This is a genomic window from Pseudomonas sp. SCB32 (genome assembly GCF_009189165.1).
Lineage (GTDB): Bacteria > Pseudomonadota > Gammaproteobacteria > Pseudomonadales > Pseudomonadaceae > Pseudomonas.
Map to the genome: position 1 here is coordinate 222,742 of NZ_CP045118.1, position 112,423 is coordinate 335,164.

General features: G+C 65.2%; 107 protein-coding genes and 1 tRNA gene (2 of these 108 running past the window's edge). 61 read left to right on the forward strand and 47 right to left on the reverse strand.

Translation table 11 applies throughout. The annotated features are described in order from the left end of the window. Nucleotides 1–936, forward strand: partial view of an OmpA family protein gene (locus tag GA645_RS01060; protein WP_152219128.1) — the 3' portion only. Its footprint begins 63 nt before the window's first position; only the last 936 of its 999 coding nucleotides appear in the window; the start codon falls outside the window, past its left edge; the stop codon is at nt 934–936. A 5-nt stretch (nt 937–941) separates the two neighbouring features. On the opposite strand, the gene GA645_RS01065 is transcribed toward GA645_RS01060, so the two are convergent. From GA645_RS01065 to lafA, 3 genes are all read right to left on the reverse strand, one after another. Next, a complete protein-coding gene (locus GA645_RS01065) occupies nt 942–1,430 on the reverse strand; it encodes a hypothetical protein (RefSeq protein WP_152219130.1) in 489 nt (162 codons plus the stop codon). Then, nucleotides 1,418–2,266 (reverse strand): winged helix-turn-helix domain-containing protein, encoded by an 849-nt coding sequence (locus tag GA645_RS01070; protein ID WP_152219132.1) that lies wholly within the window; start codon nt 2,264–2,266, stop codon nt 1,418–1,420. Before GA645_RS01070 ends, GA645_RS01065 begins: the two co-directional genes overlap by 13 nt. A 294-nt stretch (nt 2,267–2,560) precedes the next feature. Next, entirely contained in the window at nt 2,561–3,460 is a 900-nt protein-coding gene (gene lafA / locus GA645_RS01075; protein WP_152219134.1) for a lateral flagellin LafA, read from the reverse strand. A 384-nt stretch (nt 3,461–3,844) separates the two neighbouring features. Here lafA and GA645_RS01080 point away from each other — a divergent pair, with 384 nt between their 5' ends. Then, nucleotides 3,845–4,840: an ATP-grasp domain-containing protein gene (locus tag GA645_RS01080; protein WP_152219137.1), complete on the forward strand. Its 996-nt coding sequence runs from the start codon at nt 3,845–3,847 to the stop codon at nt 4,838–4,840. Between the two features lie 33 nt (nt 4,841–4,873). On the opposite strand, the gene flgA is transcribed toward GA645_RS01080, so the two are convergent. Beyond that, nucleotides 4,874–5,683: a flagellar basal body P-ring formation chaperone FlgA gene (flgA, locus tag GA645_RS01085; RefSeq protein WP_178119469.1), complete on the reverse strand. Its 810-nt coding sequence runs from the start codon at nt 5,681–5,683 to the stop codon at nt 4,874–4,876. Nucleotides 5,684–5,758: 75 nt separating this feature from the next. On the opposite strand from flgA, the gene flgB reads away from it, so the two are divergent. From flgB to GA645_RS01145, 12 genes are all read left to right on the forward strand, one after another. Continuing rightward, nucleotides 5,759–6,124, forward strand: a complete 366-nt coding sequence (flgB, locus tag GA645_RS01090) for a flagellar basal body rod protein FlgB (RefSeq protein ID WP_152219141.1) — start codon at nt 5,759–5,761, stop codon at nt 6,122–6,124. 4 nt (nt 6,125–6,128) lie between these two features. Further along, nucleotides 6,129–6,557, forward strand: coding sequence for a flagellar basal body rod protein FlgC (gene flgC, locus GA645_RS01095; protein ID WP_152219143.1), 429 nt, complete (start codon nt 6,129–6,131; stop codon nt 6,555–6,557). Next, complete coding sequence (locus tag GA645_RS01100) at nt 6,557–7,219, forward strand: flagellar hook capping FlgD N-terminal domain-containing protein (RefSeq protein ID WP_152219146.1); 663 nt, start codon at nt 6,557–6,559, stop codon at nt 7,217–7,219. The genes flgC and GA645_RS01100 overlap by 1 nt, the downstream gene beginning before the upstream one ends. A gap of 36 nt (nt 7,220–7,255) precedes the next feature. After that, entirely contained in the window at nt 7,256–8,443 is a 1,188-nt protein-coding gene (gene flgE / locus GA645_RS01105) for a flagellar hook protein FlgE (protein ID WP_152219148.1), read from the forward strand. A gap of 9 nt (nt 8,444–8,452) precedes the next feature. Continuing rightward, nucleotides 8,453–9,181, forward strand: coding sequence for a flagellar basal body rod protein FlgF (locus GA645_RS01110; RefSeq protein ID WP_152219150.1), 729 nt, complete (start codon nt 8,453–8,455; stop codon nt 9,179–9,181). Between the two features lie 27 nt (nt 9,182–9,208). Further along, a complete protein-coding gene (gene flgG, locus GA645_RS01115; protein WP_152219152.1) occupies nt 9,209–9,994 on the forward strand; it encodes a flagellar basal-body rod protein FlgG in 786 nt (261 codons plus the stop codon). Nucleotides 9,995–9,996: 2 nt separating this feature from the next. After that, a complete protein-coding gene (gene flgH / locus GA645_RS01120; protein WP_152219154.1) occupies nt 9,997–10,659 on the forward strand; it encodes a flagellar basal body L-ring protein FlgH in 663 nt (220 codons plus the stop codon). Between the two features lie 15 nt (nt 10,660–10,674). Further along, on the forward strand, nt 10,675–11,778 hold the full coding sequence (locus GA645_RS01125; RefSeq protein ID WP_152219155.1) for a flagellar basal body P-ring protein FlgI: 1,104 nt from the start codon (nt 10,675–10,677) through the stop codon (nt 11,776–11,778). Next, the gene (locus tag GA645_RS01130; RefSeq protein WP_152219157.1) at nt 11,778–12,818 is read left to right on the forward strand and encodes a lytic transglycosylase domain-containing protein; all 1,041 of its coding nucleotides are present in this window, start codon (nt 11,778–11,780) and stop codon (nt 12,816–12,818) included. Before GA645_RS01125 ends, GA645_RS01130 begins: the two co-directional genes overlap by 1 nt. Further along, nucleotides 12,815–14,182 carry a flagellar hook-associated protein FlgK gene (flgK, locus tag GA645_RS01135; RefSeq protein WP_152219159.1) on the forward strand — a complete coding sequence of 456 codons (1,368 nt, stop codon included), beginning with the start codon at nt 12,815–12,817 and terminating at the stop codon, nt 14,180–14,182. Before GA645_RS01130 ends, flgK begins: the two co-directional genes overlap by 4 nt. A 23-nt stretch (nt 14,183–14,205) precedes the next feature. After that, a complete protein-coding gene (gene flgL, locus GA645_RS01140) occupies nt 14,206–15,120 on the forward strand; it encodes a flagellar hook-associated protein FlgL (RefSeq protein ID WP_152219161.1) in 915 nt (304 codons plus the stop codon). Nucleotides 15,121–15,259: 139 nt separating this feature from the next. After that, complete coding sequence (locus tag GA645_RS01145; protein WP_152219163.1) at nt 15,260–16,306, forward strand: hypothetical protein; 1,047 nt, start codon at nt 15,260–15,262, stop codon at nt 16,304–16,306. Between the two features lie 559 nt (nt 16,307–16,865). On the opposite strand, the gene flgN is transcribed toward GA645_RS01145, so the two are convergent. From flgN to GA645_RS01190, 9 genes are all read right to left on the reverse strand, one after another. Then, complete coding sequence (gene flgN / locus GA645_RS01150; protein WP_152219165.1) at nt 16,866–17,309, reverse strand: flagellar protein FlgN; 444 nt, start codon at nt 17,307–17,309, stop codon at nt 16,866–16,868. Then, the gene (flgM, locus tag GA645_RS01155) at nt 17,306–17,590 is read right to left on the reverse strand and encodes a flagellar biosynthesis anti-sigma factor FlgM (RefSeq protein WP_152219168.1); all 285 of its coding nucleotides are present in this window, start codon (nt 17,588–17,590) and stop codon (nt 17,306–17,308) included. Before flgM ends, flgN begins: the two co-directional genes overlap by 4 nt. 196 nt (nt 17,591–17,786) lie before the next feature. After that, nucleotides 17,787–18,209 (reverse strand): flagellar FliJ family protein, encoded by a 423-nt coding sequence (locus tag GA645_RS01160; RefSeq protein WP_152219171.1) that lies wholly within the window; start codon nt 18,207–18,209, stop codon nt 17,787–17,789. Then, a complete protein-coding gene (gene fliI / locus GA645_RS01165) occupies nt 18,209–19,540 on the reverse strand; it encodes a flagellar protein export ATPase FliI (RefSeq protein WP_152219172.1) in 1,332 nt (443 codons plus the stop codon). Before fliI ends, GA645_RS01160 begins: the two co-directional genes overlap by 1 nt. Nucleotide 19,541: 1 nt before the next feature. Beyond that, nucleotides 19,542–20,240, reverse strand: a complete 699-nt coding sequence (gene fliH, locus GA645_RS01170; protein WP_152219174.1) for a flagellar assembly protein FliH — start codon at nt 20,238–20,240, stop codon at nt 19,542–19,544. 6 nt (nt 20,241–20,246) lie between these two features. Continuing rightward, nucleotides 20,247–21,287: a FliG C-terminal domain-containing protein gene (locus tag GA645_RS01175; RefSeq protein WP_152219176.1), complete on the reverse strand. Its 1,041-nt coding sequence runs from the start codon at nt 21,285–21,287 to the stop codon at nt 20,247–20,249. Further along, on the reverse strand, nt 21,265–22,962 hold the full coding sequence (fliF, locus tag GA645_RS01180; RefSeq protein WP_152219177.1) for a flagellar basal-body MS-ring/collar protein FliF: 1,698 nt from the start codon (nt 22,960–22,962) through the stop codon (nt 21,265–21,267). The genes GA645_RS01175 and fliF overlap by 23 nt, the downstream gene beginning before the upstream one ends. Before the next feature lie 9 nt (nt 22,963–22,971). After that, nucleotides 22,972–23,307 (reverse strand): flagellar hook-basal body complex protein FliE, encoded by a 336-nt coding sequence (locus tag GA645_RS01185; RefSeq protein ID WP_152219178.1) that lies wholly within the window; start codon nt 23,305–23,307, stop codon nt 22,972–22,974. Nucleotides 23,308–23,332: 25 nt separating this feature from the next. Further along, nucleotides 23,333–24,712, reverse strand: coding sequence for a sigma-54 dependent transcriptional regulator (locus GA645_RS01190; protein ID WP_178119603.1), 1,380 nt, complete (start codon nt 24,710–24,712; stop codon nt 23,333–23,335). Between the two features lie 473 nt (nt 24,713–25,185). Between GA645_RS01190 and GA645_RS01195 the strand changes: the two genes are divergently transcribed. From GA645_RS01195 to GA645_RS01225, 7 genes are read left to right on the forward strand one after another with little or no spacing between them, the layout of a single operon-like run. After that, entirely contained in the window at nt 25,186–26,025 is an 840-nt protein-coding gene (locus GA645_RS01195) for a flagellar motor switch protein FliM (protein ID WP_152219180.1), read from the forward strand. Then, entirely contained in the window at nt 26,022–26,393 is a 372-nt protein-coding gene (locus GA645_RS01200; protein ID WP_152219181.1) for a flagellar motor switch protein FliN, read from the forward strand. The genes GA645_RS01195 and GA645_RS01200 overlap by 4 nt, the downstream gene beginning before the upstream one ends. Further along, the gene (gene fliP / locus GA645_RS01205) at nt 26,393–27,145 is read left to right on the forward strand and encodes a flagellar type III secretion system pore protein FliP (protein ID WP_152219182.1); all 753 of its coding nucleotides are present in this window, start codon (nt 26,393–26,395) and stop codon (nt 27,143–27,145) included. The genes GA645_RS01200 and fliP overlap by 1 nt, the downstream gene beginning before the upstream one ends. 19 nt (nt 27,146–27,164) lie before the next feature. Further along, the gene (locus GA645_RS01210) at nt 27,165–27,437 is read left to right on the forward strand and encodes a flagellar biosynthetic protein FliQ (RefSeq protein WP_152219183.1); all 273 of its coding nucleotides are present in this window, start codon (nt 27,165–27,167) and stop codon (nt 27,435–27,437) included. 4 nt (nt 27,438–27,441) lie between these two features. Further along, nucleotides 27,442–28,242, forward strand: a complete 801-nt coding sequence (gene fliR, locus GA645_RS01215; protein WP_152219184.1) for a flagellar biosynthetic protein FliR — start codon at nt 27,442–27,444, stop codon at nt 28,240–28,242. After that, nucleotides 28,235–29,368, forward strand: a complete 1,134-nt coding sequence (gene flhB / locus GA645_RS01220; RefSeq protein WP_152219186.1) for a flagellar biosynthesis protein FlhB — start codon at nt 28,235–28,237, stop codon at nt 29,366–29,368. The genes fliR and flhB overlap by 8 nt, the downstream gene beginning before the upstream one ends. Before the next feature lie 2 nt (nt 29,369–29,370). Beyond that, a complete protein-coding gene (locus tag GA645_RS01225; protein ID WP_152219188.1) occupies nt 29,371–31,467 on the forward strand; it encodes a flagellar biosynthesis protein FlhA in 2,097 nt (698 codons plus the stop codon). 237 nt (nt 31,468–31,704) lie between these two features. On the opposite strand, the gene GA645_RS01230 is transcribed toward GA645_RS01225, so the two are convergent. Continuing rightward, nucleotides 31,705–32,067, reverse strand: coding sequence for a PilZ domain-containing protein (locus tag GA645_RS01230; RefSeq protein ID WP_152219190.1), 363 nt, complete (start codon nt 32,065–32,067; stop codon nt 31,705–31,707). Between the two features lie 371 nt (nt 32,068–32,438). Here GA645_RS01230 and GA645_RS01235 point away from each other — a divergent pair, with 371 nt between their 5' ends. From GA645_RS01235 to GA645_RS01260, 6 genes are all read left to right on the forward strand, one after another. Continuing rightward, nucleotides 32,439–33,560 carry a PAS domain-containing protein gene (locus tag GA645_RS01235; RefSeq protein ID WP_152219192.1) on the forward strand — a complete coding sequence of 374 codons (1,122 nt, stop codon included), beginning with the start codon at nt 32,439–32,441 and terminating at the stop codon, nt 33,558–33,560. Next, nucleotides 33,557–34,993, forward strand: coding sequence for a sigma-54-dependent Fis family transcriptional regulator (locus GA645_RS01240; RefSeq protein ID WP_152219193.1), 1,437 nt, complete (start codon nt 33,557–33,559; stop codon nt 34,991–34,993). Before GA645_RS01235 ends, GA645_RS01240 begins: the two co-directional genes overlap by 4 nt. Before the next feature lie 489 nt (nt 34,994–35,482). Continuing rightward, nucleotides 35,483–36,082: a dimethylamine monooxygenase subunit DmmA family protein gene (locus GA645_RS01245; RefSeq protein WP_152219195.1), complete on the forward strand. Its 600-nt coding sequence runs from the start codon at nt 35,483–35,485 to the stop codon at nt 36,080–36,082. Beyond that, nucleotides 36,079–37,047 carry a PDR/VanB family oxidoreductase gene (locus tag GA645_RS01250; RefSeq protein WP_152219197.1) on the forward strand — a complete coding sequence of 323 codons (969 nt, stop codon included), beginning with the start codon at nt 36,079–36,081 and terminating at the stop codon, nt 37,045–37,047. Before GA645_RS01245 ends, GA645_RS01250 begins: the two co-directional genes overlap by 4 nt. Before the next feature lie 14 nt (nt 37,048–37,061). Then, nucleotides 37,062–38,078 carry a DUF3445 domain-containing protein gene (locus GA645_RS01255; protein ID WP_152219199.1) on the forward strand — a complete coding sequence of 339 codons (1,017 nt, stop codon included), beginning with the start codon at nt 37,062–37,064 and terminating at the stop codon, nt 38,076–38,078. Between the two features lie 124 nt (nt 38,079–38,202). Next, nucleotides 38,203–39,732: an APC family permease gene (locus tag GA645_RS01260; protein ID WP_152219201.1), complete on the forward strand. Its 1,530-nt coding sequence runs from the start codon at nt 38,203–38,205 to the stop codon at nt 39,730–39,732. Between the two features lie 263 nt (nt 39,733–39,995). On the opposite strand, the gene GA645_RS01265 is transcribed toward GA645_RS01260, so the two are convergent. The 9 genes from GA645_RS01265 to GA645_RS01305 all read right to left on the reverse strand — a co-directional run bounded on the left by GA645_RS01265 (nt 39,996) and on the right by GA645_RS01305 (nt 48,719). Beyond that, nucleotides 39,996–40,925, reverse strand: coding sequence for an AEC family transporter (locus GA645_RS01265; RefSeq protein WP_152219203.1), 930 nt, complete (start codon nt 40,923–40,925; stop codon nt 39,996–39,998). Nucleotides 40,926–41,005: 80 nt separating this feature from the next. Further along, nucleotides 41,006–41,686 carry an SDR family oxidoreductase gene (locus GA645_RS01270; RefSeq protein ID WP_152219205.1) on the reverse strand — a complete coding sequence of 227 codons (681 nt, stop codon included), beginning with the start codon at nt 41,684–41,686 and terminating at the stop codon, nt 41,006–41,008. Nucleotides 41,687–41,792: 106 nt separating this feature from the next. Continuing rightward, complete coding sequence (locus GA645_RS01275) at nt 41,793–42,587, reverse strand: ABC transporter ATP-binding protein (protein ID WP_152227844.1); 795 nt, start codon at nt 42,585–42,587, stop codon at nt 41,793–41,795. A gap of 41 nt (nt 42,588–42,628) precedes the next feature. Further along, the gene (locus GA645_RS01280) at nt 42,629–43,390 is read right to left on the reverse strand and encodes an ABC transporter permease (protein ID WP_152219207.1); all 762 of its coding nucleotides are present in this window, start codon (nt 43,388–43,390) and stop codon (nt 42,629–42,631) included. After that, on the reverse strand, nt 43,387–44,145 hold the full coding sequence (locus GA645_RS01285; RefSeq protein ID WP_152219209.1) for an ABC transporter permease: 759 nt from the start codon (nt 44,143–44,145) through the stop codon (nt 43,387–43,389). Before GA645_RS01285 ends, GA645_RS01280 begins: the two co-directional genes overlap by 4 nt. Before the next feature lie 3 nt (nt 44,146–44,148). Next, nucleotides 44,149–45,360, reverse strand: a complete 1,212-nt coding sequence (locus GA645_RS01290) for an MFS transporter (protein ID WP_152219212.1) — start codon at nt 45,358–45,360, stop codon at nt 44,149–44,151. Continuing rightward, on the reverse strand, nt 45,347–46,402 hold the full coding sequence (locus tag GA645_RS01295; protein WP_152219214.1) for an ABC transporter substrate-binding protein: 1,056 nt from the start codon (nt 46,400–46,402) through the stop codon (nt 45,347–45,349). The genes GA645_RS01290 and GA645_RS01295 overlap by 14 nt, the downstream gene beginning before the upstream one ends. Before the next feature lie 92 nt (nt 46,403–46,494). Then, complete coding sequence (locus GA645_RS01300) at nt 46,495–47,547, reverse strand: ABC transporter substrate-binding protein (protein WP_152219216.1); 1,053 nt, start codon at nt 47,545–47,547, stop codon at nt 46,495–46,497. Nucleotides 47,548–47,564: 17 nt separating this feature from the next. Then, a complete protein-coding gene (locus GA645_RS01305) occupies nt 47,565–48,719 on the reverse strand; it encodes an LLM class flavin-dependent oxidoreductase (protein ID WP_152219218.1) in 1,155 nt (384 codons plus the stop codon). Between the two features lie 339 nt (nt 48,720–49,058). On the opposite strand from GA645_RS01305, the gene GA645_RS01310 reads away from it, so the two are divergent. After that, entirely contained in the window at nt 49,059–49,790 is a 732-nt protein-coding gene (locus GA645_RS01310) for a class II aldolase/adducin family protein (protein WP_152219220.1), read from the forward strand. Nucleotides 49,791–49,998: 208 nt separating this feature from the next. Here GA645_RS01310 and GA645_RS01315 read toward each other — a convergent pair whose 3' ends face one another. Both GA645_RS01315 and GA645_RS01320 read right to left on the reverse strand, forming a co-directional pair. Then, nucleotides 49,999–51,075 carry an ABC transporter substrate-binding protein gene (locus tag GA645_RS01315; protein WP_152219222.1) on the reverse strand — a complete coding sequence of 359 codons (1,077 nt, stop codon included), beginning with the start codon at nt 51,073–51,075 and terminating at the stop codon, nt 49,999–50,001. Between the two features lie 14 nt (nt 51,076–51,089). After that, complete coding sequence (locus GA645_RS01320) at nt 51,090–53,315, reverse strand: TonB-dependent receptor (protein ID WP_152219224.1); 2,226 nt, start codon at nt 53,313–53,315, stop codon at nt 51,090–51,092. Between the two features lie 351 nt (nt 53,316–53,666). Here GA645_RS01320 and GA645_RS01325 point away from each other — a divergent pair, with 351 nt between their 5' ends. Beyond that, nucleotides 53,667–54,404 carry a metallophosphoesterase gene (locus GA645_RS01325; protein WP_152219226.1) on the forward strand — a complete coding sequence of 246 codons (738 nt, stop codon included), beginning with the start codon at nt 53,667–53,669 and terminating at the stop codon, nt 54,402–54,404. Between the two features lie 18 nt (nt 54,405–54,422). On the opposite strand, the gene GA645_RS01330 is transcribed toward GA645_RS01325, so the two are convergent. Continuing rightward, nucleotides 54,423–54,857, reverse strand: a complete 435-nt coding sequence (locus GA645_RS01330) for a CBS domain-containing protein (RefSeq protein WP_152219228.1) — start codon at nt 54,855–54,857, stop codon at nt 54,423–54,425. 167 nt (nt 54,858–55,024) lie between these two features. Here GA645_RS01330 and GA645_RS01335 point away from each other — a divergent pair, with 167 nt between their 5' ends. Both GA645_RS01335 and GA645_RS01340 read left to right on the forward strand, forming a co-directional pair. Further along, a complete protein-coding gene (locus GA645_RS01335) occupies nt 55,025–55,204 on the forward strand; it encodes a hypothetical protein (protein WP_152219230.1) in 180 nt (59 codons plus the stop codon). 65 nt (nt 55,205–55,269) lie between these two features. Further along, a complete protein-coding gene (locus GA645_RS01340) occupies nt 55,270–56,001 on the forward strand; it encodes a hypothetical protein (RefSeq protein ID WP_152219232.1) in 732 nt (243 codons plus the stop codon). Nucleotides 56,002–56,004: 3 nt separating this feature from the next. Here the strand turns inward: GA645_RS01340 and GA645_RS01345 are convergent, their stop codons facing one another. Beyond that, nucleotides 56,005–56,601 carry a hypothetical protein gene (locus tag GA645_RS01345; RefSeq protein ID WP_306092910.1) on the reverse strand — a complete coding sequence of 199 codons (597 nt, stop codon included), beginning with the start codon at nt 56,599–56,601 and terminating at the stop codon, nt 56,005–56,007. A 966-nt stretch (nt 56,602–57,567) separates the two neighbouring features. On the opposite strand from GA645_RS01345, the gene GA645_RS01350 reads away from it, so the two are divergent. Beyond that, nucleotides 57,568–60,591 (forward strand): KAP family NTPase, encoded by a 3,024-nt coding sequence (locus tag GA645_RS01350; RefSeq protein ID WP_152219234.1) that lies wholly within the window; start codon nt 57,568–57,570, stop codon nt 60,589–60,591. 37 nt (nt 60,592–60,628) lie between these two features. Here the strand turns inward: GA645_RS01350 and GA645_RS01355 are convergent, their stop codons facing one another. From GA645_RS01355 to GA645_RS01405, 12 genes are all read right to left on the reverse strand, one after another. Then, nucleotides 60,629–61,186, reverse strand: coding sequence for a recombinase family protein (locus tag GA645_RS01355; protein ID WP_152219236.1), 558 nt, complete (start codon nt 61,184–61,186; stop codon nt 60,629–60,631). Nucleotides 61,187–61,370: 184 nt separating this feature from the next. Further along, entirely contained in the window at nt 61,371–64,265 is a 2,895-nt protein-coding gene (locus GA645_RS01360) for a DUF927 domain-containing protein (RefSeq protein WP_152219238.1), read from the reverse strand. Further along, complete coding sequence (locus GA645_RS01365) at nt 64,262–64,522, reverse strand: DUF3077 domain-containing protein (protein ID WP_152219240.1); 261 nt, start codon at nt 64,520–64,522, stop codon at nt 64,262–64,264. The genes GA645_RS01360 and GA645_RS01365 overlap by 4 nt, the downstream gene beginning before the upstream one ends. Next, the gene (locus GA645_RS01370) at nt 64,519–64,746 is read right to left on the reverse strand and encodes a hypothetical protein (protein ID WP_152219242.1); all 228 of its coding nucleotides are present in this window, start codon (nt 64,744–64,746) and stop codon (nt 64,519–64,521) included. The genes GA645_RS01365 and GA645_RS01370 overlap by 4 nt, the downstream gene beginning before the upstream one ends. Next, nucleotides 64,743–64,907, reverse strand: coding sequence for a hypothetical protein (locus GA645_RS28725; RefSeq protein WP_178119470.1), 165 nt, complete (start codon nt 64,905–64,907; stop codon nt 64,743–64,745). The genes GA645_RS01370 and GA645_RS28725 overlap by 4 nt, the downstream gene beginning before the upstream one ends. A gap of 391 nt (nt 64,908–65,298) precedes the next feature. Further along, nucleotides 65,299–65,622, reverse strand: coding sequence for a hypothetical protein (locus GA645_RS01375; protein ID WP_152219245.1), 324 nt, complete (start codon nt 65,620–65,622; stop codon nt 65,299–65,301). After that, entirely contained in the window at nt 65,622–66,293 is a 672-nt protein-coding gene (locus GA645_RS01380; protein ID WP_152219247.1) for a hypothetical protein, read from the reverse strand. Before GA645_RS01380 ends, GA645_RS01375 begins: the two co-directional genes overlap by 1 nt. Next, nucleotides 66,290–66,637, reverse strand: a complete 348-nt coding sequence (locus GA645_RS29220; RefSeq protein WP_372239775.1) for a helix-turn-helix transcriptional regulator — start codon at nt 66,635–66,637, stop codon at nt 66,290–66,292. Before GA645_RS29220 ends, GA645_RS01380 begins: the two co-directional genes overlap by 4 nt. Continuing rightward, complete coding sequence (locus GA645_RS01390) at nt 66,637–66,882, reverse strand: helix-turn-helix domain-containing protein (RefSeq protein WP_152219249.1); 246 nt, start codon at nt 66,880–66,882, stop codon at nt 66,637–66,639. Before GA645_RS01390 ends, GA645_RS29220 begins: the two co-directional genes overlap by 1 nt. 95 nt (nt 66,883–66,977) lie before the next feature. Beyond that, entirely contained in the window at nt 66,978–67,736 is a 759-nt protein-coding gene (locus tag GA645_RS01395) for a hypothetical protein (RefSeq protein ID WP_152219252.1), read from the reverse strand. A gap of 417 nt (nt 67,737–68,153) precedes the next feature. Then, nucleotides 68,154–69,389, reverse strand: coding sequence for a tyrosine-type recombinase/integrase (locus tag GA645_RS01400; RefSeq protein WP_152219253.1), 1,236 nt, complete (start codon nt 69,387–69,389; stop codon nt 68,154–68,156). Between the two features lie 166 nt (nt 69,390–69,555). Further along, a tRNA-Arg gene (locus GA645_RS01405) sits at nt 69,556–69,632 on the reverse strand. Nucleotides 69,633–70,291: 659 nt separating this feature from the next. On the opposite strand from GA645_RS01405, the gene gabD reads away from it, so the two are divergent. The 3 genes from gabD to GA645_RS01420 all read left to right on the forward strand — a co-directional run bounded on the left by gabD (nt 70,292) and on the right by GA645_RS01420 (nt 74,648). Then, a complete protein-coding gene (gabD, locus tag GA645_RS01410; protein WP_152219255.1) occupies nt 70,292–71,743 on the forward strand; it encodes an NADP-dependent succinate-semialdehyde dehydrogenase in 1,452 nt (483 codons plus the stop codon). Between the two features lie 202 nt (nt 71,744–71,945). Continuing rightward, entirely contained in the window at nt 71,946–73,226 is a 1,281-nt protein-coding gene (gene gabT / locus GA645_RS01415; protein ID WP_152219257.1) for a 4-aminobutyrate--2-oxoglutarate transaminase, read from the forward strand. A 225-nt stretch (nt 73,227–73,451) separates the two neighbouring features. After that, nucleotides 73,452–74,648: an HDOD domain-containing protein gene (locus GA645_RS01420; protein WP_152219259.1), complete on the forward strand. Its 1,197-nt coding sequence runs from the start codon at nt 73,452–73,454 to the stop codon at nt 74,646–74,648. 39 nt (nt 74,649–74,687) lie between these two features. Here the strand turns inward: GA645_RS01420 and argH are convergent, their stop codons facing one another. Beyond that, on the reverse strand, nt 74,688–76,082 hold the full coding sequence (gene argH, locus GA645_RS01425; RefSeq protein ID WP_152219261.1) for an argininosuccinate lyase: 1,395 nt from the start codon (nt 76,080–76,082) through the stop codon (nt 74,688–74,690). Between the two features lie 230 nt (nt 76,083–76,312). Here argH and GA645_RS01430 point away from each other — a divergent pair, with 230 nt between their 5' ends. The 6 genes from GA645_RS01430 to GA645_RS01455 all read left to right on the forward strand — a co-directional run bounded on the left by GA645_RS01430 (nt 76,313) and on the right by GA645_RS01455 (nt 82,309). Beyond that, the gene (locus GA645_RS01430) at nt 76,313–77,383 is read left to right on the forward strand and encodes a sensor histidine kinase (RefSeq protein WP_152219263.1); all 1,071 of its coding nucleotides are present in this window, start codon (nt 76,313–76,315) and stop codon (nt 77,381–77,383) included. A gap of 4 nt (nt 77,384–77,387) precedes the next feature. Continuing rightward, nucleotides 77,388–78,134, forward strand: a complete 747-nt coding sequence (gene algR, locus GA645_RS01435) for an alginate biosynthesis regulator AlgR (RefSeq protein ID WP_152219266.1) — start codon at nt 77,388–77,390, stop codon at nt 78,132–78,134. Between the two features lie 112 nt (nt 78,135–78,246). Next, nucleotides 78,247–79,188 (forward strand): hydroxymethylbilane synthase, encoded by a 942-nt coding sequence (hemC, locus tag GA645_RS01440; RefSeq protein WP_152219268.1) that lies wholly within the window; start codon nt 78,247–78,249, stop codon nt 79,186–79,188. Further along, a complete protein-coding gene (locus tag GA645_RS01445; protein ID WP_152219270.1) occupies nt 79,185–79,955 on the forward strand; it encodes a uroporphyrinogen-III synthase in 771 nt (256 codons plus the stop codon). The genes hemC and GA645_RS01445 overlap by 4 nt, the downstream gene beginning before the upstream one ends. Before the next feature lie 15 nt (nt 79,956–79,970). Then, nucleotides 79,971–81,080, forward strand: a complete 1,110-nt coding sequence (locus tag GA645_RS01450) for a uroporphyrinogen-III C-methyltransferase (RefSeq protein ID WP_152219271.1) — start codon at nt 79,971–79,973, stop codon at nt 81,078–81,080. Further along, nucleotides 81,077–82,309: a heme biosynthesis HemY N-terminal domain-containing protein gene (locus GA645_RS01455; RefSeq protein WP_152219274.1), complete on the forward strand. Its 1,233-nt coding sequence runs from the start codon at nt 81,077–81,079 to the stop codon at nt 82,307–82,309. The genes GA645_RS01450 and GA645_RS01455 overlap by 4 nt, the downstream gene beginning before the upstream one ends. A 46-nt stretch (nt 82,310–82,355) precedes the next feature. On the opposite strand, the gene GA645_RS01460 is transcribed toward GA645_RS01455, so the two are convergent. Then, complete coding sequence (locus GA645_RS01460) at nt 82,356–83,441, reverse strand: sorbosone dehydrogenase family protein (protein WP_152219276.1); 1,086 nt, start codon at nt 83,439–83,441, stop codon at nt 82,356–82,358. Between the two features lie 114 nt (nt 83,442–83,555). On the opposite strand from GA645_RS01460, the gene GA645_RS01465 reads away from it, so the two are divergent. Beyond that, entirely contained in the window at nt 83,556–84,038 is a 483-nt protein-coding gene (locus GA645_RS01465) for a disulfide bond formation protein B (RefSeq protein WP_152219278.1), read from the forward strand. A gap of 254 nt (nt 84,039–84,292) precedes the next feature. Then, nucleotides 84,293–84,760, forward strand: coding sequence for a sigma D regulator (gene rsd, locus GA645_RS01470; protein ID WP_152219280.1), 468 nt, complete (start codon nt 84,293–84,295; stop codon nt 84,758–84,760). Between the two features lie 58 nt (nt 84,761–84,818). Here the strand turns inward: rsd and GA645_RS01475 are convergent, their stop codons facing one another. Next, on the reverse strand, nt 84,819–85,466 hold the full coding sequence (locus GA645_RS01475; RefSeq protein WP_152219282.1) for an FKBP-type peptidyl-prolyl cis-trans isomerase: 648 nt from the start codon (nt 85,464–85,466) through the stop codon (nt 84,819–84,821). A 127-nt stretch (nt 85,467–85,593) separates the two neighbouring features. On the opposite strand from GA645_RS01475, the gene GA645_RS01480 reads away from it, so the two are divergent. Further along, a complete protein-coding gene (locus tag GA645_RS01480; protein WP_152219283.1) occupies nt 85,594–86,676 on the forward strand; it encodes an AlgP family protein in 1,083 nt (360 codons plus the stop codon). Nucleotides 86,677–86,679: 3 nt separating this feature from the next. On the opposite strand, the gene GA645_RS01485 is transcribed toward GA645_RS01480, so the two are convergent. After that, nucleotides 86,680–87,144 (reverse strand): TIGR02444 family protein, encoded by a 465-nt coding sequence (locus tag GA645_RS01485; RefSeq protein WP_152219284.1) that lies wholly within the window; start codon nt 87,142–87,144, stop codon nt 86,680–86,682. Between the two features lie 47 nt (nt 87,145–87,191). On the opposite strand from GA645_RS01485, the gene GA645_RS01490 reads away from it, so the two are divergent. From GA645_RS01490 to GA645_RS01510, 5 genes are all read left to right on the forward strand, one after another. Beyond that, nucleotides 87,192–89,102 carry an ATP-binding cassette domain-containing protein gene (locus GA645_RS01490; protein WP_152219286.1) on the forward strand — a complete coding sequence of 637 codons (1,911 nt, stop codon included), beginning with the start codon at nt 87,192–87,194 and terminating at the stop codon, nt 89,100–89,102. Nucleotides 89,103–89,215: 113 nt separating this feature from the next. Next, complete coding sequence (locus GA645_RS01495) at nt 89,216–89,974, forward strand: TerC family protein (protein WP_152219288.1); 759 nt, start codon at nt 89,216–89,218, stop codon at nt 89,972–89,974. A 219-nt stretch (nt 89,975–90,193) separates the two neighbouring features. Further along, nucleotides 90,194–90,823 carry a LysE family transporter gene (locus tag GA645_RS01500; protein ID WP_152219290.1) on the forward strand — a complete coding sequence of 210 codons (630 nt, stop codon included), beginning with the start codon at nt 90,194–90,196 and terminating at the stop codon, nt 90,821–90,823. 127 nt (nt 90,824–90,950) lie between these two features. Continuing rightward, on the forward strand, nt 90,951–92,852 hold the full coding sequence (locus tag GA645_RS01505; RefSeq protein WP_152219292.1) for a cytochrome c/FTR1 family iron permease: 1,902 nt from the start codon (nt 90,951–90,953) through the stop codon (nt 92,850–92,852). Nucleotides 92,853–92,926: 74 nt separating this feature from the next. Further along, nucleotides 92,927–93,397, forward strand: a complete 471-nt coding sequence (locus tag GA645_RS01510; protein ID WP_152219294.1) for a YaiI/YqxD family protein — start codon at nt 92,927–92,929, stop codon at nt 93,395–93,397. 127 nt (nt 93,398–93,524) lie between these two features. Here the strand turns inward: GA645_RS01510 and elbB are convergent, their stop codons facing one another. Next, a complete protein-coding gene (elbB, locus tag GA645_RS01515; protein WP_152219297.1) occupies nt 93,525–94,178 on the reverse strand; it encodes an isoprenoid biosynthesis glyoxalase ElbB in 654 nt (217 codons plus the stop codon). 154 nt (nt 94,179–94,332) lie between these two features. Here elbB and GA645_RS01520 point away from each other — a divergent pair, with 154 nt between their 5' ends. Then, complete coding sequence (locus GA645_RS01520; protein WP_152219299.1) at nt 94,333–95,571, forward strand: sterol desaturase family protein; 1,239 nt, start codon at nt 94,333–94,335, stop codon at nt 95,569–95,571. A 4-nt stretch (nt 95,572–95,575) separates the two neighbouring features. On the opposite strand, the gene GA645_RS01525 is transcribed toward GA645_RS01520, so the two are convergent. Beyond that, nucleotides 95,576–96,136 (reverse strand): DedA family protein, encoded by a 561-nt coding sequence (locus GA645_RS01525; protein ID WP_152219301.1) that lies wholly within the window; start codon nt 96,134–96,136, stop codon nt 95,576–95,578. A gap of 233 nt (nt 96,137–96,369) precedes the next feature. Here GA645_RS01525 and hemB point away from each other — a divergent pair, with 233 nt between their 5' ends. Together hemB and ppk1 are read left to right on the forward strand one after the other, a co-directional pair. Next, nucleotides 96,370–97,383 (forward strand): porphobilinogen synthase, encoded by a 1,014-nt coding sequence (hemB, locus tag GA645_RS01530; RefSeq protein ID WP_152219303.1) that lies wholly within the window; start codon nt 96,370–96,372, stop codon nt 97,381–97,383. Nucleotides 97,384–97,404: 21 nt separating this feature from the next. Beyond that, on the forward strand, nt 97,405–99,597 hold the full coding sequence (gene ppk1, locus GA645_RS01535; RefSeq protein ID WP_152219305.1) for a polyphosphate kinase 1: 2,193 nt from the start codon (nt 97,405–97,407) through the stop codon (nt 99,595–99,597). 268 nt (nt 99,598–99,865) lie between these two features. On the opposite strand, the gene ppx is transcribed toward ppk1, so the two are convergent. Beyond that, nucleotides 99,866–101,368 carry an exopolyphosphatase gene (gene ppx, locus GA645_RS01540; RefSeq protein WP_152219307.1) on the reverse strand — a complete coding sequence of 501 codons (1,503 nt, stop codon included), beginning with the start codon at nt 101,366–101,368 and terminating at the stop codon, nt 99,866–99,868. 190 nt (nt 101,369–101,558) lie between these two features. Between ppx and trxA the strand changes: the two genes are divergently transcribed. From trxA to GA645_RS01560, 4 genes are all read left to right on the forward strand, one after another. Continuing rightward, complete coding sequence (gene trxA / locus GA645_RS01545) at nt 101,559–101,885, forward strand: thioredoxin TrxA (protein WP_015475045.1); 327 nt, start codon at nt 101,559–101,561, stop codon at nt 101,883–101,885. Nucleotides 101,886–102,136: 251 nt separating this feature from the next. Then, nucleotides 102,137–103,399, forward strand: a complete 1,263-nt coding sequence (rho, locus tag GA645_RS01550) for a transcription termination factor Rho (RefSeq protein ID WP_152219310.1) — start codon at nt 102,137–102,139, stop codon at nt 103,397–103,399. A 219-nt stretch (nt 103,400–103,618) separates the two neighbouring features. Continuing rightward, the gene (gene ubiD, locus GA645_RS01555) at nt 103,619–105,085 is read left to right on the forward strand and encodes a 4-hydroxy-3-polyprenylbenzoate decarboxylase (RefSeq protein ID WP_152219312.1); all 1,467 of its coding nucleotides are present in this window, start codon (nt 103,619–103,621) and stop codon (nt 105,083–105,085) included. A 111-nt stretch (nt 105,086–105,196) separates the two neighbouring features. Then, nucleotides 105,197–106,165, forward strand: coding sequence for a CDP-6-deoxy-delta-3,4-glucoseen reductase (locus GA645_RS01560; protein WP_152219314.1), 969 nt, complete (start codon nt 105,197–105,199; stop codon nt 106,163–106,165). Nucleotides 106,166–106,366: 201 nt separating this feature from the next. On the opposite strand, the gene GA645_RS01565 is transcribed toward GA645_RS01560, so the two are convergent. Then, nucleotides 106,367–107,287: a LysR substrate-binding domain-containing protein gene (locus GA645_RS01565; protein WP_152219316.1), complete on the reverse strand. Its 921-nt coding sequence runs from the start codon at nt 107,285–107,287 to the stop codon at nt 106,367–106,369. Nucleotides 107,288–107,608: 321 nt separating this feature from the next. Here GA645_RS01565 and GA645_RS01570 point away from each other — a divergent pair, with 321 nt between their 5' ends. From GA645_RS01570 to GA645_RS01590, 5 genes are all read left to right on the forward strand, one after another. After that, a complete protein-coding gene (locus GA645_RS01570) occupies nt 107,609–108,727 on the forward strand; it encodes an ABC transporter ATP-binding protein (protein WP_152219317.1) in 1,119 nt (372 codons plus the stop codon). Nucleotides 108,728–108,739: 12 nt separating this feature from the next. Then, a complete protein-coding gene (locus GA645_RS01575) occupies nt 108,740–109,663 on the forward strand; it encodes an ABC transporter permease (RefSeq protein ID WP_152219319.1) in 924 nt (307 codons plus the stop codon). Beyond that, on the forward strand, nt 109,663–110,469 hold the full coding sequence (locus GA645_RS01580) for an ABC transporter permease (RefSeq protein ID WP_178119604.1): 807 nt from the start codon (nt 109,663–109,665) through the stop codon (nt 110,467–110,469). The genes GA645_RS01575 and GA645_RS01580 overlap by 1 nt, the downstream gene beginning before the upstream one ends. 19 nt (nt 110,470–110,488) lie before the next feature. After that, nucleotides 110,489–111,523: an extracellular solute-binding protein gene (locus GA645_RS01585; RefSeq protein ID WP_152219323.1), complete on the forward strand. Its 1,035-nt coding sequence runs from the start codon at nt 110,489–110,491 to the stop codon at nt 111,521–111,523. Nucleotides 111,524–111,739: 216 nt separating this feature from the next. Then, nucleotides 111,740–112,423 carry the 5' portion of an amidase gene (locus GA645_RS01590; RefSeq protein ID WP_152219325.1) on the forward strand. 774 nt of this gene lie beyond the right edge of the window, so the window shows 684 of its 1,458 coding nt (coding positions 1–684); its start codon is at nt 111,740–111,742; the stop codon falls past the right edge of the window.

The following is a 112,423-nucleotide window of genomic DNA, read 5'->3' on the forward strand; positions in this document are numbered from 1 at the left end:
GAAGACGAACATGGCGGTGCCTGGAAGGTAGCCTTCGCCGACTTCACCCTGGCGATGATGGCGCTGTTCATGGTGCTGTGGATCATCCAGCCGCAGGTCAACTCGCAGCCGATCGCGGTCGGTGACCGGGACGTCAACCCGGTGGTGGATGGCGGCGCCGGCGTGTTCGATGGCGCCAGCCGCACGCCCCTCGAGCTGGACGGCATGCCGCAGCCGGTGAAGACGCCTGAGCGGCCGGCGCCCGACCTGGCGCTGGCCAGGAACAAGGCCGGCGAGCAGAGCGGGGAGCATGCCACCCAGCAGCAAGGCGAGGGCCGCCAGTACGACAGCAATGACGACCTGCGCGAGCTGGCCGAGCTGATCCGCGAGGTATCCGGCAAGGTCGACGCCCTGGCCAACATCGAGGTGACGGTGGTCCCCCAGGGCCTGCGCATCCTGATCAAGGATGACCAGCAGCGGTTCATGTTCGAGCGTGGCAAGGCGGCCCTCGATCCGCATTTCCAGACCTTGCTCGGCGCGCTTTCCGGCGTGCTGGCGAAGGTGCAGAACAAGCTGATCCTGAGTGGCCACACTGATGCGGTGCAGTACCGCCGTCCCGATGGCTACAACAACTGGAACCTCTCCGGCGACCGCGCCCTGCGCGCGCGCAATGTGATGGTCGACAGCGGCTTGCCGGCCGCCCGGGTACTGCAGGTGGCGGCCCAGGCCGACGTCATGCCGCTACGTCCGGAGGACCCGGAAAACGGCGCCAACCGGCGCATCGAGATTCTCCTGCTGACCCAGCGCGCGGAGAGCCTGTACCGGGAGATCTTCGGCGAGAGTTATGCACAGGTGCATTACTCCAGCTCCGGCGCGCAGCTGGTCACGCCCAAGCCGGCTGAAGCGGCGCCAGCGCCAGTGTCGGCGACCGTCCCGGCTGCACCGGCCACGCCGTAAGCGGATCAGTGGCCGCGCAGCTGGCGGGGACAGAACACCTGGCGCGTCTCCACGCCGTAAAGGCAGCCGCCCAGGGGTTCGAGGGTGATGCGTGCGCCGCGCTGGCGGCCATAGAGCAGGCTGAAGATCAGCTCGTTGTCCAGGCCGCTGTCGGCGCGCAGGTTGCTGATGCTGTTTTCCTCCACCTGCAGCTGGTAGCGCCCGCGCAGGTCGCTGCCGAGCAGGCCGGAGACCTCGAGGATGTTCGCGTCCTGCTGGATCATCGAGTAGAAGCGCCCCTCGTGGAACATGGTGGTCTGGGCGATATCCAGCACCCTGCCGGTGCTGAGCACGACCTGGCCGGTAGAGGCGTAGCGGCCATCGATGGCCGAGGTGTTCTGTGCGTGGCGCCACAGCAGGTACAGCGCCAGCGCGAGGCAGGCGACGCCCACCAGGGAAATCAGCAGGCAGCGGCGAGCCACGCCGGCCTCGCGGCGTAGGATCAGTTCAGGCACTTGCGCAGCTGCTCCTGGGAAATCCGGGCGATCTGGCTCTCATGGATCAGCAGCCAGTTGGAGCGGCCCTCGGGCTGCACGCACACCAGCTCGTAGAAGCCCGACGTCATGTGCAGCAGCAGGCCGATAGGGCGGGTTGCCAGTTCGGATAGCTGCCTGGCCAACTGCCGGGTGTCCTGCATCAGCCGCTGGAGCTCCTGCTCGTTGTCTTCCACGTAGGTGATCTGCAGCGGTCCGAGTTTCTGCTCCGCGGTGAGTACCGGGTTGCGCAACTGGGTGTGGTAAAGGGCGCCGGCGAGTACCAGCAGGCCGAGCGTGCACAGGCTGGCGGCGACGAACTTCAGACGCCGCTGTCGGTTCGCTTCGGGCTTCTTTTGCGTGGGCTCCCGCGGGATGAAGGCCGGCGCGGCATCGGCGCTGTCCACCTTCTGTTCCGACTCCGGCTCTGCCGCCGTGTTCGCCAGGTACTGCGGGTTGAACATGTAGCCGCGACGGGGCAGGGTCTGGATGATCTGCCGCTGCTTCTCGTCCGCCAACACCTGGCGCAGGGTGTAGATCTGCTGGTTCAGGCTGCCCTGGCCGACCACGCGGTCCGACCAGGCGTGGGTCAGCAGCTCATCGCGGGCGACCACGTCCCCCGGCGTCTGCAGCAGGCGTTCGAGCACCCGGCTCCCGGAAAAGCCCAGGTCGATACGCTCCACCTGGCCGTCACGGTCGAGGTCGAGCTGATAGAGCGCTGGATAGAACTGCGCGATGCAATCGGAACGGCCGGTGCGGAGGGTCAGACAGGCGATGGAGGCCCGGCTCTCCGCAAGCGTTGGAGTGAGTGTGCTCATCTTGCCCTTGCGAGCCGCTTCCTTGACGGTCGCGGGGAAAGCTCCATGTGTGGATGGAGGCAGGGGCGGCATTTTGACGTCAGAAAAATGTTGGTGCAAGTTCTGAATTTTGCACCGCCGTGCTTGCAATTCTTGCGCGAAATTCGAAGTCGCGAGCCAGAGCGGCTCGTATGGTGGCAATACGCCTTTTGCCTGGGGCTGCGTACCCGCAGACAGCATGACGCCCCGGCCTGCGGGGCGTCATGCGTGGCGAGTTTCGCGCGGGGCGGGGGGCGCTGCGCGAAAGGTTTCGCCTTAGCCCAGCAGGCCCATGATCATGCTGGGCATCTGGCCAGCCTGCTTGAGCATGGAGATGCCGGACTGCATCAGCATGGAGTTCTTGCTCATGTTGGCGCTTTCGGTCGCGAAGTCGGCGTCCATGATACGGCCTTTGGCCAGCTCGGTGTTGTCCTTCATGTTGGCCAGGTTGTTCGAGGTGTGCTGCAGGCGGTTGATGTTCGCACCGAACTGCGCACGCAGGGAGCCGATGTTGTCCAGCGCGGTGCTGATGGTGTCGATGGTGGTGTTGGCGGAGGCGCCCGAAGCGATCTCGGTGCCGGCTGTGGTCGGAGCGGTGGTGGCGAAGAACGACGAAACGTCGGTCAGGCCGCCGGTGCCCAGGGCGCTACCCAGGGCAGTGCTGATGTCCAGGTTCAGCTTCTCGCCGGAGGTGGCGCCGATCTGGAAGCTCATGGCGGCGGAGAACTTGCCCTTGGTGCCGTCGATGGCGGTGCCGTCGCTGAACAGCTTGTCGCCGGCGTACGAGGTGTTCTTCATGATGTTGGCCAGCTCGGAGCCCATCTGGTCGTATTCGGCCTGCAGGGCGTCGCGGTCTTTCTGGCTGTTGGTGTCGTTCGAGGACTGGGTGGCCAGGTCCTTCATGCGTTGCAGGATGTCGGTCACTTCGCTGAAGGAGCCTTCGGCGGTCTGCAGCATCGAGATGGAATCGCTGGTGTTGCGCATGGCGACGTTCATGCCGCGGGACTGGGCGTTCAGACGGGTAGCGATCTGCAGGCCAGCGGCGTCGTCAGCGGCGGAGTTGATGCGCAGACCGGTGCCCAGACGCTGCTGGTTGGTGGACAGCGAGCTGTTGGTCTTGCTCAGGCTGGTCTGGGTGATCAGGGAGGAGTAGTTGGTTTGAATCGACAAGGCCATGGTGGACTTCCTAAGTGAGCTGAATGAAGCCGGCGTTGTGCCTGCTGAAGGGGTAAGGCGACAGCTCCCGGGGAAGGATTAAATGGCCGGGCGAAATTTTTGGCGCGGGGATTCCGGCGGGGCTGCCACGTGTTCCGCCACTGCCGGACCTGACGAGTGGCAACCCGGCCGGAGCGAGGCTCAGGCCTGTTTTCACCACCCTGGCCGGGGCTTGCGCCTCCCCGCTGGCGGGTTCACGGCTACGCTTGAGGTTGCCGCTGGCCGATTCTTTTATGGCCAGCGGGGTGCCAGGGGGCAGCAGGTCGATTGCGCACGAGGCCGTCAGGCAATGGGAACTCACTTTCCGGTTGAGCTGTTCCGGCGTTTTGCCAGCGGGGTTTGTGCATGAGCACGCTACTTGGCGGCGTTTCCTCCCCCACCTGCCTGATCACGGCCACCGGCGCCTTCTGCGCCGAGGCGGTGATCGCGTCACTGCGTCGTCATACGGATGCGCGACTGCTGGGGACCAACTATCGGCCAGCGGAGTGGTGCGCCACCTCGGCCCTGCTGGATGTCGCCTACCAGGTGCCGCCCGCGCGCGAGGTGGACGCCTATGTCCGCCGCATCCTGGAGATCTGCGACGCCGAGCGGGTGACCCACGTCCTGCCGATGATCGATCCCGAGGTCGATGCGTTCGCGCTGCATCATGAGGCCTTCACCTCCCGCGGCATCACCCTGTGCATGCCGCCGCTGGAGAGCATCCGCGTCAGCCGCGACAAGTGGCTGGTCTACCAGGCGTTCCAGGACGTCCAGGGCATCCGCGCCATTCCCACCTGGCGCCTGCAGGACCTGCCGGTGCCGGGATTGGAGCTGCCGCTGATCGCCAAGCCGTGCGACGGTCGCAATAGCGAGGGGCTGGTGCGCATCCAGGATGCGGATTACCTGCGCTACATCCAGGACAAGTGCCAGGGTCGCGACTACATCGTGCAGCCGCTGCTGCCTGGCGAAGTGTGCGTCGTCGACGTGGTGCGGCAGGCCAGTACCGGGCAGTGGGCGGGCATGGCCCGGCAGGAGTTGATTCGCACGCCCACTGGCGCCGGGCTGACCGTGCGGATGCTGCCCGATGCGTCGCTGGTCGAGGCGGCGGGCCGGGTCGCCGAGGTGCTGGGGGTGAATGGCTGCATCAACATGGAGTTCCTCGTGCACGACGGCGAGGCGCTGCTGATGGACGTCAACCCGAGGTTCTCCGGCGGGATCGCCTTCAGCTATCTCTCCGGCTACGACATGGTGCTCAACCACTTCCGCTGCTTCTCGGGAGGCGAGCTGGACGCACCGGTCGTGCCGGCGCCAGCCATCCATGCACGGCACTACGTGGAAGTCACCACCGTCAGCGGAACCTGAGGGCGCAGCTTCCGTCGGGCCTGCTGGGCCGCTTCAGAAGAGGCTGCTCACCACGCCCGACTCCATCACCTTCGCCTCGATGACCTTCTGGCTGCGCAGGTTCTTCACCCGGATCACCTCGTCCTGCTTGCCGTTGGCCAGTGCCTCGCCAGCGGCGCTGGCCTGGATGCCGTCCTGGCTGGCGACGATCTTCACCTGCTGGCCGCGACGCACCAGCAGCGCACCGTCGAGCAGCGCAGGGGTCAGCGGCTGGTCGGCGCGGATGCGGCGGCGGGCAGTCATGCCGACCACGTCCTCGACCCGGGTGAAGTAGGTCCGCGCGCTCTTGCCGATCTGCTGCGGCGCGAGCTTCAACTGGCCCGCCTCCAGTGTCTGGCCGCGCTCGATCTCGCCACCGGCGACCACCGCAGGCAGGTACAGCGTCGGCTGGCTGGTGAAGTACACCGGCCAGCCCGGCTGCCCCGGACAGTTCGCCTCGAAACGGCGTCGGGCGCTGGGCGTCGCGGGGGCTTCGCTGCTTCGCAGTTGCGGGTCGCTCGGGCAGGCGGGGAGCTTGCCCAGGCTGTTGGGCAGGTTGTTCTCCACCCTGAAGGTCATGCCTTTCCAGCCTTCCTTCTGCGCGGTGCCTTTCAGCTCGGCGGCGATCATGCGCTGGGCGGCGGCGTCCAGCTGCGCACGTGCGTCCTGGGCCTGCTCCTGGGCGTGGCCGAGCGCCGCAAGCGCGAGGAGGAAGCAGGCGGAAAGGACTTTTCCGCATCCGCCTGCAGGGTGTGCCCAAAGCGGAAGCGCAGCGTTGCGCGCGCCGCCGGAGATGGCGCATAAAGCCTTGTAAATCAACGACATGAAGCGACCTGAAGGGGTCGGCATGCTTTGTGCTCTGTCGCCACGCACGCCGAACGATGAGAGTGGGTTGCGGGAATGAGTATACGGTTTGACGAGACCCTGGGTATCCACGAGAGGGCCCTGTCGCTGCACATGCAGCGCAGCGAAATCCTGGCCTCGAACCTGGCCAACGAGGACACCCCCGGCTTCAAGGCGCGGGACATCGACTTCGCCGCCGAGATGCAGCACCAGGACGGCGCCAGTGCGCTGCTGGCCAGCACCGGCCCGGCGCGCCCGGACCTGAAGTACCGCATCCCCAACCAGCCCTCCCAGGACGGCAACAGCGTCGAGCTGGCCACCGAGCAGGCGGAGTTCTCGCGCAACGCGATGGATTTCCAGACCAGCCTGACCTTCCTGACCCTGAAATTCCGCGGCCTCAAGCAGGCCATCGAAGGACGCTGACGCCATGGCATTCGATTCCATCTACCGCATCGCCGGCTCGTCGATGAACGCGCAGACCGTGCGCCTGAACACCGTAGCGAGCAACCTGGCCAACGCCGATTCCGCCGCCAACAGCCCCGAGGCCGTGTACCAGGCGCGCAAGCCGATGTTCGCCGCCGTCTACGAGAACGACCGGCTCACCCGTGACGCCGGCATGGGCGGCGCCCATGTGCAGGTGCTCGACGTGGTCACCTCCGGCCGCGCGCCGCAGCGCCGCTACGAGCCGGGCAGCCCGCTGGCCGACGCCACCGGCTACGTCTACTACCCCGCCGTCAACGAGATCGAGGAGATGACCGACATGATGTCCGCCACCCGCAGCTTCGAGACCGGCGTGGAAGTGCTCAACCGGGTCAAGAGCATGCAGTCCAGCCTGCTGAAACTGGGAGACGCCTGATGAGCACGGTCAACAACGACACCCGCGCCACCGGCACCTCGTCGGACACGCCCAAGCAGGCGGTGAACCTCGGCCAGCTCACCGACATGGAGAACAGCTTCATCACCCTGCTGGTCGCCCAGGTGCAGTACCAGGACCCGACCAAGCCGGTGGACAGCACCGAGTTCATCAACCAGTACTCGGCCATGGCGCAGGTGAAGAGCATGCAGAACATGACCACCCTGCAGCAGAACAACCTGGTGCTGATGGACAACCTGCAGACCCTCAGCGCCGCCAGCCTGGTGGGCCAGGAAGTGAAGGTCAGCGCCGACAGCCTGCAGTTGGAGGGTGCCAAGGTCAGCGGCCAGGTCACCCTGGCGCACGCCTCGGCCACTACCGTGCTGCAGCTCACCGATGCCAATGGCGTGCGCACCGACATCGCCCTCGGCCCGCAGGAGCCGGGCGCCGTGCCGTTCTCCATTGACCCGCAGGCCCTGGGCCTGAAGCCTGGCAAGTACAGCCTGGCGGTGAAGACCGACAGCGGCGAGACGCCGGGCGTCGAGGTGTCCGGGCTGGTGAACAACGTCCGCGTCAGCGCCGACGGCCCGGTGCTGGACGTGCAGGGTGCAGGGCAGGTGCCCTTCTACAAGATCGTCGAATTCAGTCAGGGCCAGGCCGCCTGAGCGCCTGTTCCACACCATTGAGGAAGAGCTGAGACCATGAGCTTCAACATCGCCCTGAGCGGCCTGAACGCCGTCACCCAGCAGCTGGATACCATCAGCAACAACATCGCCAACTCCGGCACCGTGGGCTTCAAGTCCTCGCGCACCGAATTCGCCAGCGTCTACGCCGACGGCAAGGGCATGGGCGTGGAAGTCTCCGGCACCACCCAGAGCATCAGCCAGGGCGGCTCGCTGGTGTCCACCAACCGCAACCTGGACCTGGCCATCTCCGGCGGCGGCTTCTTCGTGGTCAAGAGCGGCAACGGCGACACCCAGTACACCCGCGCCGGCGTGTTCAGCCAGGACAAGAGCAACTACCTGATCAACGCGACCGGCCAGCGCCTGCAGGGCTACCCGACCGACGCCGCTGGCAACCTGTTGGTGGGCACCGTCTCCGACCTGCAGGTGAAGACCGCCAACCTGCCGGCCAAGGCCACCGACAAGCTGGAGTTCGTCGCCAACCTCGACTCCAACGAGAAGGTGCCGGCCATCGGTCCGTTCGACCCGCAGAACGTGGCCACCTACAACTCCACCTATACCAGCAAGATCTACGACTCCCAGGGCAAGGAACACACCCTGACCCAGTACTTCGTGCTGACCGGCACCAACACCTGGGATGCCCACTACGCCGTCGATGGCACCGCCGTGGGCGGCGCCCAGGCGCTGACCTTCGCGCCGAACGGCTCGCTGTCCTCGCCGATCGCCGCCGTTCCGGTGAGCTTCAACCTGCCGGGCGTCGACCCGATGAACATCGCCTTGGACTACACCGGCACCAGCCAGTACGGCTCGGACTTCGTGGTCACCACCAACCGCACCACCGGCTACGCCGCCGGCGAGCAGACTGGCATCGCGGTGGAGAGCGACGGCAAGGTCTACGTCAACTACAGCAATGGCCAGCGCATGCTGCAGGGCCAGGTCGCCCTGGCGAACTTCGTCAATGCCGGCGGCCTGCAGAACCAGAGCGGCACCGCCTGGACCGAGACTTCCGCCTCCGGCGCCGCGCTGATCGGCGTGCCCGGCATCGGCCAGTTCGGCTCGCTGTCTGCCGGCAACCTGGAAGGCTCCAACGTCGACATCACCCAGCAACTGGTGGGCCTCATGGAAGGCCAGCGCAACTACCAGGCGAACACCAAGGTGATGACCACCGACAAGGAACTCACCCAGGTCCTGTTCCAGGCCATCTAAGGAAACTCCATGGATCGCCTCGGCTATACCGCGATGACCGCGGCCAGTCGCAGCATGTCTGCGCTGGACATCCGCGCCAACAACCTCGCCAACGTCAACACTCCGGGCTTTCGCGCGGACATGGAGCACGCCACGGCGGTGAACGTGAGCGGCGCCGGCTACGACAGCCGTCACCTCGCACGCATCGAGAGCAGCGGCGTGGACATGACCCCCGGCACCCTGGTGGCCACCGGGCGTGACCTCGATTTCGCCATCCAGGGCCCCGGCCTGATCGCCGTGCAGAACGCCGGCGGCGAGGCCTACACCCGCCAGGGCAATCTGACGATCGACGCCGACCGCCAACTGATGATCAACGGCCGCCCTGTGCTCGGCGAAGGCGGCCCGATCACCCTGCCCGAATACGACGCCATCGCCATCGGCAGCGACGGCACGATCTCGGTGATGCCGAGCGGCGACTACCTGATGACCGATGTCGACCGCATCAAGCTGGTGGACGCGCCGGCCGCCTCGGTGGTGAAGAACGCCCAGGGCCTGCTGGTGAGCAAGAACGGGCAGAACCTGGCGACCAGCGAGGACGTGCGCCTGGTGTCCGGCCACCTGGAGCAGAGCAACGTCTCGGCCATCGACCAGCTGGTGGGCACCATGAGCCTGAACCGCCGGTTCGAGAGCCAGGTGAAGATGATGAAGGCCGCTTCGGATCTGGCCGAAGCGGGCGACCGATTGATTCGTGGCGGCTGAGCCGCGGCGCGATAGCAGGAGCGAGAGATGAGTTCGGCACTTTGGGTCAGCAAGACCGGCCTTGCGGCACAGGACACCGCGATGTCCACCGTGGCCAACAACCTGGCCAACGTGAATACCGTCGGCTTCAAGAGCGACCGCGCGGTCTTCGAGGACCTGTTCTACCAGGTCGAGCTGCAACCGGGCGCCCAGGCTGACCAGGTCAACACCGTACCCTCCGGCATCCAGCTGGGCAGCGGCGTGCGCGTGGTGGGCACGCAGAAGGTGTTCACCGAAGGCAGCATGCAGACCACCGGCCAGCCGATGGACCTGGCGATCATCGGCAGCGGCTTCTTCCAGGTCGAAGCGCCCAACGGCGACACCTACTACACCGAGAACGGCCAGCTGCAGCTCAACAACGAGGGCATGGTGGTCAATGCCCAGGGCCTGCCGCTGAAGCCGAGCATCGAAGTACCGTCCGGTGCCAGCCGCTTCACCGTCGGCAGCGACGGCATCGTCACCGCCATCCTGCCGGGCGAGACCCTGCCCACCGAGCTGGGCCAGATCACCCTGGTCCACTTCACCAACCCGGCCGGCCTGGAGGCCTTGGGTGGCAACCTCTACAAGGAGACCGCCGCCAGCGGCGAGCCGCAGGAAGGCACGCCGGGCGAGGAGGGCCTGGGCACGATCAAGCAGGGCGTGCTCGAAGGCTCCAACGTGCAGGTGGTGGAGGCCATGGTGAACATGATCGCCATCCAGCGCGCCTACGAGGCCAACGCCAAGGTGCTCGACGCCGCGTCGGGCATGCAGCAGTTCCTCAACCAGACGGTCTGACCATGACGCGCCTCGCCCTGCTGGCCGCACTGGCGCTGCTCGCCGGCTGCCAGAGCTTCAACGAGATGCTGCCGGACGAGGACTCCTCGCTCTACCAGCCGCCGGAACTCGACTACAGCCTCCCGCCGACCACCAGCGGCGGGCTGTACCGTTCCGGCAACGGCGGTTCGCTGATCCGCGACAAGCGCGCCATCGGCGTGGGCGACATCGTCACCGTGGTGCTCAACGAAGCCACCCAGTCGAGCAAGAGCGCGGGCACCAGCTTCGGCAAGAAATCCGACATCAGCGTGCCGACGCCGACCATTCTGGACTCGCAGTACGACCAGCTGAACTCCTCGGCCACGGCCAACCGTAACTTCAACGGCGCGGCCAAGAGCTCGCAGCAGAACACCCTCACCGGCTCCATCGCGGTGACCGTGCACAAGGTTCTGCCCGGCGGCGTGCTGCTGGTGAAGGGCGAGAAGTCCCTGCGCCTGAACCAGGGCGACGAGTTCATCCGCTTGACCGGCCTGGTGCGCCTCGACGACATCAACCGCTCCAACCAGGTGTCCTCGCAGAACGTCGCCAATGCCAAGATCTCCTACGCCGGGCGCGGCGTGCTCAACGACAGCAACTCGGCCGGCTGGCTGACGCGCTTCTTCACCCACCCGCTGTTCCCGATGTAAGCAGGCGAGCATTCCATGCGTAGAACCCTTTCCCGCCTGCTGGCGATGCTGTGTCTGTTCTGGCAGGCGCAGACGCAGGCCATCCCGCTGCTGGACCTCGTGGACATCGAGGGCGTGCGCGAGAATCAGCTGATCGGCTACGGCCTGGTGGTCGGACTGGACGGCACCGGCGACAAGAACCAGGTGAAGTTCACCACCCAGTCGGTGGCCAACATGCTCAAGCAGTTCGGCGTGAACCTGCCGCCGAACGTCGACCCCAAGCTGAAGAACGTCGCCGCCGTGAGCGTCACCGCCAGCGTGCCGCCGTCCTACAGCGCCGGGCAGACGGTGGATGTCACCGTGTCCTCGCTGGGCGACGCCAAGAGCCTGCGCGGCGGCCTGCTGCTGATGACGCCGTTGCAGGGCGTGGACGGCGAAGTCTATGCCCTGGCCCAGGGCAACCTGGTCGTGGGCGGCCTGCATGCCCAGGGCCAGAGCGGCTCCAGCGTCTCGATCAATAGCGCCAACAGCGGCCTGATCCCCAATGGCGCGACCGTCGAACGGATGATCCCCAGCGACTTCACCCAGCGCCCGGACATCATGCTCAACGTGCGCAAACCCAGCTTCCAGACCGCGACCAAGGTCATGGAAGCAGTCAATGCGCGTTTCGGCTCTGGTACTGCCACCGCGCTGGACGGCACCAAGGTCTCGGTGCGCGCGCCAGTCAGCAGCGCCCAGCGCACCAGCTTCATGGCCATGCTCGAAGGCATGGAGGTGCAGGAAGGCCGTACCCGGCCCAAGGTGGTGTTCAACAGCCGCACCGGCACCGTGGTGGTCGGCCAGGGCGTGCGCGTGAAGGCCGCCGCCGTGTCCCACGGCACCCTCACCGTGACCATCAGCGAAAACCCGCAGGTCAGCCAGCCGGGGCCGTTCTCCAACGGCACCACGGCGGTCACGCCGCAGTCGAACGTCTCGGTCAGCCAGGACAAGAAACCGATGTTCAAGTGGCCCGAAGGCACCAGTCTGGAAACCATCATCCACACGGTGAACAGCCTGGGCGCGACCCCCGACGACGTGATGAGCATCCTCCAGGCGCTGGAGCAGGCCGGTGCGTTGAACGCAGAATTGGTAGTGATCTGATGAGCATCACCTCGCTCAACCGCCCCATCGTGCCCACCGGCCAGCCAGGCGAGTCGCCCGAAGCGATCCGTCGCGAGCAATTGCAGGCGGCCTCCGAGCAGTTCGAGGCGATGTTCCTGCAGCAGATCCTCAAGCAGATGCGCAAGGCCGGCGACGTGCTCTCCGCCGGCAGCCCGATGCGCAGCCGCGACCTCGACACCCTGCGTGACTTCTACGACGAAGCGCTGGCCGAGCACCTGGCCACGCGCAAGCAGACCGGCATCGCCGACCTGCTGGTGCGCCAGCTCTCCGGCGAGCCGGGCAATGCCGCCGAGGCGGTGGCGCTAACCGACGACGGCGAAGCGCTGCGCCGGCCTTCGGTGTCCAGCCGCAACCCGCTGGTGGATAGCTGGCAGCGCGGCGTCGACCGTCTTGCCCATGCCTGGCAGCAGGGCACGGCGGGCTTCCGCACCCTGGTGGACAGCGTGATCGGCCAGGAGTCCGGCGGTAACGCTTCCGCCGTCTCGCCCAAGGGCGCGCGCGGTCTGATGCAGCTGATGCCCGACACCGCCCGTGAAGTCGCCGGCGAGCTCGGCCTGCCCTATGACGAACAGCGCCTGACCAGCGACCCGGCCTACAACAAGGCCCTGGGCAGCGCCTACCTGGGCAAGATGCTCGACCGCTACGACGGCCAGCACGTGCTCGCCCTGGCCGCCTACAACGCCGGCCCCGGCAAGGTGGACGAGTGGCTCAAGAGCAATGGCGACCCGCGCAGCGGGCAGATCGGCATGGCCGACTGGGTGCGCAGCATTCCCTTCGAGGAAACCCGCGACTACACCCTCGGCGTACTGCGCCGCGTACGCGAGGCCCAGGCGCCGGCGCGCATCCCCGGCAGCGGGCTGTCGCCGGAGACGGGCCTGAAGTACGCGCCGCAGGAGGGATTTAAGCGCGGCGCCGATTCCGTCGCCTATCAGGGACAACAGTCCGAATTTGCCGGCCGACCGGCCTCGGCGGCGTTCGCCCAGCCGATCCGCATCGAGTCGAAGGAGAGTGCGTCTTGAGTATGTTGAGCCAGATCGGCTACAGCGGTCTGCGTGCGGCGCAGATCGCCCTGTCCACCTCCGGCCAGAACGTCGCCAATGCCAATACCCCCGGCTTCAGCCGGCTGAACCCGGTGCTCGCCTCGCTGGCCGGCGAGGGCGGCCTGAACGTCGGCGGTGGCGTGGTGGTGACCAGCATCCGCCGCATGGCCAACGACTTCCAGAACCAGCAGCTGTGGCGCGCCACCACCGAGCAGAGCTACTACGACAGCGGCCAGCAGTACCTCTCGGCACTGGAGGGGCTGATGGGCGGCGAGGGTTCGAGCATCAGCGTCGGCCTGGACAACTTCTTCGCCGCGCTCAGCGAGGCCACCGCCACGCCCGGCTCGGTCGCGCTGCGCCAGCAGATCATCAACGAGACCAAGAACCTCGCCCAGCGCTTCAACGGCCTGTCCGGCAACATCGACAGCCAGTTGCGCGCCCTGCAGGAACAGCGTGCGTCCATGGTCGGCGAAATGAATGGCCTGACCACCAACCTCGCCGCATTGAACAAGCAGATCGTCGAAGTCGGCTCTGCCGGCGGCGACACCACCGCGCTGCGCGACCACCGCGAAAGCCTGGTGCAGGATCTCTCGAAGTACGCCGCGATCCGCGTCAACGAAGTGCCCGATGGCTCGCTCACCGTCTCCCTGGCCAACGGCCAGCCGCTGGTGGCCGGTATCTCCGCCGGCCAGCTGGCGATCAACCGTACCGCCAGCGGCGAACAGGAAATCGCCCTGACCTTCGTCGGCACCCGTTTCCCGTTGACCCAGGACGGCATGGGTGGCGCCCTCGGCGCGCTGTACGACACCGAGTACGACTCCCTGCGGCCGAACCAGGACGCCCTGCACGAGATGGCGGGCCAGTTCGCCCAGATGGTCAACGACACCCTGGCCAAGGGCTTCGACCTCAAGGGCAATCCCGGCCAGGCGCTGTTGACCTACAACGCCGGCAGCACCACGGCGATGCTCACGGTGAACGGACTGAAGCCCGAGGAGCTGGCGCTGTCGGACACCGCGGGTGAAACCGGCAACAACGTGAACCTGCTGGCGCTGCTCGACCTCAAGGGGCAGACCATCACCGTCGGCGGCAGCCAGGTGACCCTCAACGACGCCTTCGCCGGCCTGCTCGGCAAGGTCGCCAGCGCCAGCCGGCAGAACCAGGCGGACCAGAAGACCGCCACCACCGTCGCCGCCCAGGCCCAGTCCCAGCGCGACAGCGTCAGCGCCGTGAGCCTGGACGAGGAAGCGGTGAACCTGATCACCTACCAGCAGGCCTACCAGGCCAACATGAAAGTCATCAGCACCGCCAAGGAGCTGTTCGACTCGATGCTTGCGGCCTTCTGACGGCCTGCGCGAGGGAAAGCAGAATGCGGATTACCAACGCACAGATCACCGCAATGATGAGCGGTTCGATGAACAACAGTTCGGCGGCCCTGGGCAAGCTGATGCAGCAGATGTCCACCGGCAAGCGCATCCTCCAGCCTTCCGACGATCCCATCGCCAGCGTGCGCATGCTGCGCATCCAGCGCGAAGAGGCGAGCCTGGCGCAGTACCGCACCAACATCAGCAGCGTCTCGAGCAATCTATCGACCCAGGAGACCAACCTGCAGGCCACCTCCGACGCCATGCTCAACGTGCGCGACCTGTTGCTGTGGGCGGCCAACGGCTCGAATGCGTCCAAGGACCTCAACGCCATGGCCGGCGAGCTGGAGAACATCGAGAAGACCATCGTCAGCTTCGTCAACGTGCGCGACGAGGAGGGCCGCTACCTGTTCTCCGGCACCTTGAGCGACACCGCCGCGGTGACCTACGAGCCGCTCACCGATAGCTACGTCGCCACCGGCAACGACAAGTCGCGCCAGGTCGCCGTAGCCAACGGCGTGCAGGTGGAGGAGAACGTCACCGCGCTGGGCGTGTTCGGCGGCGGTATGGATTTCCTCAACCAGCTGCACGCTGCCGTGAAGCTGCTCAAGGACCCTGCGCTGGACACCACAGACCCGGCGGTGCAAGCGCAGATCACCGCGGCCGTCGACAGCCTCGACCGCGGCCACGACGGCGTGTTGGGCGCCATCACCGAACTGGGCGGCCGGCAGAACACCCTGACCATGCTCAATTCGAGCAACGAGGAAGTCTCGCTGGTGAACCAGAAGATCAATGGCGAGCTGTCGCAGCTGGATTACGCCGGCGCCAGCATCGACCTGAACAGCTACCAGCTCGCGCTCCAGGCCACGCAGAAGACCTACCTGAAGCTCAACGACCTGTCGCTGTTCAGCCGCCTGTAGTTTTACGTAGGAAGACCGGGCCGCGCCGCATGGAGGTCTGGACGCTGAAAGGCGGCGCATGATCCGGATCTTCCTACCTTTTACCCAGCGCCCCCGGCCTCGTTGCCGGGTGAGCGCACCATCCGGTGCAGAGGTCACCATGAAGGTCATCAAGCAACTGCCGGCTGCGGCCGTCTTCGATCCGCGCGAACGCCGCGACGTCATCCCCTCCGCTCCCGGCGAGCGGCAGAATGGCCTGCGCCAGCGCGAGGACAAGGCCGCGAACGCCGCGCAGACGGCACGTGGCGCGCAGAAGAGCGGCAGCTTCAACCTGCAGCTCAACCAGCAGTTGTCGTCGATGCAGTCCGCGGACAGCTACCTGGGCGACCTGCAGGACCGACTCGGCAGCCTCAAGCTCAGCCTCGGCCGCGAGCTCAGCACCCCGCAGTCCCAGGACCGCGAGGGTGTGCGCCAGGGCATTCGGCAGGTCAACGAACTGCTGGACCAGCGCGCCCAGCGCTCGGACGGCAGCCTCGACGCCAACTTCCGGCTGCGCCTGAATGAGCCGGTACGCAGTCGCTTCAGCCTTGAGGGCCTGGAGTCGGTGGAGGACATCCAGCGCTCGGGCAAGGAAACCCTGCTGTTCAGCGCCGGACGTCAGCTCGCGGAGCCGGCAGCGGTGGTGCTGGACGACGGCATGAGCACCGAGCAGGTACTCCGGCGCTTCAATGCCACCCTCGGCCAGGCCGGTATTCGCGCCGAACTGGACAGCGACGGCGCGCTGAAATTCTCCGCCCCCGAGGCCGACTGGCAGCAGCTCAAGGGGCAGTTGGCGGTGCAGGGCGAGGGCAAACTGTTCGCCAAGGGCAAGAACACCCGGCTGAAAAGCCAGGAGGACGGCCTGCTGGTGTTCCCCACCGAGATCAAGACCGATGCCTTCCGCGAACAGCGCCAGTTGCTCGACTCGGTGGTTTCCGCGCTGGACCGCATTGGCGGCCTGCGCGACCAGCTGCGCCATCGCCAGGACGACATCCGCGACTTCCTCGACCGCCACGCCAGCGATGACGAGCGTGAGTGGGCCCACACCTTCGCCGCCTCCATGCTCGACCGCATGGGGCGCAGCGCCACCCATTACAGCGCGGCGGCGCAGACCGTGGTGGCCCAGGCCAACCTGAGTCGGTTTGCGGTGGTGAGTTTGCTGGCCTGATTGTCCACTGCATGCGCCAGGGCAGGGCTCGCTCTGCGTAGGAGCGGACCTTGTCCGCGAAATCCATCGCGGTGGAATCTGTGCAGACAGGAGCGCGCAGATGCTCGCCGCCAGCCTGTAGGACCGAGGGGGACGCCTGGTTCTTGCTCGCGAACAAATTTCCCGGCTGCATCGGCGTTGGGCGGTTCGCGAGCAAGCTCGCTCCTACGAAGAGCAGTCCGGCGCAAACGCTATCCGCCGTGATGGGTATCGCTGCGCTCCACGCCATCCTACGAAGTGCAATCCAGCATGAAGCAGCCAAAGTCCCAGGGGCGCGCAGAGTCCCGTCAGGACCCGGATGTCGGGACGAGCCCTTTTGGTTACTTTTTTGAGGGCGGCTATCCGACGTTTGAGAAACGTGACTCGCCCGAGGGGGCGAAACAAAAAGCCCCAGCACGTGCCGAAGCGGCGCAGAAACACCCAAAGCCAGAGCGGTGGATAACGCTTGAGGCGTTATGCGCCCTACAAGAGCATCCCACTCCTACAGGCGCGGTCTACGGAACAGCCCATGCCCCGCGGCTCAGTACCCCGAGTACGCCGAATACACCGCCTGCTCGCCTGGGTTGCCCAGGAGCTGGCTGAGGATGTCGTGGTGCATCGCCAGCAGTTTGCCGTTGCGCTCGTTGAGGCGCTTGCACTGGGCGGTGAGCTGGCCGAGTTGCAGCCACTCCTGCTGCAGGTCCGCACGGCGCGCCGGCGTGTAGTTGGAGAGCAGCGTGCGCATGCCCTCGGCATCCAGCGGCAGGCTGAAGGCGCGCAGGGCCTTGCTGCGCCGCTGGGCGCGGGTGGCGATGGCGTCGAGCAGGGTCTGGATTTCCGGGTTCAGCGCTTCGATCTGCGCGCTGTCCCGTGCCTGCAGGTGGCGGTAGAGCTCCTGCAGGCGGTCGCGCAGCGCCAGGCAATCGCGGCCATCCTGCTGGATGTCCTGCTCGATTACCTGCAGCAACCGCGCGCGCTGGGTCATGCGTCGCTGCCGCGATGGTAGGAGAGGATACTGGTGGCGAGCACGCGGGTGTCGTTCTGCAGCTCGCCGTTCATCAGTGCGCGGCGGATTTCCGCGACGCGGTCCTGGTCCACGTCGGGCATGGCGCGCAGGGTTTCCTGCATCTCGTCCAGGCGCAGCGAATCATGTGCCGGCGCGTTGGCGCTGGTCTCGGCCACCGGGGCGGTGCGCTCGCTGCGCGCGGCCTTGGCGGACTCGCTGGTGGCCAGCGCGGAGCTGGCCAGTTGCCGGGTGATTTCCATGGTGGTATCCGAATTTGTTCTGGGCTTTCCCCCAGAGGGCGACCGCCGCGAAGGAAAACTTAAATGCCGTGTTTCACGTGCGCAGGTTCCGCTCGAGTCGGCGGATAACCGCAAGCGGTTATGCACCCTACGGACCGAGGCTCCGATGCGGGTTTCCCCGTAGGGCGCATAACGCTGAACGCGTTACCCGCCGTTTTCACGCCTGCCCCCGCCACCAGGACAGCGCGGCTAGGCCATCCTGGATTTTCTGTTCCTGCTGCGCAAGCTGCAGCTGCCACTGGCCGACCTTGGCCTCGATCACCTGGGTCAGCACCTTCTCGCTGCGCATCGCGGCCAGCAGCTCGCCCTGGATGCGCGCCAGGGTCTGTTCGGCCACTTCCAGCTCGCGGCGCTGCAGCTGCAGCATCTTGTGCAGGGTGACCTTGTATTGCTGCTGGTTGTGCCGCTGCAGCGGCGTGCTGGTGGCCACGCTGAAGCCGCACAGGCGGTCCAGGCCGGTGATGTTGTTGCGGTAGCGCTGGCAGAGGGTCTGCTGGTAATTCACCCGCCCGAGCAGCTGGCGGACCTTGCCGCCGCGCACGTCGGCAAGGCGCCCGAGCATCTCGATCTGCGCCTTCATCAGCGACCGCCGACGATGCTTTGCAGGGTGGCGATGCTGTTGCCCAGCTCCGCCCCGTCGGCCGTTTCCTGGCGCAGGTAGCGCTCCAGCATGGGCGCCAGCTGCACCGCGCGGTCGGTCTTCACGTCCATGCCCGGCGTGTAGCCGCCCAGCGGGATCAGCTCCTTGATGCGCTCATAGGTGCCGCTGAATTCCTTGAACTGCCGCGCGGCGGCCAGATGTGCGGGCTCCGCCACCTGGCTCATGCAGCGGCTGACCGAGGCGCCGATGTCGATGGCCGGGTAATGACCGACGTCCGCCAGCCGGCGCGACAGCACGATGTGCCCGTCGAGGATGGCGCGGGCGCAGTCGACGATCGGGTCCTGGTGGTCGTCGCCCTCGGCCAGCACGGTGTAGATGGCGCTCAGGCTGCCGGTCTCGCCTTCGCCGTTGCCGGCGCTTTCCACCAGCTCCGGGAGCATGCCGAATACTGACGGCGGATAGCCCTTGGTGGCCGGCGGCTCGCCCAGGGCCAGGGCGATCTCGCGCTGGGCCATGGCGTAGCGGGTCAGGGAATCCACCAGCAGCAGCACGTCCTTGCCCTGGTCGCGGAAATAGGCGGCGATGCTGTGGCATAGCTCGGTGGCCTTCAGCCGCATCAGCGGCGACTCGTTGGCCGGGGCCACCACCACGACCGCCTTCTGCAGGCCTTCCGGGCCGAGGGAATGCAGGATGAATTCCTGCACCTCGCGGCCGCGCTCGCCAATCAGCCCGACCACCACCACGTCGGCCTTGGTTTGCCGGGTGATCATGCCCAGCAACACGCTCTTGCCCACACCGCTGCCGGCGAACAGGCCCACGCGCTGGCCCTTGCCCAGGGTCAGCAGGCCATTGATGGCACGCACGCCAACGTCCAGCGGCTCGGACACCGGACGCCGGCGCAGCGGGTTCACCTGCGGCAGCTCAGTGGGCAGCGGGTGGCGGCCGGCGAGCTTGCCGAGGCCGTCCAGCGGTTCGCCGAGGCCGTTGACCACGCGCCCCAGCCAGGAATGATCGATGTGCAGCACGGCTTCGTCCGGCGCCGGGAAGACCCGCGAGCCTGAGGTCAGGCCGACGGGCTTCTTGAAAGGCATGAGGTAGGTGATGTCACGGTTGAAGCCGACTACCTGCGCCTCCAGGCGCTCGCCGTCGGCGACTTCCACGTAGCAGCGCTGGCCGGTCATGCGCCGGCAGCCCAGGCTTTCCAGCAACAGGCCGGACACCCGCACCAGGCGACCGCTGACCCGCGCCAACTGTACCGAGTCCAGCGAGCGCAGCGCCTCTTCGAGCTTGAAGCCGTCGCCCAGGGCCATCTCAGTCTTCGTCCTGCAGGTGCGCGCTCAGGGCGTCCATGCAGCTGTCCAGGCGCTGCTGGCAGCCGATGTCGGCTTCGGCCTGTGCGGTGACGACGCGGCACTCGCCCAGCGCCAGGCGCTCGTCCGGCACCAGTCGCCACTTGGCGGCGCGCTCGGGGTTCAGCTCGCGGATGCGCGCGCATTCCTCCGGATTGAGCAGGATCTGCACGTCGCCCAGTTCGCCCGGCATTGCGGCCAGCGCTTCCTCGGCCAGTGTCAGCAGTTGCGTGGGGTTGAGCGTCAGCTCGACGCGGATGACCTGTTTCGCGACCTTCTGCACCAGTTCCAGCAGCTCCTTCTGGCGCGCGCGCTGGAACGCCTGGTGGTAGTCGCTGAAGGCGTCGACGGCGGCCTGCAGGGGAGCGCTGGCTTCATCGAATGCCTGGCGGCCGGCGGCGCGGCCTTCCTCGCGCCCCTTGCGCAGCCCATCCTGGCGACCGGCTTCGAAGCCTTCGCGCAGGCCGGCTTCACGGCCTTCGCCGACGCCGTCCTGGTAGCCGCGCTCCAGGCCTTCCTGGAAGCCTTCGGAGATGGCGCGTTGGCGGGCGGCCGGGTCGCTGTCCCAGCCATGGCTGTCGCCGCTGGCGGTGGCGCAGCGCGGCGGGAAGCGGTAGGGGCGCCAGGCGCGGCTGTCGGCCTTGATGACTTTGATCGCCATGGCCGGTTACTCCACCGTCTGCTCGCGGAACAGCTGCACCTGCAGGTCGCCCTCGGCGGCCAGCTCGCGCACCACGCCCATGATGTCCTTGCGCACCTGCTCCACGCGGCTCAGCGGCACCGGGCCCTGGCGGCGGTTGATGGATTCCATCTGCTGCATCTGGCGCTTCGGCATGGCGCCCTGGATGGCGCGCACCAGCTCGGGCTCGGCGCCCTTGAGGGCAACCACCCACTCGTCCAGCGGGATGACTTCCAGCAAGGTCTGCAGCACTTCCTGGTTCTGCCGGGAGAGGATGAAGAAGTCGTACATCTCGTCCTCGATCTTCTCCACCAGCGAATCGTTGTGCGCGCGCAGCAGCTCGAACATCTGGTTACGGTCGCCCTTGAAGCGGTTCATGATGTCCGCCGCCTGCTTCACCCCGCGCACTTGCGAGCCCTGGGTGGAGAGCACGCGCAGGCTGCGGTCGATCAGTTGCTCAAGCTCCGCGATGACGTCGCTGTTCACCTCGCTCAGATTGGCGATGCGGAACAGCAGCTCGTCCTGGCGCTCGGCGGGCATCGCCTCGAGCACGTCGGTGGCCATGCCCGGCGGCAGGAAGGCGAGGAACACCGCCTGCATCTGCGCGTGCTCCTTGGCGATCAGCGCGGCGAACTGCTTGGGGTCGATCCACTCCATGCGCGCCATCTTGGCGCGGATTTCCTCGCCATAGATGCTGTCCAGCAGGTTGCGCGTGATGTCGCTGCCCAGCGCCTTGCCGAGCATGCCGGCGAGGTAGGAACGCGACGCGCCCTTGATGCTGGACTGCAGCTTGTAGTCGTCGAAGAACCGTCCGATGACGTCGGAGACGGTGTTCTGCTTGACGTTGGACAGCCGCGCCATCGCCTGGCTGATGCTGACGATCTCCTCGCGGCTGAAGTTGCGCAGGATGCCCGCGGAGGCTTCGTCGCCCATGCTCAGCATGAGGATCGCGGCCTGTTCCAGGGAGCTCACGGCGCGCATCTGCGGGCCGCGCTTTTTCGTTTCTTCAGGCAGGCTCGTGTCGGTCATTGCGGCCAATCCAGTGCTTGATCACTTCCGAGACCCGTTCCGGGTCGTTCTTCGCCAGCATTTGCAGATGCTCGATCTGGTGTTCCAGGCCCGAGCCCGGCGCCGGCAGGCGGATTTCCGAGAGCGGGTTCAGCTCGCCGAGCACGTTGAGCCCGCCGACGCTTTCACTGCCCAGCGCCAGGCGCCGCTCGGCGTCCAGCGCCAGCGGGTACTCGCTGCTGCCCTCGGGCAGTGCGCTGGCGGTGGCCGACGGCTGCGCGCGCTGGGTCAGGCTACGCACTGCCGGGCGCACGCCGAACAGCAGGAACAGCAGCGCGATCAGGCCGAGCACGGTGTAGCGCACCAGCGACTGCAGGGCACTGCTCTCCCACCAGCTGGCGGAGGACTCTTCCACCGCCGTGGCGGCGAAGGGGAACACGCTGACGGTGATCAGGTCGCCGCGCTGGGCGTTGAAGCCCACGGCGCTCTTCACCATGGTCTCCAGGTCGGCGCGGGCCTTGTCGGTCCAGCCACCCTCGGGCGCGGTCGCGGCGTTGATCACCACCGCGACGCTTTGCTGGCGCAGGGCGAAGGCCGGGTACTTGATGTGGGTGACGCTCTGGTCGAAATCGTTCTGCCGGGTGGTTTCCTGGCGCGTCGAGGTGGCGCCCTTGTTGTCCGTGCTGGCGACCTTGCCGTTGCCCGGCGGGGTCGGGTTCTGTGCGTTGGCCTGGCCTTGCGGCGGCTGAGGCGGCGCCTCCGGCGGACGGTTGCTCAGCGAGCCGGGCACGCCGAGGGCGAGCTGGTCCAGCGTGCTCTCGTTGCGCAGCACTTCGTTGCGCAGGCGCGGCGACTCACCGTAGGTCTGCTGGGTTTCTTCCTTCTGGCTGAAGTCGATGTCGGCGGAGACGCTGATGCGGTAGTTGCCCAGGCCCAGTACCGGCGCCAGGACTTCCTCGACATTGCCCACCGCCTTGCGCTGGTATTCGTCCACCGCCTGCCAGTTCTGCGAGGGACCGCCGGCGCCATTGATGCCGCGCGAGAGCAGCACGCCGTTCTGGTCCACCACGCTGACGTCTTCGGGCTTGAGCTGCGGCACGCTGCCGGCCATCAGGTTGACGATGGCGCCGACCTGTTCCGGGCTCAGCCGCTGGCCGGGCGCCAGTTGCAGCAGCACCGAGGCCTTGGCCGGATCGCGGCGGCCGACCACGAAGGAATTGCTGTCCTCGCGGGCAACGTGCACGCGCGCCTGCTCGATGCCCTTCAGGCCCATGATGGTGCGGGCCAGCTCGCCTTCCAGGCTGCGCTTCAAGCGCACGTCCTGGAGGAAGTGGCTGGTGCCCAGCGGCTCGTCCTTGTCGAACAGCTCATAGCCGGCCGGCATGGAGACCTTCACGCCCTTGGCCGCGAGCAGCATGCGGGCGCGCGCCAGGTCTTCCTCGCGCACCAGCACCTGGCCGCTCTGCGGGTGCAGGCGGTAGTCGAAGGATTCGGCGTCGAGCACCTGCATCACATCGGCGGCCGGGTAGGCTTCGCCGGTGCCGTACAGGGGGCGGTAGGCGCCCTGGTCGCGCCATAGGTAGAAGACCACCGCCGCCGCCAGCAGCGCGGCGCCCAGGGCGATGCCGAGCAACCCCAGGCGCGGGTCGAGCTTGAATTTGGCGAGCGGCAGGCGCTCTTTCAGGTTCTGCAGCACGGCTGATCCTTAGAGCGGCATGCGGATGATTTCGTCGAAGGCGCCGGTGAGCTTGTTGCGCACCTGCAGCAGCGCCGAGAACGACACGCCGGCCTTCTGGCTCTGGATCATGGCGCCGACCAGGTCGTCGCTCTTGCCGCTGTCGACGGCGGCCATGGCGTCGCTGGCCTTGTGCTGCTCGACGTCCACCGAGCGCAGCGCCTGCTCGAAGCTGGCGCCGATGCCCTGGGTCGGCGCATTGCCGGAAAGCTGCGCGGCGGGCTGGATGGCAGGGCCACTCGCCAGTTCCGCATAACGGTTCATCCGCTCCAGCATGTCCTGCTGGACCCGCATGATCGAACTCATGGAAGGTCTCCCCCGGGAAACGAAATCAGAACTGCACCTGCACGCCCTGCTCGCGCATCGCGTTGAGCCGGTAGCGCAGCGCGCGGGTAGTCATGCCCAGGCTTTCGGCGGCCTTGGTCTTGTGCCCGCCGAAGCGGCGGATGGTGTCGATCACGTGCTGGTACTCGGCGAGCTTGCCGCTGGCGCGCAGCGCGGCGCGGCCGCTTTCGGCAGCCAGCGGGAGGACCGCGGCGACGGTGGCCAAAGGGACTTCCGGCGCGGCCAGCCCCAGGTCGCGGGGCTGGATGAACAGGCCGTTGCGCAGTACCAGGGCGCGCTGCAGGGTGTTCTCCAGCTCGCGCACGTTGCCCGGCCAGTCGTGTTGCAACAGCGCGCGGCCGGCGGCCTCGGTGAGCAGGTCGTGCTCGGCGTCCTGCGGCGCGTACTGGCGAATGAAGCGGCGCGCCAGCGGCAGCACGTCTTCCTTGCGCTCGCGCAGCGGCGAGATGTGCAGTGGCAGCACGTCGAGGCGGAACATCAGGTCGGCGCGGAAGCGGCCCTCGGCGACTTCCAGCTGCAGGTTGCGGTTGGTGGCGGCGATGATGCGCACGTCCAGCTCGATCTCGCGGCGTCCGCCCAGGCGCTCCACGCGTTGCTCCTGCAGCACGCGCAGCAACTTGGCCTGCAGGGCCAGCGGCAGTTCGCCGATTTCGTCCAGCAGCAGGGTGCCGCCGTTGGCCAGTTCGAACTTGCCCGGCTGGACATTCACCGCGCCGGTGAAGGCGCCGCGTTCATGGCCGAAGAGGATGGATTCGAGCATCGCCTCGGGGATCGCCGCACAGTTCACCGCGATGAAGGGCGCGTCCGGGGTGGCGATGCCATGGATGTAGCGGGCCAGCAGCTCCTTGCCGGTGCCTGTTTCGCCGGTGACCAGGATCGGCGCGCGAGTCTGCGCCACACGCTGGGCCATGGCCAGCAGGCGGCGGCCGGCCTGGGAGCGGGAGACGAACAGGTCCTGGGCGGCGCTGGAGGCTTCCTGTCGACGCAGCAGCGCGGCGAGCTGGCCGGCGCCGAAGGGGGAGAGCAGGTAGTCGACGCAGCCCAGGTCGAGCAGGGTGGCTGCCTTGTCCTGTTCGTCATAGCCGACGATGGGCACCAGGTCGCGCTCGCTGCCATCGCTGAGCAGGGCGCCGACCTGGGCATAGAGATCGGGTGCGGGGAACGCGCCGGCGAGGACGAACAGCAGCGCGGCATCGCTGCGTGCACGGGCCAGTTCGGCGAAGCTTGCGAAGCGCTCGACACGGCAGCCTTCGGCCAACAGTGCCTGTAAAAGGAGAGCGTGAGCGGCGTCCGAGGATGGCCCGATGATCGCAACTTTCTTCTGCGCAGGCGGCTCTTCGAGCAGCGTTTCACATAACTGGTCGATCGACTGGCTTAAACTGGTCACCGCAACTTTCCATTCGCTAGTGCGTTCTACGCCAGTCAGTCGTTCAATCGCGAGCGTGCCTCGAATTATTTGTCGAGAACTGCGGAACTCATTTCTGCCCTGGGCGTCTCACGGGGGCATTGCAACAACTTCGTCATCTATTGAAGTGCAGCAACCTGTAACTAACCCGCCCACACTAGCAAGTGCCAGTACTTCGCCATAGCTTCCCGCTGATTAATTAAGCTCAATAGACAAAAAGTTCCGTCAAAAACAGCATTTGATATCTATTGATTTAATCAGGCGATGCCGCGTCGCTATCATTGCGCCATGTCAGCAGCCCGTAGCGCTTGAATCACGGGGCTCGACGAACCACAGAGCATGCCGCGCGCAAAGATCGGCCGATCTCCTCGGTCGTGACACCATTGGTGTCCCTGGGCAGATGGCAGATCGAACCCTGAAGTACGACGCTGAGCATGACTGGCAAACAAAAAGTCCACCATGGCGTGCCCGCCGATAGTCTGATTCGACTCAAGCCACAGAAACTTGGCCGGCATTATCACAAGATCCCGCAATACATCAAAGAGGTCTCCGGAAAGTATCCGAGGATCATCAGTGATTATTTCCTGCGGCATTATCGAATCAATCTAGAACTGGATGGCCTGATTGTTCACGAGGAACTTCCCCGTGATCTGGAATGCCTGTTCGATTCTCCGCTGGGCAAGTTCGGTTTCACCATGGACCGCGCCCTGCTCACCGAAGTCATCGAGTGTTATTACGGCGGCAAGGTTGTCGCCAATCGCGATACGCCGCCGATCAGCAGCTCCGAGCAGCGCATGCTCGACCGCCTCGGTCTCGACGTGGTGGACCTGTTCGGCCGCGCCCTGCTGGCCGGCGAGTCGGTCGGCCGCCTGCAGCAGATCGACCCCACCTACGAAGAAGTGCAGTGGGAGTACGTCGCCGAGTTCGTCTATGTCAGCCACCTGACCGGCGAACGCTCCTCGCTCTACCTCTACCTGGACAACCCGCTGGCGGACGAGCTCACCCGTCGGCTCGCCGGTCCGCCGTCGCCGCGTCTCTCCGGTAACCCGGTGGCGCACATCAAGCACCTGCCGCTGCGCCTGGACTGCGTGGTCGCCGCCGCGCGCATGCCGCTCTCGCAGGTGCTCGCCCTGGAACCGGGCGACGTACTGATGATCCGTCCCCTGGAACGCGTCGACGTGCGCGTCAACCAGCAGAAGCTGTTCCGCGGCGCCATCTTCGAAGACGACGGCACCCTGTTCCTCTCCTCCCTGGAAAGCGTGAAAAACCCATGACCGGTTCTCTCTCCGACTCCGAGTTCGAGTCGCTGATCAACGACGGCGACCTCAGCCTGACCCAGGACGCCTCCGACATCCCCGCCGAAGCCATGCGCGCGCCGCTGCCGCAGCAGGACCTGAGCTTCTTCGGCAAGATCCCGGTGAACGTCACCCTGGAAGTCGCCTCGGTGGAGATTTCCCTGAAGGAACTGATGGATGTCGACGCCAATAGCGTGATCATCCTCGACAAGCTCGCCGGCGAGCCGCTGGACGTGAAGGTCAACGGCGCGCTGTTCGCCAAGGCCGAGGTGGTCGTCATGAACGGCAACTACGGCCTGCGCGTGCTCGAACTGTGCGGCGCCGGCCTCGACGCCCTGACTGCGTGATGCTCAGCCGCGTCCTGGCCGCGATTGGCCTTCTCACCCTGCTGCTCTGCCCGCTCCATGTGCAGGCGGCCGGCGGCGAGGTCACGCTGTTCAATCTCCACGACACGGCGGACGGCCAGGCCTTCAGCGTCAAGCTGCAGATCCTCATCGTCATGACACTGCTGGGCTTCCTCCCGGCGATGCTCATGCTGATGACCTGCTTCACCCGCTTCGTCATCGTGCTGGCGATCCTGCGCCAGGCCATCGGCCTGCAGCAGAGCCCGCCGAACAACGTGCTGGTGGGTATCGCCCTGATCATGACGCTGCTGGTGATGCGCCCGGTCTGGCAGGACATCTACGCCAACGCCTACCAGCCCTTCGAGGCCGACCAGATCAGCCTGGAAGACGGCCTGGGCCACGCCAAGCAGACGCTGAGCCGCTTCATGCTCGCGCAGACCAATCGTACCTCGCTGGAAACCATGGTCTCGCTCGCCGGTGAAACCCTGCCGGAGAAACTGGAAGACCTGGACTTCTCCCTGCTGCTGCCGTCCTTCGTGCTCAGCGAGCTGAAGACCGCGTTCCAGCTGGGCTTCATGATTTTCATCCCGTTCCTGGTGATCGACCTGGTGGTGGCGAGCGTGCTGATGGCAATGGGCATGATGATGCTCTCGCCAATGATGATCTCGCTGCCGTTCAAGCTGATGATCTTTGTGCTGGTGGACGGCTGGGCCCTGATGATGGGCACGCTGACCAGCAGCGTGCAGCCGTTCTAGCGGCCTTTCGGAGAACACCATGCTCACCCCGGAAAGCGCCGTCGATATCGTCTCCAACGCCGTGCACATCACCGCGCTGATCGTCTGCGTGCTGATCCTGCCGAGCCTGGTCGGCGGCCTGCTGATCAGCATTTTCCAGGCGGCCACGCAGATCAACGAACAGATGCTCAGCTTCCTGCCGCGCCTGCTGATCACCCTGGGGATGCTGGTGTTCGCCGGGCACTGGATCCTGCGCACCCTCTCCGAACTGTTCATCCAGTCGTTCGAGCAGGCGGGCCGGCTGGTCGGCTGACGCCATGCAGCACGGCACATCCATCCTCCAGGCCTTCGACTACCTGCAAACGCTGCAGGCCTGGTGGTGGCCCTTCTGCCGGATCATGGCGGTGTTCGGCCTGGCGCCGATCTTCAGCCACAAGGCGATCCCCATGCGCCTGCGCATCCTCCTGGGTCTCGCGCTGACCGTCGCCCTGGGCGCCGCGCTGCCGCGTCCGCCGGCCATCGACCCGCTGTCCGCGCAGGGCCTGCTGGTGGCGCTGGAGCAGATCGCCTTCGGCCTGATGCTGGGGCTCTCGCTGATGCTGGTGTTCACCGTGTTCACCCTGGTGGGCGACGTGATCTCCACCCAGCTCGGCCTGAGCATGGCGGTGTACAACGACCCCATGAACGGCGTGTCGTCGTCCTCGATCCTCTACCAGCTGTACTTCATCCTGCTGGTGTTCCTGTTCCTCTCCATCGACGGGCACCTGCTGGTGGTGAGCATCCTCTACCAGAGTTTCATCTACTGGCCGGTGGGCAGCGGCCTGCACTACCTGGGGCTGGAGTCGGTGGTGGGCAGCCTCGCCTGGGTCTTCGCCGCCGCCGTGCTGATCACCCTGCCGGTGGTGTTCTGCATGACCCTGGTGCAGTTCTGCTTCGGCTTGCTCAACCGCATTTCGCCAGCGCTCAACCTGTTCTCCCTGGGCTTCCCCATGGCGGTGCTGGCGGGGCTGATGTGCATCTGGCTGACCCTGCCGGATATCCCCGAAAACTACCTCAAGCTCACCCGCCAGCTGCTCGATGCAATCGGCGTGATCTTCCGCGAGGGGCGCCATGGCTGACCAGCACAGCGCCCAGGAAAAAACGGAAGAGGCCTCCCAGCAGAAGCTCAAGAAGAGCCGCAAGGACGGCCAGGTCAGCCGCTCCAAGGACCTCTCCACCACGCTTTCGCTGCTGGGCACCTTGATTGCCCTGAAGGTCTGCGTGCTGCATTTCTACGACGGGCTGAAGGAAGGCTTCGCGCTGTCCTTCATCGATTTGCGGCACAGCGAGATCGGCCTGGACGACCTGCCGCTGGTACTCGGCCATCACATCGTGCTGTTCATCACCACGCTGCTGCCGCTGCTGGTCACGCCGTTGCTGGTGGTGCTGTTCTCGATGATTCCCGGCGGCTGGATCTTTTCCAGCAAGAACTTCATGCCCAAGCTGTCCAAACTCAATCCGATCACCGGCCTGGGCCGCATCTTCTCGATGCAGAACTGGACGGAGCTGGCCAAGTCGCTGCTGAAGATCGCGGTGCTGATCGCTGTCGCCCTGTACCAGCTGCACGCCGCGCTTCCCGGTCTGCTGGCATTGCAGCGCGGCGACGTGCAGGGCTCGATTGGCGCGGCCTTCGGTACTTTCTACGACATCACCCTGTCGCTGCTGGTGGTGTTCATCCTGTTCTCGCTGATCGACATCCCGATCCAGTACTTCTTCTTCAAGAAGAAGCTGCGCATGACCAAGCAGGAGCGCAAGGAGGAGCACAAGAATCAGGAAGGCCGCCCCGAGGTGAAGGCTCGCATCCGCCAGTTGCAGCGCCAGCTGGTGCAACGGCAGATCAACAAGGTGATCAAGACCGCCGACGTGGTGATCGTGAACCCGGTGCACTTTGCCGTGGCGCTGCGCTACGACCCGAAGAAGGCGCAGGCGCCCTACGTGGTCGCCAAGGGCCTGGACGAGACCGCGCTGTACATCCGCAAGATGGCCAAGGCCCATGACCTGGAAGTACTCGAACTGCCGCCGCTGGCCCGCGCCATCTACGCCACCACCCAGGTGAATCAGCAGATTCCGGCGCAGCTGTACAAGGCCGTGGCCCACGTTCTGACCTACATCCTCCAGCTCAAGGCCTGGCGCTCCGGGCGCCGCGAACGCCCCGAGCTGATCAGGAACATCCCTATCCCCGAAGAACTGCTGAACAGAGTCTGACCATGCGCTTACTGCAGTCACTATTGCCGACCTTCCAGAGCGGCCGCATCGGCATCCCGCTGATCATCCTGTCGATCCTCTCGATGATCATCCTGCCCCTGCCGCCGCTGGTACTGGACGCCCTGTTCACCTTCAACATCGTCGTGGCGATCCTGGTGCTGCTGGTCAGCGTGTCGTCGAAGAGTCCGCTGGATTTTTCCTTGCTGCCCACCGTGGTACTGGTCACCACGCTGCTGCGCCTGACCCTGAACGTCGCCTCCACCCGCGTGGTGCTGCTCGACGGCCACACCGGCACGGGCGCGGCGGGCAAGGTGATCGAAGCGTTCGGCCACGTGGTGATCGGCGGCAACTTCATCGTCGGCCTGATCGTCTTCGTGATCCTGATGATCATCAACTTCATGGTCATCACCAAGGGCGGCGAGCGGATCTCCGAGGTGACCGCGCGCTTCACCCTGGACGCGCTGCCCGGCAAGCAGATGGCCATCGACGCCGACCTCAACGCCGGCCTGATCGACCAGAACGAGGCCAAGCGCCGCCGTTCGGAGGTGGCCAAGGAAGCCGACTTCTATGGCGCGATGGACGGCGCCTCGAAGTTCGTCCGCGGCGATGCCATCGCCGGCATCCTGATCCTGCTGATCAACTTGTTCGGCGGCCTGGCCATCGGCGTGTTCCTCTACGACCTGCCGGCGGCCCAGGCCTTCCAGCGCTACGCCCTGCTGACCATCGGCGACGGCCTGGTGGCGCAGATCCCGGCGCTGCTGCTGTCCACCGCGGCGGCGATCATCGTCACGCGGGTCAACGAGTCGGCGGAAATCACCAGCCTGGTGCGCAAGCAGATGCTGGCCTCGCCGTCGCTGCTCTACACCGTCGCCGGCATCCTGGTGGTGCTCGGCCTGGTGCCGGGCATGCCGCATATCGCCTTCTTCGCCTTTGCCGCGCTGGTGGCCTTCATCGCCTGGCGCCTGTCGCTGGCTGGCCCGCCCATCGAGGCGCAGACGCTGGAGCAGACCCAGGCACTGACGCAGGCGATGGACCAGGAGCGCGCGCAGCAACTGGGCTGGGAGGACATTCCGCTGGTTGAGCGGCTGTCGATCTCGCTGGGCTACAAGCTGGTCAGCCTGGTCAACGAGGCCAGCGGCGCACCGCTGCCGCAGCGTATTCGCGGGGTGCGCCAGACGCTCTCGGAGAACCTCGGCTTCCTCCTGCCGGAAGTGCAGATCCGTGACAGCCTGCGCCTGAAGGCCTCGCAGTACGCCATCCACATCAACGGTGAGCGCATCGACGGCGCGGAAATCCACGCCGACCGGCTGATGGCGATTCCCTCACCGGAGCTCTACGGCGAGATCGACGGCATCCTCGGCGTCGACCCGGCGTACCGCATGCAGGTGGTGTGGATCCTGCCGGCGGACAAGTCCCGCGCGCTGAACCTGGGCTACCAGGTGATCGACTGCGCCAGCGTAGTCGCCACGCACCTGAACAAGGTGGTGCGCGAGCACCTGCCGGACATCTTCAAGCACGACGACGTCGAGCACCTGATGCAGCGCCTGACCCTGCAGGCGCCCAAGCTGGCCGAATCGCTGAAGGCGCAGCTGACCTACTCGCAGCAGCACCGGGTGTTCCGCCAGCTGCTGCAGGAAGAAGTGCCGCTGAAGGACATCGTCACCATCGCCAGCGCCCTGCTCGAAGGCGGCGAGACCACCAAGGACCCCGTGCTGCTGGCCTCCGACGTGCGCTACGCGCTGCGCCGCAGCATCGTTTCCTCGATTGCCGGCGACCGCACGGAGCTGACCGTGTTCGTGCTGGAGAACGCACTGGAGAACACCCTGCTCGGTGCCCTGAGCATCGCCCAGCAGGCTGGTCCGGTGAGCCTGGACAACATTCCGGTGGAACCCAGCCTGCTCAACCAGCTGCAGCACAGCATGCCGGTGGTGAAGGAGAAACTGCGCAAGGAAGGCCACCCGCCGATCCTTACCGTGATGCCGCAGCTGCGACCGCTGCTCGCTCGTTATGCAAGAGTATTCAGCCCGGGGCTGCACGTGCTGTCGCAGAACGAGATTCCGGAGCGGGTAGGGGTGCAGATTCTGGGGACGCTGGGGTGATGGACCTTTCGAAACGGGTATTTTTCTGAGAGCTCGGCGCGAAGGCTTCCCCTCACCCTCACCCTCTCCCGGAGGGAGAGGGGACTGTATCGTGCAGGCTGATGCTCTCGCGCTCGCCGGCTAACGTCGAAACCACCGCAAAACGCCGATCGGCCCCCTCTCCCTCTGAGCGGGGCGCGCAGCCAGGGTTGGGGTGAGGGCCAGCCCGAGCGGCGAGCTATCCCGCCTGCCGATCCCTCACGACAACCGCGCCCGCCCCAGCAAACTGCGGTTGAAACTCACCGACATCGAGGTCACCAGCTCGGTGAACGCCGCACTCGGCCGGTCCAGCTTGAAGCCCTGCTCGAAGCGCCCGTACTTGGCGTCCTTCTTCGACCACTGGCAGATGGCGGTGATGTCGACGGGGCGGGTGTGATCCTCGCGCACCGGGATTTCCAGGCGCATGTCGTAGCAGCTGCCCGGCGCCAGCGGCTCCTCGGTCACCAGCCGCAAGCCGCCCATCGAGACATCGAGGACCTCCCCCATGGAGTCGCCGCTCAGGCGGTTGATCACGTTGATCTGGCCAATATGGCGGAAGGTCAGTCGGCGGTGCTTGCGCATGGCGGCCTCTTGTAGGGAGCGGGCTCTGGGATGGGCTCTTGAGTGGAAATAACGCGCGCGCATCCTAGCAGCGCCAGGGGCTCAAGCAATCTCAAAAGCTATCAACTGGCCAGTATTCGGCGGCAAATCGCACCACCTTCCATCGCCCGACCCGCCGCTGCGAGGGTGCAGCGGATAATCTGCAACTTGCGCTGCGTGATTGCGCAGAGTGCTGCGACTTTGCACACACCCTTTCGCTCCACCCCACGGCGCACGGGCCTTCCAGGCTGGCATGCAACATGCCTTGGTCTTCTTGAAAGCTGCCTGGTAAGCCTGGGCGGCCGCATCGCCGTGTTGGGAATTTGCATTGGAGATCTGCATTGGAGGGAGAAATGGACCCGCTAAAACTGCTGCTGGACAGGGGCCTGCTGCTGTCCGACAGCCTGACGTCCCAGGGACGCTTCATCGAGGTTTCCGCCGAGCAGACCGACCAGCTCGGCTATCCGCCGGGATCGCTGGACGGACAGGGCATCGAGCAGGTCTACACCGCTGAGTCGGTCAATGCACTGCATCAGCTGTTCGCCAGCCCGCCGGCCGACGAGCGCGTGCAGGACCTGGAGCTGACCCTGATCCGCCACAACGGCGGCCTGCTGCCGGTGCTCGCCAGCGGCGTGCTGCAATGGCGCGACGGCGAGCCCGCGCGCCTGCACCTGGTGAAGATGCCGCTAGGGCCGATCAGCCGCCGCCTGGGCGAGCTGCAGAGCGCCAACGAGGTGATGAGCCAGATGCTCTTCAGCGCGCGGGTGGCCTATTGGTGTATCGAGTTCGCCGAGTCGGTGGACGTGCGTGAAACGCCCGACGAGATCGTCCGCCAGGTGTTCGAGAACCGCTCCTACTGGCGCATGTGCAACCGCGCCATGGCCAACATCTACGAGATGCCCGCCGACGTCGACTTCAGCGAGCAGCCGGTGCGCCTGTACTGGCCGCGCAGCCCGGCCAACGAGGAATTCGTGCGCCGCCTGATCGAGGCGGAGTTCCACGTCGACGGCGCGCTGTCGGTGGACCGCCGCCACGACGGCTCGCCGGCCTACGTGGAAAACGACGTGCGCGCCAGCATCCACAACGGCCGCATGCTGCGCATGTGGGGCAGCCTGCGCGACGTCAGCCAGGAGCTGCGCATGCAGCACGACGCCGAGCAGCGCATCGAGGCACTGCGCCGGGTGTTCGACGCGGTGCCCGACGCCGTGCTGGTGATCGACGAGCAGGCCCAGCCGCAGTGGCGCAACGCGGCCTTCGAGCAGACCTTCGGCATCACCCGCGCCGCCGGCCTGGCCTCGACCCTGAACCGCCTGCCGCTGCCCGAGCGCACCTGGCAGCTGCTCGACCTGCCGGACCAGTTCGGCAACTACCTGTCCTTCAACAGTCATTGCTCGCGCATCCTCATCCGCGAGGGCGTGGCCTGGCGCGTCTTCGTGCTGCGCCAGGCGAACGCCGCGACGGAGCTGCATCCATGAGCGAGGAAGGTTTCTTCGCGCCCCCGCGCATGGGCATGCGCTCCTCGATCAGCGCCTCCGGGGAGATGCTCTCCGCGCTGCTGGAGACCCCGGCGCTGCACGCGCTGCTGGACAGCTTCAGCGAGGCGGTGATCGTCTGCGATGGCGACTCGCGGGTGCGCTTCATCAACCTCGCGGCCGAGCGGGTCAACCGCGTCACCCGTGTCGATGTGCTGGGCCTGACGGATGCCGACTTCTTTCAGCGCTCGGCCCTGCAGTTCGACGACTTCCTGCAGGTCCTGCGACGCGGCGGCAAGAGTGCGCTGACCCGCTCCCGCGATGGCCGGGTGTTTCTCACTCGCGCCCAGGCGGTGCCCACCGGCGCCTATGAAAAGCCCTACAGTCTGCTGATCCAGCGTGAGTACGAGGCGGGCACCGCCAGCAGCCCGCGCAGCCCGTCCGGACGCGCCTCGACCGCCGACCTGCCAGGCCTGGGCGATCCGCAGGACAACGCGCTGCACATGTCGCCGCTGCTGTCTTCGATCGCCGACATGGGCGTGCGCGCCTTCCGCCGCCGCGCGCGCCTGTTGCTGCTCGGCGAGCCCGGCGTGGGGAAGACCGCCATCGCCCGACACATCCACCGCGCCGCCGGCTGGGGCGACCGGCCCTTCATCGACGTGAACTGCGCGAGCATCCCGGAGACCCTGTTCGAGTCGGAGATGTTCGGCTACGAGCGCGGCGCCTTCACCGGCGCGCTGCAATCGGGCAAGCGCGGCTACATCGAGAGTGCCTCGGGCGGCACGCTGTTCCTTGACGAGATCGGCGAGATTCCGCTGCAGGTGCAGGCCAAGCTGCTCAAGTTCCTTGAGGACGGCACCATCCAGCCGGTGGGCTCGCCGCTGTCCAAGCAGGTCCAGGTGCAGGTGATCGCCGCCACCAACAAGGACCTGCGCGCCCTGGTGGCTGCCGGCGAATTCCGCGCCGACCTCTACTACCGCCTGGCCGTGCTGCCGGTGGAAATCCCGCCGCTGCGCGCCCACCGCGATGACCTGCCGGTGCTGATGGACATCCTCCTGGCGCGCATCAACCGCGACCGCCAGCCGCCGCTGCGGCTGTCCTCGGCCTGCCGCGAGCGCCTGCTGGGTTACGACTTCCCCGGCAATATCCGCGAGCTGGTGAACATTTTCGAGCGCTTGGCCGTGCTGGCCGACGACGTGGCCGAAGAACTGCACCTGCCGTCGGAATTGCTCGGTGCTCCCGTTGCCGGCAGCCCGATCGCCGCCGACGAACCGGCCGCGGCCATCGACGACCAGCCGCTCAAGGCCCAGGTACAGCGCTACGAGCGCCAGGTGATCCTGCGCGCGGTGCGCCTGTGCGGCAGCAAGCGCAAGGCGGCGATCCACCTGGGCATCGACGTCGGCACGCTGATCCGCAAGCTGCAGCGCGACGAGTGAGCGCTGCCCCTTCCCGGCGCGCGTAGGAGCAACTGTCTTTTGGGCTCCCGCGTTCGCGGGAGTGACGTTTCATGCACTGCCGCTCTATACATGTCTTCCTCGCGAACGCGGGGACCCAGAAGACAACGTAGGAGCGGACTCCGTCCGCGATAGGTTCGCATCGCGCCGGATACCATCGCGGACAGAGTCCGCTCCTACGCAAATCCCATCCACGGCATGCATCCGCGGGACCACCCGGTCACGCCGCCTTGCCGCGTCCGGCAAAAACGCCCCTGCGACAATCCACCGCTGCAAGCCTGCCTACAGTCGTTGTCATTTCTGCTTACACCTCTGTGTCTGTTTTTTGATTTTATCCTTTATTTTCAATGACTTAACTATTTGGCATAGCCTGTGCTCTGTGTATCTCCGACCCGTGGCCGTGCACGGGTCCTCGAATCGCGCCAGCGCTCCTGACTTCAGGGCGCCGGCAGTTCTGGAGGCACAAGAACAATGCTCATCACAGGTATCAAGAGCCGGCCGGTCTACGACCAGTTGCGCCCGCTCGCAGGTGGTCACCACCACATCATCGCCGGCCAGGGCAGCGGCGGCGCCGCCATGCTCCGCCTGCTCGCCGAGATGCCGCGCAGCGCGCCCATCCGCGTGCTGTATTCCACCGAATCCTTCTCTGGCCAGGATCACCTCGCCGCGCTGCGCGACCTCACCGACGTGGAGCTTTCGATCTACCCGAGCAACCGCGCGCTGGTCGATGACCTGCACGCGCTGCTGGGCCAGTCGCGCATGGGCACCCGCCTTTACCTGGCCGGTTCCGAGAGCTTCATCGGCACCGCCATGCAGGCCGCCGACGCGATCAACCTGAACAAGGACGAAGTGCTGCGCGAGCACGCCGGCTCCTTCGTGCGCCGCGTCTGGTGCGTGCATTGCGACGGCTACACCGAGAACGTCACCCAGCGTGTCTTCGAGTGCCCGCACTGCGCCCGCACCCTGGTGGTCCGCGACCACTACTCCCGCCGCCTGGCCGCCTTCCAGGCGGTGAAGGCCGACGCCGAAGTCCCCGGCGAACTGCCCGATGCCGAGGAGCTCGACACATGAGCCAGTCCAACGGAACCCTGAATGTCCGCGTCACCCGTATCGAGCAGGTGACCCCGGAAATCAAGCGCTTCACCCTGGCCTCCACCAGCGGTGCGCACCTGACGCCGTTCTCCGGCGGCAGCAACGTCGTGGTGCTGATGCCCCACGCCAGCGGCACCTACCGCAACGCCTACTCGCTGATGAGTTCGCCCTACGACGCCAGCGCCTACCAGATCGCCGTGCGCCGCGTGGAAGAAGGCCGTGGCGGTTCGAAGCACATGCACGACGTGGTGAAGGAAGGCGACGAGCTGGAAATCCTCCGCCCGGTGAACCTGTTCCCGCTGAGCAAGCACGCGCGCCTGCACCTGTTCATCGCCGGCGGGGTGGGCATCACCCCGGTTTGCTCGCAACTGGCTGAGCTGCGCCTGCGCGGCACGCCCTTCGAGGTGCACCTGGCGGTGCGCGGCGACGCCCATGCGCGCCTGGGTGAAGAACTGCTGCGGGAATACGGCGACGCTGTGCGCCTGTACCGCGATGACCGCGGCGAGCGCCTGAACATCTCCGCCGTGCTGGCGGACCGGCCGCTGGGCAGCGACGTCTACGTCTGCGGGCCCGAGGGCATGATCCAGGCGACTATCGACGCCGCCCACGCCCACGGCTGGACCGACAGCCATATCCACTACGAGCGCTTCCTCGAACAGGGCAGCGTCGGCGAGGCGTTCCAGGTCACCCTGGCGCGCAGCGGCGCGACCATCGACGTGTCGCCCGACCAGAGCCTGCTGGAAGCCGCCGAGGCCGCCGGCCACGAAATCCCCTACCTGTGCCGCGGCGGCGCCTGCGGCATGTGCGAGACCAACGTCCTGGAGCTGGACGGAGAAATCCTCCACACCGACGACTGGCTGTCCGACGAGGACAAGGCCGCCAACACCAAGATCATGCCCTGCGTGTCGCGTGCCAAGTGCTCGCGGCTGGTCATCGACTGCTGAGCCGGAGAACGACCATGACCATCCAATTCCGCCCCGACGAAACCTACCGCGACGACTACACCTACGCGAACAGCCAGGCCTGCATCGACCGCGCGCCCTGGCCCTTCCCGGACGACGAGTACATGTACTCGATGAACCTGGAGCCGCACGTCTCGGTGGGCAACGATGCCTTCCGCGCAGTGTTCGACATCGATGAGCACTACATCAGCGAGTGTCGCGACCGTGCGATCACCCTGGAGAAAGACCCGGGCATGCACTACGTCTCCGCGCCGCACATGATGGAGGCGCAGTGGGACCTGCTCGAACTGATCATGGAGTCCTACGCCAAGGATTACCCGGAGTACTTCTCCCTGGAGAAGGACGGCACCCGCTGGCACTGGACCAACAAGCTGCTGAACATCGACGACACCTTCACCTTCGGTGATCCGTCGACCCTGCCCTTTGAACCGATGGAGTACGTCACCCGCCAGGCCCAGGGCGACTGGGTCCTGCAGGAAGAGCGCGACGGCACCCTGTACTGGGGCGCGGGCATCGCCACCCAGCGTGCCGACTACTCGCTGCGCTTCAACCTGGGCATGGCCTGGCACGAGTTCCACGGCCCGGTGCCGCTGGTGAAGGAAACCGGCATGCTCGACCGCGCGCTGAAGTTCCTCCTGCGCCTGCGCAATGGCCATCCGGTGCGCCGCCTGAACTGGTCGCTGACCGTCAATCCGCGCCTGGACGTGTCCGCCGAGTCGCTGCCCGAGTGGGCGCCGGATCGCACCACGGTGACCGCCGAGAACGCCGGGCATAAGGTCTACTTGCGCATCGAGCTGCAGCCGCTGCACCGTCTGCCGCGCAGCAACGCCATCGTGTTCCCGATCCGCACCTACCTGCTGAGCCTGGAAGACATCGCCACCAACCCGGCGTGGGCCAAGCGCATGCACCGCGTGCTCAAGTCCCTGAACCAGGAACTGGTCGACTACAAGGGCTTCACTCGCTACCACCAGCAGGCGGTGCAGTGGCTCTCGCAGTTCGACGACGGCCAGTAACTCTCCACCAAGAGCAAAGCCGCGCAGTACACACAACTACAAACCCGAAAAGGGAACCGGCGGGCGTCGTGAGGCCCGCTGGTTGATTGCCTTCTGCCCATCAACCCCCCGAGAGGAAACAACGATGAGTGGGTCTCCTGCCAAGCGTGCCGCTGGCGTAACCGATTCCGATGCCGAGCAGCTTGCCGCGCTCGGCTACAGCTCCAACTTCGAACGCAGCATGAGCCTGTGGGAGAACTTCTCCCTGGGCTTCACCTACCTGTCGCCGGTCGTCGGCGTCTACACCCTGTTCGGCCTGTGCCTGGCCGCCGGTGGGCCGCCGATGTTCTGGACCTACCTGCTGATCGGCCTGGGCCAGATGCTGGTGTGCCTGGTGTTCTGCGAAGTGGTCTCGCAATTCCCGATCTCCGGGGGCGTCTACCCCTGGGCGCGCCGCCTGGTGGGCAAGCGCTGGGCGTGGATGGTGGGCTGGGTCTATGCCTGGGCGCTGTGCACCTCCATCGCTGGCATCGCCGTGGGCGCCAGCCCCTACATGGCCGCCATGCTCGGCCTGGAAATGCACGGTAGCGCCGCCATCGGCATCGCCCTGGCGCTGATCGCGCTGACCACCGTGCTCAACCTCAGCGGCACCAAGCTGCTCGCTCGCGTCGCCATGTTCGGCTTCCTCTGCGAGCTGGGTGGGGCACTGCTGGTGGGCGGCTACCTGCTGATCTTCGAGCGCCACAACGACTTCAGCGTGCTGTTCAACACCTTCGACATCAAGATCGACGGCAGCTACTGGCCGGCGTTCCTCGCCGCGTCCCTGGCGGGGCTGTTCCAGTACTACGGCTTCGAGGCCTGCGGTGACGTCGCCGAGGAAACCCCGAACCCGGGCACGATGATCCCCAAGACCATGCGCATGACCATCTACATCGGCGGCGCAGCCGCGATGTTCGCGTGCCTGGCGCTGATCCTCTCGGTGCCGGACATCCAGCGTGTGATCCACGGTGAAGACACCGACCCGGTCAACACCATCCTCGCCAACGCCTTCGGCCCGGTGGGCTCGAAGCTGGTGATGGCGGTGGTGATGGTGTCCTTCGTGTCCTGCGTGCTGAGCCTGCAGGCCGCCGCCAGCCGCCTGCTATTCGCCTACGCCCGCGACGAGATGATCGTCGGCAGCAAGGCCCTGTCCAAGCTGAACGGCAACCACGTACCGGCCGTCGCGCTGGTGGTGGCCGGTGTGATGCCGGCGGCCATCGTCTGCCTGGGCCTGTTCATGGCGGACGCCGTGGCCACCATTGTCGGCTTCGCCGCGATCGGCATCTACGTGTCCTTCCAGCTGATCGTCATCGCCGCGCTGATCGCCCGCGCCAAGGGCTGGTTGCCGGGCGGGCAGTTCAGCCTGGGCAAGTGGGGCGTGCCGGTGAACATCGCGGCGCTGGTCTACGGCGTGGCGGCGATCACCAACATGGTCTGGCCGCGCACCCCGGATGCGCCCTGGTACATGAACTACTCGATGATCCTCACCACCGTGGTCGTACTTGGCGCGGGCCTTGTCTACATGCTGCTGGCCAAGCCCTATGACAAGGGCACCGCACCGGCGGGCGACGCCCACCGGATCTCCGGCCGCCAACTATCCGCGCGCGCTTCGGGCGCGCTGACCGAACCGGCTTGATCGCAACGTTGACGCAATTCGGGCCATACGCCTGAGGGGCTGCGTCTGGTCCGTCATTGTCTTCCCCCGTGACGGACCCCTGCGTTTGCGCAACGGACCGCCATCCCCGTGATGGTCGGTCCGTTTTTTTTATGCCCGGCGACGCGGCTTTGTAGGATGGGTGGAGCTTGCGATACCCATGCTGTCCGTGCGCCGAATCGATGGGTATCGCTGCGCTCCACCGATCCTACGATCAATCCCCTCCCGAACGATTGCGCCAGGGCTCAGCGGGCAATCCACAGCAGGCACAGGGACAGGGTCACCAGCGACCCCAGCGTCGATACCAGGATGCTCCGCGACACCACCGCCGCCTCGCGCTGGTAGTACTCGGCGAGCATGAACGGACCGGTGCCGGTGGGCAGCGCGCTGAGCAGCAGCGCCGAATCCGCCCACAGCGGCGGCAGGTCGAAGACCTTGTAGGCGAGGAAACCGGTCAACAGAGGCTGGCCGACCAGCTTGATCGCCACCAGCGGCCAGGCGCCGACCTGCTCGCCCTCCTGCTTCTGCGCCAGGAACAGGCCGAGGGACACCAGCGCGCAGGGCGTGGTGGCGGCGGCCAGCATGTCGAGGAAGTGCAGCAGCGGTTCCGGCAGGCCGATGCCGCTGGCAGCCCAGAGTCCGCCGATGATGGGCGACACCACCAGCGGGTTCTTGCCCAGCGCCTTCAGCACCACGGCAATGGCGCGGCCGACGTGCTTCTCGGTCTGCAAGCCGACCTCGATACAGACCACGGCGATGGCGAACAGCACGCAGACCACCAGCAAGGATGCGATCAGCGCCGGCTCCAGGCCGTCCTGGCCGAACACCAGCAGGCACAACGGGATGCCCATGTAGCCGGTGTTGGCGTAGGACGCGCTGAGCCCGTCGATGCTCGCCGCCGGCAGCGCGCGGCCCTGCAGCAGGCGCCAGGCGAGGGTGGCGAAGAACACCAGCAGGCAGCCGCCGGTGAAGGCGGCCAAGAAACCTGGCTGCCAGATTTCCGCCCAGGTCGCGGTGGCGGTGACCTTGAACAGCAGCGCCGGCAGACACAGCCAGACCACCAGCCGGTTGATCTCCGAGGCCGCCTGCGGGCCGAGGCGGTTGGTGCGCCGGCACAGCCAGCCGACCAGGATCAGCGCGAAGATCGGCAGGACGACGGACAGGACGTGGGACATGGTGGCACAACCGGACAGCGGAACGGCTGGCGAGCATAGGGGCCGAGGTTGCCGCCGTCCAATGCGACCTCGGTCTGGGCTCAGACGCGCCCGCTGACCGGGATGCAGGCGCCGGTGATCGCCGCCGCGTCGTCCGAGGCGAGGAACAGCAGGGTCGCCGCCAGTTGCTCCGGGCGTACCCAGCGGTCGAACTCGGCGTCGGGCATGTCGGCGCGGTTCTGCGGGGTGTCGATGATGCTCGGCATCAGCGCGTTGACGGTAATGCGCGCATCTTTCAACTCTTCGGCCAGCGCCTCGGTCAGGCGCATCACACCCGCCTTGGAGGCCGCATAGGCACCGGTTCCCAGCGCTGCGCGGGTGGCGGCGGCCGCCGCGATATTGAGGATGCGCCCGTGGCCGCGCGCCTTCAGGTGTGCCAGCGCGGCCTGGCTGGAGACCACGGCGGTGCGCAGGTTGATGCGGTACATCAGGTCCCAGGTGTCGACGTCGCCATCGGCCAGGGTTTCCCAGTGGAAGCCGCCGGCCACGTTGATCAGCGCGTCGAGCCCTCCGAAATGCTCGCTGGCGCGGTCGATGGCGGCACGCGCGGCGGGACCGTCGGTCAGGTCGACGCCGCCCAGGGACAGCGCGCCGGCCTGTGGATAACGTGGGCTGACGGCCCGGTCGAGCAGCGCAACCTGCCAGCCGGCGTCGGCGAAGGCCTGGCCGACCACGCTGCCCAGGTGGCCGAAGCCTCCGGTGATGGCGACGATCTTGTTCATGGAGTGCACCCTCAAGGCATTGGAAGAGCGGCACTTATAGGATTAGCACGGCGCACGGAGAAAGGTCGCCGACGACAGATGCAGGGACGGATCGGGACGTGCCGGCCTAGCCGTGCATCAACTCGCCCAGCAGCTCGTCCTTGAGCCGTTGCAGCAGTGGCTCCCCGCGCTGGCGTGGGTGCGGCAGGTCGACCCGCACCTCATGGCGAATCCGCCCCGGCCGCGCGTCCATGACGATCACCCGGTCGCCCAGGTACAGCGCCTCTTCCACGTCGTGGGTGACCATGATCATGGTGCTGCGCTGCTGCACCCAGATGCGCTGCAACTCATGCTGCAGGCGTACGCGGGTGAGGGCGTCGAGGGCGCCGAAGGGTTCGTCCAGCAGCAACACCTTGGGCCGGGTGATCAGCGCGCGGGCGATGGCGGCGCGCTGCGCCATGCCGCCGGAGAGCTGGTGCGGGTAGGCCTGTTCGAAGCCGGTCAGGCCCACCAGTTCAAGGTGATCCGCCACTAATTCGCGCTTTTCGGCGCGGCTCAGCGTGTGGTTCTTCAGCGCCAGGGCGACGTTTTCCTGCACCGTCTTCCAGGGGAACAGGCGGTGGTCCTGGAACACGATGCCACGCTCCAGGCCGGTGCCGGTCACGGCTTGGCCGTCCAGCAGGATGCGCCCGCTGTAGTCGTTCTCCAGGCCGACGATCAGCCTCAACAACGAGGATTTGCCGCAGCCGCTGGCGCCGACGATGCTGACGAACTCGCCGGGGCGCACCGCCAGGTCGATGTTCTGCAGCACTGGCAGGCTGCGGCCGTCGATGGAATAGGCCTTGCTCAGGCCCTGGATGGCCAGCGCGCCGTGTTGCGCCTGCTGGGCCGGAAGGAGGGCGGGGTCGAGGATCGCGTTCATTGTCTGTGCACTCATGGCAGGTAGGCCAAATTCGGATAGCGCTAGCGCAGGTTGCGCCAGCGCAGCAGGTGGCGCGCTGCGCGGGCGAACAGCTGGTTCATGGCGTAGCCGAGCAGGCCGATGCTGAGCACGCCGATCACCACGATCTCCATGCGCGAGCCGGTCTCGGCGTTCATCATCAGGTTGCCCAGGCCCATGCCGGTGGAGAGGAACAGCTCGCAGCCCACCGAGCTGACCCAGGCGAAGGCCAGCGCATGCAGCACGCCGTTGCTCAGGCTGGGCAGCGCGCCGGGCAGCAGCACTTCGCGGAACTGCTGCCACGGGCCGAAGGCATACAGGCGGCCGACTTCGCGGTAGCGCTTCTCCACGTCGCGGAAGCCCTCGAAGGCGTTCAGCGTCATCGGGTAGAAGGCGGCGAGGCTGACGATCAGCACCTTGGACGGCTCGCCACTGCCGAACCACAGGGCGATCAGCGGGATCAGGCCGAGGATCGGCACCTGGCGAATGGTGTGGTACAGCGGTGCGAACAGCCGCTCCAGCGGTCGCGACAGGGCCATGCCGGCGCCCAGCGCGAAGCCGGCGAGCACGCCCAGCAGCAGGCCGAGGCAGGTGCGTTGCAGGCTGGCGGCGACGCTCAGCCACAGCTCGCCGGTTCGGATCAGCTCGACGAAGCCGGCGCCGATGCGCTCCAGTGGTACGAAGGCGTAAGCGGCGCTGGCGCCCTGTTGCGACTGCCAGTGCCAGGCGGCGATCAGCAGCGCCGGCAACAGCAGCCCGCGCAGGCTCTTGAGAAATCGGATCATGGCGTCGGTCTCCAGCGCAGCAAGCGCTTCTCCAGCAGGCGGAAGGCGAAGTCGAGGACGAAGCCGATGGCTCCGGTGACCACCACGCCGACCATCACGATGTCGATGCGCAGCATCTGCCGGCTCAGTTCGATCATCTGCCCCAGGCCGCTGTCGGCGGCGAGCAGTTCGGCGGCCACCAGCACCATCCAGGCGCGGCTCAGGCTGATGCGCAGGCCGGTGACGATGGGCGGCGCGGCGGCGGGGAAGGCGACGTCGCGCAGCAGGCTCCAGAGCGGCAGGCGGTACACGCTGGCGACCTCGAAGTAGCCGCGCGGAATGCCCTTCACGCCCTCGCTGGCGGCCAGCGCCACGGGGAAGAAGGCGGCCTTGGTGACGATCAGGATCTTGAAGGTTTCCTCCACGCCGAAGAACAGGATGAACATTGGGATCAGCGCAATCGACGGCACCTGGCGCAGGGTGTGGAACAGCGGCGCGCAGTAGGCTTCCACAGTTTTCGACAGGGCCATGGCGGTGCCCAGCAGCAGCCCGCCGACGGCGCCGATGGAGAAGCCGATGGCCAGGCGCGACAGGCTGTGCACCACGTGCTCGCGCAGCTCGCCGCTGGCCAGCAGGTCCTGGAAGCTGGCCCATACCTCCGCCGGCGGCACCAGCAATTGCGGCGGGAACCAGCCGGCGCGGGCGGCGATGAACCAGGCCAGCAGCAGGAGCAGCGGCGAGGCGAACCAGCTCAGGCGATCAAGGGTTTTGCTCATCTCTCAACCCTCCTGGCCGAGCAATGGCCCGGCGCTCTGGCGGCGCTGCTTGCGTTGCCAGCAGAACAGCGCGGCCAGCAGCACCAGGGGAATCCAGCAGAGGAACAGGTTGCCCAGCCCGACGAAGTGGCTGATCGCCCCGCCCAGCAGCGCGCCGGAAAAACTGCCGGACATGGAGGCGAGGTTGAACAGCCCGGAAATCTTGCTCTTGTCCATGGCGTGCTCGCCCAACTGGGCCATGTTCACCAGGTGGATGAGCGCCGCCGCCGCGCTGAGCAGCACGCCGCCCAGGGCCAGCAGCCAGTAGTCGCGGGCGACGCCGAGCAACAGCAGGGCGGCCAGCGCCGCCGTGAGACTGCCGACGTAGGCCAGTCGGCGGCCGCTGCGCTCGATCAGGTAGCCGAAGCCGAACAGCCCGAGCACCGAGGCCAGGCCCTGGATCATCACCAGGCTCACCGCCTGGCCTTGCGAGAGGCCGGCGACTTCCATCGCCAGCAGCAGGATGAAGGTGCCGAACAGCGCGCTGGTGGCGGCGCTGAGCAGTTCGATCAGGCAGCTCTCGGCGATCTCGACATTGGCCAGCATGGCGCTGACCTGTTGCAGCAGTCCGCCGGTGGCGACAGCCACTGGCACGTCTTCGGCAGGTGCTTCGCCTTCCCAGAAACCGAGGCTGTAGAAGGCCATCAGGCCGAAGCACAGGCCGATGGCGGCAAAGCCCCAGGTGAAGCTCGCCGCGCCACTCAGCCAATTGCCCAGCAGCGGGCCGAGCAGGCCCATGCCCAGGGTCAGCGAGCCGCGGTACCAGCCGGCCTTGTCGTTGCCGATGCGCTTGAGCTGGCGCAGGAAGGCGCTGTTCATGGCGACGATGCGGAAGGGGATGCACAGGCCGATCAGCAGGCGTGCTGCGGCCAGCCACAGCCAGCCACCGAACAACGGAATGACCAGGTTCAGCAGCATCGGCCCGAGGCTGGCGAGGAAGTACACCCGGCGTGCGCCGAAGCGGGCGATGACGAAGCCGGCCGGCAGGGTGAGGATCACCATGCCCAGCGCCTCCATGGCCGAGATGATGCCGATCTGCATGGCATTGGCGCCGATGCTGATGGCGTAGAGCGTGGTGACGATCTTCGCCATGCCGATGGTGGCGCCGCTGAACGCCGCCAGCAGCATGAAGTTGAGCAGGAAGGCGGCGGGCCGCGCCGGGCTAGATGGCGACATCGATTTTCCCCAGCAGGGCTTCCAGCGGGCGCGGATCGATCCAGTCGTCGACACTGAAGTCTTTACCGATGAACTCCCAGCGCTGGAGAAAGGCGGTGAGGTCGCGCAGGGCGTTGACCGAGCGCTCCGCCAGATTGGTCTGCAGGCGCAGGTGGGCATCCTCGCCATAGGCGCTGGCGACCCAGAATTCGCTGGTGTTCAGCTCGCGGGCGAGGAAGCGGCGGGTCTCTTCGGGATGCGCCCAGGCCCACTGCTCGGCGCGCAGCACGGTGTCGAGCACCCGCACGGCGGCATCGAAATGCTCGTCCAGCAGTTGCTGGTCGACGGTCAGGGTACGCGGCGTGCCGATGTTCGAGCGCACCAGCGGCTCGGGATGCGAGCCGACGTCCAGCACCACGTGCAGGCCGAACTCATGGGCCAGCTGCAGGCCGTGGGCGCCCTTGAGGAAGATGGCGTCGATGTCGCCGCGCAGCAGGCCGATCAGCTCGTTGTTGCGCTGCACCACGCGGTTGCCCTTGAGCGCCACCTGGGCGCCGAACACGTGGCGCACCGGGTCGTCGCTGTAGGTGCCGCCGTAGGGGTAGTCCACCAGTTCGACGTCGCGCACCTCCAGGCCTTCCAGGCGCAGGGCGTTTTCCAGGCCGCGCAGGGACTGGGCGCGGGTGAAGTCGATCTGCACGTTGGCCCACTTCGGCAGGCCGAAGCGCCGGTGGCGCAGGTCGCGGATGCTGCGCACGCCGCTGTCCGGCGCGCTGACGATGAGCTGCACCTCGTCGCTCCAGGACAGCCCGACCACCCGCGTGCGCGAGCCGCTGGCGCGGGCCCAGATGGCCGGGATGTTGCCGCCGTGGCGTACGGAGTAGGGCAGGTGATGGTCGAAGTGCGCCTCGCGCACCTCGCGTTCGGAGGACTCGCGCAGCGACTGGATGCGCGTGCCGAAGGGGCGGAAGGCCTGGGCCAGACGCCCGGATTCGACGGCGATGCCGAGTCCCGTTGGGACGGGGCTGTGGGTGTACCAGAGGGTTTCCAGCGGTGTGCTCATGGACGCTCGATTTTGTTCTGGAACCCCTCTCCCCCTTTTTTGAAGAGAGGGCGGAGAGGGGCAGGGGAGAGGGCTCGCCCTCGCAACGTTGTTCAGCTCGCCTTCTGGGTCAGGCTGCGCAGGGCTTCCAGCGGGCGCGGGTCGATCCACTCGCGCACGTCAAAGCGCGTCGGAATGAAGTTCCAGCGCTGCAGGAAGTCGGTGAAGTCCTGCAGGGCGAGGATCGAGCCTTCGTCGAGGTTGGTGCGCAGGCGCAGGTGGGCGTCCTCGCCATAGGCGGTGGCGACCCAGAACTCGCTGCTGTTGGTTTCCCGCGCCAGGTAGCGGCGAGTGTCGTCCGGGTGCTGGTGCGCCCAGTCCTCCGCGCGCAACACCGAGGCGAGGATCGCGGTGGCGGCGTCCGGATGCTGTTCCAGCAGATTGAGGTCGACGCTCAGGGTGCGCGGCGTGCCGTTGTTGGCGCGGATCAGCGGCTCCGGATGCGCGCCGGTGTCGATCACTGTGTGCAGGCCGAACTGCTGCGCCAGCTGCACGGCGTGGGCGCCCTTGAGAAAAATCGCATCGACCGCGCCACGTAACAGCCCGACCAGCTCCGGATTCTGGCTGCGCCGGCGGCTGCCGCCGTGGCCGGTGATGCCGACGATATTGCTGGGAGCCTCGTCGCTGAAAGTGCCCTTCAGACCGAAGTCCACCAGTTCGACGTCGCGCACTTCCAGGCCTTCCAGGCGCAGGGCGTTCTCCAGGCCGCGGATGGCCTGGGCGCGGGTGAAGTCGATCTGCGCGCCGCTCCAGTCCGGCAGGCCGAAGCGCCGGCCCTTGAGGTCGCGCACGGTGCGGATGCCGCTCTCGGCGGTGGTCAGGATCAGTTGTGCTTCATCGGCCCAGGACAGGCCGATCACGCGGGTCTCGCGGCCGCTGGCGCGGGCCCAGATGGCCGGGATGTTGCCGCCGTGGCGCACCGAGTTCTGCAGGGTGTGGTCGAAGTGCGACTCGCGCACCGCCTGGTCGCCGGACTCGCGCAGCGACTTGATCTGCGTGCCCTGCTCGGCGAGGGCTTCTTCCAGCCAGCCTTTCTGCACGGCGATGCCAAGGCCCGTGGGAACCGGGCAGCGGGTGTACCAGAGGGTATCGAGGGGACGGGACATGTGCAGCTCCTTGTGGGTCAGGCGCGGGCCTTGAGTTCGTGGATGTCGGCGCGTTTGCCTTGCACCAGCGGCAGGACTTCCTGGCCGATGCGCAGGGCTTCTTCCAGGTGCGGGTTGCCGGCGAGGATGAAGGTGGAGAAACCGGCGTCGCGGTATTCGGCGAGGCGCTCGGCGACGTTTTCGTGGCTGCCCACAAGGCCGATGGTCGGACCCGGCTTGGCCTTGCCGAAGCCGGCCCAGAGGTTTGGGCCGAGGATCAGGTCGTCGAAACGCTCGACGTTCTGGTGGTAGGCGGTCTGCCGCGCGGCGCCGACCGAATCCGAGCCGGTGGCGAAGTTCTTGATGAAGGCGCTGGTGCGCGCGTCGATGCGCTCGTACTGGCGGCGCAGCTCGCTCCAGGCGGCCTCTTCGGTCTCGCGGGCGAACAGGTCGATGCGGATGCCGAAGCGGATCTCGCGGCCCTGTTTGTCGGCGAGCTCGCGTACGCGCTCCAGGTGCGGCTTGAGCTTGTCGATGGGTTCGGCCCAGTTCAGGTAGACGTCGGCATGTTTTGCCGCGACGTCCAGCGCCGGGTCGGAGAAGCCGGAGAAGTACACGCCGGGCTTGCGCACGTTCTTCAGCGCGATGGGCAGCGAGCCGTTCTCCAGTTGGTAAATATCGCCCTGATAGGAGAACTGCTCGTTCTTCCACAGGCCGTCGATGATGTCGAGGAACTCGCCGGTGCGCTGGTAGCGCTTGTCGTGCTCGAGGAAGTCGCCGTTGGCGCGCTGGCTGGCGGGGTTGCCGCCGGTGATGATGTTCCACTCCAGACGGTCGCGGGACAGGTGCTGGAGGATCGCCGCCTGCTGCGCGGCGTAGGCCGGCAGGGTCCAGGCGGCCTGGAAGGCGATCAGGAACTTGATCCGGCGGGTCTCGCGGGCCAGGGCGGCGGCGGCGATCCACGGCTCCGGCCCGGTGGGCAGCAGCGCGCCCTCGAAGCCGGCGATCTCGGCGGCCTTGGCCACCTGGGCGATGTAGTCGATGTAGGTGAAGCCGTCCGGCTCACCGTTGGGCAGGCGGCCCGGAGCGATGTTGCCGGGGCGCGAGAGGTGGCTGCCGCGGTTGTTCTTGTCCGAGGCGAGATAGGGACCGTCGCTGCCCAGCGGCAGTCGCCAGAAGAATTCGGTGCTCATGGCCTTGCTCCTTTACGTTGCGGGGGCAGCGTCGTGCTGCTCGTGCAAGGTGTTGAGCAAGGGCTGTGCCCAAAGGCTGCAGGCCAGGCCGTGCGCGGCCTTCAGGGTGGTGTGCTGCTGCGGCAGCAGGGCGTTTGTCTGTACAGCAGCAGTGGGTCAGCAGGGGATGCTGGGCGGGCAGCAATTTTTCCCGTTCAGCCGCGGCTAGTGTGCTGGTGAAACCGAATTTACTTCGTAACTAGATGATTAATATGATTATTTTTTAATGGCACAAGTCCTGCTCAGTCACTGGAACACCGCCATGCGGTTCATCCATCCCCGACTGCCAGGAGGCATTCCATGTCCACCCTCGACCCGCAACTCGCCAGCCAGCTCGAACAGGTCCGCCGCGACTTCGCCAAGGCCTTCCGCGTGCTCAAGGAAACCCGCACCCTCACCGCCACCAACACCTACCAGGCCTATGTGCGCGTGCCGGACAGCGACAAGGTGATCGCCGTCCATGCACCCAGCCCCTGGGCCGACGACCAGGAGATCCGCGCGGTGGTCGCCACCTATGACGGCGAGGTGATCCTCGACGAAAGCATCCCCGGCGCGACCCCGCTCAGCGGCCGTGGTGCAGGCGGCAACGGCAAGCGCTACGCGGCGATCTTCCAGGCGCGCCCGGAGGTGAACGTGGTGATCCACGTGCACACCGCCTACCTCGGCGGCTGGGCCAGCGCCCACCGCGTGCTGCCGATCCGCTACGCCGCCTCGCAGCGCGTGACCCTGGCCCGCGAGCTGCCGATCTACATCGACCGCCGCCAACCCGAGCCGCTGTTCATCCTCGACAAGCTCGCCGAGAACCCGCACACCCCGGCCATCCTCGAAGCCAACGGCGGCGCGACCTTCTGGGGCGACGACCTGATCAAGGCGTCCAAGCTGATCCTGCTGCTGGAGGAAGGCGCCTACTTCCAGGGCCTCGCCGAAAGCCTCGGCGGCTCCCAGGAATTCGGCCCCGGCGTGCTGGAACAGCAGTGGAAGATGACCGGCCTCTGGGAGCAGGGCCAGAAGCTGCTGGGCGCGGCGGCCTGATTTTCTTCCCCGCATGAAAAAGCCCTCTTGCGAGGGCTTTTTTGTGGGGGCTTTCGTAGGAGCGGCATAGAGCAATGTCGAAGGCGTAGGATGGGTAGAGCCTGCGAAACCCATCGTTACCTACGCCGTGGGTGCCTGTGATTGATGGGTTTCGCTTCGCTCTACCCATCCTACGAAGACTGCCAAAGACAGTTGCTCCTACGTTTCATCAGGGCTTGGCTGCGACTGAGGGCCCGGCGCTGCGCTGCCAGAAGCTCTCCAGTTGCAGATCCTTCAACCCCTGCTCGACGAACTTCGGCTCCAGCAGATCCTCCACCTTCACGTCGCCCCGGATCAGTTTCGCCTTCAGGCTGTAGGCGGTCCCGTCGCTGTAATGCTGGCGCAGGGCATCGTCGTAGAGCGGCGAGAAATGCGCCGCCCAGGGTTCGCCCGCGACTTCCCGCTGCAGCACGTTGAGCGGCACGCCGGAACGGGCCTGTGCCTCCTGGTAAGCCGCCTGGTTGGCGTCCTGCGACACCCACCACGCGGCTTTCAGGTAGGCGTCCACCACCAGTTGGGTGAGGTCCGGATGTTCCTTGACGAAGTCGCGCGCGCCCCAGAGTTCGGCGCGCATCTTCCAATCGGCCGGGGCCTGCTTGCTCGACCAGATGATCCGGCCGACCTGCTTGTCTTCCAGCAGGAAGGCGTCGCTCAGGGTGAAGAACGCATCCACCCGCCCGGCGCTCAGCGCGGCTGCGCCGGCCTGGGGGTTGAGGTTGAAGATGCGAAAGTCCTCGAAGCGCAGGCCGTTGGCCTCCAGCAACTTGGCGAACGACAGCTCCCACGGCCGGCCACGGTGCAGGGCAATGCGCTTGCCCTTGAGGTCGACGATGGACTTGGCCGGGGAGCCCGGTGGCACCACCAGGTAGACGTTGTTGCCGATGCCGCCGGGGGCGATCAGCTGGGTCTGCACCCCGGAGGCGTTGGCGATGATCGACGGCAAATCTCCGTAGAAGGCGAAGTCGATGCGCTTGTTGGCGAATTCCTCGTTGACGAAGGTGCCCACCGAGGCGGTGGCGGCGGGCACCCATTCCAGCTTGATGCCGCGCTGGGCGAGTTGCTGGTCCAGCCATTTGTCACGCGCGATGACGTAGGCCGGGCCGTTGAAGGTGATCTGGCCGGCGTTGGCATAAGCCACGGTGGCGATGCGCAGGGTGGTCGGCTGCTCGGCGGCCGCAACCTGGCCGGCGAGCAGCAGGGCGGCGACTGGCAGCAGCCGGCGCAACGTGCGATGGATCAGGGACATGGTGATTACCTCGCTCAGAAGTCGGTGGTGACCGAGACGCCGAAGGTGCGCGGGTCGCCGAACATCAGGCCGGCAGTCTGGTAGCCGCCCGGCAGGGTGTGGTTGCGGTATTCCTTGTCGGTCAGGTTGTTCACGTAGGCGGTGACGCGGGTGGTTTCGCCCGGCAGTTCGTAGGTCACCCGCGCGTTGCCCAGGGTGTAGCCGCCGCTGCGCATGTTGGCGCTCTGGTCGTTGCTGAAGAAGTACTGGCGGCTGCGGGTGTCCCAGTCGGTGCCGAGGATCACCGCGCCGCCGACGTTCAGCGGAATGCGGTAGTCGGCGCCGAGCACCGCCGAGACGTTGGGCGCGCGAACGAAACTGTTGCCGGAGTAGTCGTTGGGGCCGGAGGTGTAGTCAGTGAACTCGGTGTGCAGCAGGCCCAGGCCGAAATTGACGTGGAGGTTCTGCAACGGAATGGCTTCGAGCTCGAACTCTGCGCCGTAGGCCTCGCCCTGGGCGCCGTTGGCCAGGCGCGAGACGGTCTGGTTGTTCACCGCGGTGACGATGTTGAGCTGGATGTCCTCGTAGTCGTAATAGAACAGGCTGGCGTTGGCGTTCAGGCGGCCGTCCAGCCATTCCGACTTCAGGCCCAGCTCGTAGGAGGTGAGGTATTCCGGGTCCACCGTGGCGACGGTGGCCTGGCTGGTCACGCCGGTGTTGTAGCCGCCGGAGCGGAAGCCGCGGGCATAGCGGAAGTAGGCGCGGGCGTTGTTGGAGATGCGGTACTCCGGGGTCAGGTCCCAGCTGTAGTCGCTCCAGGTGTTGCTCTCGTCCTGGCTGGCGTTGGCGACCAGTTGCGAGAGGACGTTGTCCTGCTTCCACCAGTCGCCGTTGCCGAACACCGCGGGGCCGCGGTTCTGCAGGCGCAGCAGGTCGATGTCCTTGGTTTCGCGGGTCCAGCGCAGGCCGGCGGTGAGGCTGAAGTCGTCGGTGAAGTTGTAGGTGGTGCTGCCGAAGATGGCGTAGCTCTCGGTCTGCTGGTCGTAGCTGACGTTGTTGTAGTAGCGCGGGATGTACGGGTTGGTCAGCGCTGCGCTGGCGTTTTCCGCCTGCAGGTCCTCGTTGAAGTAGTGGAAGCCCAGCACCCAGTTCAGCCGGTCGGTGCGCGGCGAGGCCAGGCGAAACTCCTGGGAATACTGCTGGCTGTCGGCATAGCCGTAGCTGCGCTGCAGCTCCAGCGGGGTGTTGTCGCTGTCGGTCCAGCCGTCGCGGGTGAAGTGTTCGAAGGCGGTGATGGAGGTCAGCTCCAGGTCGCCCAGTTGCCAGACCAGGTTGAGGTTGCTGCCCAGTTGGTCGATCTCGGCCTGGTACTTGGCGTTGAAGTTGGCCTTGCCCAGTTTCGGGTCGATGGAATAGCCAAACTGGTTGGTGCCGTCCGGGCGGGTGCCGTAGCTGACGGTGTTGTAGCTGGCGGTGTCGTGGTAGTGGCGGGCGTGCAGGTTGAGGTTGGCGTCGAGGTTGTCGTTGACCCGCGCGGCGAACTGCAGGCGCACGGCGTCATCTTCCAGCGCGCCCTGGTCGTCGTTGTCGTTGATGTTCTCGGTGTAGCCGTCACGGCCCTGGTGATGGAAGGACAGGCGGCCGGCCAGCTTGTCGTCCACCAGCGCGTCGCTCACCGCGCCTTCGACGATGCGGTTGGCGTAGTTGCCCATGTCGACCTTGAAGTAGCCCTCGGGGCTGAAGGTCGGCTTGCGCGAGATGAAGTTGATCGCGCCGCCCGTGGTGTTCTTGCCCCACAGGGTGCCCTGCGGGCCGCGCAGCACTTCCACGCGCTCCTGGTCGAACAGCGGGAAGCCCGTGGCACTGATGTTGGCGATGTAGACGTCGTCGACATAGATGCCGATCGGGCTGACGGTGTTGGCGCCCTGATCGCCGGTGCCCAGGCCGCGAATCCACCAGCGCGGGCGGCCGTGGCCGTCGGTGGTGCCCGCCGAGGCGTTGGGCGTGTAGCGGGTCACTTCGTTGGCCGATTGCAGGGAGGCGTCGCGGATCTTCTCGCCGCTGAGCACGGTGATCGGCGCCGGCACGTCCTGCACCGACTCCTCGCGCTTCTGCGCGGTGACCACCACCTTGCCCAGGGTCGGCGCGGCGCTGCTGTCGTTGTTCTGCCGGGTATCGCTGTCGTCCGCCACGGCGCTCTGGCTGGCGAGTCCCCCCAGACTCAGGACGATGGCGAGGGAAAGGGTACTGCGTTTGAACATGGTGTCCCCAAGGGCGGCGAAAGGACGGCCGGCTCTGTGGTGCTCGGTCGTCGCCGCAAGGCATCAAGCTGTTATTGCGTTGCTCATGTGCTGGCTCACGCGTGATAAGGCCGGTTGGCTTGATGGGGACATCGCAACATCCGTACCGCTTTGTGGGCTGATTGCAATGCATTGATATTAAAGGTGTTTTTATTTCTGCTGGCGCGGTGTTGCTGCTGGGGAAGCAGCCCGTGCTGGCCGGTCGCTGCCTGGGCAACAGTGCGGCAGCAGGTCATCCCGCTTTTGTCGAAAGGCCTCGGGAACGCCATCTGCCGCTGCTAAGCTGAAGCCTTGCAAGACCTGGAGATGGTGATGAATACCCTCTTGCCGGAACGCCCCCTGCAACGCTTCGCGCGCAACCTGCGTGGCCGTGATTTCGTGGTCGGGGATGTGCATGGCCACTTCGAACTGCTTGAACGCCTGCTGAAGCGGGTGGCGTTCGATACCGTCGCTGACCGTCTGTTCGCCGCGGGTGACCTGGTGGACCGCGGACCCTATTCGGCGCGCGTGCTGGAGTGGCTGGAGCACCCCTGGTTCGCTTCGGTGCGCGGCAACCATGAGCAACTGGTGATCGACTCGGTGCTGGCCGGCGACGACCGCGACCTGCATTACCGCAATGGCGGCGTCTGGCTCTACGCGTTGCCGCAGGCGGAGCGCGAGCGCATCGCCCGGCGCCTGCAACGCCTGCCGCTGGCCATCGAGGTGGAAATCGCGACGGGCCGCCGCATTGGCATCATCCACGCCGAAGCGCCGATCTCGTCGGCCTTCCCGGACTGGGACAGCGGCATGGCGGCGTTGGCCGGAGAGCTGGGCAGCGCCGCCCGACGCAACGCGGCGGCAATGGCGATGTGGGCGCGCACCCGTGTCGAGGATGAGGACGATACGCAAGTGCCTGGCCTTGAGCGTCTGTATGTCGGCCATACGGCGCAGAGCCGGGTGCGCCGACTGGGTAACACGCACTACATCGACACCGGTAGCGGCTACGCCGACGGTGCCCTGAGCCTGGTGGACCTGCACAGCGGGGCGGTGGAAGCGGCGACCGCGCGCTGAGCAGCCGCCGGTGTTCGCTTACTCGCCGCGGATGTATTGCTCCAGCTGGCGGATCAGGTCGGCCTGCTCGGCGATGGACGCCTTTACCAGGTCGCCGATCGACAGCAGACCCAGCAGCTCGCCGTTCTCCACCACCGGCAGGTGGCGCAGGTGGCGTTCGGTCATGATGCTCATGCACTTGTCGATGTTCAGGTGGGTGTCCACGGTGATCACCGGCGCGGTCATCACGGTGCGGACCTGCGTGTCCTCCGAGCTGCGACCCTTGAGCGCCAGGCGCCGGGCGTAGTCGCGCTCGCTGAAGAAACCGACCACCTGGTTGGCCTCCACCACCGGCAAGCCGCCGAGGTTCTTGTCCGCCATCAGGCGCAATGCATCGATCACCAGCGCGTCCGGGCCAATGGTGTAAACCTGCTGGTCCGCCTTGGCGTTCAACAGCTGAGCCACATTCTTCATTCCTGCCCCCTTTCGTCGTCTCGTAGCGCGTTGCCCGAGGTTCAATAGAGAATCGTGGACAGATGCCGATCCGGCAAGGTCGGAAAGCGGCGCCGACTGCAATGAAAACGTCATGCACCGGCACGGCGATTTATACTGTCTCCCCACTCCTGCTTTGCTAATCGGCCATGACTGACGAAGACCGCGACCTTCCCGAGCCCGAACACGACCACCTGCTCGATCTCGACGACGACCTCGACAGCCTGCTGGACGCGGACGCGGCGTATTTCGACGACCATCCGGAAGATGATGAGCCGGAGGAATACCACTCGGGCCTGGACGACGAGGACGATTGGCTGGAAGACTGATTCCAGACGGTTTCTTTGCATCGTGAAGTGCTGGCAGAATGCCCCCGACTATAAGAGGGATCACCATGCGCTACCTCCCCATCGTCCTGAGCCTTGCCTTGCTGGGCGGCTGCTCCTCCTCGGTCCGCACTGACGAGCGCGGCGCCCCCATCTCCCTGTACCGTGATACACGGCATAACCTGGTGGTGAACTTCCAGCCCGATGCCCAGGTGGCGGCCAACCCGCGCTGGCGTCTGCTCATGAATGGCTGGCGCGAGGCGCTGCGTGAAGAGGCGAGCTCGGCTGACTATCAGTTCTCGGTACAGGACGGCGAACCGCGCGCCACGGAAACTCTGTCCACTCTGGTGGTGATCGAGGTCGGCGCCGGCCACAGCGCCAACAACCGTCCGCGCGCCGAAGAGGGCGAATGGGTCACCTCCACCGTGCGCTACCACGACGGATTGACCGGCCAGCTGCTCGCCTCGCGCCGCTACGACAGCCAGGCGCAAGCCAGCGGCGATCTGTTCGCCGCGATGGGCTCCTCGCAGCTCGATGCGGTGTCCGAGCAGATCGTCGAGGAAATCACCGGCGCCCTGCTGGTCGCCCGTCCTTCCCGACCGCTGCCGTTGCCCACGACGCCCGCCGCGCCGGTCTCGCCGCCACAGAGCGTGCCCGCTCCCGCCGCTCCCACGGCGATCGAAACCGTCGCCCACGCGACCCCGCCGCGGAGTCAGGAGCAGCAGCTCTTCGAATTACAGCAGCGCAACCTGCCTTACGAGCAGTATCGGGACGAGTACCGGCGGATCATGGGGCACTGACGGCTACCAGAACCAGCCGCCGGTCGACAGCTCCTGTTCGCAGCTCTTGTACTGGGTGCTGTACAGCGAGGCGCGCGCCTGGACCTTCTGCGACACCTTCTTCAGCCAGGGCTTGGCGTCGTAGCTACGCTGGCGATAGCCGCCCCAACCCTCGTGGTAGTTCAGGTACTGGCCATAGGCGTCCCATTTGGAGACACGGTTAACGCTGGCGGTCTTCTGCATGTACCAGCCCATGAAGTCCAGCGCGTCGGCGAAGTCATCGCGGTCGGCGCCCCAGTCCCCGGCATCCTTCTTGTAGTCCGCCCACGTCTCGTCCTTGGCCTGGGCGTAGCCATAGGCTGAACTGACCCGGCCCCAAGGGATGAAACCGAGGAAGTAGTAGCGAGGCGGCAGGGCGTCGTGCTTGAAGGACGACTCCTGGTACATCATCGCCATCGGCACCTGGATCGGCGCGCCCCAGCGCTTCTGCATCTTCAGCGCCGCTTCGTGCCATTCAGGCTTTTCGCGAAAGATCTCGCAGAGGTTTTCGGGATTCGCGGGAGGCTTGGTGGCGCAACCGGCAAGGGCCAGGAGCAGGGCTGGCATCGAGAGCCGAAGCATTGGCGGTTTATCCTTTTCGCGCGCGATGGCAGCAGGCTTATACAGCCTTTGGGGGCGGAGATGAATCGTATGGAGTCGAGGGACGCGCCGCGAAGCACAAGTCTGCACAGCCAGAAACAGGAAAGCCCGCACAGGGCGGGCTTTTCAGGTGGTTTCGCAGACTGCTTGAGACAGCTCGAAACAGGTAGATGGCCCAGGCGGGCCTCTAACCTGTTCTGTATGTAATTGATATATTTGATATTTTTACTTTTATGAAATTTCTGGTGTACATGCTGGTGTACACGGTGCGCGCTGCTGGCCTCGATATCGACCAGTTTCTGTCTAGATTTCGGGCATAGCCGACTTCCCTCGGAAACCCCCCACCCACCCATTTTTCCCGCCGTTGTAAACGGAGTTCCTAACGTCGTTCGAGGCTTATAGGGATCGGGAGTTTTTGACTCCCCCCCTATATGAAATTTCGGCGAGCGGATCGATGTGCCTCCCTAGGTCGTTCGGACAAGAGTAGCCGCCAAGGATTGGACACCCCCCTGTCTACTGATATCTACAACGCCTCAGAGCACCATGCATAGACTTCCATCGCTGTTGGCATCCCCCTCTAGCGGGGCGGGGGGAGGCGACTCCATATCTGTCAAAGCTTCTGTGTTCTTGGTGTTCTTGGTGTTCTGCAACGACCGAGAGTCAGTAGTAGCGCCGCTTTCAGCGGTGGAACACAATGGTGGTGAAGGTGGAACACAATGTGTACGGAGCACCAATGGTGTTCCCAGTTCGTGATTGCATTGCGCTTGACCTAAGAGTTGCTTCCCTCATGACCAATGAGTGTTGAGCGCACTTGAATATGATTGGCCGGTCCACGTCGAGGCCAGACAGCCACAGGCGAAAAGGCCAATTTCGTACGTGTAGGGCACGGACTTCATCTGCAGTTTTTGGAAGGGCGCAAGGAAATCACACTACATGGAGCGGAAATAGATGAGCGCAACCAATCCGGCAATGAAAATGCCCGAGCTGTTAGTATTCGCCAGGTCGCTCACTGCTGGTTTTGTCGCAGCGGAAATTTTCCGCACGGCGTTCTATCTGGGCGCGAACTTCGCTCCGACCTTGTCCGATACAGACCTCTGGTTAAGGTTTGGTGGGATACTGGTCACATTGCTCGTGTGTTTTGCCTACGCATTCAAGCGGGATGCGCATGTCGCAGCTGCACGAATGGCCCGCAGCCTGCGTCTAGACCTGCTATTCGCGATTGGCATCGGTATTTGGACAAACGAGCTGGCCTCGCCTTGGCTGGATAAAGTCCATACAGCACTGAGGGGCGCTGATCCAAATTGGGCGCCTGCAATCTTCCTGCTGCTCTTTGCCGTGCTGCTATCGCCGCTGATTCAACAGTATTGGCCTAGATCTCAAAAAGACGTACCGCAGCTGTACTTCATTGCTGATGAGGAAATCAGCGGCGAGGAAGAGGACCTGTTAGCGAGCGGAGCACAGGCCAAATCGTTCGCGGAGACTGTTCTTGCAAGCGGTGCACACCCGGGACTCGTCTTTGGGATAGATGGGCCGTGGGGGGTTGGCAAAACAAGCTTCATCAATCTCGCTGAACGCTACTGGGCATGCGCGGAAGACAAAGCCATCGTTTGTAGATTTGAGCCTCTTCGATATGCATCAGAACCTGATCTTGCGGATCGCTTGATTCGCGACTTGTCTGCCGCGATTCAACGGAAGGTCTTCGCTCCAGAGTTTCGGCCTGCAGCATCCCGGTACTCCCGGTTAATAAAGGGAAAAGCCGATGTGTCGTTCCTTGGCTTCAAGCTTTCCCTAGAGCCCTCGCAGGAAACTGTTGATGAACTGCTAGATGATATTGACGAGGTACTTAGGCGCATCGGTCGGCGCGTAATAATCGTCATTGACGACCTTGACCGCTTGGATGCGAAGACAACAAACAATGTGCTGTTCGCAACGAGGCAGACGTTCAAGCTTTCACAGGCCACCTATGTCCTTTGCTATGACACGGAGGTCCTTGTTGCAGGCCACGATGAAGGTTCAAGAGCGAGGGAATTCCTAGAAAAATTTGTGACGGTTAAATTGAACTTATTTGTTGACAGCTCCAGTATTCGGGACTTCCTGCGGCGGGACTGGCAGCGTGCGGAGAATCAGTTGGGTTCGATTCCTTCCGATACCATGTTGAAGCTTGGTGCTGTTCTCAATGAGCTGTCGGACATCCTCGACGGGAGCTTAGCTGCAAACTACCTACCCCTGGTGGGGGACCTGCGCAAAGTGAAACGCTTTGTCAATTCCATGCTACTTATGCAAATCGAGCGGAGCGATCTAGGTCGGACGGATTTTAGTAAGCGAGATCTTATCAATCTCATGCTTTTGAATTTGAACTACCCGGGCTTGTTTAGGCGAATCTACGCGGAAGAAACCGAGGGGCGTAGTGGGGTCTTCTCGATTCGACGGGAGTACGGAGAGCAAGAGTTCAAGAACTCGACCGAATTCACGGGGGTCATGCAGGCCCACAAGGGGGCAGCAGGATTCTTGCTGGGGCAACTCTTTGACGTCATGAGCCTTGAGCTCAACGAGCGACACGGCATCGACGAGGCTGATCTTAGATCGCGCGCGTGCTTCAACCATGATGGCTTCAGGAATCTGGAGGCGTATCTCAAGCTCATTGTGCGATTCGCGACGCCCGAACCCCAAAATACATTTGTGCTGTATCAGAAGGCTGTGGAGCGTGTACAGAAGGGGGTGCCTATTGTCTCAGTATTGACGTCGTCTGAGTTTCTCCTGGAGCAAGGGGAGCACTCGCATGATCAGTTCTGGAGGGTGCTGGTAAATCAGTCTTATGGTCTCACTCGTGCGGTCGCCGAAGACGCTATAAATACGCTTGTGAGCTATCTGCCGCGCTATTCGATGATTGCAAATGAAGATCGGGGACTGCGACAAAGGTCGATCTATTCGCTCTTGCGGCTTCTAGATCGTGCTGGGTGGGGAAGAACTGACGGGCGCCGCGTTACGAACTCTCCGGAGAATATTGTAGAGATCGCACGTAGGATATTTGGTGAGGGCGAATATAAGGGTAAGGGACTTATTCAGCGTCTTGCCAATAGCGAGCGTGGCGTACTCGGATGGAATGACCTGTTGATGTTCCGGCTCAACTGCTCCGCAGATCGTCAGGGACAACTGCATAATTTGCATTCAGCCCTCATCCTTCATGAGGACGCAAATGCTGCGACAACCGGGGTGGTCAGTAATCTTGCATTGATGGGCATGCGGAGAATTTCTCAAGAAATATTCGCACTTTTCCGAAAGGTCTACATTGAATCAGGGCGAAATTTTTATTCAGAAGTTGACGATGTTCCATTTGAAGCATTTCTTGGTGACGGCTCCTCTAATTTAGGTAACTACATTTTAGCTGGCCAACAGCTTGAGCAAGGCTCCGCGTCTCTTGGTGAACGCGTTTCTGTGGTGCGCTCGATTGTAAAGTCTTTCGTCATTTATCAACTGAGCAACTCGCTGCCGCCAAATGGGGCTGGGCCGGGCTGTGGGCATTACGACGAGAGTGGAGTGGGCGATAGTGGCGGTATAGCCAGATTGATGAACAAGTACGTATTTGGCGTTTGTTTTAACCCTGCTCTCCATCCTGATAACGCACTCCACTTCCTTGACTACTGTCTGTCGAAACTGAGTAGCTCCTTCTTTTCTGGTCTAGACGAGGAAGGTTACTTTGCCACCAAGGCTGAACTTCCTGGTGGTCTTGATCCGATGGAAATGGGGCGCTATTGGGGGGTACATCAGAAGCAAATCCGCCAACGAGTTCTGCTCGTCGAAGAAAGACAGGTAGTTACGTCCGGCTACATAGCTACATATGCCGGGGATTTGGAAGGTGTTTTCACCGTGCTTGATGAACTAGCTGCCGAGGCTGCAACGGCACAGGAGCGGCACGAGGACCTTCCTATTGCTCGACTTGAGGAGGACAGGGCCGGCAGGGGAGAGCAATAATTCATAGCTTAAACCGAGTGGCCCGGACTGGTTGTGCTCACTTGTTCCAGTGGCGCTTGATGGTTGGCAGACTTAGACCAAGCTCGGTCATTGCCTGACTCTGGCTCATCCCCATAGCCTTGCAAGCTTGCACAGCTTTAGTGGTATCCAGAGCCTCAGGCCGCCCGGCCTTCTTGGTGCTGCGCGCCAAACCTTCTCGGGTGCGTTCCTTAATCCGGTCGCGCTCGAAGGCGGCGACAGCAGCCAGCACAGTGAGTTGTAGTTTTCCGGCTGCACTTGTCAGGTCAACGCCGTCCAGGTCGAGGCTCCGCACATGGATGGATCGAGCGCTAAAGGCCTCGATGGTCGCCAGGACATCTTGAACATCGCGACCTAACCGGTCCAGCTTGAGTACTACGAGCATGTCTCCCGCCTCCATGCGATCAGCCATCTTGGAGAACTCAACGCGCTGCAGCGCTGGCACTCCCCCAGACACTTGCTCGGCAAACCAGCGGTGCGGCTGAATATCGAAGCCCTTCTGCTGAAGCGCGATCAACTGGTTGTCGGTGGACTGCTCCAGAGTTGAAACGCGGCCGTATGCAAATACGCGGTTCATGGCTTGCCCTGTTGGTGTCATATAAGGTGGGCTCATTTTTGTTTGGTATCAATAATGAGTCAACCCGCACTTGTTGATACCAAGGGATAAGGGGCTTCCTCTGGTATCAACAAGGGGTCGGTTTGTGATACCGGTGCGCGCTAACGCAACTGAATGGGCCAAAGCTCAATGCAGGCCACAGGGGTCAGGCTGCAGCAGCCAGGGCATCCGCCTCATCAGCAAACAGCTTGGCGGCATCCACCACATAGGCGCGGGCCTTAGGAATGCCAGGCAAGGCGAGAGTCTGCGAGGCTTTGCCGTCATTGCTTGGCTGCAGTATCTCCCGCTCAACTAACACCCGGTTTACGTTGCGCAGGTTCATGCCCTTGAACACCTCGTCACGCCAAGCGGTGGGCAGCAAGTAGTAGGTTGTAGTTGTGTATTGGGCATCTCCATAGCTGTGCTCGACCGTGCGCCGGAAGCCAAGACGGTCCGTGGTGCGTGGGGCATGTTCGTCAACCTTCGCCGCTACACTGTCCCATCGGGTGAAGCGGCCTTCGCCGTAGCGCTCAATGTTAATGCGCAGTCGCCGGATGATCTCATCACCCTCCAGATTGCCCGCACCCCCACGCTCGGCCAGCCATGAACTCAGACAAACCCGCGCAGCAGTGAGCGCCGTGCCATCAGGCCAGCCGGTGACACCTAGTGCTGTGGCCAACTCTCCCGCTGCAGCCGCCAATCCGAATCGAGCGGCGGCGCGTTGAGCCTGGCCGCTGGCGTTGGCTGGCAATGCCTCGGCGGTGAAGCGCTCCACCGTACTGCGCACCATGGCGGCATAGCCACGCAGCTTGCCCGGCTCGCAGAGGGCCGACAGGAAGGCCAGTGCCGGCGTACCGTAGAACTTGCCCACACGAGCCTTTAGGGTATCGGACAGCGCGGCTGCATCCTCAAAGCCATGCAGTACCTCGAACAGCCCAAGGCCCTTGCTGGCGTCGGCCGGCACAGCCAGCATCCGTACTTCCATGCCAGCTTTCAGCTCCTTGTGCGCTTCAGCCATGTGCTGGGCCAAGGTCTTTTCTCCGGTGGAGAGGAATAGCAATCGCCACTCCTGTACCTGGCGGCCAGCCATGCCTCGGTCATTGGCGCGGGCTTTGCCGGTGCCGTTGCCAAGCATGTACACCGTTTCGCCGATGATGCGCGGGTCGCACATACCGATCTCGTCCAGCACTAGCAGCCCGTCCGAATGAGCCGCCGCAATACTCTCCAATGCGTTGTCCGTAGAACGCCAGGAACGCACCAGGCGCGGCCCTCCCCAAACCGAGGCAGCGACCTGCAGGTGCGTGGTCTTGCCGCCCGAGCTGTCGCCGTAAAGGTGGAAGCCGCCCGACTCAGCACCCAGCAGATGCAGCAGGGGGCCGGCGAGGGCCGTGCAGACCACGAACGCCAGGCGGTGATTGCCCACGCACAGTGAACCGATTTGCTGTTGCCACTGATCCAGGGTGCCTGCCTGGCTAATAGGTGGGAGCTGGGCGCCGGCTTCGTAGAAGTGCAGGTGCTCCGCGCTTTGGCCTATCTGTCGATCCGGCAGAAGGTAGGCATCGCCGTGCCAGCCCAGGCGCATGACTAGGCGAGCACGCTCGCTGCTGTCATAGCCTTGCAGGTAGCTCTGCAAGTCGTTTCGCGAATTGCGGGCGGTGCGTAGCGGTGCCAGGCGTAGGCCCATATCAACCAACGGCCCCAGAACATCCTTGCCAAAGTCCCCAGCCATGCAGCGTTGGGGAATGTTCAGCCGCTTGCTGGCTCCGTCCGGATCATCGAACTCCACCAACAGCCCCCAACCATGGCCCTTGTCATCGCGGGTGCGGGCCAGGATCTCCAGGCGGGAACACACCGGCCGCGCTTCGCCATCCTCGCTGGCATAGAACACCCCTTCAGCCGTGACGCGGAAGCCGGCCGGTACCGGCTTGGGCTTTTCTTCTGGTGCCGGAGTGCTGTTGGAGCGTGGCTTGCGGAGTTTTTGGGGCTCGACTGAAGTTGTAGTCGGAGTAAGAGCGAATAACTCCCCGGTGCGTTCCAGCTCGGCCAGGTGCGCTGCAGTCCAGCCCTTGGCTAGGGCATCGGCGGCGTCGTCGCCCTCGGCCCACTCGCCGCCTGGGGTAAAGGACGGTCGCGCGCCGTCGAGGCCCGGCCGCTGGCCGAACACTGTCAGCGCCACCGGGCGGACTGAGGTGATCCCGAGCTGACGCAGATGCTCGGCCAGGGCATCCATGCATTTGAGGCCTGGTGCGTCATTGTCAGGCCACAACAGCACGTCGCGTCCCGCCAGCGGGGTGAAGTCGGCCTTCTGCCAAGAGTTGGTTCCGTTGGGCCAGCAGGTGGCAACGTAGCTGGGCAGTAGCTCGGCGGCGGCATCGGCGGCCTTCTCACCCTCGCACATCACCACGGGCGCCGTCGGCCGGTTTGAAAGTTCGTCCAGACGCAGCAGCGGGCGCGGTTCGGGCAGTCCCTGCCAGCGCCAACACGACGCGCCGCCGCCCGACGGTTGGCACCAGGTGAGCGGGGCGAACACTTTGCGCGGCGCGCCGCTGTCGTCCAGCCCTAGGTCGAAACGATACAGCACCATCACCGGCAAGCCATCGGCGCTCCGGTAGATCCACACCTTCGACGGCTTGCCGTTCTTCCCGTGCTGCTTGGGGATCTTGCGCATAGCCTCATCAGGGATCGGGATCACGGCCTTCCAGGCCGGCTTGCCGGCCGTACTGTTGGCCGGCGCGGTGGTGGTGCTAGCAGTACCGGCCGTGACGCCGAGGAAGTCCGCCAGCTTGTTGCAGGCGCCTACTTCGCTGCCGCCGTCCAGGTAGCGCACTAGATCGATCAGGTCGCCGCCCTTGTCGCCTGTGGCGAAGTCGCTCCAGGTGCCCTTGGCCAGGTTCACCTTGAGCGAGCCGGCGTGTTTGTCGGCCCGCGTGGGGTTGGGGGCAGTGTATTCCTTGCCGCTGTCTACACGTTGGCCACCGGGGAGCCAATGAGCCAGAACACGCTCGATGGCCTGCAGGGAGGCGCGCTTAACTTGCGCGAATGTCGGATGCTTTGCAGTCATCGACTACCTCCCTTTCCCATCAGGCCGCGCACGGATGCGTCAATCAGGGCCTTTGCCATCTCATTCAGGTATTGGACGGCGAACACCTCCTTTCCTGGCGCCTCGCTCTCACTAACGGTGATGGTCAGCTCGTGCATACAACCCAAAATGTTGGAGGCCTGCTCCAGCGCATCGACGACATCCACGCCAGGGTTCACCGAAAAGAGGCCGTATCCAAAGGGCTCGGCAAATGTCTTAGCAACTGGGGGGCGGCTCATTTGGCACCTCCTTCCAGCTCGGCGAAGTGTTTCGCTTCGGAGTGGAGAATCTCCGCCCAGTCATCGATATAGGTTTGCGCGATACAAGCCAGGGCTTCCCTGTCCATCTCACTGGCATGCTGGATCGCTCGGATCATGGCGCCGAGCCGTACGAGTACATCACTTGCGGCTTCGAGCTGGATTGACGCGCGTTCGAACTCCCTTGCTTGCGGCTGAAAGCTCATTGCGCACCCCCTACCGCCTCCAGGGCGCGAGCCTTGGCCATGTGGTTGTTGTAGCGAGCGAGACGGGTGGAGAGGCTGGAATTCGCGCAGAGGGCGGCCAAGGCCATAGCCTTGTGCGCAGCGGCGCGTGCGGACGGATTGAGGGCGTGCGAGTGCTTCATGGGGGGTAGCTCCAATTTCGTCGTAGGAGCTGCCACGAACCGTCGCCAAACGGTGGGAGGTGGCAGCTGTGCGCAGGTTGGCGAACCGGGGAAATTGGAACCCGGCAGACCCGAAGGTCTCCCACGCACAGCCGCCACCATAGAGCGACATAGCAGGCACAAAAAAAGCGCCAGCAATGGTCTTGGGGCGCTTGTGCGCCAATTTCATTCTCGGGTCGCCAAACCCGGCCACGGGATTTACCGTGACGGCCGCAGCGTAGCGCGCCGGTCTGCGCGGTGCAAGCAGTCCGGCTTGCGGGTTGTTGGGGTAGGGCATAGACTGGCCTCTCGGTTCGTTGGTCGCGGGCTGAAAGAGTTCAAACGCCTCCGGTTGCAGCCGGGGGCGTTTTCGTTAGTGGCGTGCTGAAGGATCGAAGCGCAGCACCAACTTCGGCAGGTAGCCGTCGCGGATCATCATTCGGGCATTGGTGTACAGCTCGGCGATCTGCTCATTGGCGAGCGCCGGGGACAGCGGGGCACAGTGCAGCGCGAGCACACACCAGGTCGCGTCCGGCCAGCGGATCACGAATACGTCAGCTCCCCGATCTTCCTGCTGTTGTCGATAGCGTTCCAACCGGCGCATGTTGGTGCCCGATAGCCCAACCATTCGTAGTGCCTCGAACGGCAGCGGCTCCCCCTTGCCTGCAGCGGAAGAGGGCATTGGTCGAGCGCTCATCAGGCGGCCCCCTTCATCAGGGTCAGCAGGGGCGGGTCGCCCAAGTCTCCGCGCAACCAAGCATTGATTCGTGCATCCGAGGCCAGCAACTGGCGGCGCCGGTCATTCAGCTCTGCCTGTCGGCGCTCGACTGCGGCCTGTACTTCGCTGGCCAGGTCGTGCACTTCAGCAGGAGGCGACTCGGCCCCGGGTAGTGCAACGCCGCACGCCCCCGGCGAGCGCTGCAGTCGGGTGGCGGCCGCATGACTGGCGCTTGCGGCCTGGCGCTCGGCTTCAAGCTCGGTTTCAACATGCTCCGCCCAGGTGGCGGCATCGTTCACGTACCCATGCGGCTGCGGCAGGTGGTACACCACCCACGGCTTGATGCGGCCCGACGCCTCCAATGCTTTGATTTCGGCCGGCTTCATGGCGAACTGGCCATCACCGATGACCTTGCCGAATTCGGTGCGCACTACATGCCGCAACAGATCCACTACGTCATAGGGATGCACTTCCAACGGCAGTGCCAAGCCATCGGCGTTGATGAACACGGCCGTCCGTTCGAGCGGATTCCAGCACACAGCGGCAATGGTCAGTGCTCGGCGGTTGATTTCATACGGGCTGGCCATGCGAAAGCCCATATTTGTGGGGTCGAAGTAAGGGCCCTTGAAGGGCATGCGGGAGTACTTCATGCGGCCACCTCCCGGCGGGCTGCAATCCGCCCACGTACCCAGGCCTGCACCTCTGCCAATACCCAGGCCACAGGAGCGCCGCGCGCGGTGCTGTCGCTCAGCGGCACTGGCCTGGGAAAGGTCGGGTCATCCTTCAGACGCTTGTACACCGTGGTACGGTGCAGGCCAGTGATAGTGAGCAGTTCCGGCATGCGCACCAACGTGGCGGCTGGGTCGAAGAGTTGGGTGGGAGTGGCGACCGGGCTGGCGCTGGGGCGCAGCGGCTGGACCTTGCTGGCGCCAACCGAGAGCGGGCCAGCAGGTAAAGGGCTGGCGACTTGTTGGGGGCGTTTCGTCTTGGCCATTACGCCACCCCCTTCATGCCAGGGGCGGTGCTGGTGCGAGCCTGGCTTTCCAACCATGCTGTTACGTCGCTACGGCGGTAGCGTACCCGGCCTCCAATTTTCAGATAGGGCAGCGGGTTGCGTCCGGAGCTGCGCCAAGCGGCCAAGGTGCGATGAGAGAGCCCAAGGGCTGTAGCCACTTGCTCCGGGGTCAGCAGATCAGCAGGAACAAGCCCTGCCAACGCTTCATAGACATGGTTCTGCATGGTCTTTCCTCGTCGGTTATTGACGCGGAAAGAGTCGGGGAGAAGGCCGCTCCTCACCATGTAATTAAAATAAGCCGCCTACTTGGCAGTTGGCTTTACTTACCTTTGCTGCCTCGCCAGCCTGGCGGTCTGTACCCCGGCCAATGCTCAGGCGCCGGCCAATGCACAGGGTCGGAAAGAGGTGAGCGCCGTATGCTGGCCTTGTTAGTGGCACGGTAAAGGCTCATGCCTGGGCCAAGCGCATTGCCGGACTCGTCTATGCCGCCCTTGATCGCCCACTGTCGAGGCACCCAATCCGGGCGCAAGCGGCAGGCCTCCCAGCATGCGGCCAACCAGCTATCAGAGATACCCGGTACATCGTGCCGGTATATATCGACAGCCAACGCGTACAGCTCGCGGATAGCAGCCCCCATAGTGCCAGCCGGGCGGCCCCTGCTGCGCTTTGCCAGACCGCCATTCCGCTCAAGATCATCAACCAAGGCAGCGGCCAGTGGATTGTCACGCAACTCAGGCCACCACAATTCCAGCTCATTGAGGCTTTTGCCCTGAGCAGCCAGATACTCAAGGTGCCGGTATTCCTCGTCACGCGCCCACTGCAGATAACGTTCATACCACTCCAGTGCCTGCAGGTCGGACGAACCGACAACATCAGAGCGGTTGATGCCGATACTCTCAAGGTGTTTCAGCCAGTTAGGGAATGCCCAAAGGCTATGAGTGAACTCAGAAAGCTCTGCTGAACCTGGCTTAGATGAAAACACCAACAGGCCCTGCTCTCTCAGCACCAAAGCATGCCCAGGCAGCACGACCTCATACTTAACACCCAGCTCAAGGCGCCGGCCCTGCAGCAGTTCCATGTCATATAGCGTGCACTCGCCAGCGACTCGCCAGGGGCGGCCGTTCACATAAAACAAGAACGTTATTCTGCAGTCATGCCTCTGCATCTGCCCCCCGCCCCATTCAGCGCCTCGACCACAGCGCCGCAATACGCTGCCGTTCTCCACAGGCCATATTCGCCCTGGCCTCCAGGGCAGAGCAGGACCAGTGTCGTGTTCCGCCTGGCCTGTTGCTGGTGCAGCCCCGATCTGCCTCGAAGTGTTCCGCTCCAGCCCTGCCCAAGGTGAAACACCTTTGGCGCCTGGAACACCAAGTGTTCCGACTTGTGCAGCAAGGTGTTCCATTGCGGGAGGCCACGCCGTTACTGGCTTGCGGTGATTCCGGAACACCTGGAACACCTGGAACACCGATTTTTTGAGGGGTACGGGTATGCATCCTTACACCGCCTTGCCGAAGCTGCCCTTTACTACGTTATCCAGCTCCAGCTCGTCCAGGTAGTCGGCGTACCACTGCATCATGGTGCGGCGCTGCTCGATATAGATCGCCTTGTTGTATACCCCGGCTACGCCGTCCTCTGCGTGGGATAGCTGCGCCTCGACGTGCTCCTTGGCAAAGCCATGCTCGCGCAGGGTGGTGGAGGCAATGTGGCGGAATCCATGACCGGTCTGTCGGCCTTCGTATCCCATGCGCCGCAAGGCCATGTTGAAGACCATATTGCTGCGTGGCTGGGTGCGGTCGTTGCGGCCAGGGAAGAGCAGGGGATAGGCACCTGTAAGGGTGTGCAGTTGCTTGAGGGTTTCGAGCACCTGGCGGGACAGTGGCACGGTGTGCGGCCGGCGTTTCTTCATGCGGTCGGCTGGGATGTGCCAGAGGCCGGCGTCACGGTCGAATTCTTCCCAGCGGGCTTCGCGCAGTTCGCTGGGACGAACCCCTGTGAGCATCAGTAGGCGCAACCCAAGGCGCACATCATGAGCATGGGGATACGCGGCAACGGCCCGCAGGAGGGCAGGCAGTTCCTTGGCGGAGACGTGGGCGTAGTTCTCTGCCGCCTTGGTCTGCAGGAAGCGGCTCAGGCCATCCAAGGGATTGTGCACGGCGCGACCGGTGACTCGGGCCAGGTCGTAGATTTCTTTGCAGGATCGGCGCACCCGGCCCATCTGTTCAATGATGCCCTTCTGCTCCATGCCCTTGAAGAACTCCATCCACTCGATGGGCAGTATCTCTGTGTACAGGCGCTTGCCGAACACAGGGAAGGCGTGCAGTTCCAGGGCGCCGACGGTGCGCTTGGCGGTGTTCTCCGCCCAACCAGGTAGTCGAACCTCGATCCATTCCCGGGCCAGCGCTTCGAAGGTGCTGTTGGCGGCATCCAGCTCGGAAGCCTTGCGAGCGTGCTTGGTGGCGAGAGGGCTTTTCCCGTCAGCGGCGTCGGCGCGCAGTTCGGCAGCTTTCTGCCTGGCGGCCGATCCGCTGACTTCTGGGTAACTGCCCAGGCCGAGCCAGGACCATTTCCCGTCCGGTTTCTTGTAGCGGAAGTTCCAGGATTTCTGACCGTTGGGCTTCACTCGGATGTACAGGCCGTTGCCGTCGAGCTCCCTGTAAGGGGTGCTTTCAGGCTCTAGGCCAGCCAAGGTCGTGTCCGCCAGGGGGCGGCGCTTGATCCCGCTTCGTTTCATCCTTGTACACCGCTGGTTCGAATTTTCTTCAGGTGTACACGCTGGTGTACATGGCGGTCAAGGCTAGAGGGAGATAAGTAGAGACAGCTAGAGACAAGAAAGCCCGCACAGGGCGGGCTTCTTGGGGTGTTTCGTGAACTGTTAGAGACAGCCCGAAACAGGTAGATGGCGCACCAGGCGGGATTCGAACCCACGACCCCTGCCTTCGGAGGGCAGTACTCTATCCAGCTGAGCTACTGGTGCGTATGCCGCGGCTGGCGCGGCAGGCCGCAATCATACGCATCTCACGTGCGGGCGTCCAATGCAGGTACGCTCGTTCATGATATCGAACGAAAAGTGCCGCTTGTCGGTAGAAATGCGCCGAAAAGGCTCTGCTACCGGATACCTTCGTGGGTTTTGTCGAACAAGCTCTTGCCCTTTGCAGTCAAGGGCCCTAGGATTCGTTTGAGATTTCAAACGCCTCCCCATCACAACAACAGGAGACCGGAGAATTGGCATCACACCAGCCGGCCAACCGCCTGCGGGATGACATTCTTCCGTTGTGCCAACCGCTTGTCTTCAATGACAGCAGGTCCCTGTGCGGCTTCCGTCGATCAGCGTACCGGAAGGTTGTGGGGCAGAGGTCTTCCTGGATTCAATCCAGGAATCCGTGCGTGAGCGAGATGGACCAGACCGGGCAATGACCCGGGTCTGTGTTTTTTCGTGTCCGCATGCCGAGCGAACTAAGAGCCGTTCGCCTGGCGTCGCCCCCTTGCAGTGGCGACCTTCGCCTCTGGCGCCGACAGTGGTCGGTCGGGGCGAATGAACGGCAGAGACTGCGGTCTCTCCATTCCAGACAACTAGACGGGCGGGACTCGAGGTAGACCCGCCGTCCACAGGCTTTCCTCGAAAGGAGACAGGTCATGCAACTCAAAGACGCCAAGCTGTTCCGCCAACAGGCTTATATCGACGGTTCCTGGGTCGACGCGGATGGTGGCAAGACCATCAACGTGAACAACCCGGCCACCAACGAGATCATCGGCACCGTGCCGAAGATGGGCGCTGCCGAGACCCGTCGCGCTATCGAAGCCGCCGACAAGGCCCTGCCGGCCTGGCGTGCGCTGACCGCGAAAGAGCGCGCCAACAAGCTGCGCAAGTGGTTCGACCTGATGATCGAGAACCAGGACGACCTGGCTCGCCTGATGACCATCGAGCAGGGCAAGCCGCTGACCGAAGCCAAGGGCGAGATCGCCTACGCCGCCTCCTTCCTCGAGTGGTTCGGCGAAGAAGCCAAGCGCATCTACGGCGACACCATTCCGGGCCACCAGCCCGACAAGCGCATCATCGTGATCAAGCAGCCGATCGGCGTGACCGCGGCCATCACCCCGTGGAACTTCCCGTCCGCGATGATCACCCGTAAAGCCGGCCCGGCCCTGGCCGCTGGCTGCACCATGGTGCTCAAGCCCGCTTCGCAGACCCCGTACTCCGCCCTGGCCCTGGCCGAGCTGGCCGAGCGCGCCGGCATTCCGAAGGGCGTGTTCAGCGTCGTCACCGGCAGCGCCGGCGAAGTCGGCGGTGAGCTGACCAGCAACCCGATCGTGCGCAAGCTGACCTTCACCGGTTCGACCGAAATCGGCCGCCAGCTGATGGCCGAATGCGCCAAGGACATCAAGAAAGTGTCCCTGGAACTGGGCGGCAACGCTCCGTTCATCGTGTTCGACGATGCCGACCTGGACGCCGCCGTCGAAGGCGCGCTGATCTCCAAGTACCGCAACAACGGCCAGACCTGCGTCTGCGCCAACCGCCTGTACGTACAGGACGGCGTGTACGATGCCTTCGTCGAGAAGCTGAAGGTTGCCGTGGCCAAGCTGAACATCGGCAACGGCCTGGAGCAGGGTATCACCACCGGTCCGCTGATCGACTCCAAAGCCGTTGCCAAGGTCGAAGAGCACATCGCCGACGCCGTCTCCAAGGGCGCCAAGATTCTCTCCGGCGGCAAGCCGCACGCCCTGGGTGGCACCTTCTTCGAGCCGACCATCCTGGTCGACGTACCGAAGAGCGCCCTGGTGTCCAAGGACGAGACCTTCGGCCCGCTGGCGCCGGTGTTCCGCTTCAAGGACGAGGCCGAAGTCATCGCCATGTCCAACGACACCGAATTCGGTCTGGCTTCCTATTTCTACGCCCGTGACCTGGCCCGCGTGTTCCGCGTGGCCGAGCAGCTGGAATACGGCATGGTGGGCATCAACACCGGCCTGATCTCCAACGAAGTGTCGCCGTTCGGCGGTATCAAGGCTTCGGGCCTGGGCCGCGAAGGTTCGAAGTACGGTATCGAGGACTACCTCGAGATCAAGTACCTCTGCCTCGGCGGTATCTGAGCTGATTTTTCCGTGGGCGCGCGGGTGGCAGGCAAGAGCTGACAGCCACCTTCGCGTCGGCGTTTTCCGGTGGTAGCACCGGACAACCCGTCTGGCGGGCCGCAAGTTCCACGACAGTCGATCATCGTATGCTGTCGCGTGAGGCTTCTCCCCGCTTTCATCCTTTGATCCGGTCGCCCGATGAGCGGCCACTGAGGAAGCTATGAGCAAAACCAACGAATCCCTGCTGCAACGTCGTCAGGCCGCCGTACCGCGCGGTGTAGGCCAGATCCACCCGGTCGTCGCCGAGCGCGCCGAGAACTCCACCGTGTGGGACGTCGAAGGTCGTGAGTACATCGACTTCGCCGGCGGCATTGCCGTACTGAACACCGGCCACCTGCACCCGAAAGTAGTTGCCGCCGTTCAGGAACAACTGACCAAGCTGTCCCACACCTGCTTCCAGGTGCTGGCGTACGAGCCCTACATCGAGCTGGCCGAAGAGATCGCCAAGCGCGTTCCGGGCAACTTCCCGAAGAAGACCCTGCTGGTCACCTCCGGCTCCGAAGCCGTTGAAAACGCCGTCAAGATCGCCCGTGCCGCCACCGGTCGCGCTGGCGTGATCGCCTTCACCGGCGCCTACCACGGCCGTACCATGATGACCCTGGGCCTGACCGGCAAGGTCGTTCCGTACTCCGCTGGCATGGGCCTGATGCCGGGCGGCATCTTCCGTGCCCTGGCTCCGTGCGAACTGCACGGCGTGAGCGAAGACGAGTCGATCGCCAGCATCGAGCGCATCTTCAAGAACGACGCTCAGCCGCGCGACATCGCCGCCATCATCATCGAGCCGGTTCAGGGCGAGGGTGGCTTCTACGTCAACTCCAAGCCGTTCATGCAGCGCCTGCGCGCCCTGTGCGACGAGCACGGCATCCTGCTGATCGCTGACGAAGTACAGACTGGCGCTGGCCGTACCGGCACCTTCTTCGCCACCGAGCAGCTGGGCATCGTTCCGGACCTGACCACGTTCGCCAAGTCCGTTGGCGGCGGCTTCCCGATCTCCGGCGTTGCCGGCAAGGCCGAGATCATGGACGCCATCGCTCCGGGCGGCCTGGGCGGCACCTACGCCGGTAGCCCGATCGCTTGCGCCGCGGCCCTGGCCGTGCTGAAAGTGTTCGACGAAGAGAAGCTGCTGGACCGTTCGCAAGCTGTTGGCGAGCGCCTGAAGGCTGGTCTGCGCGACATCCAGGCCAAGCACAAGGTGATCGGCGACGTTCGTGGCCTGGGTTCGATGATCGCCATCGAGCTGTTCGAAGGCGGCGACCACAACAAGCCGGCCGCTGAACTGGTCAGCAAGATCGTGGTTCGCGCCCGTGAGAAAGGTCTGATCCTGCTCTCCTGCGGCACCTACTACAACGTCATTCGCTTCCTGATGCCGGTAACCATCCCGGACGCCCAGCTGGACAAGGGCCTGGCCATCCTGGCCGAGTGCTTCGACGAGCTGGCCTGAGCCTTGACGGTTTAGCCGCTGTAATGAAAAAGGCCCGCGAAAGCGGGCCTTTTTTTGTGCCCGAATTTGATGGCGCTCATGGGAAAGCACCTCGGCTTTGGACTACGCTGCGCATTATTCCGTAGGCCTTGGCCGGCGGCATCCGAGGAAGCGCAGGCCGGCAAGGACCGCTCTGGATCGGTTGTTCGTGCCGGCGTCTGGCGTCTGTCTCGAACGAGGTGATCCATGAGCGTTTCTCCCGGTGTGTTGGTTGCGGCCAGCGATCCCTGGAGCCGCGAACTGCTGAGCCAATTGGTACTCAGCGTGCGTTGCGATGCCAATGTGCAATTCTGCGAGGACGGCCTGGCGGCAATCGATGCCTGCCGACGGCAGCCGTTCGCCCTGGTGCTGGCCGAGCAGGAACTGCCCGGCAGCGACGGCCTGGAGCTGCTGCGTCAGGTCCGCGCTTTGCGTCGGGGCCCGGCAGCCCAGCCTTTCATCCTGATCAGCGCGAAGGCGGACGCCGCCAGTGTTCGCGCGGCGCTGCCGTTGGCGCCGACGGCCTATATGGTGAAGCCGTATAACGCCGAGAACCTGCGTGAGCGCCTGCGCGCCCTGTTGCTGGCGCCGGGGGAGAGCGTCGTCTGCGAGTTGCCGACACTGGAGCAGAGCCTGTCGCTCGGGCGCTTCCTGCAGACCGAGCGGGATGCCGCCGAGGGTGCGCCGCTGATGGGCGAGGTCGGCAAGGCGGTGAGCCGCTGCATGGAGGCCAGGGACATCAACCTGGAGATGCTCGAGCAGGATTTCGGTCATGATCCGCAGATCACCGCCTGCCTGATTTCCGCCGCCAATAGTGCCGCCCGGCATGTGGGCATGCCTTGCCAGACGTTTTTGCAGGCGCTGTCGCGGCTGGGCGTGGCCCATGCCCTGAACATGATGCTGGCGGTGGCCTTGCAGCGCGCCGCCACGCTGGATGATCCGCTGCTCATAGAACGCGCCGAACGCTTCTGGCAGCTCTCGCGCCACACGGCTGACGGTGCCTTCGCGTTGGCCGAGTCGCTGGGCGCGGACGCCGATCGCTGCTTCACGGCGGGACTGTTGCACTGCCTGGGTGACCTGGCGTTGCTGCGCAGCCTGCAGGATTGGGGGAGTGCGGGTGGAGCGCTCAGTGAGAGCGAAGTGGACGCGGCGCTGGCCGAACATGGCGCCAGCTTCGGCTCGGCGCTGCGTACCCGCTGGCGTCTGCCGCTGGAGCTGCGCAACCTGATCGCGGCGGCCTACGCCATCAATGGCGGCGTGCTCAGCCGCGAGGCGCTGATCGTCAACCTCGCCGCCAGCGCGGCGCGCCTGCCGGAGGCCGAGTTGCCGAGCCTGGCGGAGCACAAGGCGGTGCGCATGCTGCAACTGACGTCGGCGCAGCTGGGCTTTCTCAGCAGAAGCTGAGGAGGGGATGGCCGCGTCTGGCGACGCGGCCATTTGCACTCAGCGTGCGGTCAGCAGTTCCTTGCCACGCACGACGGCGGCACGAACCTGCTTGGGCGCGGTGCCGCCAATGTGGTCGCGGGCGTTCACCGAGCCTTCCAGGGTCAGCACGGCAAACACGTCGTCGCTGATCTGGTCGCTGAACTGGCGCAGTTCGTCCAGGCTCATCTCGGCCAGGTCCTTGCCGCTGTCCACGCCGTACTTCACCGCGTGGCCAACGATCTCGTGGCAGTCGCGGAAGGGCAGGCCCTTGCGTACCAGGTAGTCGGCGAGGTCGGTGGCGGTGGAGAAGCCGCGACGGGCCGCTTCGCGCATGATTTCGCGCTTGGGCTTGATCGCTGGAACCATGTCGGCGAAGGCGCGCAGGCTGTCGCGCAGGGTGTCGGCGGCGTCGAACAGCGGTTCCTTGTCTTCCTGGTTGTCCTTGTTGTACGCCAGCGGCTGGCCCTTCATCAGGGTCAGCAGGCCGGCCAGGTGGCCGAACACGCGACCGGATTTGCCGCGCACCAGTTCGGGCACGTCGGGGTTCTTCTTCTGCGGCATGATCGAGGAGCCGGTGCAGAAGCGGTCGGGCAGGTCGATGAACTGGAACTGGGCGCTGGTCCACAGCACCAGCTCTTCGGAGAAGCGCGACAGGTGCATCATCGCCACGGCGGCGGCAGCGCAGAATTCGATGGCGAAGTCACGGTCGGAAACACCGTCCAGCGAGTTGCCGGAGATGGCTTCGAAGCCGAGCAACTCGCAGGTGATGGTGCGGTCGATCGGGTAGGTAGTGCCGGCCAGCGCGGCGCTGCCCAGGGGCATGCGGTTGGCGCGCTTGCGGCAGTCCACCAGGCGCTCGTAGTCGCGGCTGAGCATTTCGAACCAGGCCAGCAGGTGGTGGCCGAAGGTCACCGGCTGGGCGGTCTGCAGGTGGGTGAAGCCGGGCATGATGGTGTCCGCTTCGGCTTCCGCGAGGCCCAGCAGGCCCTGCTGCAGGCGGGTGATCTCGGCGAGGATCAGGTCGATCTCGTCGCGCAGCCACAGGCGGATGTCGGTGGCCACCTGGTCGTTGCGCGAGCGGCCGGTGTGCAGCTTCTTGCCGGTGACGCCGATGCGGTCGGTCAGGCGCGCCTCGATGTTCATGTGCACGTCTTCCAGGTCGACGCGCCAGTCGAAGTTGCCGGCCTCGATCTCGCTCTGGATCTGCTTGAGGCCATCGATGATGGTGTCGCGCTCTGCGTCGGTCAGCACGCCGACCTTGGCCAGCATGGTGGCGTGGGCGATGGAGCCCATGATGTCGTGGCGGTAGAGGCGCTTGTCGAAGTCGACAGAAGCGGTGAAGCGGGCGACAAAGGCATCGACGGGCTCGCTGAAGCGGCCGCCCCAGGACTGGTTGGTCTTCTCTACGCTCATGGATTTCTCTCGCGGAAACGGGCAGGCGCGGCGCGCGGCCTGCATGACGGGCAAAGTGCGACGATAATAGCAGGCTGAAGGACAAAACCGGCGGCGCTTTGGCGGTTGGGGTGGGGGAGCGGCGGGGAATCGTCGCGCGGCCCCGGCCGATCCTTGCGCTGCCCGACATTTCCCGGCTCTGGACGCACGCCGCGCTTGCCGCCGTGCGGACGCTTACGGAAACTGCGTCGATGCCCATACTTGCGAAGACCGGCGCCCGGCCGGCACCCGAAGACGACTTCTTCATTCCCGAACTGTGCCAGCCCGAAGCGCTGTTCAGCCTGGTTGTGCTGGCCGAGATGCTGGTGCTGGTGATCGTGCTCGCCGAGCCGATGACGCCGAGTTTCAACTGGGTGCGTCTGTCGCTGATCTCGCTTTTCGTGCAGTGGAACGTGCTGCTCTCGGCCGGCCTGCTGTGCCGGCTGCGGCCGCTGCTGGCGCGCTGGCCGGCGTGGCGCGCCGGGGCGATCAGCTGCGCGCTGGTGGTGGCGCTGACCCTCGCCTGCACGGCGGCGGCCGACTATCTCTCCCTCGGCGGGGCGATCTCGCGCACCGGCGAGGTGAATCTTTACCTGCGCCATGCATTGATCGCCCTCATCATGTCCACCCTGTTGCTACGCTACTTTTATCTCCTGAGCCAATGGCGGCGTCAGGAACAGGCCGAACTGCGGGCGCGGATCGAGTCGCTGCAGGCGCGTATCCGTCCGCATTTCCTGTTCAACAGCTTGAACAGCATCGCCAGCCTGATCGAGCTCGACCCGGGCAAGGCCGAGCAGGCGGTGCTGAATCTGTCGGACCTGTTCCGTGCCAGCCTGGCCAAGCCGGGAACATTAATTTCCTGGGGAGAGGAACTCGAGTTGGCCAGACGCTATCTTTCCATAGAGCAGTTTCGTCTTGGCGACCGGTTGCAGATGGACTGGCAGGTGAGCGACGTGCCCGACGGCGTGCCGATTCCCCAGCTGACGCTGCAGCCCTTGCTGGAGAACTCGTTGATTTATGGCATCCAGCCGCGGATCGAAGGCGGGCTGGTGAAAGTTGAGGCGGACTACCGTGACGGTGTGTTCCAGCTCTGTGTGAGCAACCCGTACGACGAGTCGACGCAGACCTTGCCCACGAAGGGGACCAAGCAGGCGCTGCAAAATATTGCAGCGCGACTTGCGGCACTTTTCGGGCCAAAAGCTAGTCTCAGCGTCGAGCGCCGTGACGGACGGCACTACACCTGTCTACGCTATCCTTGTGCGCGTCTCATGCAGGAAGCCTGAGCTTATGAATGTCCTGATCGTCGATGACGAACCCCTGGCGCGAGAGCGCCTGGCCCGGTTGGTAGGGCAAATGGACGGCTATCGCGTCCTCGAGCCTTCTGCCAGCAACGGTGAAGAAGCGCTGACGCTGATCGACAGCCTGAAGCCGGATATCGTCCTGCTGGATATCCGCATGCCCGGCCTGGACGGGCTTCAGGTGGCGGCCAAGCTGTGCGAGCGCGAAGCCCCGCCGGCGGTGATCTTCTGTACCGCCCATGATGAATTCGCCCTGGAAGCGTTCCAGGTCAGCGCGGTCGGCTACCTGGTCAAGCCGGTCCGCAGCGAGGACCTGGCCGACGCCCTGAATAAGGCCTCGCGGCCCAACCGCGTGCAGCTGGCGGCGCTGACCAAGCCCCCGGCGGCCGGTGGCCCCGGCCCGCGCAGCCACATCAGCGCACGGACCCGCAAGGGCATCGAGCTGATTCCGCTGGAAGACGTGATCTTCTTCATTGCCGACCACAAGTACGTGACCCTGCGCCACGCCGGTGGCGAGGTGCTCCTGGACGAGCCGCTGAAGGCGCTGGAAGACGAGTTCGGCGACCGTTTCGTGCGCATCCACCGCAACGCGCTGGTCTCCCGCGAGCGCATCGAACGCCTGCAGCGCACTCCGCTGGGGCACTTCCAGCTGTACCTCAAGGGGCTCAACGGCGACGCACTGACCGTTAGCCGCCGGCATGTCGCGGGCGTACGGCGACTCATGCATAACCTGTAGCGACACAGTGCCGCATTGGGCGTGAAGCCTGGGCCCACCGCCCGGGTTTCTGCGCGCGCGAGCTGTTATGATGCGGGCAGTCTCTTGCACGCTTTAATGCACGGAAATGCCCATGTCCTCTCGCGAAATCCGTATCGCCACGCGCCAGAGCGCGCTGGCCCTGTGGCAGGCCGAATACGTCAAGGCCCGCCTGGAGCAGGCCCATCCCGGCCTGGTCGTTACCCTTCTGCCGATGACCAGCCGCGGCGACAAGCTGCTCGACGCGCCGCTGGCGAAGATTGGCGGCAAGGGCCTGTTCGTCAAGGAACTGGAGACCGCGCTGCTGGAGAACGAGGCGGATATCGCCGTGCACTCCATGAAGGACGTGCCGATGGATTTCCCCGAAGGCCTGGGCCTGTACTGCATCTGCGAGCGTGAAGATCCGCGCGACGCCTTCGTCTCCAACACTTACGCCAGCCTCGATGAGCTGCCCGCCGGCAGCGTGGTCGGAACCTCCAGCCTGCGCCGCCAGGCACAGCTGCTGGCCAGCCGGCCGGACCTGCAGATCCGCTTCCTGCGCGGCAACGTCAACACCCGCCTGGCCAAGCTGGATGCCGGCGACTACGACGCCATCATCCTCGCCGCCGCCGGTTTGATCCGCCTCGGTTTCGAGGACCGCATCCGTTCTTGCATCAGTGTCGAAGCCAGCCTGCCTGCTGGTGGCCAGGGCGCGGTGGGCATCGAATGTCGCACCGTCGACAGCGAAATCCATGCGCTGCTCAAGCCGCTGCACCATGCTGATACCGCGGTGCGCGTCACGGCCGAACGTGCCCTGAACAAGCGCCTCAATGGCGGCTGCCAGGTGCCGATCGCCTGCTACGCAGTGCTCGAAGGCGACCAGTTGTGGCTGCGCGGCCTGGTTGGCCAGCCTGATGGTACCCAGCTACTGCGGGCCGAGGCGCGTGCGCCGCAGGCCGACGCCGAAGCGCTCGGCGTGAAGGTGGCCGAGGACCTGCTGGGGCAGGGCGCCCAGGAAATCCTCACGGCGGTGTACGGCGAGGCCGATCACCCGTGAGCCGCTGGCGGCTGCTGCTGACTCGTCCCGAGGACGAGTGCGCGGCGTTGGCCGCGAGCCTCGGCGAGGCAGGCATCCACAGCGCCAGCCTGCCGTTGCTGGTGATTGCCGCCCGTGAGGAGTCGCCGGCCGAACGCAGCCTGATCCTTGACCTGGATCGCTACTGCGCGGTTATCGTGGTCAGCAAGCCGGCTGCGCGCCTGGGTCTTGAGCGGCTGGACCGCTATTGGCCGCAACCGCCGCTGACCCAGAGCTGGTTCACGGTGGGCGCGGCGACCGCAGCTATCCTCGAAGATTACGGCCTGACCGTGCACTACCCCGCAGACGGCGATGACAGCGAGGCCCTGTTGAGGTTGCCGGCGCTGGAACAGGCCCTGAAGGTGCATGATCCGAAGGTGCTGATCCTGCGCGGCGAAGGTGGCCGAGAATTCCTCGCCGATTGCCTGCGCGGCCAAGGCGTGATGGTCGACTATCTGGAACTCTACCGGCGCGAATTGCCGTCCTATCCACCGAGTGAGTTGCTGAGGCGCATCCGGGAAGAGCACCTGAACGCGGTGGCAGTCAGCAGCGGGCAGGGGCTGGAATATCTTCATCGCCTGGCGGAGCAGGACTGGCCGCAGGTAAGTGCCCTGCCGCTGTTCGTGCCGAGTCCCCGCGTGGCCGAGCAGGCCCGCGAGCTGGGCGCGCAGCGGGTGATCGATTGCCGGGGCGCCAGCGCTGCGGCATTGATGGAGGCGCTGCGAAGCGCCGACAAGAACAATTTCTGAGCGAAGGATGGATCTGTGAGCGAAGCCGTCACTCCCCAAGAGACTCCCACTCCGACCAATCCGGCCCGTGAGCCTGCGCCGCGTAAAGGCGGCACCGGCATTGCCCTGCTGGCCCTGCTGGTCGGCGCCGCCGGCCTTGCCGCGGGCGGCTGGGGTGTCTGGCAAGTCCAGCAGCTGAAGGCTGCCGAGCAGCAGCGTGCAGCCCAACTGGAGGATGCGCGCGGTCAGGCGCAGAGCGTGCAGAACAGCAACAGCCAGCTGAGCAAGCGCCTGGATGCCCTGCCGACCGCCGATGAACTCGAAGCCCGCCGCCGTCTGGTGGTGGAGCTGCAGGGCGACCAGCAGCAGCTGTCCAAGCAGCTCAAGCAGGTGCTGGGCCAGAGCCGCCAGCAGTGGCGCCTCGCCGAAGCCGAGCACCTGCTGCGTCTGGCCGCGCTGCGCCTGTCCGCGCTGCAGGATATCGACAGCGCGACCGAGTTGGTGCAGGGCGCCGATGACATCCTGCGCATGCAGAACGATCCGGGTGCCTTCGCCGCCCGTGCGCAGCTGGCCAAGAGCCTGGAAGCGCTGCGCAGCCTGCCGCGTCCGGATCGCACCGGCCTGTTCCTGCAACTGGGTGCCCTGCGTGACCAGGCCGCACAGCTGCAACCGCTCAATCCGGCGTTCAAGGCCGATGAGAACGGCACCGCCGCGAGCATCGCCTGGGGCGATGGCAGCGGCACCTGGGACCAGTGGTGGGAGCGCATCTCCCGCTACGTCCGTATCGATTTCAATGCCGGCCAGGACATCCGTCCGCTGCTCTCCGGTCAGCAGCTCGATCGAGTGCGCCTGGCACTGAACCTTGCGCTGGAGCAGGCGCAGTGGGCCGCCCTGAACGGCAAGCAGGAGGTCTACCAGCAGTCGCTGAAACAGGCCCGGCAGATCGTCGGCGATTTCTTCAATGCCGATCTCGCCGACAGCCGTGCCCTGGTCGCGCGCCTCGAGGAGCTGAGCGGCCAGGCAGTCACCGTGCAGGCGCCGGACCTGGGCCCGGCCCTTAGCTCGCTGCAGGCCTACCTCTCCCGTCGCGACGCCGCTGCCGCGCAGCAGGAAGGCGTCACGCCTGACGCGGGGACCCAGCCATGAGCCGCGTCTATGTGCTGATCCTGGCTGTCGTGCTCGCCGCCACTCTGATCGGGCTGGCCGTTGCCGAGCAGTCGGGCTACGTGCTGATCGCCTACAAGAGCTTCCGTTACGAATCCAGCCTGTGGACCTTCCTTGCGCTGTTGGTGGTGCTCTGGGCGGTATACCTGGCCCTGCGCGTGGTGTTGCGCCTGTTGGGTGTTTCCGGGCGGGTGGTCAATCCCTGGTCGCGCTTCAACCGTCGCCGCCGTTCGCTGCTGGCCGAGGAGAACGGCCAGCGTGATCTCGCCGAAGGCCACTGGCAGCAGGCGCTGCGTCACCTGCGCCGTGCCGCCGAGCTGAGCGAGCGTCCGCTGCCGCACTTCCTGGGCGCCGCCCGTGCAGCCAACGAGCTGGGCAAGACCGAAGAATGCGATGAGCTGCTCGATCATGCCCTGAAACGTGAGCCAAGCGCCGAGCTGGCCGTGGGCCTGACCCGCGCCCAGCTGCTGATCAACCGTGGCGACGTCAGTCAGGCTCGCGGCGTGCTGGACAAGCTGCACCAGGACCAACCGCGCCATCCCACCGTGCTGCGCCTGCTCCAGCAGTTGTACGTCAGCCTGCACGACTGGCAGGCGCTCTGCGTGTTGCTGCCTGAGCTGCGCAAGGAGCGTGTGCTGCAGAACGCCGAGCTGGCCGACCTTGAGCGCCGCAGCTGGATCGCTTCATTGGGCGAGGCCGGTGAGCAGGGCGTGGGTCAGGGCGAGAGCAGCCTGCAACCGCTGACCCAGCGCTGGCAGAACGCGCCGGCAAATCTGCGCGCGCAGCCGCCGCTGGTGGCTGCGTACGCCGAGCAGTTGCTGCGCCTGGGCGCGCCGGAAGAGGCCGAAGAGGTGCTGCGCAAGGCGCTCAAGGAAGGCTACGACAGTCGCCTGGTGCACCTGTACGGCCGTGCCCGTGGCCGCGATGGGGCGCATCAGCTGAAGACCGCCGAAAGCTGGCTGAAGCAGCAAGGGGACGATCCCGAGCTGCTGCTCACCCTGGGGCGCCTGAGCCTGCAGAACAAGCTGTGGGGCAAGGCGCGCGAGTACCTGGAGGCCAGCCTCGCCCGCCAGCGCAGCGCGGAAACGTGCGCCGAATTCGCGCGCCTGCTGGCGCAACTGGGCGAGGTGGAGCGCAGCAACCAGCTGTTCCAGGAAGGCCTGGGCCTGCTGGTGCCGTCGGCCCCACTGCCGGTGGCGGTTCGGGCCTGATCCCGATGCATGAGAAAACGGCGCCTGCGGGCGCCGTTTTCGTTTCTCAGGGCTTGGCGTAGGTGATGCGGTAGATCGCCCCGTTCTGGTCGTCGCTCACCAGCAGCGCGCCGTCGGGCGCCACCAGCACGTCGACCGGACGGCCGAGAACCGTCTCGTCAGCGGCCAGCCAGCCTTCGGCGAATACGCTCTGGCGCTTGAGCGAGCCGTCGGCGTTGAGCTCCACACGCGCCACGCGATAGCCGATCTTCCGGCTGCGGTTCCAGGAACCGTGCTCGGCGATGAACAGGTTGTTGCGATACTCCGGCGGGAACTGGTCCCCGGTGTAGAAACGCAGCCCGAGCGACACCACATGGGGACCCAGCTTGGCCACCGGCGGGGTGAAGGCGGAGCAGGGCGTCTTGCCTTCCACGGGATCGGCAAGGTCGCCTTGGTGACAGTCGGGGAAGCCGAAGTCCTCGCCGGTCCGGCTGAGCTTGTTCAGCTCGTCGCTGGGCAGGTCATCGCCGAGCAAATCGCGGCCGTTGTCGGTGAACCAGAGCTGATGCGTCTGTGGGTGCCAGGTGAAGCCGACGGTGTTGCGGACGCCGTAGGCGACCACTTCGCGGGCGCTGCCATCGGTGTTCATGCGTTGCAGGTTGGCGTAGCGCTGGCGGTCCGGACGGCAGATGTTGCAGGGCGCGCCCACCGGGACATAGAGCTTGCCGTCGGGCCCGAATGCGATGAATTTCCAGCCGTGCGCCGTCTCGGAAGGGAACTGCGCGGGCAGCGTCTCGGGCTTGGGCGGTGCGTCGAGGCGCTTCTCGATGGCGCGCAACACGACGACGCGGCTGACGGCCGAGACGTACAGGTCGCCCGCACGGAAGGCAACGCCCACCGGCATCTGCAGATTCTCCGCTACGATCGAGACGCGGCCATCCGGACGCACTGCGTAGACCTTGCCGGCGCCCATGCTGCCGACGAACAGGGTGCCCGCATCCCCCCAGGTCATGGTGCGTGCGCCGGGCACCTGGTCGGTGAGCAGGCTGATGTGAAAGCCCACTGGCAGTCGGATATGATCCAGGACGCTGTCCGAATTGGCTGGCGGGCTGATCAGGCACAACAGCGCAAAAATCGGCAGCGGACGACGCATGGCATGGATTCCCGGATGAGTGCCACCGGCAGTTTAGACAGCCGCCTTGAAACGGCGTTGGTCTTTCCTCTACCGTAGCGCCCTTCCTGCAGCAGCCCAATCAGCGGAGCCGCCATGAACCTGGCCAGCCCTCGTTCCCTGTTCTTCCTTGCCTTCCTCGCCTGCGCCGCCATGCTCGGCACCGGCTTCTACCTGCAATACGTGGTCGGGCTGGAGCCGTGCCCGTTGTGCATCCTGCAGCGCATCTTCTTTGCTGGCGCCGGGCTCTTCGCGCTGATCGCCGGGCTGCATGGCCGCGGCCCTCGCGTGTACTCGGTGCTGATCCTGCTCTGCTCGCTGGCCGGTGCCGGCACCGCGGGCCGCCAGATCTGGCTGCAGACCCTGCCGCCGGATCAGCTGCCGGCCTGTCTGCCGCCGCTGGATTACATGCTGGAAAGCATGCCCTACACCAAGATCATCTACACGATGTTCCACGGTTCGGCCGATTGCGCCGAGATCAGCTGGACCCTGCTCAGCCTGAGCATCCCGGAGTGGAGCCTGCTCGCCTTCATCGGCTTCTCGCTGTTCGCCATCCTCCAGTTCTTCCGCCGCGGCTGAGCGTCGCAGCCTTTCTGACCCTGGTCTGCGCTGTCTGGCGCAGGCCAGAGAGGCCGCGGCCTGACGATTAAACGCTCGTATGAATTTTCCGCGCGCCTGTGGCTTGAAGGCAGAATCGGGCGGGCATACTCTGGATTTCCATTCCGCCGGAAAGCCGCCGCCGAAGAAAACCAATCACGCGGATGCCGAGGTTCGACAGAATTTTGTCCCGGGGCGGACATTGCCGGGACGGCGACAAGGGAAGTGAGGACAACATGCTCGAGAGCTGCCGTAATGCCCAGGAACGTTGGGGAGGCGTACACCAGCTGATCGACCGCTGGCTGCGGGATCGACATGAATTGGTCCGGGCATTCGATTCCCTGGACGGTGTCCAGGCGCCGAAGACCAACGCCGAGTCCCTGCAGAGCTTTTGCCAGCTCCTGCTCGACTATGTGTCGGCAGGGCACTTCGAAGTCTACGAACAGCTGATGAACGAAGCGCAGGCCTTCGGTGATACCCGAGGTCTGGAACTGGCCAAGCAGATCTACCCCCGTCTCGAAACCATCACCGCCAATGCACTCAACTTCAACGACCGCTGCGACAACGGCGATTGCCGCGAAGGCACCTGCCTGACCAGCGAGTTGAAGAGTCTGCGCCAGCAACTGCACGAACGCTTCGAACTGGAGGATTGCCTGATCGAGGTGCTGCACAACGCCCACGAACAGAAGGTCGCCACGGCCTGATCGACGCACCGGGTGTGAAAGCGGCGCGAGCGCTTGAAGCGATCGCGCCGTTTTTGTTTCAGCGACTCTCCAGCAGTTCGATCTCGAAAACCAAAGCTGCGTAGGGCGGAATCAGGTCGCCGGCCCCGTCGGCGCCATACGCCTGTGCCGAAGGCACCACCACTCTCCAGCGCGCGCCCACCGGCATCGCTTGCAGCGCCGTGCGCCAACCGGGAATGACTGCGTCGAGACGGAACCATTGCGGCGAGGTACTGGCGTCGAACGGGCTGCCGTCCGCCAGGCTGCCGCTGTAGTTCACCCGTGCTTCGCGCAGCTGCGGATTGCTCTCGCCATGCCCTGCTTTCAACTCGCTGATCAGTACGCCGCCCGGCAATTCATGGATGCCGTAGCGAGCCTTTTCATTGACGAGAAAACGCATCTCCGCAGCCCTTTGGGCGTCGGCGGATTCCTCAGGTGCAGAGGCATTCTGCTGCTGATCATGGGCGTCGAGCACGCTCGCCATGCGCTCGGGCGGCAGCGCCAGTGGCTCGCCGCGATAGCTCTGGCGCAGGCCTTCCAGCAGGTCGCCGATGGCGATGCCGGGCACCTCCTGGTGCAGTCGTTCGCCCAGTTGCACGCCTAGGCTGTACGCCAGTTCGTCCTTGGGTGGTGCGGCGCTCACCATCAGAGGGGCGAGCAGCAAGCAGAGCGGAGCAAGACGAAGCATGGGTTCTCTCGGCTGTGAAATCGGCTGGAGATTATGCCCGGCGCGGGCTCCAGCTCAATCAGGACAGTGGCGAGCGGCTTCTGACGGGGCTAGTATGGGCGCAACCACGTCCGCCAGGAGGCACGTCATGTCGGCCAACAAGAAACCTGTCACTACCCCTTTGCACCTGTTGCAGCAGTTGTCCCACAGCCTGATCGATCACCTCGAAGATGCCTGCAAGCAGGCCCTCGTCGACGCCGAGAAGCTCCTCGCCAAGCTCGAGAAACAACGCGGCAAGGCACAAGAGAAGCTGCACAACGCACGCACCAAACTGCAGGATGCCACCAAGGCAGGTAAGGCCAAGGCACAGGCCAAGGCGAAGTCCGCCATCGCCGAGCTGGACGATGCGCTGGAAACCCTGAAGACCCGCCAGACCGAAACCCGTGCCTACATCGCCAACCTCAAGCGCGATGTGCAGGAGAGCCTGAAACTCGCCCAGGGCGTGGCCAAGGTGAAGGAAGCTGCAGTCAAGTCCCTGACCAACCGCAAGCCGGTCGCTGCTGCCAAACCGGTTGCCAAGCCCGCCGCTAAACCGGCTGCCAAGGCTGCTGCAGCCAAGCCCGCCGCTGCGAAGCCTGCCGCCAAGCCGGCTGCCAAAGCTGCCGCTGCGAAGCCCGCTGCCAAAGCCGCTGCTGCCAAGCCTGCCGCTAAACCGGCTGCCAAAGCCGCCGCCGCGAAGCCTGCCGCTAAACCGGCCGCGAAGCCTGCTGCTGCCAAGCCTGCCGCTAAACCGGCTGCCAAAGCTGCCGCCGCGAAGCCTGCCGCTAAACCGGCCGCGAAGCCTGCTGCTGCCAAGCCTGCCGCTAAACCGGCTGCCAAAGCTGCCGCCGCGAAGCCTGCCGCTAAACCGGCCGCGAAGCCTGCTGCTGCCAAGCCCGCCGCTAAACCGGCCGCGAAGCCCGCTGCTGCCAAGCCCGCCGCTAAGCCGGCCGCCAAGCCTGCTGCTGCCAAGCCTGCCGCCAAACCGGCTGCCAAGCCTGCTGCTGCCAAGCCGGCCGCCAAACCGGCCGCCAAGCCCGCTGCTGCCAAACCAGTTGCCGCCAAGCCGGCCGCTCCGGTAGCACCTGCCGCGCCGGCTGCTCAGCCGACTGCTCCGGCCGCAGCTCCTGCTGCCAGCGCCACTCCGGCACCGGCCGCTCCGGCCAGCAACACCACCTCCAGCGCCTCCTAAGGCTCAGGAGAGGCTCGCCGCGATGCGCAGGGTATCCCGCGCATCGCGGCGCAAGCTTCCCGCGTCACCCGCCGCTGCTTCCAGCCAGCGCGCCAAGTCTTCCGCTACACCTCGCGGCCAATCCTTCGCCCGGCTCTCCAAGCGCTCCAGCAGTACTTTCTCCGCATCCAGTTCGAGTTGCTTGAGCCGCTCCCGCAGCGATGCCAGGGATGCATCCTGCCGAGCCAGTTCTCGCCAGTGCTGACGCAGCGATCGCAGCGGTACCACCACGACCTCGCGCCAGTCCCGCGCCGTGCATTCCAACGCGTTCATTCGTGCGTCCTCGAAGGCCACCCCGGAGCTTCCCAGCCAGGCTGATGCGAGCAGCAGGCAGACGTCCGCGCCGCCTTCCTGCAGCGACAGGCAAGCCGCCTTGATCCCCTCGCGGGCGTAGAGTTTCAGTGCATACGACCAGACATCATCAGACATAGAGCACCCACAGCGATTGCCAGGCGAAGCTGATAAACTCCGCCGCCATGATTCGACTACAAAATCTTACGCTACAGCGTGGCCCCCAGCGCTTGCTGGAAGGTGCCGAACTCACCCTGCACGCCGGACAGAAAGTCGGCCTGATCGGCGCCAACGGCGCCGGCAAGTCGAGCCTGTTTGCCCTGCTGCGCGGCCAGCTCGGCCAGGACTCCGGCGACTGCTACCTGCCGGCGGACTGGCGCATCGCGCACATGCGCCAGGAGGTCGATACCCTCGACCGCCTCGCCGTCGACTACGTGCTCGACGGCGACGTGCACCTGCGCAAGATCCAGGCGGACCTCGTCGCGGCCGAAGAGGCCCACGATGGCACCGCCCTGGCGCGCCTGCACAGCGAACTGGACAGCGCCGACGGATACACCGCCGACGCCCGCGCGCGCAAGCTGCTGGCGGGCCTGGGCTTCACCCCCGAGCAGATGGATCGCCGCGTTGGCGACTTCTCCGGTGGCTGGCGGATGCGCCTGAACCTGGCGCAGGCGCTGATGTGCCCGTCCGAACTGCTGCTGCTCGACGAACCGACCAACCACCTCGATCTCGACGCCATCCTCTGGCTGGAAGAGTGGCTCAAGGGCTACCCGGGCACGCTGCTGCTGATCTCCCACGACCGCGATTTCCTCGACGCCGTGGTGGACAACATCGCCCACCTCGAACAGCGCAAGCTGACCCTGTATCGGGGCGGCTACTCGGCCTTCGAGCGCACCCGCGCCGAACGTCTCGCCCAGCAGCAACAGGCGTACGAGAAGCAGCAGGCGCAGCGCGCGCACATGGAAAAGTACATTGCCCGCTTCCGCGCCCAGGCCACCAAAGCCCGCCAGGCGCAGAGCCGGATCAAGGCGCTGGAGCGACTCGAAGAGCTGGCGCCGGCCCACATCGATTCGCCGTTCGACTTCGCCTTCCGCGAGTCCGACAAGATTTCCAGCCCGCTGCTCAACCTCTCCGAAGCCCGCCTGGGCTACGGCGACAAGACCGTGCTGGAGAAGGTCAAGCTGCAGCTGGTGCCTGGCGCGCGCATCGGCCTGCTCGGCCCCAACGGCGCGGGCAAGTCGACCCTGATCAAGACCCTGTCCGGCGATCTGTCGCTGCTCTCCGGCGAGCTCGGTCGTGGCGAGAACCTCGCCATCGGCTATTTTGCCCAGCATCAGCTCGACTCGCTGGACCCCAAGGCAAGCCCGCTGCTGCACCTGGCTCGCATCGCCCCAGCCGAGCGCGAGCAGACCCTGCGCGACTTCCTCGGTGGCTTCGACTTCCGCGGCGAGCGCTGCGACGAGCCGGTCGTGAATTTCTCCGGTGGCGAGAAGGCGCGCCTGGCCCTGGCGCTGATCGCCTGGCAGAAGCCCAACCTGTTGCTGCTCGACGAACCGACCAACCACCTCGACCTGGAAATGCGCCTGGCGCTGACCCTGGCGCTGCAGGAATTCTCCGGCGCCGTGGTGGTGGTGTCCCACGATCGTCACCTGCTCAAGAGCACCACCGACGAATTCCTGCTGGTGGCCGACGGGCGCATCCAGGAATTCGACGGCGACCTCGACGACTATGCCCGCTGGCTGGTGGATTTCCGTGCCCGCCAGACGCCGTCTGCGCCTGCAGCACCGGCAGGCGACAAGACCGACAAGCGCGCCCAGCGCCAGGCCGCCGCCGCCCTGCGCCAGCAGCTCGCCCCGCACAAGCGCGAGGCGGACAAGCTGGAGAAGGAGCTGGGCAAGGTCCACGAACAGCTTGCCGAACTGGAAGAGCGCCTGGGCGACAGCGCGCTCTACGAGGCCTCGCGCAAGGACGAACTGCGCGACCTGCTGGCTCGCCAGGCGACTCTCAAGACCCGTGAAAGCGAGCTGGAAGAGGACTGGCTGATGGCGCTGGAAACCCTCGAGGAATTGCAGCGCCAGCTCGAGGACAGCGAGTAATGGAGAGGGCGCCTGCTGAGTTGCAACGGGCGCCCGACATGTTCTTCCAGCGGCCCATCGGCCGCTGTCGCGCACCGAACCTCCCCACCACCTTCTGACGGACTCCCCTCACTATGGAATGGCTCACAAGTCCTGAAATCTGGGTCGCCTTTCTGACCCTGACTGCCCTGGAAATCGTGCTGGGCATCGACAACATCATCTTCATCTCGATCCTGGTCAGCCGCCTGCCGGCCGCCCAGCAGCCCAAGGCGCGTTTCTTCGGCCTGGCCCTGGCGATGGGTACGCGCATCCTGCTGTTGCTGTCGATCACCTGGGTGATGCGCCTGACCGCCGACCTGTTCACGGTGTTCGGTCACGGCATCTCCGGACGCGACCTGATCCTGTTCTTCGGCGGCCTGTTCCTGCTGTTCAAGAGCACCCTGGAGATCTTCCACAGCCTCGAAGGCGCGGAAGAGGGCGGGCAGCAGGGCGGCAAGGCGCGCGGCTTCATGGGCATCATCATCCAGATCGCGATCATCGACATCGTCTTCTCCCTGGACTCGGTGATCACCGCCGTCGGCCTGGTGCAGCACGTGCCGGTGATGATCGCTGCCATCGTCATCTCGGTCGGCGTGATGATGCTCTCGGCCGGCACCATCAGTGAATTCATCGACAAGCACCCGTCGCTGAAGATGCTGGCGCTGTCGTTCCTCATCGTGGTCGGCACCGTACTGATCGCCGAATCCTTCGAAGTCCACATTCCCAAGGGCTACGTGTACTTCGCCATGGCCTTCTCGCTGGCGGTGGAGGCGATCAACATCCGCCTTCGCGGCGCCATGGCGCGCAAGCGCGGCGAAGAGCCGGTGAAGCTGCGCAAGGATGTGCCGAGCTGATCGGAGTGCCATGACAGAAAGCCCGGCCTAGTGCCGGGCTTTCTGTTTGTGTGTAGGAGCGGGCCATGCCCGCGATCGCGCGCATGGCGCGCCCCTACAGGTCGACTCCTTGCGATGGGAAATGCGTCTGTCGGCAATACTGGGCGGCGCTACGCGACTAGGGCACACTGAGCCTCCGTAACAAATTATTGCGCCTGCCTGGGCGCCGTGAGGTCCGCAATGCTCGCCAGTACCTGGTTCGCCTTCTTCATTGCCTGCTGGCTGATCAGCCTGTCGCCGGGTGCCGGCGCCATCGCCTCGATGTCGTGCGGGCTGCAGTACGGTTTCGCGCGCGGCTACTGGAACGCGCTGGGCCTGCAGTTCGGCCTGGCCCTGCAGATCGCTGTGGTCGCCGCCGGCGTTGGCGCGCTGCTGTCTGCCTCCGCGGTCGCCTTCAGCGCGATCAAGTGGTTCGGCGTGGTCTACCTCGTCTACCTCGCTTACCGCCAATGGACCTCGCCGCCGCAGGCGATGGTCGCGGAAGGGGAGCGCCCCATCGGCCGGCCGCTGTCCCTGGTGCTGCGTGGCTTCCTGGTCAACGCCAGCAACCCCAAGGCGGTGATCTTCATGTTGGCGGTGCTGCCGCAGTTCGTCGATCCGCACCGGCCGATGGCGATCCAGTACGTGATCATGGGCGCGACCATGATCACCGTCGACCTGATCGTCATGGCCGGCTACACCGGTCTGGCCGCCCGTGTCCTGCGCGCATTGCGCTCGCCACGCCAGCAGCGGCTGATGAATCGTACCTTCGCCACCCTGTTCGTGGGTGCCGCCGGGCTGCTCGCCAGCGTGCGCCGCGCCGCGGCCTGAGGGCCTTGCGAAGCATCCGGAGCGCCGTCGTAGACGCTTCGGATGCAGCTTCACGGGACATTATCCTTGCATAGCGGGAAACCTGAGGTGACAATTTAAACTCATTCATTCTCATTTAGCTTCCGCTATGCAACCCTCCAAATTTCTCGTCTGGCTGTTGCCGCTGGTCGGCCTTTGCAGCCTTGGAGCTTATGCCGACACGGCTGTCGACCCCTCTCAAGCCCTTCACCTGCTCAGTTATCTCGCTGCCGACTATCCGCCTACCGTGGCCGACGGCCAGGTCGTCGACGCCAGCGAGTACAAGGAGCAGCTGGAGTTCGTCGGTAATCTCCACGCGCTGATCCTGACCCTGCCGGCCCTTCCGGCGCGCGCTGACCTGGAGCAGGCGGCCGACGCGCTCAAGCAGGCCATCGAGCAGCGCCAGCCCGGTGCACAGGTCGCCCAGCAGGCGCGTCACCTGGAGGCGCGCATCGCTGATGTCTACCAGGTGGTGCAGACCCCCTCGATCACCCCTGATCCGGCCCGCGCCGCCGAGATCTACGCCCAGCAGTGCTCGATCTGCCACGGCGATGCCGGCAAGGGAGACGGCCCGGCGGGCATCGGCCTGGAGCCGCCGCCGGCCAACCTGACCGACCGCGCGCGCCTGGATCACCTGAGCCTGTATGACCTGCACAACGTCATCGGCCTGGGTGTGGCGGGCACCGACATGCCGGCCTTCGCCGACCAGCTCGACGAGCGTCAGCGCTGGGACCTGGCAGCCTACGTCGCGGGCCTCAGCGCCGGCCAGGCCAAGGCTGATCCGGCCCACGCCTACCCGCTGCCGACCTTGTCCACCCAGACGCCGGCGGAAGTCGCCGAGCGCGATGGCGAAGCTGCGGCCGAGAGCTTCCGCGTCCTGCGCGCCCACCCGCCGCTGGAGCACCGTGGCCCGGCGCAGCAGATCGACTACACCACCGCGACGCTGGAGAAGAGCTTCGCCGTGTACCGCACGGGTGACCACGACCAGGCCTACGACCTCTCCGTCGCCGCCTACCTGGAAGGCTTCGAGCTGGTGGAAAGCTCGCTGGACAACGTCGACGCCGACCTGCGCAAAGCCACCGAGAAGCAGCTGATGGCCTACCGTCAGGCGCTGCGCGACGGCCAGCCGGAAGCCGAGGTGGCCCAGCAGCTGGAACTGGCCAAGGCCAAGCTGGCGGCCGCCGCCAAGGCCCTGAGTGGCGACTCCCTGAGCTTCTCCATCAGCTTCATTTCGGCCCTGCTGATCCTCCTGCGCGAAGGCGTGGAAGCGATCCTGGTGCTCGCGGCGATCCTCGCTTTCCTGCGCAACACCGGGCAGGAGCAGGCCGTGCGCGGCGTCCACATCGGCTGGGGCCTGGCCTTCGTCGCCGGTTTCGCCACCTGGGCGGTAGCGGCCTACGTGATCGACATCGGCGGTGCCCAGCGCGAGCTGATGGAAGGCTTCACCTCGCTGTTCGCCTGCGTGATGGTGCTCTGGCTCGGCGTGTGGATGCACGACCGCCGCCACGCTGCCGCCTGGCAGGACTACATCCGCAGCAGCCTGGTGGGCGGCGGTGGCCGCTTCGGCTTCGCCGTGCTGGCGTTCTTCTCGGTGTACCGCGAGCTGTTCGAAGTCATCCTGTTCTACGAAACCCTCTGGTTGCAGGCCGGCCCGGCCGGGCACAACGCGGTGATCGCCGGTGCGGGCAGCGCCGTGGTGATTCTGATCGCCATCGCCTGGGTGATCCTGCGCGGTTCGGCCAGGTTGCCGCTGAAGCTGTTCTTCACCGTCAATGCCGCGTTGCTCTGTGCCCTGTCGGTGGTCTTCGCCGGCCACGGCGTGGTCGCCCTGCAGGAAGCCGGGGTGATCGGTACCCGCCCGGTGCCGTTCTTCGACTTCGACTGGCTCGGCATCAAGGCCGACGCCTATTCGCTGTCCGCCCAGGCCGTGGCGCTGCTGTCGGTGGCGGTGCTCTATGGGCGCAGCTACTTCTCGGAGCGCCGCAAGGCGGCGGAAGTGGCCTCGTCCTGAGGCGATAACCGAGCGACCCGCGACGGCCAGTGCGATACTGGCCGTCGTGCTTTTCGAAGGAAGGTTTTCCCCTGATGCGTATCTGGATCGACGCCGACGCCTGCCCGCGTGCGGCCAAGGAGCTGGTGGCGAAGTTCGCCTTGAAGCGCAAGCTGGAGGTGGTGATGGTCGCCGGCCAGCCCGTGGCCAAGCCGCCGTTCGCCTGCGTCAGCCTGGTGGTGGTGCCCAGCGGGATGGACGCCGCCGACGACTACCTGGTGGAGCAGGCCGAGCCCGGCGACCTGGTGATCTGCAGCGACGTGCCACTGGCCGACCGGCTGGTGAAGAAGGGCGTCGATGCGCTGGACCCGCGTGGCCGCGAGTTCGACGAGAAGAACATGGGCGAGCGCCTGGCGGTGCGCAACCTGTTCACCGACCTGCGCGAGCAGGGGGCGGTGGGTGGCGGGCAGGCGCCCTACGGCGACAAGGACCGGCAGGCCTTCGCCAACGGTCTGGATCGGCTGCTGACGCGCTTGATGCGCGAGGCGGAAGCTCGCAAGCCCTGAATGAAAACGCCCGGCAATGCCGGGCGTTTTCATTCAGGGCTGAGCGTAGGAGCGGACTTCGTCCGCGATAGGTCCGCATCGCGCCGGAAACCATCGCGGACGGAGTCCGCTCCTATGAGGTCAACCCTCAGGCCAGCTCCAGCACCCGGTCGACCGCCTTGTTGATGCCGCTGGCGGCTTCGGCGATGGACTGCGCCAGCATGTAGGCCGGGGTGGTGACCAGCTTGTGCGCCTTGTCTTCGACGATGTCTTCCACCGCGCAGTCGACGTGCTTGGCGCCCATTTTGGTCAGCACCTGGGCGGTGCCCGCGTCGGTGCCAATGGTGCATTCCACGCCGGCGCCATAAATGCGGGCGGCCATGGCTGGGGCGATGCAGATCAGGCCGACCGGCTTCTTCGCCGCAGCGAAGGCCTTGGCCAGGGCCAGCACGTCAGGCTGCACTTCGCACTGGTCGCCCTTGAAGGCGAAGTCGCTGAGGTTCTTCGCGGCGCCGAAGCCGCCGGGGACCAGCAGCGCGTCGAAATCTTCCACCTTGGCTTCGCGGACGTCCTTCACTTCACCACGGGCGATGCGCGCGGACTCCACCAGTACGTTGCGGCTCTCGGCCATTTCCTCACCGGTCAGGTGGTTCAGCACGTGGTGCTGGGCGATGTTCGGGGCGAAGCACTGCACCTTCGCACCGCGCTGGGAAAGGCGCAGCAGGGTGATCACGCTTTCGTGGATTTCAGCGCCGTCGTAGACGCCACAGCCGGAGAGGATGACGGCAACTTTCTTTTGCATGGACTGCTCCTGTTCGGGAATACCGGGCGTGTCGCGATATGCCGCCCGGGTTGTCACCGGCGGTCGGGGCCGGCGATGGGCAAGGGGCTAGGATCAATCATCAGGGCGCGTTGGCCCTGAGGCCTTCCCATAAGCATAACGACTCGGCCGAGCCATGAACTACATCCTCTTCGCGGTACCCTTCTTTTTCCTCCTGATCGCGATCGAGTTGCTCGCCGACCGCTGGCGGGGTGTCAGCACCTATCGACTGAGCGACGCGCTGAACAGCCTCAGCGCTGGCGTGCTGTCCACCACTAGCGGGCTGCTGAGCAAGGGGTTGGGGCTGGTGACCTATACCCTCGCCTGGCAGCATCTGGAGCTGTTCGAGCTGTCCGCCCGGAGCCTTTGGGTCTGGGTGTTCGCCTTTGTCTTCTATGACTTCTGCTACTACTGGAACCACCGCCTGGGCCACGAGCGCAACGTGCTCTGGGCGGCGCATTCGGTGCACCACCAGAGCGAGGACTACAACCTCTCCACCGCGCTGCGGCAGACCAGCACCGGCTTCATCTTCGGCTGGATCTTCTACCTGCCGATGGCGGTGGCCGGCGTGCCGCCGCTGGTGTTCCTCACCGTCGCCGCGCTGAACCTGCTGTACCAGTTCTGGGTTCACACCCGGCACATTCCCAAGCTTGGCGCGTTCGAGTGGATCTTCATCACCCCGTCCAACCACCGGGTGCACCACGCGCAGAACCCGGTGTACATGGATCGCAACTACGGTGGCGTATTCATTGTCTGGGACCGGCTGTTCGGCACTTTCCAGGAGGAGCTGGACGAGGAACCGGTGGTGTTCGGCGTAACCGTGCCGCTGGCCAGCTGGAACCCGCTGTGGGCCAACCTGCAGGTCTACGCGCACCTGTGGAACGATGCGCGCCGTGCCGCCAGCGGTTGGGACAAGCTGCGTATCTGGTTCATGCGCACCGGCTGGCGCCCGGAGGATGTCGCCCAGCGTTATCCGATGGAAAAGCCCGATCTGAGCACCTTCCGCAAATTTGATGTGCCGCTCGGGCGCGGTCGCCAGTGGTATGCGCTCGTGCAGTTCGTCGGCTATGTCCTGGGCGGGACCTGGCTGCTGGGCGTGGGCGGTGGCTGGGAGGCGCTGCCGCTGGTGATCGGCCTGGCCTGGATGGCGTTCGGGCTCTACGCCATCGGCGCCTGGCTGGAGAACCGGACCTGGGCGCTGAAGCTGGAAGTGCTGCGCCTGGCGCTCAATGTGCCGGTGCTGGTGGCGCTGGTGCTGTGCGGGGGCATGGCATGGCCGCAGTGGACGCCCTGGGCGCTGGCGGTCTACACGCTGGGGAGCCTGATCGGGTTGCTGGGCCTGCGGCGCGCCGAGCGGCTACCCCAGGCCGTCTGACGGATCAGGTCTTGCTGGCGTTCTTGAAGCGGCGGTGCAGCCAGAGCAGCAGGCCGATGACGATCAGGCCGCCAAGCACCATCAGCTCGTACTTCTTGATGTTGCCCAGTACGCCTTCGAGCACGCTACCGAAGTAGTAGGCCGCCGAACCCAGCACAGTGGCCCAGACGATGGCGCCGATGCCGTTGAGCAGCAGGTAGCGCGCCGGCGGGTAGCCGGACAGGCCGATGGCCACTGGCATCACGGTGCGCAGGCCGTAGACGAAGCGGAAGCTCAGCACCCACACATCAGGGCGGCGGCGCACATGCTCCAGCGCCTTGTCGCCCATCTGCTGCCAGCGTGGCTTGCGCGCGAGCAGCTTGCGGCCATGGCGGCGGCCGAGGAAGTACCACAGCTGGTCGCCGGCGTAGCTGCCCAGGAAGGCCACGGCAATAACGTATTCCAGCTGCATATAGCCGCGAAATGCCAGGAAACCGGCCAGAACCAGAATGGTCTCGCCCTCGAAGAAGGTGCCGAGGAACAGGGCGATGTAGCCGAAATCCTGCAGGAATTGTTGGAGCATTATCGAGGCAACGCAGCGAAATGAACGCGAAGCCTAACCCGGTTGTCGCTCCGGGGGAAGGCGTGCCAGTCATCACCCATGACCTGGGGCAATTCCCATCCGGCCGTTCGCTGCCAGCCAGCCGGTGCGGCGGGACTCCGCGACCTTGAGTCACTGTTACGCGTTGTTACCAATCGGTCATAATCACGGCCTATAAATGTCACACTGTGCCTGTCGTCCAGGCCCTGGAGTACACCGTGAGCTTCATTCCCGCCGATCGCGCCTTCCCCTTCACCCGACTGCGCCGTAATCGTCGCGACGATTTCTCCCGTCGTCTGGTGCGCGAGAACGTACTGACCACCAACGACCTGATCCTTCCGGTGTTCGTCCTCGACGGCAAGAACCAGCGCGAAGCGGTGCCCTCGATGCCGGGTGTGGAGCGCATGTCCATCGACCTGCTGCTCAAGGAAGCCGAGGAGCTGGTGGAACTGGGTATCCCGGCCCTGGCCCTGTTCCCGGTGACCCCGCTGGAGAAGAAGTCCCTCGACGGCGCCGAAGCCTTCAACCCCGACGGTATCGCCCAGCGCGCCACCCGCGCCCTGCGCGAGCGCTTCCCGGAACTGGGCATCATCACCGACGTCGCCCTGGACCCCTTCACCAGCCACGGCCAGGACGGCATCCTCGATGAAGACGGCTACGTGCTGAACGACGTCTCCGTCGACGTGCTGGTCAAGCAGGCGCTGTCCCATGCCGAAGCCGGCGCCCAGGTGGTAGCCCCCTCGGACATGATGGACGGCCGAATTGGTGCGATTCGCGAGGCCCTGGAGTCGACCGGTCACATCAACACGCGCATCATGGCCTACTCGGCCAAGTACGCCAGCGCCTACTACGGTCCGTTCCGCGACGCGGTCGGCTCCGCCGCCAACCTTGGCAAGGGCAACAAGGCCACGTACCAGATGGACCCGGCCAACGGCGACGAAGCGCTGCACGAAATCTACGCTGACCTCGCCGAAGGCGCCGACATGATCATGGTCAAGCCGGGCATGCCGTATCTCGACATCGTTCGACGGGCCAAGGACGAATTCCGCGCGCCGACCTTTGTCTACCAGGTCAGTGGCGAGTACGCGATGCACATGGCCGCCATCCAGAACGGCTGGCTCAGCGAAGCGGTCATCCTGGAGTCGCTACTGGCCTTCAAACGCGCCGGCGCAGATGGCATCCTGACCTACTTCGCCAAACGCGCTGCAGAACAATTGAAAAAGGGGGGATGACCCCCGTCGACGAGAATTGCGATGAATACCGAAGGCCTTAGCGAAACCGAACTTCTCGAAGCTGACACCACTGAAATCGCCGTGGCCGAGACCACCGAGGCGACGCCACCTCCTCCGGAGGTGGCCGCCCCTGCGATCAACGTGGACGACAGTGCCCTCTACATTCATCGCGAGCTCTCGCAGCTGCAGTTCAACATCCGCGTGCTGGAACAGGCGCTGGACGAGTCCTACCCGCTGCTGGAACGCCTGAAGTTCCTGCTGATCTTCTCCAGCAACCTCGACGAATTCTTCGAGATCCGCGTCGCCGGCCTGAAGAAGCAGATCACCTTTGCCCGCGAACAGGCCGGTGCCGACGGCCTGCTGCCGCACCAGGCGCTGGCGCGCATCAGCGAGCAGGTGCACGAACAGGTCGCCCGCCAGTACAGCATCCTCAACGACATCCTGTTGCCGGAGCTGGCCAAGCACGACATCCGCTTCATCCGCCGGCGCTACTGGACGCCGAAGATCAAGGCCTGGGTCCGTCGCTTCTTCCGCGACGAGATCGCGCCGATCGTCACCCCCATCGGCCTCGATCCGACCCACCCGTTCCCGCTGCTGGTGAACAAGAGCCTGAACTTCATGGTCGAGCTCGAGGGCCTGGACGCCTTCGGTCGTGACTCCGGTCTTGCGATCATCCCGGCGCCGCGCTCGCTGCCGCGGATCATCCGCCTGCCGGAAGAGGTCGCCGGTGCCGGCGACAACTATGTCTTCCTCTCCTCGATGATCCACGCCCACGCCGACGACCTGTTCCACGGCATGAAGGTGAAGGGCTGCTACCAGTTCCGCCTGACCCGTAACGCCGACCTCTCGGTGGACGCCGAGGACGTCGAGGACCTGGCCCGCGCGCTGCGCGGCGAGCTGTTCTCGCGCCGCTACGGTGACGCCGTGCGCCTGGAAGTGGTGGATACCTGCCCGACGCACCTGTCCAACTACCTGCTCAAGCAGTTCGGCCTGTCCGAGAACGAGCTGTACAAGGTCAGCGGCCCGGTCAACCTGACCCGCCTGTTCAGCGTCACCGGTCTGGCCAGCCACCCGGAACTGCAGTACCCGCCGTTCACCCCGGCGATTCCGAAGCTGCTGCAGAAGAAGGAAAACCTGTTCAACGTCCTGGGCAAGCTCGACGTGCTGCTGATGCACCCGTTCGAGTCCTTCACCCCGGTGATCGACCTGCTGCGCCAGGCCGCCAAGGACCCCAGCGTGCTGGCGATCAAGCAGACGCTGTACCGTTCCGGCGCCAACTCCGAGATTGTCGACGCGCTGGTGGAAGCCGCGCGCAACGGCAAGGAAGTGACCGTGGTGATCGAGCTGCGGGCGCGCTTCGACGAAGAGTCCAACCTGCAGCTGGCCAGCCGCCTGCAGCAGGCCGGCGCCGTGGTGATCTACGGCGTGGTCGGCTTCAAGACCCACGCCAAGATGATGCTGATCCTGCGTCGCGAGGACGGCGAACTGCGCCGTTACGCGCACCTGGGCACCGGCAACTACCACGCCGGCAACGCCCGCCTGTACACCGACTACAGCCTGCTGACCGCCGACGTGGCCCTCTGCGAGGACCTGCACAAGCTGTTCAACCAGCTGATCGGCATGGGCAAGACCCTGCGCATGAAGAAGCTCCTGCACGCGCCCTTCACCCTGAAGAAGAACCTGCTGGAGATGATCAACCGCGAGGCCGCCCAGGCTGCCGAGGGCAAGCCGGCGCAGATCATGGCCAAGGTCAACTCGCTGACCGACCCGAAGGTCATCCGCGCGCTGTACAAGGCCAGCCAGGCCGGCGTGAAGATCGACCTGGTCGTGCGTGGCATGTGCTGCCTGCGTCCGGGCGTGCCCGGTGTGTCGCACAACATCCAGGTGCGTTCGATCATCGGCCGTTTCCTCGAGCACAGCCGGATCTACTACTTCCTCAATGGCGGTGAAGAGAAGATGTTCCTCTCCAGCGCCGACTGGATGGAGCGCAACCTCGACATGCGCGTCGAGACCTGCTTCCCCGTAGAGGGCAAGAAGCTCGTGCTGCGGGTGAAGAAGGAGCTGGAGTCTTATCTGGCTGACAACACTCAGGCCTGGGTGCTGCAGGCCGACGGCAGCTACGTGCGCCAGAGCCCCAGCGGCAACCAGAACGCCCGCAACTCCCAGGCGATACTGCTCGAGCGCCTGTGCACGCCGGTGATCAGTTCGCGCTGATCCCTGAGTGCCATCAAAAGCCCTGCCGCTCGCGGCGGGGCTTTTTTATGGGCGCGTGGCCGCCGTTGTAGGAGCGGGCCATGCCCGCGAAGCCGCCGCGCGGAGTCCGCTCCCATGGGGTTGATCGGTGCGGGAGACGCCAGGCGCCCCGGGGGCGCCTATCGCGGGCATGGCCCGCTCCTACAGGGCTCCCACATCCTCGTTGGTCCGCACCAACGAAAAGACCCCGGCGCTCTCGCGCTGCGGCCTGCATGTGAAGCGGCGTAGGTCAGCTCACGCTGAGCGAATACCCCACGCGCAAGAGCCAGCCGGCCTCCTGCTCGAAGTCCGCCTGGGTCAGCGGGTTGGCCGCCAGCCAGCCGTTCGGGAAACGTATGCTCAGGCTCTTGGCGGAGGCCTTCAGGGCCACCGCCGGCATTTCCTGGGTGCCGCGGATGTGGTGGAAGAGGATGGCGAAGCGCAGCACGATGCACAGGCGGATCAGCTTGTCGCCCTCGTCGCCCAGCTCGTTGAACTTGTCCGCCGGGATGTTGCGGCGGTGGCCGCGCACCAGCAGCGCCAGGGTCTGCTGGTCGAGGCGCGAGAAGCCGGCCAGGTCCGAGTGTTCGAGCAGGTAGGCGCCGTGCTTGTGGTAGTGGTAGTGGGCGATATCAAGGCCCAGCTCGTGGACGCGGGAGGCCCACATCAGCAGTTCGCGGTGCCATTCGTCCTTCAGCTCCCAGGCGTCGGCCACCTGGCCCAGCGATTCCAGCGCCTTGACCTCGACGCGGGTGGCCTGCTCCGGATCAACGTGGTAACGCTCCATCAGCGCGCCGATGGTGCGTTCGCGGACGTCCTCGTGGTGGTGACGGCCGAGCAGGTCGTAGAGCACACCTTCGCGCAGGGCGCCTTCGGAGTGGTCCATGCGGCTCAGTTCGAGGGCGTCGAACAGCGCCTCGAGGATCGCCATGCCTGCCGGGAAGATCGGCCGACGGTCGGGCTTGATGCCGTCGATGTCGAGCTTCTCGACCTCGCCGGCCTTGAACATCTTGCGCTTGAGCCAGGCCAGGCCTTCGGGGTTGACCTCGCCATTGCCGTGGCCGCCGGCCTGGATCGCCAGGCAGATTGCGCGGATGGTGCCGGAGGCACCCACCGCCTCGTCCCAGCCCAGGCGGCGCAAGCTGTTCTCGATGCTCATCAGCTCCAGGCGCGCGGAGGTGTAGGCCTGGGCGTAGCGTGCCGGGGTGATCTTGCCGTCCTTGAAGTAGCGCTGGGTGAAGCTCACGCAGCCCATCTGCAGGCTTTCACGCAGCTGCGATTCGAACTGCTGGCCGATGATGAACTCGGTGCTGCCGCCGCCGATGTCCACCACCAGGCGCTTGCCCGGATTGTCCGCCAGGGTGTGCGAAACGCCCAGGTAGATGAGACGCGCTTCTTCACGGCCGGAGATGACTTCCACCGGATGACCGAGGATCTGGTCGGCGACGCGGATGAATTCGCCGCGGTTGCGCGCTTCGCGCAGGGCGTTGGTGCCCACCACGCGTACCGAGCCCGGCGGCATGCCGCTGATGAACTGGGCGAACTGCTTCAGGCAATCGAAGCCGCGCTGCATCGATTCTTCGGTGAGCATGCGGTCTTCGCCGATGCCGGCGGCCAGCTGGACCTTCTCGCCAAGCCGCTCAAGGATGCGTATCTCGCCGTGATCGGCCTTCGCCAAAACCATGTGGAAACTGTTCGAGCCGAGGTCGATGGCCGCGATCAAGGGAAAGGTCTTGGCTGGGGTATAGGGCATGTTTGGAGGTCCGGAGAAATACAGGAGACATCCTGCCATTTTAGGCAAAGAGTGCCAATGAAGAGGGTGTCACCGATCAGCGAATGCCGCATCAGCGATAGATAGACTCAATCAGCTGTGCCTTTCGGTGCGGGCCGAGGCGGGATATGATGACGGACACTTTTTCGCATCCGATTGACGGAGAGAATACATGAGCGAACATATCGTCAATGTTACCGATGCCAGCTTCGAGCAGGACGTACTGAAGTCCGACGGTCCCGTGCTGGTCGACTACTGGGCCGAATGGTGCGGCCCGTGCAAGATGATCGCCCCGGTACTCGACGAGATCGCCAAGGACTATCAGGGCAAGCTGAAAGTCTGCAAGCTGAACATCGACGAGAACCAGGACACCCCGCCGAAGTATGGCGTGCGCGGCATCCCGACCCTGATGCTGTTCAAGGGCGGCAATGTCGAAGCGACCAAGGTCGGCGCACTGTCCAAGTCCCAGCTGGCAGCCTTCCTCGACAGCAACATCTGAGTCGAAGCCTGCTTGAAAAGCCCCGCAAATCAGCGGGGCTTTTTTCTTTTTACCGCTATTTTTCCCTAGACGCTCCGAAACTCGGGTGTTAAATTCGGGCGCACAACGTTGATTTACGTTGTTCCCTGCAAGCCGTCGCCGACGCACTTCCTATTCGAATTCCAAGCGATCCTGTCCGTCATCTACGGCGCGGCTCTTCAAGCATCACGCTTGTTCCCTTTTCCCCTTTCAGCGTATTTACGTCCCCTTCTATGAATCTGACCGAACTCAAGCAAAAGCCGATTGCCGAATTGCTGGAAATGTCCGATGCCATGGGCCTGGAAAACATGGCTCGTTCGCGCAAGCAGGACATCATCTTCGCGCTGCTGAAGAAGCACGCGAAAAGCGGTGAGGAAATCTCCGGCGACGGCGTGCTGGAGATTCTCCAGGACGGCTTCGGCTTCCTGCGCTCCGCCGATTCCTCGTACCTGGCCGGCCCCGACGACATCTACGTCTCGCCCAGCCAGATCCGGCGCTTCAACCTGCGCACGGGCGATACCATCATCGGCAAGATTCGTCCGCCGAAAGAAGGCGAGCGCTATTTCGCACTGCTGAAAGTCGACTCGATCAACTTCGATCGTCCGGAGAACGCGAAGAACAAGATTCTCTTCGAGAACCTGACTCCGCTGTTCCCGACCAAGCGTCTGACCATGGAAGCCGGTAACGGCTCCACCGAGGACCTCACCGGCCGTGTGATTGACCTCTGCTCGCCGATCGGCAAGGGCCAGCGCGGCCTGATCGTCGCCCCGCCGAAAGCGGGCAAGACCATCATGTTGCAGAACATCGCGTCGAACATCACCCGCAACAACCCCGAGTGCCACCTGATCGTCCTGCTGATCGACGAGCGCCCGGAAGAAGTGACCGAAATGCAGCGCACCGTGCGCGGCGAAGTGGTCGCCTCCACCTTCGACGAGCCGCCGACCCGTCACGTGCAGGTCGCCGAGATGGTGATCGAGAAGGCCAAGCGCCTGGTCGAGCACAAGAAGGACGTGATCATCCTGCTCGACTCCATCACCCGTCTGGCCCGTGCCTACAACACCGTGATCCCCAGCTCCGGCAAGGTGCTCACCGGTGGTGTCGACGCCCACGCCCTGGAAAAGCCCAAGCGCTTCTTCGGCGCCGCGCGCAACATCGAGGAAGGCGGTTCGCTGACCATCCTCGCCACCGCGCTGATCGAAACCGGCTCGAAGATGGACGAAGTGATCTACGAGGAATTCAAGGGTACCGGTAACTCGGAACTCATCCTCGACCGCCGCATCTCGGAAAAACGCGTGTTCCCGGCGATCAACATCAATCGCTCCGGCACCCGTCGCGAAGAGCTGCTCACCGGTGAGGAAGAGCTGCAGCGTATGTGGATCCTGCGCAAGATCCTGCACCCGATGGACGAGATCGCCGCGGTCGAATTCCTGCTCGACAAGCTCAAGCAGACCAAGACGAACGATGAGTTCTTCGACTCGATGAAGCGCGGCAAGTAAGCGTCGCCAACAAATCCGTTCTGGCGTTGTTGCCTGGCCTTGCCGTACGAGATGTACTGTCTGCGGCCAGGCGCCTAGCCAGAACCGCTTCGCTCGGATTTGTCAGCGACGCTATGCGCTTCAAGATGCCACAAGGCCGGGGAAACCCGGCCTTCGTGTTTCTGCGAAGTGTTGTTAGCGGCTAAACTGTCGCATCTTCACCTTCGCATCGAGACTCTCATGCAGTATCGCGACCTGCGCGAGTTCATCGCCGCCCTGGAGCAGCGTGGACAGCTCAAGCGCATCCAGGCGCCGGTTTCCCCCGTTCTGGAAATGACCGAGGTGTGTGACCGCACCCTGCGCGCCAAGGGCCCGGCCCTGCTGTTCGAAAAGCCCACCGGCTACGACATCCCCGTGCTCGGCAACCTGTTCGGCACGCCCGAGCGCGTAGCGCTGGGCATGGGCGCCGAGGACGTTTCCGAGCTGCGCGAAATCGGCAAGCTGCTTGCCTTCCTCAAGGAGCCGGAGCCGCCCAAGGGGCTGAAGGACGCCTGGTCGAAGCTGCCGATCTTCAAGAAGGTCATCAGCATGGCACCCAAGGTCCTGAAGGACGCGCCGTGCCAGGAAGTGATCGAGGAGGGCGACGACGTCGACCTGTCGAAGCTGCCGGTGCAGACCTGCTGGCCCGGCGACGTTGCGCCGCTGATCACCTGGGGCCTGACTGTCACCCGCGGGCCGAACAAGGAACGGCAGAACCTCGGCATCTACCGCCAGCAGGTGATCGGCCGCAACAAGGTCATCATGCGCTGGCTCAGCCACCGTGGCGGCGCGCTGGACTACCGTGAGTGGTGCCAGAAGCACCCGGACAAGCCCTACCCGGTGGCCGTGGCCCTGGGCGCGGACCCGGCGACCATCCTCGGCGCCGTGACGCCGGTGCCGGACAACCTCTCCGAATACGCCTTCGCCGGCCTGCTGCGCGGGCACAAGACCGAACTGGTCAAGTGCATCGGCAATGACCTGCAGGTGCCGGCCAGCGCCGAGATTGTCCTCGAAGGGGTGATCCATCCCGGCGAGATGGCCGATGAAGGCCCCTACGGCGACCACACCGGCTACTACAACGAGGTGGACCGCTTCCCGGTGTTCACCGTCGAGCGCATCACCCGCCGGCAGAAACCGATCTACCACAGCACCTACACCGGCCGGCCGCCGGATGAGCCGGCGATCCTCGGCGTTGCGCTGAACGAAGTCTTCGTGCCAATCCTGCAGAAGCAGTTCCCCGAGATCACCGACTTCTACCTGCCGCCCGAAGGCTGTTCCTACCGCATGGCGGTGGTGACCATGAAGAAGCAGTACCCCGGCCATGCCAAGCGCGTGATGCTGGGTGTGTGGTCGTTCCTGCGACAGTTCATGTACACCAAGTTCGTTATCGTCACCGACGATGACATCAACGCCCGCGACTGGAACGACGTGATCTGGGCCATCACCACGCGCATGGACCCCAAGCGCGACACGGTGATGATCGACAACACGCCGATCGACTACCTCGACTTCGCCTCGCCGATCTCTGGCCTGGGTTCGAAGATGGGCCTGGACGCCACCCACAAGTGGCCGGGCGAGACCAGCCGCGAGTGGGGCAGGGTGATCGAGAAGGATCCGGCGGTGACCCGCCGTGTCGATGAGATCTGGGCGAGCCTGGGCATCGACTGACGAGGCTGCCCCCTGTAGGAGCGGGCCATGCCCGCGAACCAGACGCCACTGCGAACCAACGTTCGCGAGCAAGCTCGCTCCTGCAAAACAAAAAAAGAACGAGAACAACGCTTGAAAGTGACCTTGCAACCCTCCGGCGCCCAGCTCGAGCTGAAGCCCGGCGAACGTATCCTCGATGGCGCGCGGCGCCTGGGCTACGAGTGCCCGCAGAGCTGCCGCAACGGCAACTGCCATATCTGCGCGGCGTTGCTGGTGGAGGGGCGTGTGCGCCAGGACGGCGAGGTGCGCGACCATGGCGAATTCTTCACCTGCCTGGCCGAGCCGCTGGAAGACTGCGTGCTGCACTGGGACGGCGTGCTGGCCCCCGGCGAGCTGCCGGTGCGCAAGCTGTCCTGCCAACTGACCCTCTGTGAGCCGGTGGGCGGCGATGTCTGGCGCGTGCGTCTGCGCGCGCCGGCCGGCAAGCCGCCGCGCTACCACGCCGGGCAATACCTGCTGATCGAGCGCGACGGCAGCGAGCCGGCTGCGTTCTCCCTGGCCTCTGCGCCGCAGGAAGGGCGTGACCTGGAGCTGCACATCCTGGCCCGGGAGAACAGCGCCATCGACCTGCTGGCGCAGTTGCAGCGTGACCGCTTCGCCCGCGTGCAGATGCCATTCGGCGATGCCCACCTGGCCGACCTGCCGGACGGTCCGCTGGTGCTGATCGCCGCCGGCACCGGCATGGCGCAGATGCACAGCCTGATCGAATACTGCCGCGCCGCGGGCTTCAGCCACCCGGTGCACCTGTACTGGGGCGTGCGTCGCCCGGACGACTTCTACGAGCTGCCGCACTGGGAACAGTGGCAGGGCGTGCCCAATCTGTATCTGCACAAGATCGTCAGTGATATGTGCGGCTGGGCGGGGCGTTGCGGCCTGCTGCATGAGGCGGTGTGCGAGGACTTCGCCGACCTCTCCGGTCTGCGGGTCTATGCCAGCGGCTCGCCGGCGATGGTCTACGGCACCCTCGATGCGCTGGTCGCGGCGGGCATGGACCCGCATCAGATGCGCGCCGACGTCTTCGCCTACGCGCCGCGGGGCTGATTCGACCGCCTGGCGTCGTTGGAGCGCCTCGCCGTGCTAGTCGCACTGTCTGCGGCGCTCCGCCTAGCCATGCAGCCGACTCAGCCCCGCGGCGCGAGGGGAAAACTCCCCTGTTGTGCCGCGCCACATCACGTCCGCCGCCTGGCGCTTTGTTGGGACACCTCGCCGAGCTGGACGCACTGTCTTCGGCGCTCCGCCTGGCTATTCAGTCGAATCAGTCACGCGGGCCGCGCTGGTGGAAAACTCCTCCTGCAACGCCGCCCGAATCCAGTCCTCGAACCACGCCACGTCGGCGCTGACCGGTCCCGGCGGCAGCAGCAGCTGGTAGCTCTCCAGCGGCACTTCCTCGGCCAGCGGCCGCACCAGGGTGCCGGCGGCGAGCTGGTGCTTGACCAGCACCAGGTTGGCCAGGGCGATGCCGTGGCCGGCCTCGGCCATGGACAGCGCGTGGTCGTTGCTGACGTAGAGCACTTCCGGACTTACCCGCAGGTCGACGCCGATGGTGGACAGCCAGAGGTTCCACCATTCGCCGTCGTCCACGTGGATCAGCTCGTGCTGCGCCAGGTCGCGGGCGCTCGTCAGCGGGCCATGCTCGGCCAGGTAGGACGGTGAGCAGACCGGGAACACCGCCGGACGGATCAGCGTCGCATGGCATTGTGGGTAGATGCCTGGCAGGCCGTAGACGATGCCCAGGTCCGCGCTCTTGCCGTCCACCTCGGTGAAGGTGGGGTTGGGCTCCACCGCCACCTTCAGGCCCGGCCGTTGCTGGCGCAGGGTTTCCAGGCGCGACATCAGCCAGCGCTTGGTGAAGGCCGGCACCGCCATGATCTTCAGCCAGCGCGCCGAGCCACTGGGGGTGAGCTCAACGCCTGCGTCGGCGATCTGCTGCAGGGCTGTGGATATCTTCGCGTAGTAGCGCTGCCCGGCAGGCGTGAGGCTGACCCCGCGCGGAGTGCGTTCGAACAGCTGCACGCCCAGCCAGTCCTCCAGCAGCTTCACATGGCGGCCGATGGCCGGCTGCGTGACGTGCAGGTCCCGGGAGGCCGCGACATAGCTGCCCAGCCGGGCGGCGGCCTCGAAGGCGCGGACGGCGTTGAGCGGCGGAAGGCGCTGGATGGACATCGGCGCGAGTCTCGGTGTGGTTTGAGTTCGTAGGATGGGTAGAGCAGCGCAAAACCCATCGATCCGGTGCCGCAGCAGCATGGGTTTCGCTGCGCTCTACCCATCCTACGCAGCTGTTAGTTTTTTTAATACCGCATGTAAGAAAATTGAGCTTTTCGCTCAACTGCCTTTCTTCGAATATCCGCTTCAGGAGCACCACGATTTTCAGGGCCGAGCATACGGCCAGCGCTGCTTCCAGCGTTTCTCTAGTCCTGCCAGAACAACTACAAGATCCCCCGACCGCCAGTGTGCGGCGGACGGGAAGGATGCGGAGGTTTCACCATGAATGCCCTGCACAGCCTGCAGACGGCGGCGGTTTCCATCCGCTCCGTGCGCAAGGTCTACGGCGACCCGGCCAGCGGTCCCGTCGCGCTCAAATGCGTCGATCTGGATATCCGCGACAACGAGTTCTTCACCCTGCTCGGTCCCTCGGGCTGCGGCAAGACCACGCTGCTGCGGATGATCGCCGGCTTCGAATTCCCCACCGCCGGGGAAATCCAGCTGTACGGCGAGAACATCGCCGACCGCCCGCCGTTCGAGCGCCCGGTGAACACCGTGTTCCAGCACTACGCGCTGTTCCCGCACATGACCATCGCCGAGAACCTGGCCTTCGGCCTGGAATCCCACCCGATGGGCAAGCGCATGAGCAAGACGCAGGTCGCCGAGCGCGTCCGCGAGATGCTTGCCCTGGTGCAGATGGAACGCTTCGCCCAGCGCAAGCCGACCCAGCTCTCCGGCGGCCAGCAGCAGCGCGTCGCCCTGGCCCGTGCCCTGGCGCCGCATCCCAAGGTGCTGCTGCTCGACGAACCGCTGTCCGCCCTCGACCTCAAGCTGCGCCAGGCCATGCGCGAAGAGCTGAAAGCGATCCAGTCCAAGACTGGGATCACCTTCATCTTCGTCACCCATGACCAGGAAGAAGCCCTGACCATGTCCGACCGCATCGCCGTGCTCTCCGAGGGCGAGGTGCAGCAGGTCGGCTGCCCGGACGAGATCTACGAACATCCGCGCAACCGCTTCGTCGCCGACTTCATCGGCGAGACCAACTTCCTCCCGGCGCGAGTCGAGGCCATTGCCGGCGACTGCGCGCAGTTCCGCATTCCCGGTGGCCAGCTGATCCAGGCGGCCAGCCGCGAAGGTCTGAAGGTCGGCGCCGAGGTCACCCTGTCGATCCGCCCGGAACGCCTGCAACTGGTGGCCGAGGACAACCCGTCCGCAACGCCCTGCAGCATCGCCCAGCAGATCTACCTGGGCACCGACCTGCAGTACCAGGTCAGCCTGGCCGACGGCACCCGCCTGACCGTCCGTGCGCCCAACAGCGCCGGCCAGCGTCAGCGCCTGGTGGCCGGGCAACGCGCCGGGCTGCTGTTCGAAACCGGCAGCGCCAGTGTCCTGCTGGACTGAGCGGGGGTGAGCATGAACCAGATATCCACCACCGGCGGTGCGCTGGAGCGGCGCAAGGCGCTGAGGAGCTTCCTCGGCGTGTCGCCCGCGCTGGCCTCCATCGGGCTGTTCCTGATCGTGCCGATCTTCATCGTGATCGGTTACTCGCTGATGCAGGCCAACCCCTATGGCGGGGTCAACCCGCACTTCAGCACCGATGCCTACGTGTCGCTGCTGTTCGAGCGCCAGCTCGATGACAGCCTGGCCTTCGCCGACTCCTACATGGTGATCGCCCTGCGCTCCATCGGCATTGCCGCCGCGACCACCTTCATCACCCTGCTGGTGGGCTTCCCGGTGGCGGTCTGGCTGGCGATGCAGCCGGCGCACCGCCGTGGCCTGCTGATCTTCCTGATCACCGTGCCGTTCTGGGCCAACCTGCTGATCCGTACCTACGCCTGGATCCTGCTGCTGCGCGGCACCGGCGTGATCAACAGCACCCTGATGAGCCTCGGCATCATCCACCAGCCGCTGGACCTGCTGTACACCGACGGCGCCGTGCTGCTGGGCCTGGTCTACACCTACGCGCCCTTCGTGGTGCTGCCGATCTACGCAACCCTCGAGAAGATGGACATGCGCCTGCTCGAAGCCGCCCAGGACCTTTATGCCGGGCGTATCCGCACCCTGCGCAAGGTGGTCCTGCCGATCGCCCGTCCGGGGATTCTCGCTGGCGCCATCCTCACCTTCGTGCCCTGCCTGGGCGCGATGATCGCCCCCGAGCTGCTCGGCGGCGGCACCAAGATGATGCTTGGCAACCTGATCTTCCGGCAGTTCAGCGATGGCCGGAACTGGCCCTTCGGCGCGGCGCTGTCGCTGGTGCTGATGGCTGCGGTGATGCTGGTGCTGATGTTCTACGCGATGCGCGCCGAGCGCCTGCGCATCGCCCGGGGAGGTGAATGATGCTGTCGCTGCTGAGCAAACGCCGTCTGGGCGTGCAGGATTTCCGTGGCTTCGGCGCCCTGAGCCTGCTGTTCTACGTCTACCTCTACGCGCCCATCGTGGTGCTGGTGGTGCTCTCGTTCAACGCCAACCAGTCCGCCACCGTGTGGACCGGCTTCAGCCTCGACTGGTACCGCAGCGCCTTCGCCAACCAGGCGCTGCGCCAGGCCGCCGGCAACAGCCTGTTGATCGCCGTGTGTGCCTGCGTGATCTCCACCGCGATCGCCACCCTGGCCGCGCTGGGTACTTCGCGGGGAGCGAAGTTCAAGGGCCTGCGCCTGTCCATGGGGGCGATCATGCTGCCACTGGTGCTGCCGGAGATCGTGGTCGGCGTCGCCACCCTGGCGCTGTTCTCCACCCTCGGCCTGTCGCTGGGCTACGGCAACCTGATCATCGCCCACACGGTGTTCTGCATCCCGTTCGCCTACCTGCCGATCCGCGCCAGGCTGAACGACATGGACCTGTCCCTGGAGCAGGCCGCCGCCGACCTCTACGCCGGCCCCTGGCGGACCTTCCGCAAGGTCACCCTGCCGCTGCTGACCCCGGGGATTGTCTCCGGGATGATGCTGGCCTTCATCGTCTCGCTGGATAACTTCGTGATCTCGATGATGGTCTCCCAGGCCGGCACCACCACTTTGCCGATCTTCATCTTCGGCCTGCTGCGCATGGGTGTGACGCCCGATGTGAACGCAGTGTCGACCCTGATCCTCGGTGTTTCCGTGCTGTTCGTAACGCTGTCCTACCTGCTTGGCAAGAAGAAAGCCTGAGCCACTTCCGGAGAACAAGATGAGCAAACTGATCGCTGCTGTAGGGGCAACACTGACGCTGGGCCTGGTGGCCAACGTGCATGCCGCCGAGCAACTGAACGTCGTGAGCTGGAGCGGCTACTTCACGCCGCAGATCCTGGAGAAGTTCGAGAAGGAAACCGGTATCAAGGTGACCGTGGACTCCTACGACTCCAACGAAACCCTGCTGGCCAAGCTCAAGCAGGGCGGCACCGGCTACGACGTGGCCATCCCCTCGCACCAGTTCATCCCGATCCTGGTGAAGGAGAAGCTGCTGGAGCGCTTCGATCCGGTCAGCCAGCCGTACTACGCGAACATCGTGGACAACCTGAAGAAGCCCACCTGGGACCCGGAAGGCGCCTACTCGGTGCCCTTCATCTGGGGCACCACCAGTGTGGTGCTGGACACCGCCAAGTACAGCGGCCCGATGGACAGCTACTCGGTGCTGTTCACCCCGCCCAAGGAGCTGCAGGGCAAGATCAACATGCTGGACTCCTCCAGCGACGTGATCGATACCGCCAGCCTCTACCTGGGCATCCCGCTGTGCAGCGAGGACCCCAAGCAGATGCAGCAGGTGCTGACCCTGCTGAAGAACCAGAAGCCCTTCGTGAAGACCTACAGCTCCAAGGCCGGCTCGATCCGCGAGAACCTGGCCTCGGGCGAAGTCGACATGTCGATGTTCTGGGGTGGCTCGTCGATGCGCGCGCGTGAGATGAAGCCGAGCCTGAAGTACCTCTACCCGAAAGAGGGCGTGACCGCCTGGGTGGACAACCTGGTGATCCCGGCCGGCGCCAAGCATCCGGACAGCGCGAAGAAGTTCATCGCCTTCCTGAGCAAGCCCGAGAACTCGGCGATGACCCAGAACTTCCTCAAGCACCAGAGCCCGATCAAGGGTGTGGAACCCTTCCTCGATGCGGGCCTGAAGGATGCGCCTGAACTGCACATCCCCGAAGGCACCAAGGTGGTGTTCAGCCAGACCTGTGGCGAAGGCGCGATCCGCCTGGCTGACCGTGTCTGGACCAACCTGATGCGCTGAGTGCGTTAGCTGGACCCCCGCGTTCGCGGGGGCGACGGGGAGAGTGGTGTGTGTGGTGCTTCCAGGCGCCAGGGCACTGCTCGCCCCGACAAGACGCGTTGCCGATGAGCGCAGCGCTGTCTTTCCCCTGAGCGTCGGCAAGCCCGGCGCCCGCACTGTCCGTGATCCGTCGTCCCCGCGAACGCGGGGACCCAGTAGAACGCAAGGCAACGCCGTATGAGCCAGAACAAGCACAACGAAATCGTCCAGCTCCAGGCCTATGAACTGGCCGAGCGTATCCGTCAGCGCCAGGTGTCCTGCCGCGAAGTGATGCGGGCGCACCTGGCGCAGATCGAGCGCTACAACCCGGCGGTCAACGCCATTATCAGCCAGCTGCCGAGCGAAACTCTGCTCGCCGAGGCGGACCTGCGCGACGCCGAACTGGCCCGTGGCGAGTACCGTGGCTGGATGCACGGTCTGCCCCATGCGGTGAAGGACCTGTCGCTGACCAAGGGCATCCGTACCACCCTCGGCTCGCCGCTGTACCGCGATTACCTGCCCGAGCGCGACGGCATCATGGTCGAGCGCATCAAGGCCGCCGGCGCGATCATCATCGGCAAGACCAACACCCCCGAATTCGGCCTCGGCTCCCACAGCTACAACCCGATCTTCGGTGCCACCGGTTGCGCCTACGCGCCGGACCGCACCGCTGGCGGCAGCAGCGGCGGCGCCGCAGCGGCCCTCGCGCTGCAGATGGTCCCGGTGGCCGACGGCAGCGACATGATGGGCTCGCTGCGCAACCCGGCGGCCTTCAACAACATCATCGGCTTCCGTCCGTCCCAGGGCCGCGTGCCCTTCGACGACAGCGCCGACTTGTTCATCGACCAGCTCGGCTACGAAGGCCCCATGGGCCGCAGCGTG

Excerpts from the sequence above, each read along its gene's own strand:
- GA645_RS01070 (WP_152219132.1), bottom strand. The coding sequence starts at position 2,266 with ATGAGCACACTCACTCCAACGCTTGCGGAGAGCCGGGCCTCCATCGCC.
- lafA (WP_152219134.1), bottom strand. The coding sequence starts at position 3,460 with ATGGCCTTGTCGATTCAAACCAACTACTCCTCCCTGATCACCCAGACC.
- GA645_RS01080 (WP_152219137.1), top strand. The coding sequence starts at position 3,845 with ATGAGCACGCTACTTGGCGGCGTTTCCTCCCCCACCTGCCTGATCACG.
- flgA (WP_178119469.1), bottom strand. The coding sequence starts at position 5,683 with ATGTCGTTGATTTACAAGGCTTTATGCGCCATCTCCGGCGGCGCGCGC.
- flgB (WP_152219141.1), top strand. The coding sequence starts at position 5,759 with ATGAGTATACGGTTTGACGAGACCCTGGGTATCCACGAGAGGGCCCTG.
- flgC (WP_152219143.1), top strand. The coding sequence starts at position 6,129 with ATGGCATTCGATTCCATCTACCGCATCGCCGGCTCGTCGATGAACGCG.
- GA645_RS01100 (WP_152219146.1), top strand. The coding sequence starts at position 6,557 with ATGAGCACGGTCAACAACGACACCCGCGCCACCGGCACCTCGTCGGAC.
- flgE (WP_152219148.1), top strand. The coding sequence starts at position 7,256 with ATGAGCTTCAACATCGCCCTGAGCGGCCTGAACGCCGTCACCCAGCAG.
- GA645_RS01110 (WP_152219150.1), top strand. The coding sequence starts at position 8,453 with ATGGATCGCCTCGGCTATACCGCGATGACCGCGGCCAGTCGCAGCATG.
- flgG (WP_152219152.1), top strand. The coding sequence starts at position 9,209 with ATGAGTTCGGCACTTTGGGTCAGCAAGACCGGCCTTGCGGCACAGGAC.
- flgH (WP_152219154.1), top strand. The coding sequence starts at position 9,997 with ATGACGCGCCTCGCCCTGCTGGCCGCACTGGCGCTGCTCGCCGGCTGC.
- GA645_RS01125 (WP_152219155.1), top strand. The coding sequence starts at position 10,675 with ATGCGTAGAACCCTTTCCCGCCTGCTGGCGATGCTGTGTCTGTTCTGG.
- GA645_RS01130 (WP_152219157.1), top strand. The coding sequence starts at position 11,778 with ATGAGCATCACCTCGCTCAACCGCCCCATCGTGCCCACCGGCCAGCCA.
- flgL (WP_152219161.1), top strand. The coding sequence starts at position 14,206 with ATGCGGATTACCAACGCACAGATCACCGCAATGATGAGCGGTTCGATG.
- GA645_RS01145 (WP_152219163.1), top strand. The coding sequence starts at position 15,260 with ATGAAGGTCATCAAGCAACTGCCGGCTGCGGCCGTCTTCGATCCGCGC.
- flgN (WP_152219165.1), bottom strand. The coding sequence starts at position 17,309 with ATGACCCAGCGCGCGCGGTTGCTGCAGGTAATCGAGCAGGACATCCAG.
- flgM (WP_152219168.1), bottom strand. The coding sequence starts at position 17,590 with ATGGAAATCACCCGGCAACTGGCCAGCTCCGCGCTGGCCACCAGCGAG.
- GA645_RS01160 (WP_152219171.1), bottom strand. The coding sequence starts at position 18,209 with ATGAAGGCGCAGATCGAGATGCTCGGGCGCCTTGCCGACGTGCGCGGC.
- fliI (WP_152219172.1), bottom strand. The coding sequence starts at position 19,540 with ATGGCCCTGGGCGACGGCTTCAAGCTCGAAGAGGCGCTGCGCTCGCTG.
- fliH (WP_152219174.1), bottom strand. The coding sequence starts at position 20,240 with ATGGCGATCAAAGTCATCAAGGCCGACAGCCGCGCCTGGCGCCCCTAC.
- GA645_RS01175 (WP_152219176.1), bottom strand. The coding sequence starts at position 21,287 with ATGACCGACACGAGCCTGCCTGAAGAAACGAAAAAGCGCGGCCCGCAG.
- GA645_RS01185 (WP_152219178.1), bottom strand. The coding sequence starts at position 23,307 with ATGAGTTCGATCATGCGGGTCCAGCAGGACATGCTGGAGCGGATGAAC.
- GA645_RS01195 (WP_152219180.1), top strand. The coding sequence starts at position 25,186 with ATGACTGGCAAACAAAAAGTCCACCATGGCGTGCCCGCCGATAGTCTG.
- GA645_RS01200 (WP_152219181.1), top strand. The coding sequence starts at position 26,022 with ATGACCGGTTCTCTCTCCGACTCCGAGTTCGAGTCGCTGATCAACGAC.
- fliP (WP_152219182.1), top strand. The coding sequence starts at position 26,393 with ATGCTCAGCCGCGTCCTGGCCGCGATTGGCCTTCTCACCCTGCTGCTC.
- GA645_RS01210 (WP_152219183.1), top strand. The coding sequence starts at position 27,165 with ATGCTCACCCCGGAAAGCGCCGTCGATATCGTCTCCAACGCCGTGCAC.
- fliR (WP_152219184.1), top strand. The coding sequence starts at position 27,442 with ATGCAGCACGGCACATCCATCCTCCAGGCCTTCGACTACCTGCAAACG.
- flhB (WP_152219186.1), top strand. The coding sequence starts at position 28,235 with ATGGCTGACCAGCACAGCGCCCAGGAAAAAACGGAAGAGGCCTCCCAG.
- GA645_RS01225 (WP_152219188.1), top strand. The coding sequence starts at position 29,371 with ATGCGCTTACTGCAGTCACTATTGCCGACCTTCCAGAGCGGCCGCATC.
- GA645_RS01230 (WP_152219190.1), bottom strand. The coding sequence starts at position 32,067 with ATGCGCAAGCACCGCCGACTGACCTTCCGCCATATTGGCCAGATCAAC.
- GA645_RS01235 (WP_152219192.1), top strand. The coding sequence starts at position 32,439 with ATGGACCCGCTAAAACTGCTGCTGGACAGGGGCCTGCTGCTGTCCGAC.
- GA645_RS01240 (WP_152219193.1), top strand. The coding sequence starts at position 33,557 with ATGAGCGAGGAAGGTTTCTTCGCGCCCCCGCGCATGGGCATGCGCTCC.
- GA645_RS01245 (WP_152219195.1), top strand. The coding sequence starts at position 35,483 with ATGCTCATCACAGGTATCAAGAGCCGGCCGGTCTACGACCAGTTGCGC.
- GA645_RS01250 (WP_152219197.1), top strand. The coding sequence starts at position 36,079 with ATGAGCCAGTCCAACGGAACCCTGAATGTCCGCGTCACCCGTATCGAG.
- GA645_RS01255 (WP_152219199.1), top strand. The coding sequence starts at position 37,062 with ATGACCATCCAATTCCGCCCCGACGAAACCTACCGCGACGACTACACC.
- GA645_RS01260 (WP_152219201.1), top strand. The coding sequence starts at position 38,203 with ATGAGTGGGTCTCCTGCCAAGCGTGCCGCTGGCGTAACCGATTCCGAT.
- GA645_RS01265 (WP_152219203.1), bottom strand. The coding sequence starts at position 40,925 with ATGTCCCACGTCCTGTCCGTCGTCCTGCCGATCTTCGCGCTGATCCTG.
- GA645_RS01270 (WP_152219205.1), bottom strand. The coding sequence starts at position 41,686 with ATGAACAAGATCGTCGCCATCACCGGAGGCTTCGGCCACCTGGGCAGC.
- GA645_RS01275 (WP_152227844.1), bottom strand. The coding sequence starts at position 42,587 with ATGAACGCGATCCTCGACCCCGCCCTCCTTCCGGCCCAGCAGGCGCAA.
- GA645_RS01280 (WP_152219207.1), bottom strand. The coding sequence starts at position 43,390 with ATGATCCGATTTCTCAAGAGCCTGCGCGGGCTGCTGTTGCCGGCGCTG.
- GA645_RS01285 (WP_152219209.1), bottom strand. The coding sequence starts at position 44,145 with ATGAGCAAAACCCTTGATCGCCTGAGCTGGTTCGCCTCGCCGCTGCTC.
- GA645_RS01290 (WP_152219212.1), bottom strand. The coding sequence starts at position 45,360 with ATGTCGCCATCTAGCCCGGCGCGGCCCGCCGCCTTCCTGCTCAACTTC.
- GA645_RS01295 (WP_152219214.1), bottom strand. The coding sequence starts at position 46,402 with ATGAGCACACCGCTGGAAACCCTCTGGTACACCCACAGCCCCGTCCCA.
- GA645_RS01300 (WP_152219216.1), bottom strand. The coding sequence starts at position 47,547 with ATGTCCCGTCCCCTCGATACCCTCTGGTACACCCGCTGCCCGGTTCCC.
- GA645_RS01305 (WP_152219218.1), bottom strand. The coding sequence starts at position 48,719 with ATGAGCACCGAATTCTTCTGGCGACTGCCGCTGGGCAGCGACGGTCCC.
- GA645_RS01310 (WP_152219220.1), top strand. The coding sequence starts at position 49,059 with ATGTCCACCCTCGACCCGCAACTCGCCAGCCAGCTCGAACAGGTCCGC.
- GA645_RS01315 (WP_152219222.1), bottom strand. The coding sequence starts at position 51,075 with ATGTCCCTGATCCATCGCACGTTGCGCCGGCTGCTGCCAGTCGCCGCC.
- GA645_RS01320 (WP_152219224.1), bottom strand. The coding sequence starts at position 53,315 with ATGTTCAAACGCAGTACCCTTTCCCTCGCCATCGTCCTGAGTCTGGGG.
- GA645_RS01325 (WP_152219226.1), top strand. The coding sequence starts at position 53,667 with ATGAATACCCTCTTGCCGGAACGCCCCCTGCAACGCTTCGCGCGCAAC.
- GA645_RS01330 (WP_152219228.1), bottom strand. The coding sequence starts at position 54,857 with ATGAAGAATGTGGCTCAGCTGTTGAACGCCAAGGCGGACCAGCAGGTT.
- GA645_RS01335 (WP_152219230.1), top strand. The coding sequence starts at position 55,025 with ATGACTGACGAAGACCGCGACCTTCCCGAGCCCGAACACGACCACCTG.
- GA645_RS01340 (WP_152219232.1), top strand. The coding sequence starts at position 55,270 with ATGCGCTACCTCCCCATCGTCCTGAGCCTTGCCTTGCTGGGCGGCTGC.
- GA645_RS01345 (WP_306092910.1), bottom strand. The coding sequence starts at position 56,601 with ATGCTTCGGCTCTCGATGCCAGCCCTGCTCCTGGCCCTTGCCGGTTGC.
- GA645_RS01350 (WP_152219234.1), top strand. The coding sequence starts at position 57,568 with ATGAGCGCAACCAATCCGGCAATGAAAATGCCCGAGCTGTTAGTATTC.
- GA645_RS01355 (WP_152219236.1), bottom strand. The coding sequence starts at position 61,186 with ATGAACCGCGTATTTGCATACGGCCGCGTTTCAACTCTGGAGCAGTCC.
- GA645_RS01360 (WP_152219238.1), bottom strand. The coding sequence starts at position 64,265 with ATGACTGCAAAGCATCCGACATTCGCGCAAGTTAAGCGCGCCTCCCTG.
- GA645_RS01365 (WP_152219240.1), bottom strand. The coding sequence starts at position 64,522 with ATGAGCCGCCCCCCAGTTGCTAAGACATTTGCCGAGCCCTTTGGATAC.
- GA645_RS01370 (WP_152219242.1), bottom strand. The coding sequence starts at position 64,746 with ATGAGCTTTCAGCCGCAAGCAAGGGAGTTCGAACGCGCGTCAATCCAG.
- GA645_RS28725 (WP_178119470.1), bottom strand. The coding sequence starts at position 64,907 with ATGAAGCACTCGCACGCCCTCAATCCGTCCGCACGCGCCGCTGCGCAC.
- GA645_RS01375 (WP_152219245.1), bottom strand. The coding sequence starts at position 65,622 with ATGAGCGCTCGACCAATGCCCTCTTCCGCTGCAGGCAAGGGGGAGCCG.
- GA645_RS01380 (WP_152219247.1), bottom strand. The coding sequence starts at position 66,293 with ATGAAGTACTCCCGCATGCCCTTCAAGGGCCCTTACTTCGACCCCACA.
- GA645_RS29220 (WP_372239775.1), bottom strand. The coding sequence starts at position 66,637 with ATGGCCAAGACGAAACGCCCCCAACAAGTCGCCAGCCCTTTACCTGCT.
- GA645_RS01390 (WP_152219249.1), bottom strand. The coding sequence starts at position 66,882 with ATGCAGAACCATGTCTATGAAGCGTTGGCAGGGCTTGTTCCTGCTGAT.
- GA645_RS01395 (WP_152219252.1), bottom strand. The coding sequence starts at position 67,736 with ATGGAACTGCTGCAGGGCCGGCGCCTTGAGCTGGGTGTTAAGTATGAG.
- GA645_RS01400 (WP_152219253.1), bottom strand. The coding sequence starts at position 69,389 with ATGAAACGAAGCGGGATCAAGCGCCGCCCCCTGGCGGACACGACCTTG.
- gabD (WP_152219255.1), top strand. The coding sequence starts at position 70,292 with ATGCAACTCAAAGACGCCAAGCTGTTCCGCCAACAGGCTTATATCGAC.
- gabT (WP_152219257.1), top strand. The coding sequence starts at position 71,946 with ATGAGCAAAACCAACGAATCCCTGCTGCAACGTCGTCAGGCCGCCGTA.
- GA645_RS01420 (WP_152219259.1), top strand. The coding sequence starts at position 73,452 with ATGAGCGTTTCTCCCGGTGTGTTGGTTGCGGCCAGCGATCCCTGGAGC.
- argH (WP_152219261.1), bottom strand. The coding sequence starts at position 76,082 with ATGAGCGTAGAGAAGACCAACCAGTCCTGGGGCGGCCGCTTCAGCGAG.
- GA645_RS01430 (WP_152219263.1), top strand. The coding sequence starts at position 76,313 with ATGCCCATACTTGCGAAGACCGGCGCCCGGCCGGCACCCGAAGACGAC.
- algR (WP_152219266.1), top strand. The coding sequence starts at position 77,388 with ATGAATGTCCTGATCGTCGATGACGAACCCCTGGCGCGAGAGCGCCTG.
- hemC (WP_152219268.1), top strand. The coding sequence starts at position 78,247 with ATGTCCTCTCGCGAAATCCGTATCGCCACGCGCCAGAGCGCGCTGGCC.
- GA645_RS01455 (WP_152219274.1), top strand. The coding sequence starts at position 81,077 with ATGAGCCGCGTCTATGTGCTGATCCTGGCTGTCGTGCTCGCCGCCACT.
- GA645_RS01460 (WP_152219276.1), bottom strand. The coding sequence starts at position 83,441 with ATGCGTCGTCCGCTGCCGATTTTTGCGCTGTTGTGCCTGATCAGCCCG.
- GA645_RS01465 (WP_152219278.1), top strand. The coding sequence starts at position 83,556 with ATGAACCTGGCCAGCCCTCGTTCCCTGTTCTTCCTTGCCTTCCTCGCC.
- rsd (WP_152219280.1), top strand. The coding sequence starts at position 84,293 with ATGCTCGAGAGCTGCCGTAATGCCCAGGAACGTTGGGGAGGCGTACAC.
- GA645_RS01475 (WP_152219282.1), bottom strand. The coding sequence starts at position 85,466 with ATGCTTCGTCTTGCTCCGCTCTGCTTGCTGCTCGCCCCTCTGATGGTG.
- GA645_RS01480 (WP_152219283.1), top strand. The coding sequence starts at position 85,594 with ATGTCGGCCAACAAGAAACCTGTCACTACCCCTTTGCACCTGTTGCAG.
- GA645_RS01485 (WP_152219284.1), bottom strand. The coding sequence starts at position 87,144 with ATGTCTGATGATGTCTGGTCGTATGCACTGAAACTCTACGCCCGCGAG.
- GA645_RS01490 (WP_152219286.1), top strand. The coding sequence starts at position 87,192 with ATGATTCGACTACAAAATCTTACGCTACAGCGTGGCCCCCAGCGCTTG.
- GA645_RS01495 (WP_152219288.1), top strand. The coding sequence starts at position 89,216 with ATGGAATGGCTCACAAGTCCTGAAATCTGGGTCGCCTTTCTGACCCTG.
- GA645_RS01500 (WP_152219290.1), top strand. The coding sequence starts at position 90,194 with ATGCTCGCCAGTACCTGGTTCGCCTTCTTCATTGCCTGCTGGCTGATC.
- GA645_RS01505 (WP_152219292.1), top strand. The coding sequence starts at position 90,951 with ATGCAACCCTCCAAATTTCTCGTCTGGCTGTTGCCGCTGGTCGGCCTT.
- GA645_RS01510 (WP_152219294.1), top strand. The coding sequence starts at position 92,927 with ATGCGTATCTGGATCGACGCCGACGCCTGCCCGCGTGCGGCCAAGGAG.
- elbB (WP_152219297.1), bottom strand. The coding sequence starts at position 94,178 with ATGCAAAAGAAAGTTGCCGTCATCCTCTCCGGCTGTGGCGTCTACGAC.
- GA645_RS01520 (WP_152219299.1), top strand. The coding sequence starts at position 94,333 with ATGAACTACATCCTCTTCGCGGTACCCTTCTTTTTCCTCCTGATCGCG.
- ppk1 (WP_152219305.1), top strand. The coding sequence starts at position 97,405 with ATGAATACCGAAGGCCTTAGCGAAACCGAACTTCTCGAAGCTGACACC.
- ppx (WP_152219307.1), bottom strand. The coding sequence starts at position 101,368 with ATGCCCTATACCCCAGCCAAGACCTTTCCCTTGATCGCGGCCATCGAC.
- trxA (WP_015475045.1), top strand. The coding sequence starts at position 101,559 with ATGAGCGAACATATCGTCAATGTTACCGATGCCAGCTTCGAGCAGGAC.
- rho (WP_152219310.1), top strand. The coding sequence starts at position 102,137 with ATGAATCTGACCGAACTCAAGCAAAAGCCGATTGCCGAATTGCTGGAA.
- ubiD (WP_152219312.1), top strand. The coding sequence starts at position 103,619 with ATGCAGTATCGCGACCTGCGCGAGTTCATCGCCGCCCTGGAGCAGCGT.
- GA645_RS01565 (WP_152219316.1), bottom strand. The coding sequence starts at position 107,287 with ATGTCCATCCAGCGCCTTCCGCCGCTCAACGCCGTCCGCGCCTTCGAG.
- GA645_RS01570 (WP_152219317.1), top strand. The coding sequence starts at position 107,609 with ATGAATGCCCTGCACAGCCTGCAGACGGCGGCGGTTTCCATCCGCTCC.
- GA645_RS01575 (WP_152219319.1), top strand. The coding sequence starts at position 108,740 with ATGAACCAGATATCCACCACCGGCGGTGCGCTGGAGCGGCGCAAGGCG.
- GA645_RS01580 (WP_178119604.1), top strand. The coding sequence starts at position 109,663 with ATGCTGTCGCTGCTGAGCAAACGCCGTCTGGGCGTGCAGGATTTCCGT.
- GA645_RS01585 (WP_152219323.1), top strand. The coding sequence starts at position 110,489 with ATGAGCAAACTGATCGCTGCTGTAGGGGCAACACTGACGCTGGGCCTG.